Consider the following 115,343-nt stretch of genomic DNA (forward strand, 5'->3'; position numbering starts at 1 on the left):
TGAGCAGAATGACGGCTCCGAACACCAGCCCGAACCACCACGGCTGCTGGAGCATGAAGATCGACAGCAGCACACCGGCAATCATGCAGATCAGGCCGGCCCCGATGAAGCCTTCCCAGGTCTTTTTGGGGCTGATCGAGGGCGCCATCGGGTGCTTGCCGAAGTTGAGGCCGCTGACGTAGGCTCCCGTGTCGGCAGAAATGACCAGGATCAGAAAGGCGAGCGTCCACCACTGTCCGTGGTCCTGGGCCACGAGCAGCACGGCGAAACTCGCGAGAAAGACCACGTAGACCTGAATCAGGATGCCGCCGCCCACGTCGCCGACGATGGCTCGGGCCGAGGCGCGGTGCGACGGAACGACCAGCAAGGCCAGACGCCACAGGCCAATCAGCACGATGCCGCCGAGCATGACCAGCCATTGGCCGGTTGCCCCGCCATAGAACGCGGCCGGAACGATCGTGATGGCCGAGATGATCACGGGGATACGCGGAACGTTGCGTCCGGCATGCCGCAGGGCCTGGGCCAGTTCAAACGCACAGAAGCCGACGATCACGACCGCGAAGATCATGAAGAGTTGCTTGATGATGATGAGGCTGACCAGCATGGAGCCGCCGAGCACCAGTCCGATCAGGATGGCCAGAATGAGGTTGCGCCCGGTGCGCGCTTCAATGCGTTCATTGGTCGCATCGAGTTGAGCCCGTGTGGCCTGCACCTGGCGTTCGAAATCGGCCTTGGTGGTCTGCACCTGGCGTTCGAAATCAGCGCGCGTGGTTTTCACCTGCGCCCGGAACTCGGCGCGACTGACACCGTGACCGCGTTTGTGCGGCTGGTCATTCTCCGGTTTCTCAGTCATCTGAAGCTCCTAGATCTCGAGGAGTTCGGCTTCCTTACGCTTGAAGGCGTCGTCGATGCCGTCCACGTGGCTCTTGGTGATCAGCTCGAGTTCCTTCTCGGCACGACCGACCTCGTCGTCGCCGACCTCGCTCTTGAGCGCGTCGAGCTCATCCTTGGCTTTGCGGCGAATGTTGCGCACCGAGATGCGGGCATCCTCTGCTTTGGCCTTGACGATCTTCACGAATTCCTTGCGGCGCTCCGTGGTGAGTTCGGGGAGGGTGGCGCGAATGGTGGTGCCGTCGTTGCCGACGTTGGCGCCCAGGTTCGGGGTGTCGCGAATGGCGATCTCGATGTCGCGCAGCGCTGCCTTGTCATAAGGGCCGATCAGCATGGTGCGTGCTTCCTGGTTCTGCAGCGACGCGAGCTGTTCGAGCGGCGTGAGGGTGCCGTAGTAGCTCACCAGAATTTTCGCGAACATTTGCGGGTTGGCTCGCCCGGTGCGCACGGTACCAAAGTCGTCTTTGGCGGCCTCCAGGGCCCGGTTCATGCGCGCAGTGGCGTCGGAAAGAACATCCGCGATCACGGTGACTCCTTTATTGGTGGTGGAACAATTCTAGTTGGAGACGCGAGTGCCTAAATCGGTGCCGAGGATGGCTGCGGTCACGTTGCCCTCCGGCGCCATGCCGAACACCTGCATGGGCATGTGGTTGTCCATGCACAGGCTGAAGGCGGTGGAGTCGACCACCTTGAGGCCGCGCTGCAGGGCTTCGAGGTAGGTGATGTGGTGAATCTTCTGGGCGTCGGGGTTGGTGCGGGGATCGTCGGAATAGACGCCGTCGACGCCGTTCTTGGCTACGAGAACCACATCGGCGTCGATTTCGAGGGCGCGCTGCGCGGCGACGGTATCGGTGGAGAAATACGGCAGTCCAGCGCCCGCACCGAAGATGACGACACGGCCCTTCTCCAGGTGGCGTTCGGCGCGCCGCGGAATGTACTGCTCAGCCACCTGGGTCATCGAAATGGCGGACTGCACGCGGGTTTCGGCGCCGGCCTGTTCAAGAAAGTCCTGCAGGGCCAGGGCGTTCATGACGGTGCCGAGCATGCCCATGTAGTCAGCTCGGCCCCGGTCCATGCCGCGCTGGGAGAGCTCGGCGCCGCGAAAGAAATTTCCGCCACCGACCACGATGGCCACCTCGACCTGCTTGGCGCCCTCCGCGATTTCACGGGCCAGCGAGCTGACGACATCCGGATTGACGCCGACGGCGCCGCCACCGAATGCCTCACCGGAGAGTTTGAGGAGCACCCGTCGTTTCTTGACGACCGCGGTCGGGCTGGTGTGGGCTGTTGGCGAGCTGGCCGTGTCAGTCATGTCGTGCGGGGCCTTCCGAGAGGGGGTATTACCAAACTACCAAGTACGCGCGTGTCCCCCCAGCGGGGGCACACACAAAAACGGAGGCCGGATCGCTTTCGCAATCCGACCTCCGACCTTTATTGTTAGGCGCCGACCTTGAACCGGGCGAAGCCCGACACGGTCAGTTTTGCATCGTCGAGAACCTTCGCAACGGACACCTTGTTGTCCTTGGCGTAGTCCTGCTCGAACAGGGCGACCTGCTTGAGGAAGGCCTTGACGCGTCCCTCGACGATCTTGGGCAGTGCCGCTTCCGGCTTGCCCTCGTTCTTCGATATCTCGGTGACGATCTTGCGCTCGGTTTCGACCAGATCGGCCGGAACATCGCTCGCAGCGAGGTACTCGGGGTTGGCGAACGAGATGTGCTGAGCCACGCTGCGCGCGGTCTCCACATCGGTGCCGGAGAAGCCCAGGATAACGCCGACCTGCGGGGGCAGGTCCTTGCTGGTCTTGTGCAGGTAGATCGAGAACGACTCGCCGGTGACGGCGGCCACCCGGCGAAGTTCGAACTTCTCGCCGATGATGGCAGCTTCGCCGTCGATGAGCTCTGCCACGGTCTGGGTTCCAGCGGATGCTGCCAGTCCGGCCTCGACCGTGGTCGCGCCAGCGGCGGCGATCGCGTCGAGAACCTTGTCGGCCAGAACGACGAATTTGTCGCCCTTGGCGACGAAGTCGGTCTCGCAGGCTAGTTCGATCATGTACGCGGTCGTGCCGATTTCCTTGGCAGCGACGAGTCCCTCAGAGGTGGAACGGTCAGCGCGCTTGGCGTTGCCCTTGGCACCTTTGAGACGCAGGATCTCGATGGCCTTGTCCATGTCGCCGTCAGCTTCAACGAGGGCATTCTTGGTGTCGACCATTCCGGTGCCGAGGTTCTCGCGAAGAGCCTTGACGTTTTCGAGAGTGAAGTTTGCCATACCGGGTTCCTTACTTGGTCTCGTCGGTGACGACGTTCTCGTCGGCTACCGGAGCGACGGCAGCCCGTACGGCGGCAACGTCGGCCTCGGCAACTGCGTCGGCGATGGTGGGCTCTGCGACGACGGCCTCGTCGGCAACGACGGTAGCGTCGGCAACCTTCTCGGTCTCCGCAGAAGACTGCGCGGGGGTGGTTTCGGCGTCGGACGCCTGGAGCAGTTCAGCTTCCCACGCGGCGAGCGGCTCAACTTCGGCCTCCGGCTTGGCGTGACGCTGGATCAGGCCCTCGGCTGCGGCGTCCGCGATGATGCGGGTCAAGAGGCCCACGGAGCGGATGGCGTCGTCGTTGCCCGGGATCGGGTACTGCACGTCGTCGGGGTCGCAGTTGGTGTCGAGGATCGCGATGACGGGGATACCGAGCTTGCGCGCCTCGTCAATGGCGAGGTGCTCCTTGTTGGTGTCGACAACCCACAGTGCAGACGGGGTCTTCGTGAGGTTGCGGATTCCGCCGAGGCTCTTGTGCAGCTTGACGAGCTCGCGCTTCTTGATGAGCATTTCCTTCTTCGTGAAACCGCTCTTGGCGGTGTCTTCGAAGTCGAGCTCTTCGAGTTCTTTCATGCGGGCCAGACGCTTGGAAACGGTCTGGAAGTTGGTGAGAAGTCCACCGAGCCAACGCTGGTTGACGTAGGGCTGACCCACGCGCTGCGCCTGCTCCGAGATGGATTCCTGGGCCTGCTTCTTGGTGCCGACGAAGAGGATGGTGCCGCCGTGGGCAACCGTCTCCTTGACGAAGTCATAGGCCTTGTCAACGAAACCGAGCGACTGCTGCAGGTCGATGATGTAGATGCCGGAACGCTCGGTGAAGATGAAACGCTTCATCTTCGGGTTCCAACGGCGGGTCTGGTGCCCGAAGTGCACGCCGCTGTCGAGCAGCTGGCGGATTGTTACGACGGCCATGTGCCGTACTCCTGTTCTGATGCAGGCCTCGAGAGGCCACACCAATCGGTTTGTGCAATGATCGGTCGATCATCACTCCTGGTGCCCGGCGCACGTCCGACCTGTTCACGCTGGATACTCGTGAGACGGGACCGATTGGACATGGCGGCCAAATGGGCACGCGTAGTCAGCGCACAAAGCGCTGCTGTGGATAGCATATCACCGCGGGGAGTGCGCGGGCGACCGTGCTGTGTCACCGCCTCCTCCACAGGACCTGACCTGTGAAGATATACTCCGATGCAGCCAAGCCCCGACGGCGGCGGAAGCCCGGCGGCAGGGTGGGGGCATGCAGAACCTGCGCGCGCTGGCGGCATCCGCTCTCGTTACCGTGATCGTCGTGTTTGGTGCTGGGCCGGCATCGGACGCCGTGTCAGCGGGAACTTCTCCGTCAGCCGCAGCGACCATAACGAATGCCTGGCGTTGGCCGCTCGCGGAACCTCACCGGTTGATCCGGGGTTTTGTGGCGCCGGAATCACAGTATTCCGGCGGCCATCGCGGGATCGACCTGGCGGCCGCGGCGAACGAGAAGGTCTTTGCCGCCCACGAGGGCGTGGTGTCCTTTGCGGGCCGGGTCGTCGATCGGTCGGTGCTGTCGATCATGCAGCCGGACGATGTGATCACCACGGTCGAGCCGGTGGACGCCGTGGTCGCGGTGGGCGATCAGGTTCGGGCCGGGCAGCTGATCGGCACCGTCGCGAGCGGCGGTCACTGCCCGCCCGGGTGCCTGCACCTCGGTGTTCGTCAGCACGGGTGGTACGTGTCGCCGCTGCTCTTCCTGGGGAATGTGCCGCGCGCGGTGTTGTTGCCCTCCGTGCCATAACAGCGTCGTGCCCTGACAGCGTCGTGCCCTGACAGCGTCGTGCCCTGAGGGCGACCGCGCACGGCGACCGCGCCGTCGGGGTCAGGCGCGGGGGTGCGCGAGCCCGTAGCTCGCTTTCAGGCGTTCCGCCGAGACGTGGGTATAGATCTGGGTGGTGCCGAGGCTGACGTGGCCGAGTAGCTCCTGCACCGCGCGCAGGTCGGCTCCGCCGTCGAGCAGGTGGGTGGCGGCGGTGTGGCGCAGGGCGTGCGGTCCGGCCGGACCGGTTCCGGGGATTGCGTCGAGCAGGGCAGCAACGAGTCGGTAGACGCCGCGTACGCCGAGGCGTTGGCCTGTGCGGCCCAGGAACAACGCGGCGGCATTCGGTGCCGTCGCGATGTGGGGCGGCGTCTCGGCGTGTGCGAGAAGTGCGGGTCGAGCCTGGCGCAGGTACTCGATGAGGGCGCGCTGCGCCGGTACTCCGAACGGAACCACGCGTTCCTTGGCGCCCTTGCCGGTGACCCGCACGGTCAGCCGATCCAGGTCGACGTCGGACAGGTCGAGGCCCACGAGCTCAGAAACGCGCAGCGCCGAGGCGTAAAGCAGCTCGACGATCGTAAGATCACGCTGCGCGAGGGCCTCTCCCCCGGCGGCGCGGGCCGTCAGCAGATCGAGCAGCTCGGTCATCTGGGTGTGGGTGATGACCCGCGGCAGGGTGCGTCCCGGCTTCGGCGAGCGCAGGCGTGCCGCCGGGTCAGCGCTGTCGTCGTGGCTGCGCGCCAGCCACGCGGTGAAGCTGCGCGCCGCCGCCGACCGACGGGCCAGGGTAGCCCGCGCCAGGCCGGCCTGGGTGTCCACCCACAGCCATTCCCGCAGAAGTTCGAGACTCAGATCAGCGGATGCCGTAGCGCCGCGGTCGCGGGCAAACCCGGCCAGTTGGTTCAGGTCAGTGCGGTAGGCCCTCACCGTATGCGTCGAGTAGCCGCGCTCGGCGCTGAGGTAGAGCAGAAACTCATCGATGTCGTCGTTCAGCTGCACCCGGTCGTTCCCTTCACTGCTGGCGAGAAAAGGCTTCCCGACGGCCTTCCGGTGTGAGCTCGGCCAGCTGATCGACGTAGGCGGCCGAAAACTGTGTGACGGCGGCGAATTCTCCGATCGGCAGCTGGGAGTGGGTGATCTGGTCGGTGTAGACGTGAACGAGGTTGAGCGTCTGACCGCCGTTCACTCCGGTGAGTTCGCGGGCGGGGGCGCCGAGGTCCATCGTGTAGCAGGTGGCCGCAGCTACTGATACCGGGATACCGGCGAACAGACCTTGGGTGGAATAGTGCAGGTGCCCGCCGAGAATGGCCCGCACATCACTGCCCGCCAGAACAGCGGCCAGTCGCGGCTGGTCCTGCAGTTCGAGCACGCTCATCAACGGCAGCGGGGTGGGAATCGGCGGGTGGTGCAGGGCCAGAATTGACCCGAACGGGGACGGTGTGGACAGAACCGTGCTCAGCCAGTCGAGCTGGGCATCGGTGATCTCACCGTGGTGATAGCCCGGAACGCTCGTGTCCAGGGCTATGACGCGCAGGCCGTCGAGATCCAGCACCTGGTCGACGGGCTCCTGATCGACCGACTGCCCAGCGCCGCCCAATGACGTCTCGCCGAGGAGCTCGGTACGAAACGGTTGGCGCTGATCGTGGTTTCCCATCACCCAGACGATCGCCGCGCCCCACTCGCCAGCGGCGGCCTCGACGATGCCGCGAATGCGGCGGTAGGCACCCGCTTCGCCCCGATCGGCGACGTCACCGGTGAGGATGAGGGCGTCGGGGCGAATGCCTGAACGGCGCAGTTGCTCGAAGGCACGATGCACGGTCTGGTCGGTGTCGACGGCTCCGTACGGCGCGGCGCCATCGCCCAGAAAATGGGTGTCACTGACATGCACCAAAATTTTCTCGGCGGGCGCGTACTGACCCAGCTGCACGGCTGCCATGAATCACCTTTCGTCGGTCTTCAGACTACGGGCAGCCACTGACAGCCGAGTCAGAACACCGGCAGCACCGACACCGTATCGTCGTCGTAATTGGTGATGCCCACCTTGCTGCCGTCGGGCGTGACCGCGAGGCTCGTCGGGGTACGCCCGACCGGAATACGACTGAGCACCCGGTTTGTCGCGGTACTGATCGTTACGACGGTGTTGCTCTCGGTGGACAGAACATAGAGTTTCGTTCCGTCCGGACTCACCGTCAGGGCGCCGGGGGCGGTGATGGCGATGCTGGCCCGCACCCGGTTAGTGGCGGTGTCGATGACCTCCACGGCATTCGACGGCCCAGTGAACAGGTCACGACCCAGGCTCGCGTAGACCGTCTTACCGTCGGGCGACGGTGCCGACGCGATCGGCGGGTGCGAGGTGTTGAACTCCCCCAGCGGTCCCTGGGGCGCGGCCGTGTCGATGATCAGCACGCCGTAGTCGTCGCCGTTGCTCAGGTAGACCTTCTTGCGGTCAGCGCTCGGAGTTAGTTCACCGACCGGGGCACCGGTGAAGATCGGCTCGGCGAGGGAACGGGTGGCGATGGTCGCCACGCTGATATCGAACAGAGAGGGCGAACCCCCGATGTAAAGCGACTTGCCGTCGGGGGTGGCGACGAGGTCACCGCACGCGCCGGTCTTGAAGGAATAGGCGACCGTGTTTGTGGCAATGTTCAGGGCGTAGATCTTTTCGTCGCTGCAGGTGCTCACGAACACCTGTTTCTGGTTGGTCGATACTGCGAGGGCTCGGGGGGTGCCGCCCAGCGGTATGGTCGCAACTACTTTGCCGGACACCGTGTCGATCACCGAGACTGTGCGGGCCCCGGCGTTGGCGACGTATGCCCAGCGGCCGTTTTTCGTCACGACGAGCTCGCGCGGATTGGCACCGACGGCGATCGTGGCCGGCGCGACTGGCCTGGTCGATGCGCTCGTCTTCGAGACTGTTTGATACCCGGTCTTGATGCCGCTGACGGTGACGGTGACGCGCTTGCCCACCTGGGTGTTGGAGGGAGTGAAAGTGGATGCCGAGGCGCCCGGAACCGCCACACCATTCACCTTCCAGCGGTAGGACAGCGTTACCGGTGCCGGTTTCCAGGTGCCCGGGGAGGCGGTCAGCCGCCGACCGGCCTGCGGTATTCCGCTGATGGTGGGAATCGGCGTCGCGGTCAACTGGCTGGCTGCGGGCTGAATCGCGGTCGGCTGGCTCAGCGTGCCCGGTGCGCTCATCACGGTCGACGCGAGCGCCGCCGGAGCGGAGGCCAGGACGGCCGCTCCAACGGTTAGAACGGTCAGTGTGAAGCCGAGACCTCGACGTTGGACGGATACTGATGCGCTCATGACATCCACTTCTCTGAGAATGCTGACAGTCGACAGGGTGGGGCGATTGGCGATGTTGCGGGTTACAGTAACCCCGTCACCGACCGGCGACAAGGCCGGATGAGCGGGCTATCATGGCGCCATGTCTGCCCAGCCGGACGCCCATTCCGAGGCTCTGGAACGTGCGCTGCTGCACGCCCAAGCCTGGCTTGCGTCGCTCCCTTCCCGCCCGGTCGGCCCCCGCGTCGACGCCGACACCCTGGCCGCCCTGTCGGCCGGCCCACTGCCGCCGGACCCGACTCCCGCGGCAGACGTCATCGATGAACTGGCGTCCTTCGCCGAACCCGGGCTGATGGCGATGCCGTCCGGCCGGTTCTTCGGCTGGGTCATCGGCGGAACCCTGCCGGCGGCCCTCGCGGCCGATTGGCTGGTCACCGCATGGGACCAGAATGCCGGAATGCGGTTCGCCACTCCCGCAACCGCCGTGCTCGAGGAGACCGCCGCTGGCTGGCTACTCGACCTGCTGGGGCTGCCGCCAGGAGCGGATGTCGGATTCACTACGGGCGCGACCATGGCCAATTTCGTCGGCCTCGCCGCCGGTCGGCAGTGGGTGCTCGAGCAGGCCGGGTGGGAGCTCGACCGGTACGGGCTGACCGGCGCTCCCCGGGTACGGGTCTTCGTGGGCTCCGAGCGTCACGAGGTCATCGATCTGACCCTGCGCTACCTCGGTCTCGGTGCGCCGATCGTGGTCGACGCCGACGATGAGGGGCGGTTACGGCCCGACGCCCTCGCCGAGCTCCTGCGCGCCGGCTCCGGCCCCGCCATCGTCTGCCTGCAGGCCGGCAACGTGCATTCAGGAGCATCGGACCCGATGGGCGCAGCGATCGACGTGGCCCGCCAGCACGGAGCCTGGGTGCATGTCGACGGCGCGTTCGGCCTGTGGGCTGCGGCCAGTCCGCGGTTCCAGGACCAGCTGACCGGTCTGGAACGGGCCGATTCCTGGGCGACCGACGCCCACAAGACCCTCAATGTTCCCTACGACTGCGGGGTGGCGATCGTGGCGCGGCCCGACGTGGTGCGACGAGTCTTCGGCGTTCACACCAGCTACCTCATCGCCGCGGATGCTTCAGGCGAACGTCGGAGCCCCGGCGACCCGTTCGAGAAGGTGCCCGAGTTGTCCCGTCGGGCGCGAGGCGTTCCGGTCTGGGCCGCGCTTCGATCCCTTGGCCGCGCCGGCACGATTGCTCTGGTCGATGGTCTCGCGGCGAATGCCGGGGCCCTGGCCGAAGGACTTCGGGCCATGCCGGGCGTTGAGGTGCTCAACGAGGTCGTGTTCACGCAGGTGTGTGTGAGTTTCGGCAGCGACGATCGCACCCGACGAGTGACCCAGCAACTCATTGCCGACGGCTCCGCCTGGATGTCGGGGTCGCGCTGGCACGACCGAGACATCCTGCGCATTTCGGTGAGCAACTGGTCGACGGATGCCGCGGACGTCGCGCTCTCCCTCGCCGCAGTGGCGCGGGCCTGCGCGGCCGTGGATGCTGCCGCAGACACCGGTACGGAGAAGCGGCCGGCCGCGACCGCGGTTACCCCACCGGTTACGGCACCGCACCGCTGGACCGAAGATCGCGACTGACGCACAGTTCTCGGCCCCTGTCCCTTTGGGCTCAATGGGCGCTCTGGCCCTACGCCCGCCGCACCCAGCCGGCTTCCCTCTCCTGGGCGGCCCCGTCGAGATCGAGCCCGCCAAGGGCACCGCGCACCGCCGCAGTTGACAGCCCGGCCCGACGCGACAGGTCGGCGACCGTGCGCGGCGAGCGCCCGCTCAGGGCATCGAACACACGGATCTGGTCGCTCGTGCGCGGTATCGGGCCAGGCCCGGCATCGGTGACAGCAAAGTCGAGGGGTACCTGGATCGATCGTTCCCCGACGAGCTCGGCCATCTCGGTCGGGCTGGTCACGCAGACCGCGGCGAACTCGCGAATGAGACGGTGGCAGCCGGCCGAGGTGGGGCTCGTGATCGGCCCCGGTACGGCACCGAGCGGCCGGCCCAGCGCGGACGCGTGTCCGGCCGTGTTGAGGGAGCCCGACCGCCAGCCGGCCTCCAGTACGACCGTCGCAGCACTCGCTGCGGCAATCAACCGGTTTCTCTGCAGAAAGCGCCATTTGGTGGGTGCCGCGCCGCACGGCAGTTCGGAGATCACAGCCCCGGAGGCCACGATTCGGGTGAGTAGGGAGTCGTGGCCACTCGGGTAGAACCGGTCGACTCCCCCGGCCAGAAAGGCCACCGTTACGCCGTCGCTCGCGAGTGCGGCCCGATGGGCCATCCCGTCTATGCCATAGGCGGCGCCGGAGACGACCGCGAAACCGCGGTCGACCAACCCGGCCGAGGCTTCCATGGCGATGTGCTCCCCATACCCGGTGGCGGCCCGGGCGCCGACCAGCGCGATCGAGTTTGGGAGCGCGGCCAGGGCGCCGGGTACGCCGCGCCACCACAATGCGAGCGGCGTATGTTGTTCGAGGTCGCCGAGCGATGACGGCCACAGGGCATCCGTGGCCAGCAGCAGCCGGGCATCGACACGGGCCGCTTGCTGCAGCGAGCGGATGACGTCACCCGAGTTGAGCCGCGGCCGCCAGCGTTGCAGCCCCGCGTCGAGGGCCAGCTCCAGCTCGGCGCTGGTGGCGGCATCCGCTTCGGTGGGATCGGCGCTGGGACCGGCCGCAAAGACGATATCGGGCCCATCCGGGTCTTCGCTGAGCGCGTCTCGCACGAGCGCGCCGATGCGCACCGGACTCCACGACTCGAGAATGGCGGTCAGGGCCACGCTCGCGCCAAGGCTCGCCACGAGCAGGCCCGCCGTACCGTCACCGGGTTCGGCAATGCCCGACCAGGCCGCGCGGGCGAATACCTCGCCGGCCGCGGCGGAGCCAGCGTTGTCGCCAGCGTCAACCGGCATTCCACGGCGTACGCCCGCAGTGAGCTGACTCACCCGGGTTTCGTCGAGCCCGAACAGCGTCATGATGATATTCCTTTGCGTAGATAGAGAGCTTGGCCGACCTGGTCAGGGCCGGGAATGGTGAGACCGTCGTAGTCGGCCAGGGTCCACGCGATGCGCAGCACCCGGTCGTAACCGCGCATCGTGATTCCGCCACGTTCAAGCGCCCGGTCGAGGCCGGCGGTGGTGCTCGAGGCCAGGCGCACCGCCGCGCCGCGGAGCCAGGGGCCTGGAACCTGAGAGTTCAGGCTCCAGGCTGTGCTACGAAGTCGCTCCGCCGCGGCCGCCCGGGCAGTGACCACCCGCTCCCGGGCAATGACACTCGTCATCCGCTGCGTGCCGGCGGCCAGGCGCAACTGGGCGGCGGTAATGCGTTTGACGTTGAGCTGAATATCGATGCGGTCAAGCAACGGCCCGGAGATGCGGGCGAGGTAGCGGCGCCGGGCGTTCGGCGGGCAGCTACAGCTCAGGTCGCCAGCGCCATATTGCCCGCACGGACATGGGTTGGCCGCCATCACGAGCTGAAACCGCGCCGGAAAATGAGCCACGGCATTGGCGCGGTGAATGCTGATCCAGCCCGATTCGAGGGGCTGACGCAGGGCGTCGAGGACCGGCGAGGCGAATTCGGGAGCCTCATCGAGAAATAGCACTCCGTGCGAGGCCTGCGACGCGGCCCCCGGCCGAATCTGCCCGTTGCCACCGCCCACCATGGCGGCGGCCGTCGCGGTGTGATGGGGTGCCTCCCACGGCGGCCGGGTGATCAGCTCGCCCAGTCCCAGGCCGCTGAGCGAGCGCAGCGAGCTGACCTCGAGCGAGCTCGCCGGATCGAGGTCGGGCAACAGCCCGGGCAGGCGGGCCGCCAGCATTGTCTTACCGGCTCCGGGCGGGCCGAGCAGAAACACGTGATGCCCGCCGGCGGCGGCAATCTGCAGGGCCAAAATGGCGTCGTCGTTGCCGATCACATCGGCCAGGTCGGGCTCGGCCATCAGGTCGGTCGGCACTGTTGCGGCCAGAATCGGCTCAACCGGTATCGGGGGCAGTTGGGCGCCGTGAAAGATCGCCGCATCGCGCAGCGACGTGACACCGATCACGCGGACGTCGGGCACGAGTCGGGCCTCGGCCTCGTTGCCGATCGGCACCATCACCGTGGTGTGACCGAGGCGGGCGGCCGTCATCACCCCGGGAAGAATGCCCGGCGTTGGCCGCAGCCGGCCGTCAAGGGCGAGCTCGCCGAAATGCACGACCTTACCGACCGATTCGCCCGAAACGGTGCTGTCAGCGGCGAGGCAGGCCAGAGCGATCGCGAGGTCGAAGCCGGCGCCGTGCTTGGGCAACGCGGCCGGCGACAGATTGATGGTGAGGCGGTGAACGGTGAGCGGGCATCCGCTGTTGGCGGCCGCTGCGCGCACCCGTTGCGTCGCCTGCGACAGGGCGGCGTCGGGCAGTCCGATCAGGATCATGCCGGGCAGCTGCGCCGAGATGTCGGCCTCGACCTCGACCAGAGCTCCGGTCAAGCCCAGCAGGGCGACGGCGTGGGTGCGGGCGATTCCCATCAGAACACGCCCTCGAGGTGTTCAATGACCGGGTCGCGGCCCCGCGGGGCGATCACCGCGATGACATCGAGTCGAATCTGGCGCGGCCATCGCTCGGCCGCCACGCACCACGCGGCGGCGAGACGACGCATTCGGGACAGCTTTTTCACGGTGATCGCCTCAAACGGATGCCCGAAGCTCAGACTGCTGCGCGTCTTCACCTCGACGAAGACCACGGCAGCGCCCCGCTGCACGACGAGGTCGATCTCTCCCTCTGCGCACCGCCAGTTGCGGGTGAGGATGGTGTAGCCGGCACCCTGAAGAAAGAGCGCGGCTTGGTCTTCGCCGAGTTTGCCGAGTTCGTCTTTGCGCGCCACGAGTGCCTCCGAGACCAGAGTGCGCGATCACGCACGGCCGCGGGTGGGCCGCCGCCACATTCGTGGACAGTCGCGCGGCCCTGGTACCTGTGGAGGACGGGCTATTCCTCGTGCATGACGAACAGTCGGCGCACGACCTCGCCGGCGACAAGCGCGTCCAGGCTCTCGTTGAGTTCGGCCAGCGGCCGGGTATCGGTGTGCAGCAGTTCGACCGGCAGCTTGCCGTCCCGCCACAGCTTGAGGTAGGCCGGAATGTCGCGGCCGGGCACGGAGTCACCCATATACGAGCCGAGAAGCCGGCGGCCCAGCCCGGCGAACTGCAGCGCCGGGGTGCTGATGGTCTGCTCGGGATGCGGCAGGCCCACAGAGACGAGCGCTCCGCCGCGGGTGAGCAGCGCCAGGCTGGCCTCCATCACCCGGGCACTGCCGACGGCCTCGATGGCGAGGTCGACGCCGTCGCCCGCGTATTCACGCACGAGGTCGGCCGCTTGGTCGGGCGAGCCGGCCTGATCGGCACCGCAGCGGAGGGCCAGCGCCTGTTTCTCGGGCAGCGGATCGATCGCGATCACGGTGGTGCCGGCCACCTGGGCGGCCGCCATGACGGCCATCAGGCCGACCGCGCCGAGTCCGAACACGATCACCGACTGGTCTGACGTGAGGGCGCCGGTGTTCAGCACGGCGCCGATGCCGGTGAGGGCGGCGCAGCCGAACATGGCGGCCACGTCGAACGGTACGTCCTGGTCGATCGGCACCACCGATTCGCGGGCGACAACCGCGTACTGCGAGAAGGCGGAGACTCCGAGATGGTGGTTGATGCGCTCCCCCGCCGCGCTCGCCAGCACGGCCGGGCCGTGTAGCAGGTCACCCGTTCCGTTGGCCTCTGCACCACGGTGGCAGAGCGCCGGGCGCCCGGCCAGGCAGGCCCGACAGTCACCGCAGCTCGGCACGAACACCAGCACGACCCGATCGCCGACGGCCAGATCGTCGACGCCGTCACCGAGTGCGCTCACAGTGCCGGCGGCCTCGTGACCGAGCGCCATCGGCAGCGGCCGAATGCGTGACCCGTCGATGACCGAGAGGTCGGAGTGGCACAGGCTGGCGCGTTCGATGCGCACGAGTACCTCACCGGCGCGCGGCGCCGGAACCGGAATCTGTTCGAGCGTCAACGGACGGCTCTCGGCGTAGGGCCGCGCTGCGCCGGCGTCGCGAAGAATCGTGCTGAGCATTGTTGCTGGAGTCATTTCTCCAACCTAACGCCCGACGCGACGTACGCTGGGCCTATGACTGTGCAGAACCGGCTGACCGATCTGAGTATGCGCGCCATGAACGGCGTACACCGGATGCTGCTTTTCGTCTCCGGCGGACGCGTCGGCTGGACCATCGGCACCATGGCGGCTGTCGAGCTGCACACGATCGGCCGCAGCAGCGGGAAGCGTCGGTCGACGATGCTCACGGCGCCGGTACAGGGCGGTGGGCGGTATGTGCTCGTGGCGTCCAAGGGAGGCGACGACCGGCATCCGTTTTGGTACGGCAATCTCGTGGCCCAGCCCGATGTGGAGCTGACCGTTCGCGGGGTGACTCGGCCGTTTCGGGCGCGCACCGCGACATCCGCTGAGAAAGCCGAGCTGTGGCCTCGCATCATCGCCGCCTACCCCGGCTACGGAGATTACCAGACGAAGACCGACCGCGACATCCCCGTGGTTATCTGCGAACCCCGCCCCTAGGCCAGCCGCGAAGTAGCGGCGGCGGATTCCCCGCGGAGTTGCGAGTTTCGAGGGTAAGCAAGGAAGTCCCGCGCGCCTTATTCGGGGCTTCCCTGCTTACCCTCGATGTCTGAACGAGGAGCTGGTGACCCGCCGACTCCGCGGGCCGCCAGCGGAACGCGAGCACACCCCCAGGCCCACCGCACGAAAGTGGGCCCATGGCAGATCATGGGCCCACTTTCCGGGCCCGGGCCCGGAAAGCTCGGGGTCCTAGGCGACCGGCTCGAGGGCCTCGACCACGATGGCCGGGAAGATCGGCGCGTGCACGCCGGACATCTCCTCGAGTACCCGAATCACCTGGCAGCTGTAGCCGTATTCGTTGTCGTACCAGACGTAGAGCACGACCTTCTGGTCGGTGACGATCGTGGCGAGGCCATCGACGATGCCAGCGCGCCGCGAGCCGAGGAAATCGCTGGAGACCACCTCGGGCGAATCGATGAAGTCGATCTGGCGATGCAGCGAGGAGTGCAGCGACATCGTGCGCAGGTAGGTGTTGAGTTCGTCCTTGTCGGTGGGGAGAGCCAGATTGAGGTTGAGAATGGCCATCGACACGTCGGGCGTGGGAACGCGGATCGCGTTGCCGGTGAGCTTGCCGGCCAGCTCAGGCAGTGCCTTCGCCACGGCCTTGGCCGCGCCGGTCTCCGTGATGACCATGTTGAGAGCTGCCGAACGCCCGCGGCGGTCTCCGGAGTGGAAGTTGTCGATGAGGTTCTGGTCATTGGTGAACGAGTGCACCGTCTCGACGTGGCCGTCGATGATGCCGAAGCGGTCGTTGACGGCCTTGAGCACCGGTGTGATCGCGTTCGTGGTGCAGGACGCCGCGGTGATGATGCGGTCGGTCGGCAGAATGTCGGTGTGGTTGATGCCGTGCACGATGTTCTTCAGCATGCCCTTGCCCGGCGCCGTGAGCAGCACCCGCGCGACACTGGGGCATTTCAGGTGCTGGGACAGGCCTTCTTCGTCGCGCCACTTGCCGGTGTTGTCAACGACAATTGCGTCGTGGATGCCGTACTGGGTGTAGTCGACGCTGGCCGGGTCGCCGGAGTAGATCACCTGGATGAGGGTGCCGTTGGCGAGGATGGTGTTGTTCTCCTCGTCGATGGTGATCGTGCCCTCGAACGGGCCGTGTACCGAGTCGCGGCGCAGCAGGCTGGCCCGTTTGACGAGATCGTTGGCCGAGCCGCGGCGCACGACAATTGCGCGCAGGCGCAGGCCCTGCCCACCGCCGGCGTGTTCGATCAGGATGCGCGCGAGCAGGCGCCCGATGCGGCCGAAACCGTAGAGCACGACGTCGGTGCTGGTGCGACCGTCGAGTCCGTGCTGGCCGACGACGTCGGCGAGTTCAGCGCGGAGGTATTCTTCCAGGGTGACGCGGTCGTCCTGCTCGCGAAAACCGAGCGCGAGGCGAGCGAGGTCGATTGACGCCGCCCCCAGATTGAGGCCGTCGATGGCCTGCAGAATGGGGAGGGTCTCTTCGAGCGGAAGCTCGACATCCGCTATGTGACGGGCGAAGCGATGTGCTTTGAGCAGGCCGACGACCGATTTGTTGACCAGACCGCGCCCATACACGCTCGTCACCACGGTGTTGTCCCGGTAGAGGCGCCCGATCAGGGGAATCATCGCCTCAGCGAGAGCCTCGCGGTTGCTCCACACAGCACGGGCACGATCAGCGTCCTGGATCACAGGGTTGCCTTCCTAAACCTTCGTTGGCCTTGTCCGGCCACCCGAGGCCCCGGAGTCATTCCTTACTCGTCGAGCGCAAGTTCCTTGGGAAGTTCGAAGTCTTTCGACGCGAGCTCTTCCACGTTGACATCCTTGAAGGTGAGCACGCGCACCGATTTCACGAATCGATCGGAGCGGTAGACATCCCAGACCCAGACATCCTTCATGGTCAGTTCAAAGTAGAAATCGTGTTCCGTGTCGCGGCGCACCAGTTCAACCTCGTTCGCGAGGTAGAAGCGTCGTTCGGTTTCGACGACGTACTGGAACTGACCAACGACGTCTCGATATTCCCGGTACAGGGCCAACTCGACCTCGCGGTCGTAGTCCTCGAATTCGTCTTCTTCCATGGTGATCTCATCTTACGCCGAGATTTTGAGCCACGATTTTCGGTGTAGAGGGCTCGGCCCAAGCAGGTTGATCGCGCTCATGTGTGCCGCGCTGCCGTAGCCCTTGTTCGACGCCCAGCCATAGCCGGGAGTGTCGTCGTGTGCGGCAATCATCAGGTGGTCGCGGTGCACCTTGGCAATAACGGATGCCGCCGCCACCGACCCGCAATCCCGGTCGGCTTTGATGCGGGTCACGACGTTCAACGGGGTGGCCAAAGCCTTGTTCAGCCAGTCGTCACTGCCATCGAGCAGCACGATGCTGCCGGCCACATCCACACCCTGTGCGTGCAGATCGGACAGGGCACGCTTACCGGCCAGCCCGAGGCAAGTGATGATACCGAGCTCATCGACCTCGGCGGCCGAGGCGAGCCCGACGGCCGAGTGCGTCGCCCAGGCCGACGCGAGCGGCGCGAGCCGTTCTCGGCGCGATTCGCTGAGCATCTTGGAATCGCGCAGTCCCACCGGCATGGTCAGAACGGATGCGTTCACCGCGGCGAATCCTACGGCCACCGGCCCGGCGAGGGCGCCGCGGCCCACCTCGTCACAGCCGATCACGAAGCGTGCGCCGGTGCGCAGCAGGTCGAACTCCACCTCGAGGGTGGGGTCGGACACCGCCACTACTCGGAGCCCTTGTCGGCTTGTTCCACCTCGCGGAACACATCGGGGTAGTCATCCAGCCAGGCCCAGCGTGCCAACGGCCAACTCACGACGAGGGCTCGACCGACCACGTTCTCGACCGGAACGTAACCCTTCCCTGCGGTATCGCCGTTGTAACGAGAATCCTTGGAGTTGTAGCGGTTGTCGCCCATCATCCAGAGCGAGTCCGCCGGGATGGTGACGTCGAAGTCGTCCTTGGAGACCTTTGTGTCTCCCGCCGGCAGCAGCACGTAGGCCGACTCGTCGAGCGGAATGTCGTTGACGCTCATCTGGCCGAGCGCGTTGCAGCATACGACATGGTCGCCGGGCAGCCCGATGACGCGTTTGATGAGGTGGTCGTTACTGTCTGGTGCCGAGAGCCCCACGACCGAGAGGAGCCAGTCAGCGCCGGCCACGATCGGGTTTTGCACCACGTCGGCCTGCGGCAGCAGCCATCCGCCCGGATCCTTGAACACGATGACGTCGCCGCGCTTGATCGGAATCAGCTTGGGTTCGAGCTGATTCACGATGATGCGGTCGTTGATCTGCAGGGTGTTCTCCATCGACCCGGAGGGGATATAGAACGACCGGATCAGGAAGGTCTTGATCAGGAAGGAGATGAGCAGTGCGACGACGAAAATGATCAGGAGGTCGCGGATGAACAGTAAGACGCTGCGCTTCTTGCTGGGCGCCTTCTTACTGCGAGACTTCTTCGACCCTGTCACCCGATGATCGGACCTGGAGGCGAGCACTTCATCTGTCATTTAACCGCCTGAGCTCCCCATCAGTTTAGGTGATGGGGAGCTCAGTGAAGAATCCGGTTGGATCTTTGGTTGGCGCGAGAGTTAGCGCTTTTCCTTGATCTTGGCCTTCTTGCCGCGCAAGTCGCGCAGGTAGTACAGCTTGGCGCGACGAACGTCGCCGCGGGTCACGATCTCGATGTGGTCGATGACCGGGGAGTGCACCGGGAAGGTACGCTCGACGCCGATCTGAAAGCTGACCTTGCGAACGCAGAACGTTTCGCGCACGCCTTCGCCGGAGCGGCCGATGACGACTCCCTGGAAGACCTGGATACGAGAGCGGGTTCCCTCAATGATGTTGACGTGAACCTTGACGGTGTCGCCCGCACGGAAGTCAGGAAGATCCTTCTTCAGTGATGGGGCATCTACTGCGTCGAGAATATGCATGTTGTTTCGCTCTCTGTACCCGCCACAGGTCGACTACGCTAGGTGCTTCATTCGAAGCAATCAGTATGAGGATGTGCGCCGCACAAAGCAGGTTCCCCTGTGGCAGAGTCCTGCAGCGGCACAATCGCCTATTCTGCCATGAACTGCGCCCGGCCGCAAAGCGGGGCCCGATCGGTCAGGGCCGGTCGCGCTTTTCTTCGATGATGATGGTCTCGGGGGTGCCGGGTCGGCCGAAGGGTGCACCGCGGTCAGGCAGTGGATGCTGCGGCCCGGCCGGTGAAGACTGGCCCGGCGCAGCCTGCCCGCGCGCCTGCTGTTCCACCAGGTCGACCATGGCGCGCACGCGGCGACGGGCGGTATCGAACAGCTCCCAGACGGCGAACCAGAACACGGCCAGCCCGCCGATGATGACGAGCACACTGAGCCAGCCAGCGGCATCCGTCGAAAAGGGAATGGCGATGATCAGCAGGTGCCAGAGGGCGAGCACGCCGACATCGGCGTAGGAGACCGCCCGGGTTTCGCGGACCTCCTTGCGCGCGTAGATGACGAGTGCCACCAGAAGCAGCCCGAGGCCGATCAGAACGGCTCCGAAGAAGATGCCCAGCACCGCCCAGGCACCGGAGCCGAATATGGCGGACCCGACGAGAAGCCAGAGCGGCAGGGCTCCGGCGGCAATGAATTGCCAGTGGTAGAAGGCACGGCGGATGATCACGACCCCAAGTTTATCGACGGGGACTGACACTAACCTTGGCGTTCGCTGGAGGCAGAAGATTGTGCTTTAGTTTGTGCGCGGTAACAGATCGGGGCGCACCCGTTCGGTGCGTTCGATCTGCTGCTGGCGCCGCCAGGTGCTGATGGCGCCGTGATTTCCGCTGAGCAGAATCGGCGGCACGTCGAGGCCGCGCCAGCTGGCCGGCTTGGTGTAACTCGGGTATTCGAGCAGGCCGTCCTCGTGGGATTCCTCGACGAGGCTCGCCGGGTTGCCGACGACCCCGGGAATGAGTCGGCCGATCGCTTCGATCATGGCCATGACGGCGACCTCTCCCCCGTTGAGCACGTAGTCGCCGAGGCTGACCAGGCGCACCCGGCCGCGCTCTGAGTAGTGGTCGACCACACGCTGGTCGATGCCCTCGTAGCGGCCGCAGCCGAAGACGAGGTGCTGCTCGAGGGAAAGATCACGGGCCATCGCCTGGGTGAACTGGTCGCCCGCCGGTGAGGGAAAGATGAGGATGGGGCCGCCCTCGGTCGGTGCAGCGGGCGGTGCAGCGGGCGGTGCAGCGGGCGCTTCGGCACCGAGGATCCCGTCGAGGGCTGCGCCCCAGGGCTCAGCCTTCATGACCATGCCGGCACCGCCGCCGTAGGGGGTGTCATCGACGGAGTGATGCCGGTCATGGGTGGAGTCGCGCAGATTGTGCACGCCCAGATCAATCAGTCCACTCTGCCGGGCCTTGCCGAGCAGTGACAGATCGAGCACATCGAAGAATTCGGGAAAAATGGTGACAATATCGATGCGCATGGTCAAATTCTAGAAGAGTCCGGCGCGCTCTCTCGCCTCTAGGTACCGGTCGAGCACCAGATCAACCAACGGAACGGGGGCGGATTCCCCCGGAACGAGCAGCGGAGCGGTGACCAGGTCGGCGCCGACGCTCTGGGAGCGGGTCAGGTCGAAGAAGAATCCGGGGGCCATGAGATAGGTGCTGACGGTGACGTTGGCGCTCCGGAGCCGTGCCCCGGTGACGGCGCAGGCCAGTCGGGGGGTGGCGGCCGAGAGAAAGCCAACGGTGACGCGCACGCCGAGGCGCTGTTCCAGCAGGGCTCCGACCGTGCGGCAGTCGTGCACGGCGCGTGCATCGCTCGAGCCGGCGGCAGCGAGCACGATCTCCTGGCCCGGTCCCCGCTTGTCGAACCCGTCAGCCAGAAGGCGCTGCACGAGCACATCGATGAGTCGGTCGTCCGGGCCGAGGGCGCGCGAGACTGCCGTCACACGGTCGTGCTCGCGGGTCTCACGCTGCAGGTCGACGTGCACGTGGTACCCGGCCGAGAGCAGCAGCGGCACCACGACGGCGGCGCAGTCCGGGCGTACCGCGCCGAGGCTCGCCGCGACATCCGGTTGCTGCACATCAACGAAGCCGCCGGTCACTGCCAGATCGGGGCGGGCAAGGGAGACTGCTGAGACGAGGGCTGCGATGGCGGCCTGGCCGTCAGGCGAGTTGGTGCCGTGTGAGATGGCGACGAGCGCGGCGGGCAGCAGCGTGCTGATCGCAGCGCGGCGCCCCAAGGTGCTGCGCCGTTCGGTGTCGCGCCGTTCCCCAAGCAGTGTCATGCGGCAGCGAATAGTTCAGTCTCGACCGCGACCTCGATATAGCCGCCGACAATGCGGGTTTCGTAGGTGTTCAGCACGAGGGTGGGGTTGGTGAAGCATTCGCCGGTACCGAGGTCGTAGACCTCTTTGTGCAGCGGTGAAGCGATGGTGGGGCGGTCTCCTTTGGATCCGACGATGCCGCGGGCCATGACGTTGGCCTCGGTGTGCGGGTCACGGTGGTCGACGGCGTAGATCTCGGTGGGCGAGAGCAGAAACAGGGCGATCTGCTTCATGCGAATCAGTGCGGCTTCGCCCCAGCTGGGTTCCAGATCGGTCACGGCGCAGGCGCGCTCCCAAACGACGGAAGGACGGGTCATCGTCATGTCTGTCATGGTCATCGTGCACTCCCGGGGGGTTCGTGTTGCCGTGCTCCCACGGTAGGCGAGCCATATTTCGGCCAGTCGCCCCCTATGTTTCCCCCGAGTGAAACCCGCCTCACAGCGGGAACGCCGCACTGTGGGGCTTTCGACCAGTACGGGACACACGTGCGACACGAGGGTGAAACTGCCCCGAACTACGCTCATGATCGCCCCGCTTTGAAAGGATGCTGATGCCAGCTTCTCGTGAAACCGCCTCCGCGTATTCTGCCCCAGACGCTGCGGCTCCCGCTATCGAGTCGACGCACGCCGTCACATCGACGAGCCCAGCGGATGCCGCCAGCGCCGATCAAGACGCACCGCGCCGCGTCATCGTGATCGGCGGCGGCCCGGCCGCGCACCGCCTCACCGATGCGCTGCACTCCCGCGACACCGAGCACGCCCTCTCGATCACCGTGCTGGCCGAAGAAAACCACCGACCGTACGACCGGGTCGCGCTGAGCCAGCGCCTGGCCGGCCTGATTGACCTCACGCTCGAGCCCACGGACCCGTGGGACAGCGCACGCATCGCGCTGCGCATCAACGAAGGGGCCACGAGCATCGACCGCACGCTGCGCACCGTGACGACGTCGATTGGCGCCGTGCTGGAGTACGACGACCTCGTGCTCGCCACCGGGTCCAGCGCCCCCGTACCGAAGCTGCCCGGCCGCGAGCACATTCGGGTGTACCGAACCCTCGACGACGTCGACGCCCTCGTCGACGAACTCGCCTCACTCACCGTGTCGCTCGGCCGCACCCCCAAGGTCGTCGTGGCCGGCGGAGGTCTGCTCGGCCTTGAAGCGGCCGGCGGGCTGCACAAGCTCGGCGCCGAGTCGGCCATCGTGCACTCCGGCGGGTGGCTCATGTCCGCCCAGCTCGACGAGGGCGGCGGACAGGCCCTCGGCCGGCTCATCGTCGCCCAGGGCATCGAACTTCACCTCGGTACCCGCGCCCGCACCATCCTCACGAACGACGACAACACCGCCGTGACCGGCCTGCAGCTCGGTAACGGCCGCGACATCGCCGCCGACTTGGTCGTCTACGCGATCGGCATCTCGCCGCGCGACGAACTGGCCCGCGATGCCGGGCTCACCGTGGGCGCCCGCGGCGGCGTGACGATCGGCAACGACTGCCGCACCAGCGACCCGAGCATCTGGGCAATCGGCGAGGTCGCCAGCTGGAACGATCGCTGCGTGGGCCTCGTCGCCCCGGCCAATGCCATGGCCGAGGTCGTCGCCGACCGTCTGCTCGGTGGCATCGCCGAATTCACCACCGTCGACGACGCCACCAAGCTCAAACTCTCCGGCGTCGACGTCGCGAGCCTCGGCGACGCCCTGGCCACGACGCCCGGATCCCTCGAAATCGTCTACGCCGACCCGGCCCGCGGGCTGTACCAAAAGCTCGTCATGACCGACGACGCCAAAACCCTGCTCGGCGGCATCTTCGTCGGCGACGCCACCCCCTATTCCGCGCTTCGCCCGATGGTCGGCCGCGAACTCAGCAGCGAACCCGCCGCCTACCTGTCGGCGGCCGGTGTCGAGGCTCCGGCCGGCGATGAACTGCCCGATGACGCCCTGGTCTGCTCCTGCAACATGGTCTCGGCCGGGGCTGTGCGCGGGGCTGTGCGCGGCGACGAGCCCGGAACGGAAAATGCTCGTGACGCCTGCACTGAACTGGGCGCCCTCAAGGTCTGCACCCGCGCCGGCACCCAGTGCGGATCGTGCGTGCCGCTGGTCAAGAAGATCCTGGAGGCCGATCTGACGGCATCCGGTCAAACGGTGTCACACGCACTGTGCGAACACTTCGACCTGAGCCGCCAGGAGCTATTCGAATCGGTGCGGGTGCTGGGGCTCGTTTCGAGCGACGAGATCTTCTCCCGCTTCGGCACCGGCCGCGGCTGCGATGTCTGCAAGCCCGCCGTCGGTTCCATTCTGGCCAGCCAGAACACGTCGTACATTCTGGATGCCGGCCGCGGCACCCTGCAGGATACCAACGACCGCGCCATGGCCAACATGCAGAAGGACGGCACCTACTCGGTGGTCCCCCGAATTCCCGGCGGCGAGATCACGCCGACCAAGCTGGCGGTGATCGCCCAGGTCGCGCTCGACTTCGACCTCTATACCAAGATCACCGGCGGACAGCGCATCGACCTGTTCGGCGCCCGGTTGGAGCAGCTGCCCGACATCTGGCGCATCTTGGTGGACGCCGGCTTCGAGTCGGGGCAGGCCTACGGCAAAGCGCTGCGCAACGTGAAGTCCTGCGTCGGCTCCACCTGGTGCCGGTTCGGAGTGCAGGATGCCGTCGGCCTCGCCATTCGACTCGAATTGCGCTATCGCGGCTTGCGCGCGCCGCACAAGTTCAAGTTCGGGGTGTCGGGCTGCGCCCGCGAATGCGCCGAAGCCCGGGCCAAGGACGTCGGCATCATCGCGAGCGACAACGGCTGGAACATGTACGTCGGCGGCAATGGCGGTTTCCAGCCGGCGCACGGGCAGCTGCTCGCGACCGACCTCGACGAAGAAACCCTGATCAAGTACATCGACCGCTACATGATGTACTACATCCGCACGGCCGATCGGATGCAGCGCACCGCGCGCTGGATGGAAGACTTGGAGGGCGGCCTCGACCACGTGCGCGACGTCGTCATCAATGACTCGCTTGGACTGGCCCAGCAGCTCGAGCAGGCCATGCTCGCCCACGTCGACAACTACGAAGACGAGTGGGCAGCAACCCTCGCCGACCCGGAACGACTGCGCCGGTTTCGTTCTTTCGTGAACGCTCCAACCGAACCAGACCCGAGCATCGCGCTCGTTACGGAGCGTGACCAAATAAGGCCGGCGACCCCGGCCGAACGAGCCTCGCCCGGTACTGTTCTATTAAGTGGAAGCCGCATTCCCGTTCGAAAAGAGTAAGCAAATGACAGCCCAGAGTTCCCGTACGGCTGGGTCAGTCAGCTCTAGTTCAGTAGCCGCCGGCCCAGTGACCACCGGCCCCGTCACCCTGGTGGGTGGCGGCCCAGGTACCGCTGAACTGCTGACCTTGGCCGCCGTGACCGCCCTCGCGCAAGCGGATGTCGTGTTGTTCGACCGCCTGGCGCCGAGCGACGACCTCGCCTCCCTGGCACCCCAGGCGACGCTCATCGACGTCGGCAAACGCGCCGGCAGCCACCCGGTGTCGCAGACCGGCATCGAAGAGCTCATGGTCGAGCATGCCCTCGCCGGCAAACGCGTCGTGCGGCTCAAAGGCGGCGACCCCTACGTCTTCGGCCGCGGCAGTGAAGAAGTGCTCGCCTGCCACCGCAACGGAATCGCCGTGACCGTCATCTCCGGCGTCACGAGCGCGATCGCGGTGCCGGCCGCTGCCGGAATTCCGCTGACCCACCGCGGTATCAGCCACGCCTTCACCGTGATCAGCGGCCACGCACCGCTCACCGACAACGAACTCGAAGGGCTCACCCTGCTCGGCAGCACCATCGTGGTCCTGATGGGCGTCGGCACCCTGCCGACCCTCAGCCAGGGACTGCTCCGCCACGGCATGGCGGCCGAGATGCCGGTGGCCATTATCGAACGCGGTTTCAGCGCCACCCAGCGCAGCACTGTGAGCACACTGTCTGCGGTGCTGGCCGATGCCGCTACCGCCGGCGTGCGCAGCCCCGCCGTGCTGGTCGTCGGTGAGGTCGTACGCCTCGCCTACAGCGGCGACGCCGCCGCCGAGGACCTCGTGGCCCGAGCGGCCGAGTTCGCGAGCACCGACTGATGACGGAAATGAACGATGTGTCCGCACCCGATCTGCACGGGCACCACGTACGCATGCCGGGAGCCATCGAGCCGATCGAGGTCGCGGCACCGTTTCTGCAGCCGAACCAGCTCGAGGGATTTCGCATCGGGGTCACGAGCGATCGGCGTTCCAGCGACCTGATCGACGCCTTTGAGCGGCGCGGTGCGCGCGTCGTGCACGCACCGACTCTGCGCATCGCGCACTCGCAGCAGGACGGCCCCCTACTCGACGACACCCGCACCATGATCGCCGCGCGACCGGATATTCTGCTGGCGACCACCGGTTACGGAGTGCGCCGCTGGTTCGAGGTGGCCGAGGCCGACGGTCTCGGCTCCGCGCTGACCGACGCCCTGGCCGAGACGACCATCCTGGTGCGCGGGCCGAAAGCTCGGGGCGGCATTCGGGCAACCGGTCTCAATGACTCCGGGATGAGCGATTCGGAGACGACGGCGTCGCTCGTCGACAAGGTTCTGGCCGAATACCCGCCCGGGCTCACGATCGGAATCCAGGTGCACGGCGCCACCGACGAACAACAGCTCGACCGGCTGCGCGCGGTTCACGAACGCGTGCTCGTCGTCGCGCCGTACCGGTGGATCGCCGTCGATGACACCGACGAGAGGGTGTACAAGCTGGTCGAGGCTATTTGTGCCCGCCAGCTGGACTGCGTCACGTTTACGAGCGCGCCGGCCGTGCACGCCCTGTTCACTGCGGCGGAAGGCATGGACGTCTATCCTCAGCTCATCGCGGCGCTGCAGACCGAGGTCTGCGCGGCCGCCGTTGGCCCGGTGACCAGTGCCCCGCTCATTGCAGCGGGCATCGCGCCGATTCAGCCGACCCGGTTTCGCATGGGCGCGCTGATTCGACTGGTCTGCGAACACCTCGAGCAGAACATGATCGAGCGGGTTGAGACCCAGAACGGTCTCGTGCAGTTGCGCGGCGGGGTCGTGCAGGTCGGCGAGGATCGCATTCAGCTGCCGCCGACCGCCCTCGCCATTCTGCGCGCCCTCGTACGGGCACGAGGGGCGGTGGTCTCCCGTGAGGATCTCACGCTGGCCCTGGCCGGCGACTCCGACGATCACGCCATGGAGGTTTCGCTCAGCCGCCTCCGGCAGACGCTCGGCACTCCCGGACTGGTAGCGACCGTGGTCAAGCGCGGCTATCGCCTGAACGTGTAGCTCTCGGCACACAAATGCCGGGCTCTCCCACTGTGAATGCAGTGGCAGAACCCGGCATAAGTACGGGAAACGAGCGTTAGGGGCGGTCGGTCTCGGCAGCGGATGCCGCGGCATCCGTTTCAGAGTCAGTTCCACGAGCAGGCTCGGCGTCAGCCGGATCTTCGGGCAGCTCTTCGAGCAGCCCGGGCGGCGGCGTGATCGTGACCAGGCCGTTTTTCACGTCGACGCTCGGCACGATGGCCTTCACGAACGGGATCATGACGTCGCCGGTGGGCGTTTTCACGATCAACAAATCTTGCGCGGGCATGTGCTCGAGGCGACCGATGGTGCCGATGCGCACACCGTCACGCATGACGGCGAGGCCGACCAGCTGGTGGTCGTACCAGGCGTCTTCTTCATCCGACTGCTCGGCGACGTCCGCGTCGATCCAGAGGATCGCCTTCGCGAGCGTTTCCGCCGTTGAACGGTCGGGGACATCCTTGAAAAACCCGACCGCGTGCTGGTTGTACCAGCGCAGCTCGACGAGTTCGATCGTCTTGCCGTGCCAGGCCGAACCGGTCGGAACCTGCAGGGTGAACACGGCGCCCGGGACGAAACGTCGTCCCGGGTCATCCGTGAACAGTTCCAGCTTGATTGCTCCCTTGAGGCCGTGAGCTTTGGTCAGGCGCCCCACCCGGAGTTGCTGGGTGCGGTCCTTCTCGCTGTCGGACACCGGTCTAAAAATCGGTGTCGACGACGTCGACGCGAACGCGTCGACCATCGGCCAGAGCTGCAACGAGGGTACGCAGGGCCTTAGCTGTGCGACCCGCACGACCAATGACCCGGCCGAGATCCTCGGGGTTCACACGAACCTCGAGCACCTCGCCTCTTGCAGAATTCTTTTCTGCAACGTGAACATCGTCCGGGTGATCAACGATCCCCTTGACGAGGTGTTCGAGCGCGGGAGCAAGCAACAGTTACGCCTCTTCGGTTGCTTCGGCAGCAACCTCGGGGGCCTTGGCGACCGGCTTCTCGGCCTTGGGCTTGAGAACCGGCTTCTTCTTTTCGTCAGCGACGAAAGCGACCTTCGGTTCCTTCACCTTGACGGTGCTCTTGGCGTTCTTGTCGCCCTTGAAGATGCCCCAGTCGCCCGTGAGCTTGAGGAGTGCAGCAACCTGCTCGGTCGGCTGAGCGCCGACGCTGAGCCAGTACTGCGCCCGAGCGGACTTGACCTCGATGACCGAGGGCTCCTCCGTGGGGTGGTAGATGCCGATTTCTTCGATGACACGACCGTCGCGCTTGGTGCGCGCGTCGGCAACGACAATGCGGTAGTACGGTGCACGGATCTTGCCCATGCGCTTCAGACGGATTTTGACAGCCACAATTCTCCAGTGTTAATTCGTAGTTTGGCGAACCTTGGGCCGTGAGCGTGGGGGCACACTCGGCATAAGCTCTATAGGATCACGTTGCACCGAGATAGAGGGTCGGGCACAACGGATCGCGACTAATCATTGTGTCAGAGATTGCTGTCATTGTGATAATCGAACCTCAACGGCCGTCACCGGTCCACCCAAGGAGCACCCGTGCCACTCGACTTCGCCCGATCTGCCCGCTCGACCGTGGGCATCGAGTGGGAGGTCGCCCTCGTCGACCGCGAGACCGGCGATCTGGCAAATATCGCCGACCAGGTGCTCGACGCCCTGCGCGGCCCCGACGGTTCGGTCCACCCCACGATCACGGGTGAGCTGCTGCTCAACACGGTCGAGCTGGTTTCCGGCGTGCACGACACCGTCGGCCACGCGGTAGCGGATGTCGCCGGCCAGCTCGGCGAGGTACGTCGCGTTCTGGAAGGTCGCGAGGTGGACGTGATCTGTAGCGGATCGCATCCGTTTGCGCAGTGGTTCGACCAGACCATCACCGACAAGGCTCGGTATCACAAGCTGATCGACCGCACGCAGTGGTGGGGGCGCAACATGATGATCTGGGGTATCCACGTGCACGTCGGCATCGAGGACAAGGCCAAGGTCATTCCCATCATGAACGGCCTGCTCACCTACGTGCCGCACCTGCAGGCGCTCAGCGCATCGAGCCCGTTCTGGGCCGGCGTCGACACCGGCTACGCGAGCAATCGCTCGCTCATGTTCCAGCAGCTTCCAACCGCCGGCCTGCCGTGGGACCTGCCCGACTGGGAGGCCTGGGAACGCTACGTCGACGACATGGCGGTGACCGGCATCATCGAGGACGTCACCGAAGTGCGCTGGGATATTCGCCCGTCACCACGCTGGGGCACGATCGAAGTGCGCGTCTGCGACGGCGTCTCCACCACCGTGGAGCTCGGCGCGATCGCCGCGTTCATCCAGTGCCTGGTCGAGTGGATGTCCACCCGCCTCGATGCGGGCGAAGACGTACCGCGCATGCAGCCGTGGTTCGTGCGTGAAAACAAGTGGCGGGCGGCCCGCTATGGGCTGGGCGCCGAGATCATCCTCGATGCTGCCGGTGCCGAATGCCTGGTAACGGATGACGTGCGTCGCCTCATCGAGACGCTCTCCCCCACCGCGGAGCGCCTCGGCTGCCTGCCGGAGCTGCTCGGCCTCCACCGCATCATCGACGAGGGCGGCAGCTCCCAGCGTCAGCTCGCTGTCGCGGCTGCCCACGGCGACAGCCTCCCCGCGGTCGTCGCGGCCCTGAGCCACGAACTGGCCGAGGGGCTCGGAAAGTAGCGATCAGGCATCCGCTCTGCACGGTTTACGCGTTCTTGCTGTCGCGCCAGGCCAGCCAGTCGGTGGCCGGGCCGAGGTCGTAGTCGGGGCCGGTGATGCCGACCGTGAACAGGCGAGTGCCGAGGTCGTAGAGTGCGTCGGCGTCTTGCACGGTGCGACCGCGCAGCTCGGTGGAGATCTCGATCTCATTGATATCGCGGCCGACCTCATCGCACCAGGCACCGAGCACGCCGAGCTTGTGCTCGAGCACTTCGGGGTTCGAGAACGAGTGCCAGATGTCGGCGTGCTGGGCCACGATGCGCAGGGTTTTCTTCTCGCCGCCGCCGCCAATGAGCACCGGGATGTCACGGGTGGGCGGCGGGTTGAGCTTAGCCCAGCGAGCCTCGATGCGATTGAGGCTGTCATCGAGGGCGTTCAGCCTCGTTCCGGGCGTGCCGAACTCGTAGCCGTACTCCTGGTAATCGCGCTCGAACCAGCCGGCGCCGGTGCCGAAGATGAAACGTCCGTCGCTGATGTGATCGATCGTGCGGGCCATGTCGGCCTGCAGGTCGGCGTTGCGGTAGCTGTTGCAGTTGACCAGGGCACCGAATTCGAGGGTCGTGGTCTGCTCGGCCCAGGCGGCGAGGATGGTCCACGATTCAAAGTGCAGGCCATCCGGCTCGCCGGTGAGCGGAAAGAAGTGGTCCCAGTTGAAGGCGATGTCGGCGCCGAGCGCCTCGACCTCGGTAAGAGTGTCGCGAATCTTGGAATACTGGGCGTGCTGCGGGGCGATCTGCACGCCGAGGCGCACGCTATGGTTCGTCGTTGAGGTCATGCATCCAGCCTATGGCCGTGCCCCGTGCGGGTCGCGACCCCCGCTGACGAATTCAGCGCGGGTTCCCAGCCTGCTCGTCGGGCCGATCTTGTGGCCACGGGCCCAGTTTGTGAGCTGGGCTTGTGGACGGGGCTGTGCACCGTCCACAAGCGGATGCTACCGGCCGAGCATTTTCTGCAGCGCGGCCACTTCCTCTTCGGTCGGGCCGCCGGCCTTGCCCTTGCCGGGCTGGGCGCCGGAGCCGAGGCCGAAACCCGAGCCCGCGGCATCCGAAGCAGTCTCGCTCGCGGGCTTGACGCCCGAGGCGATCGCGGCGTTCTCGGCGGCACGCTTGGCCGGGTTGCCCGACTTGGAGCCCTTCTTCTTGGCCACCGGCTTGGGCTTGCCGCCGTAACCGGCGCCGGGGATCTGGCCCATGCCGGGAATGTTGGGCATGCCGCCCTTGGCGACGGTTTTCATCATTTTGGCGGCCTGCTCGAAACGCTGAACGAGCTGGTTGACCTCGGTGACGCTCGAGCCGGAGCCGCGCGCGATGCGCAGGCGACGCGATCCGTTGAGCAGCTTCGGCGTGGTGCGCTCCAACTTGGTCATCGACTGGATGATCGCCTCTGTACGTACGATCTCGCGCTCGTCGAAGTTTTCCAGCTGCGCCTTCATGGCGCCGGCGCCGGGGAGCATGCTCATCATCTTCTTGATCGAGCCCATGTTGCGCAGCTGCTGCATCTGGCCGAGGAAGTCGTCGAGAGTAAAGGTGTCAGTCGCGAACTTCTCGGCGACCTTGCGGGCTTCGTCTTCGTCGAACGCGCCCTGCGCCTGCTCGATCAGGGTGAGGATGTCACCGAGGTCGAGGATGCGGCCGGCCATGCGGTCGGGGTGGAACGGTTCGAAGTCGTCGAGCCCCTCACCGGTCGAGGCGAACATGATCGGGCGTCCGGTGAGCGAAGCGACCGAGAGTGCGGCGCCACCGCGGGCGTCACCGTCGAGCTTGGTCAGCACGACACCGGTGAAGTCGACGCCATCCTGGAACGCCTTGGCCGTGGCGACTGCGTCCTGGCCGATCATGGCATCAATGACGAAGAGCACCTCGTCGGGATCGATCGCCTTGCGGATGTTCGCGGCCTGCTTCATGAGCTCGGCGTCAACACCGAGGCGTCCCGCGGTGTCCACGATGACGACGTCGTGCACCTTCTGCAGGGCGTACTTCACGCCGTCGCGGGCGACCTTGACCGGGTCACCGACGCCGTTGCCGGGCTCGGGCGCGTAAACGGCGACGCCGGCCTGCCTGGCGACGACCTCGAGCTGCGTGACGGCGTTCGGGCGCTGCAGGTCGGCCGCGACGAGCAGCGGGGTGTGGCCGTCTTTGGCGAGCCACTTGGCGAGCTTGCCGGCGAGGGTGGTCTTACCCGCACCCTGCAGGCCAGCGAGCATGATGATGGTCGGCGGCTTCTTAGCGAATTCCAGCCGACGCTGCTGACCACCGAGAATCGTGATGAGTTCGTCGTTGACGATCTGCACGACCTGCTGGGCCGGGTTCAGGGCCTTGCTGACCTCGTCGCCGAGGGCGCGCTCGCGCACCTTGCCGGTGAAGTCCTTGACGACCTCGAGGGCGACGTCGGCGTCGAGAAGGGCGCGACGAATCTCGCGAACGGTGCCGTCGACATCCGCTGCGCTGAGCTTGCCCTTGGTGCGAAGGTTTTTGAACGTCTCGGCAAGACGATCTGAGAGGTTTCCAAAAGTAGCCATGATGATTTCAGTTTATCGGCCCAATTGCGCTCGGTGCGATCAGTCGCTCGACCGCATGCACCACGTTGGCCCGGCGCGCCGCCACCACTGCCGGGGCGACGGGGTTGCCGCGCGGCACCACGGCTCCGGGCTCGTGCATCCAGGCCGACGCGATGCCGAAGATGAGGGTCATCAGCTGAACCGGATCCCACGCAGCGTCGACCCGTCCCGCCTCCTGCGCCAAACGGATGCGCCGCACCTGTTCGTCGCGATAGCCCAGCATGACTTCGAGGGCCGGCAGCCACGTGCCGTCGGTTTCGAGCCGGGCCCAGTCGATCATGCGCAGGTGGTCGCCGTGCAGCACCGCGTGATCAAACAGGGCACCGGCGAAGGCCGGTACGTCATGGGCGGTGAGCACGGCGTCGCTCGCGAACTCGCGCAGGTTCACTTCCAACACCTCGAGGAACAGCTGCTGCTTGTCCGAGTAATAGGCGTACAGGCGTTCCTTGCTCGCCTGCGCGTTCTTCGCGATGCGGTCGATGCGTGCCCCGGCCAGTCCGTAAGCGGCGAATTCAGCGCGCGCCGCCTCGAGAATGCGGGTCTGGGGGTCTGCTCCGTCGCGTGCCATGATTTCACTATAGTTCATACAAAACGAACTAGTTCGTTCGGTATGCACGATAGAGTCGAACTCATGCCCGGTATCAGCACAAATCAGTCCAGTTCCGCTCCGCCCGCGTCGAGTGCCACCACGCCCCACCCCCGAAAGTGGCTGCTGCTCGCCATTGTCGCGCTCGCCCAGCTCACCGTCGTGCTCGACGGCACCATCGTGAACATCGCACTCCCCCAGGCGCAGGAAACGCTCGGCATGACCGACGGTGACCGCACCTGGGTCGTCACCCTGTACTCGCTCGTATTCGGCGCGCTACTGCTGCTCGGCGGGCGCATCGCCGATTTCTGGGGTCGCAAGCGTTCGTTCATCGTGGGCATGGCCGGGTTCGCCATCGCCTCCGCCCTCGGTGGTGCAGCCCAGAGCACCTGGGAGTTACTCGCCGCCCGCGGCCTGCAGGGACTGTTCGCAGCCCTGCTCGCTCCGGCCTCGCTCGCCCTGCTCACGGTGAACTTTCCCGGCGGCAAGGACCGCATCAAGGCGTTCGCCGTCTATGGCGCTATCGCCGGTGGCGGTGCAGCTGTTGGCCTCATCCTCGGCGGCGTGCTCACCGAATATGCGAGCTGGCGCTGGTGCCTCTACGTGAACGTGCCGATCGCCATCGTGGCGATTGCCGCTGCGATCCCGGTCATCCGCGAGAGTAAAGCGCACGGCGACACCCGGTATGACGTGCCGGGAGCTGTTCTCGTGGCGCTCGGCCTCGGATCTCTGGTGTTCGGCTTCGCCCAGGCGGAGAACGGGTGGGGCACCTGGCCGGTGCTGGTGTGCCTGCCTCTGGGACTGGTGTTGCTTGGACTGTTCGTGTTGGTGGAAAGTCGGAGCAATCATCCGCTGCTGCCGCTTCGCATCATGGCGAACAAGGTGCGCGGCGGCGCGTTTCTGACGGCCCTGCTATCCGGCGCAGCACTACTCGGCGGGCTCCTCTTCCTCACGCTCTACTTTCAGATCGTGCTGGGCTACACCCCGATCCAGTCGGGCCTTGCTTCGCTGCCGATGACCGTGACGATCATGATCGGTGCCGGCGTGCTGTCAAAGTTTCTGGCCAGCACCGGCGTACGCATTCCGATGACCGTGGGACCGATCGTCGGCGCATCCGGGTTGCTCTGGCTGACCGGCATCACGGTCGGCGGCAACTACGCGCTCGAAGTGCTGCCCGGGCTGATTCTGCTCGGTGCCGGCCTCGCGATGATCTTCGTGCCGCTGCAGAACGTGGCGCTGTCGGGGATCGCCGAGCATGATGCCGGTGCGGCGAGCGCGGCCGTGACGGCCATGCAGCAGATCGGCGGATCGCTCGGAACAGCCCTGTTCACGGCGCTGTACACCGCCGCTGTGAGTTCGTATCTGGTCGACAGGGTACCGTCACAGGCCGTGCAACTCGGTGCTCTCGTGAGCGGATACCAGTCCGCTTTTCTGTGGGCGGCCGTCATCATCTTCGCGGCGGGGCCCATTGCGTTCTTCCTGGTGCGCCCGCGCAAGGAGGACCTGCTCGGCGCGGGGTCTGTGATTCACCTGGGGTAGCCGGCGCGGGCACCGGCCCACCTTAGAGAAGCGGGCCCACGATAGATCATGGGCCCGCTTTCCGGGCCCGGGCCCGGTACAGAAAGGTTAGCTGTCGAGGGCTACCAGCACGGTGTCGCCGTGCACGTCGATCGTGACGACGAGCAGGCCGTCGGTATCGTCGGGACTGATGGCGTACTCGAGCACGGCGAAGTGCGCCTCGCTGCCGTTGTGGTGCGGGTGGAAGCCGATCCGCTGCAGGCGCAGGGAGCGCAGAAAGTCGATCTGCTGGTCTCCAGAGTCCCAGATGATGGCGTTCTCAATCGCCTCCTGGTCCATTTCGTCGAGCTGCTCGGCGATGTACTGGCTGGTCACCGACACCTCAGCCGACAGGTCGGCCACCAGCGACTCGCGCACCTGCGAGTCGAGGTCCTCCATCGCGCCGATCATGGCTGCGGCAATATCCAGAGCCTCGGCGGTCACCGATTCTTCATCGGGCGAGCTGAGATCGACTTCGACGCTCTGGTCACCGAGTTCGGCCGACTCCGACCAGTAGACCTCGCCCTCGTCTTCGTCGCCGAGAATTCCGAAGAAATCGTGTTCGATGCTCATATCGCTCCCTTAATGTTGTCCATCAGCCGACGAGTTTCTGCGCGAACACGTGCGGGGTGAACCCGGTGAGGTCGTTGATGCCCTCACCCTGCCCGACGAGTTTGATCGGGATGCCCGTTTTCTCCTGCACGGCCAGCACGAAGCCGCCGCGGGCTGAGCCGTCAAGCTTGGTCAGCACGAGCCCGGTCACTCCGGCATGTTCGATGAACGCCTCGGCCTGGGCGAGCCCGTTTTGACCGGTCGTGGCGTCGAGCACGAGCAGCACCTCGGCGATCGGGCCCTGCTTCTCAACGACGCGGCGAATCTTGGTGAGCTCGTCCATCAGCCCGCCCTTGGTCTGCAACCGTCCGGCGGTGTCGATGAGCACGATTTCTATGCCCTCGTTCTTCGCCTTCTCGACGGTTTGAAAGGCGACGGATGCCGGATCCTGGCCGGTCATCTGCGGCTTGACGATTTGCGCACCGGCGCGTTCGGCCCAGGTCGACAGCTGCTCGACCGCGCCGGCGCGGAACGTGTCGGCGGCCCCGATCACGACGCTGCGACCGTAGGTGCCCAGAAACTTGGCGAACTTGCCGATCGTCGTGGTCTTGCCCACGCCGTTCACCCCGACGACCAGCACGACGGCGGGGCGCTCGGACAGCGTCAGGGTGGAGTCGAGAACCGAGAGCCGCTCTTCGATGCCTTCGCGGAGCATCCGTTGAAGATCTGTCGGATCAGTCGTGTGGTACTTGGCGACCTTGGCGCGCAGATCGGCGATGACGGCTTCGGTTAAATTCGGGCCGAAGTCGGCCTGCAGCAGGGCATCCTCGAGGTCGCCCCAGGTGTCAGCGTCGATGGTCTTCTTCGCGAACATTCCGCGCAGTGCGCCGGAGAGGGACCAGGGGGTGCGTTCAGCCATGCCCCTAGCCTACGGGGACGGCGACGGCTTGCGCGGCGACCGGTTACCCGGCTGGCGCTTGACACGTTCCGCGCAACCTGTGTGACGCCGCGTGACAGTGTGTGACAGCACGTGACCGGCTCGCTGCCCCGTATTCGTGCGGCGCAGTAGCGTTGACGTCGTTGCTTCGGATCCCAAATACCGAGGCGGCGCCGCAAACCGAGGGAGCCGACGTGCCGAACGAAACCGAGACGGTGCCCACCGTTGCAGCCGGGGCCGGCAGCGCACCAGCAGCCGCCAAGCTAACCGCGGCCCGCCCGCCACGGCCCTCAACGCGCCCGAACGGCCAGTGGAAGATCGACGGCACCGAACCACTCAACGGCAACGAGGTCTGGAAGCAGGTCGACAATGGCCTCGCCGTGCGCGACCGCATCGAACAGATTTACTCCAAGCGGGGTTTCGACTCCATCGACGGCACCGACCTGCACGGCCGTTTTCGCTGGTGGGGCCTGTACACCCAGCGGAAGCCCGGCATCGACGGCGGCAAGACCGCCACCCTCGAAGCCGAGGAACTAGAAGACCGCTACTTCATGCTGCGCGTGCGCATCGACGGCGGCCAGCTCACCACCGAGCAGACCCGGGTGATCGGTGAGGTCTCGCGCGATTTCGGCCGCGACACCGCCGACATCACCGACCGCCAGAACATTCAACTGCACTGGATCCAGATCGAGGACATGCCCGAAATCTGGCGTCGCCTCGAAGCCGTCGGACTCGAGACCACCCAGGCCTGCGGCGACGTGCCGCGCGTGTTCCTCGGTTCCCCCGTTGCGGGTATCGCCGCCGACGAGTTGATCGACCCCACCGAGTCGATCAACGAACTCGCCCGCAAGTATCTCGGCACCGACGAATTCGCGAACCTGCCGCGCAAGTTCAAGACCGCCATCACCGGCCACCCCAGCCAGGACGTCGTACACGAGATCAACGACATCGGCCTCGTCGCCGTCGAACACCCCGAACTCGGTATCGGCTACGACCTCTGGGTCGGCGGCGCGCTGAGCACCACCCCGCGCCTGGCCGAACGTCTCGGCGCGTTCGTGGCCGAAGACAAGGTGTCCGAGGTGTGGCGGGGCGTCGCATCCATTTTTCGGGACTACGGCTACCGCCGCCTGCGCGGTAAGGCACGCCTGAAGTTTCTGCTCGCCGAGTGGGGCACCGAGAAATTCCGTCGTATTCTCGAAGACGAATATCTCGGCTACACCCTGCCCGACGGACCCGCCGCACCCCGCCCGAAGACCCAGGGCGACCACATCGGCGTGCACAAGCAGAAGGACGGCCGCTTTTACATCGGCGTCGCGCCGTTTGTCGGCCGTGTCTCCGGCCAGACCCTCACCAAGCTCGCCGACCTGCTCGAAGCCCACGGCTCCAGCCGGCTGCGCACGACGCCGCACCAGAAGATCGTGGTGCTCGACGTCGCCGAAGAGCACGTCGAACCTCTGATCGCGGCGCTCGACGAGATCGGCCTCTCGGCCCGCCCGAGCCTGTTCCGCCGCTCCACCGTCGCCTGCACCGGCATTGAATTCTGCAAGCTCGCCATCGTCGAGACCAAGCAGTCCGCAACGGATGCCATCCTCGAGTTGGAGAAGCGTCTCGCCGACATCGACGCCCCACACCCGATCACCCTGCACGTGAACGGATGCCCCAACTCCTGCGCCCGAATTCAGACCGCGGACATCGGGCTCAAGGGACAGCTACTGCCGGACGGCAGCGGCGGCTCCACCCCCGGCTTCCAGGTGCACCTGGGCGGCGGACTCGCCTCGGTGGATCGGGACGAGGCCGGACTCGGTCGGACGGTGCGTGGACTCAAGGTGACCGCCGAGGACCTGGCTGACTACGTCGAACGCCTCGTGCGCCGTTTTCTGGCCGCCCGCATCGCCGACGATGACGAAACCTTTGCCCAGTGGGCGCACCGCGCCGACGAGGAGGACCTCACATGAGCGCCATCAATCTGAACGCCGTCAAACGGGAGGCCGCGGCATCCGCTGCCCCCGCCCGCACGCTGCTGCCGCGCCGGCCGGCCGCCGAGCTGCAGGCCTTGGCCGAAGCCGGCTCGGCCGAACTGGCGCAGGCCGCAGCGGCCAACGGCCGGGAAGCCACCGCCGCGGAGGTCGTCGCCTGGGTCGCGCGCAATTTCGGCGCCGACTCGGTTGCTGTCGCCTGCTCCATGGCCGATGCGGTGCTGCCCGAGATCGTGTCGACGCAGCTGCCCGGCGTGGACGTCTTGTTTCTCGACACCGGCTACCACTTTGCCGAAACCTACGAGACCCGCGACGCGGTCGCCGCCGCCCTGCCGGTCACCGTCGTTGACGTACTGCCGCTCACCACCGTGCCGGAGCAGGACGCCCTGCACGGCGCCGAACTGTTCGCCCGCGACCCCAACGCCTGCTGCGCGATGCGCAAGGTCGAACCGTTGCAGCGCTCCCTCGGCGGTTACGAACTGTGGTTCACCGGTGTGCGCCGCGATGAAGCCCCCACCCGCGCCAACACGCCGCTGGTCACCTGGGACGAACGCAACGGCCTGGTCAAGGTCAACCCGGTCGCGGCCTGGAGCTACGACGAACTGATGGACTACGCCACCCTGAATCATGTCCCGGTGAACGTGCTTCTTTCGCAGGGCTACCCCTCCATTGGTTGTGCCCCCTGCACCCAGCCCGTCGCGGCCGGTGCTGACCCCCGTTCCGGCCGCTGGGCCACCCTCGAGAAGACAGAATGCGGGCTCCACCTATGACCATCACAACCCACCGCCTCTCCGAACTCGACGTGCTCGAGAGCGAAGCGATCCACATCATTCGCGAGGTCGTCGCCGAGTTCGAACGCCCGGTTTTGATGTTCAGTGGCGGCAAGGACTCCGTCGTCGTGCTGCACCTCGCCGCCAAGGCGTTCTGGCCGGGCAAGATTCCTTTCACACTGCTGCACGTGGACACCGGCCACAACTTTCCCGAGGTTCTGAAGTTTCGCGACCAGACCGTCGCCGCCCACGGCGTGCGCCTGACGGTCGCCAAGGTGCAGGACTACATCGACGACGGACGCCTGGTGGAGCGCGCCGACGGCACTCGCAACCCGTTGCAGACCCTGCCACTGCTCGACGCGATCGCGGCCGGTCGGCACGACGCCGTCTTCGGCGGTGCCCGTCGCGACGAAGACAAGGCACGCGCCAAGGAACGCATCCTCTCGCTGCGCGACGAATTCGGCCAGTGGGACCCGCGCAACCAGCGCCCCGAACTGTGGAACCTCTACAACGGACGCCACACCGTCGGCCAGCACGTGCGCGCCTTCCCGATCAGCAACTGGACCGAACTCAACGTCTGGCGTTACATCGAACGCGAAAACATCGAGCTGCCCCCGCTGTACTACGCCCACCAGCGTGAGGTCTACCGCCGCGACAACATGTGGCGCTCGGTCAGCCCCGTCAGCCTGCCCCGCGCCGACGAAACCGTCGAAACACGCACGGTGCGCTACCGCACCGTGGGCGATATGAGCTGCACCGGCGCGGTCGACTCGAATGCGGCATCCGTCGCCGACGTCGTGCGCGAAGTCGGCGTGAGCACGATCACCGAACGAGGCGCCACCCGCGCCGACGACCGCATCTCTGAGGCCGCCATGGAAGACCGCAAGAAGGAAGGATATTTCTAATGAAGAATTCGCTCAGTCTGGGCGCCCTCATGCTCGGAACCGCCCTTCTCCTAAGCGGATGCGCGACCTCGGTCAGCGCCGAGCCCGCCACCGACCAGGGACCAGCCGCCGAACTGCGCCTCGGCTACTTCGACAACGTCACCCACGCCGCCGCGCTCGTGGGCCTGCAGAACGACTTCTTCGAGGACGCCCTCGGCGATACCACGCTGAGTTCCCAGATCTTCAGCGCCGGGCCGTCTGCCGTTGAGGCCCTGAGCGCCGGCGCGATCGACGCCGCCTACATCGGCCCCAGCCCTGCCGTGAACACCTTTGTGCAGAGTGGCGGCCAGTCGGCGGTCATCGTGGCCGGAGCCGCCAGCGGCGGTGCAGCGCTCGTCGTGCGCGACGGCATTGACACCCCGGGCGACCTGGCCGGTACCACTCTCGCGACGCCCCAGCTCGGCAATACCCAGGATGTCGCCCTGCGCTCCTGGCTCGGCGACGAGGGCTATGAGACCAGCACGATCGGCGGCGGCGACGTCACCGTCTCACCGGGCGACAATGCGCAGACCCTGACCCTGTTTCAAAGTGGCAAGATCGACGGCGCCTGGCTACCCGAGCCGTGGGTATCCCGGCTCGTCCTCGAAGGCGGCGGTCACGTTCTGGTGAACGAAGCCGATCTGTGGGACAACGGCGACTTTCCGACCACCGTGCTCCTCGTGCGTAAGGCCTTTCTCGAGGAGCACCCCGATACCGTGAGCGCCCTGCTCGAGGGTCACGTCACCGCCATGGACTGGCTCACCCAGAACCCAGCCGAGGCCGGGGCCGCTATCAACGCCAAGCTTAAAACCGACACCGGTAAGGCCCTCGCCGACGACGTTCTAGCCCGGGCCCTGACCGAAGTGACGTTCAACGTCGACCCACTGGCCTCGACCTTTCCGGTCTCACTCGCCGAAGCGGTCACGGCCGGCCTCGCTAAAGACGGCGACCTGAACGGCCTGTTCAACGTGGCGCTGCTCAACGCCGTGCTGGTGAAAAATGCAGAAGAACCGGTCTCGGCCGACGGATTGGGAACGGAATAACAGATGACCCTCACCATTGACACCCAGGCGAAAGCCGAAGAAGCCGCCGTCGCCGCACCCGTTGGCACCCTGTTTCGCTTCGCGACGGCTGGTTCGGTCGACGACGGCAAGTCCACCCTGGTGGGCCGCCTGCTGCACGACTCGAAGGCCATCCTCGCCGACCAGCTCGAAGCGGTCACCCGCACCTCCACCGAGCGCGGCTTCGGCGGCGAGGGCGGCGGCATCGACTTCGCACTGCTGACCGACGGTCTGCGGGCCGAACGCGAACAGGGCATCACCATCGACGTGGCCTACCGCTACTTCGCCACGCCCACGCGGTCCTTCATCCTCGCCGACTGCCCCGGCCACGTGCAGTACACCCGCAACATGGTCACCGGCGCCACCACAGCGGATGCCGTCATCATGCTCATCGACGCCCGCAAGGGCGTACTGGAGCAGACGCGTCGGCACCTCAGCGTCGTCGCCCTGCTGCGAGTGCCGCACGTGATCATCGCGGTCAACAAGATCGACCTGCTGGACTACGACGAGGCCGCGTACATGGAGGTGGAGGCATCCGTTCGTCTCGTCACCGCCGAGGTCGGTATCGAAGCAGTTCATGTGATTCCGGTGTCGGCCCTGGTCGGCGACAACGTCGTCGACCGCTCCGAGCGCACCCCCTGGTATGGCGGTCCGAGCCTGCTCGAACTGCTTGAAACGCTCACCGTGATCGACGATCTCGACGCGTCGGGCCGAGCCACCGAGGCGTTCCGGTTGCCGGTGCAGCTCGTTCTGCGCCCGCAGGGCGCGGTCGTCGTCGCCCCCGAACTCGCCGACTCCTACCGTGACTACCGGGCCTACGCCGGGCAGGTGGCGAGCGGCAGCATCAAGGTCGGCGACACCGTGAGTGTTGAGCCGGGCGGCGGCACCAGTACCGTCACCGGCATCGACTTCGCCGGGGTTGCACTTGACGAAGCCTTCGCGCCGCAGTCGATCGCCGTGCGCCTGGCCGACGACCTCGACATCGCCCGGGGCGCGGTGATTGCCGCCGCCGGCAGCCTGCCGCCGGTCACCCGCACCCTCGAGGCCGACCTGTTCTGGCTCGACCCGCGCCCACTCGCACCGGGCGCCCGCGTACTCGTGAAGTTCGGTACGACCGTGATGCAGGCTCTGATCAGCGAGGTCACCGGTCGGCTCGACCTGACCACGCTCGGCGCCCAGCCGGCCACGAGCCTGGCCGTGAACGATATCGGGCAGGCCAGCATCCGCTTGTCGCGCGATCTGCCGGTGGAGCGTTACGCGCAGAATCGTCGCTCCGGCGCGTTCCTGGTCATTCACCCGCAGGACGGCGCAACCCTCGCCGCCGGCATCGTCACCGCGCCCGGCGAGCCGACCCGTGCCGGCGATGGTTCGGGCGCAGGGTCGGAAGTGTCACCGTGAGTGCGCTGACGAACATTGCCGTGGCGCCGACCCCGACCGCGCTTGAACCGGCCGCCATCACGGTTGATGCTCTCGGCAAGCGCTACGGTACCGGCCCGCTCGTGCTCGACAACATCAACCTGTCGATCGAGCCCGGCCAGTTCGTCTGCTTGCTCGGCGCAAGCGGATGCGGCAAGTCCACGCTGCTGAACATCATCGCCGGCCTGGAGAAGCCGACAGAGGGCGCCGTCACCGTGGCGAGCGGCAAGGCCGCCGTCATGTTCCAGGACGCCGCCCTGTTCCCGTGGCTGACCGCGGGCCGCAACGTTGAACTCGCCCTCAAGCTCGGCGGGGTCCCCCGCAAGGACCGCCGCGCCGACGCCCTCGAACTGCTCGACCTGGTCAACCTCGCCGACGCCGCCGACAAGCGCCCGCACGAACTCTCCGGCGGCATGCGACAGCGCGTTGCCCTGGCACGCTCGCTGGCACAGGACCGCAAGGTGCTGCTCATGGACGAACCGTTCGCCGCCCTCGACGCCATCACCCGCGATCTGCTGCACGAGGAGCTGGAACGGGTCTGGCGGCAGACCGGCCGCACCATCGTCTTCGTCACCCACAACGTGCGGGAAGCCGCCCGGCTGGGCGAACGCATCCTGCTGATGTCCTCCCGCCCCGGCCGCATCGTCAACGAGTGGACCATCACCGACGCCGGCTCACGCCGCATCGAATCCCCCGAAGTCGCCCGTCTGAGCGATGAAATCACCGACCAGTTGCGACAGGAGATCCGCCGCAATGCCGCTTGACACCCGTACCGCAACGGCCCACGATCCGAGCCACGACGAACTGCGTCGTCTCGAAGCCGGACTGGATTCGCTGCAGGCCGTCCCCGAAAGCCCGCGCGGTGCCTTTCGACGAACCCTGGACGGTTTTCTGCCGCCCATTTTGCTGCTCATCGGGCTCGTCCTCGCCTGGCAGGTCTACATTCTCATCGTCAAACCGCGCCCCGATCTGATCCCCGGACCCCTCGATGTGTTCGGCGCCCTGGTGAGCGCGTGGAACAGCGACCGCCTGCAGCTCGCGGTGACGACGAGCCTCGAACGCGGCGGGCTCGGCTTTATCATCGCCGTGGCCATAGGCACCCCGATCGGACTGCTGCTGGCGGAATGCCGACCAGTGCGACGAGCGCTCGGTCCGCTGTTGTCGGGCCTGCAGGTGCTGCCCTCGGTCGCCTGGGTGCCCGCCGCCATCATCTGGTTCGGCCTCAGCGACGCCACCGTGTACTTCGTGATCCTGATGGGCGCTGTGCCCTCCATCGCCAATGGGCTCGTCTCCGGCGTCGACCAGATTCCGCCGCAGCTGCGCCGCGTTGGCACGGTCCTCGGAGCGTCGCGCGTGCAAATGGCGACCCTCGTGGTGCTGCCGGCTGCCCTGCCGGGCTACTTCTCCGGTCTTAAACAGGGCTGGGCCTTTGCCTGGCGCTCCCTGATGGCCGCGGAGATCATCGTGATCGGCGGCGACATCGGGTTCGGTCTCGGATCGATGCTGCACTTGAGCCGCGAGCTCGCCGACCTGTCCGGGGTGCTCGCCACCATCCTGGTGATCCTCTTCGTCGGCATCCTGGTCGAACTCGTCATTTTCGCGCCGATCGAGCGCCGATTGCTGCGCCGCCGCGGACTCATGGCCGCCGGCCTGCGATGACCTGCGCGCATCCACTTGTCTTCGTCCCTCGTTTGAAAGGCCCGTCATGACCCCCGCTCCCTCTGCCCTGCGCGTTGCCATTATCGGCGCCGGCCCGGCCGGCATCTACGCAGGCAACATTCTGAACCGACTCGTGCTGGAGGCCGGCCACGAGGTGACCATCGACCTGTTCGATTCGCTGCCGGCCCCGTACGGTCTGATTCGCTACGGCGTCGCTCCCGATCACCCGCGCATCAAGGGCATCGTGAAGTCGCTGCAGGAGATGCTTGACGCAGGCACGATTCGTTTCATCGGCAACGTCACCTACGGCACCGACCTCACCCTGGCCGACCTGCGGGAGCACTACCACGCGGTCATCTTCGCGACCGGCGCCATTCTCGACGCCCCGCTCGTGATCCCCGGCATCGAACTGCCCGGCTCCTTCGGTGCCGCCGACTTCGTCTCCTGGTACGACGGCCACCCCGACGTTCCGCAGGAGTGGCCGCTCGACGCGACCGATGTCGCCGTCATTGGCAATGGCAACGTGGCCCTCGACGTCGCCCGCATTCTGGCCAAGCACGCCGACGATCTGCTCACCACCGACATCCCGGCATCGGTCTACGCCGGGCTGGCTGGCTCCCCGATCACCGACGTGCACGTGTTCGGCCGCCGCGGGCCATCGCAGGTGAAATTCACCCCGATCGAGCTGCGCGAACTCGCCGACATCCCCGACGTCGACCTCATTGTCTACGCCGAAGATTTCACGCCCGATTCACACAGCGAGCAGTTGGTCGCCAGTAACAACCAGGTCAAGATTATGACCCGCACGCTGAACGGATGGCTCACCAAGGCACCGCTCGGCGCCTCGCGTCGCCTGCACCTGCACTTTCTGCACGCGCCGCTCGAGGTGTACGGCGACGGTCGGGTGGAAGGCATCCGTTTTGAGCGCACCGAACACACCGGAGACGGCGGCGTGCGACCGACCGGCGTCATCGTGGATTACCCGGTGCAGGCCGTATATCGCGCAGTCGGCTACCGCGGCAGCGCCCTCACCGAGGTGCCGTTCGATGCCGTGCGCGGCGTTATTCCCAACGACGGCGGCCGCGTGCTCGATGCGGCCGGAGAGCCTCTTGCTGGCCTGTACGCCACCGGCTGGATCAAGCGCGGCCCGGTCGGCCTCATCGGACACACCAAGGGTGATGCGCTGGAGACCGTGACGAGGCTCGTGGCCGATCTGCCGGTGCTGGTTTCGGAGGATAAGGCAGACGACTCAACCGAGACGATCCTGGCGCTGCTTGAAGCGCGCAGAGTGGAATACACGACCTGGGCCGGCTGGCGCACCCTGGACGCGCACGAGCAGTTACTCGGCGCGCAGGATCTGGTCACTCCCGGCCGGGAGCGCGTCAAGGTGATCTCCCGGGCCGAACAGGTCGCGATCTCGCGCACGGAAGCGTTGCTGACGCTGTGACCTATGTGATCGCACTGCCCTGTGTCGATGTGAAAGATCGTGCCTGCATCGACGAATGCCCGGTGGACTGCATTTATGAGGGCGAACGCTCCCTCTACATCCATCCAGACGAGTGCGTCGACTGCGGAGCCTGCGAACCGGTCTGCCCGGTCGAGGCCATCTACTACGAAGACGACCTGCCCGAACAGTGGGCCGACTACTACAAGGCCAACGTCGAATTCTTCGATGACCTCGGCTCCCCGGGAGGCGCCGCCAAGGTCGGCGTACTCGCCAAGGACCACCCCGTCATCTCCGCACTGCCGCCGCAGGCATAGGGCGCCTGCATCGACAATTAGGCGCGCACCCGCGGGTCAACCGACCGCAGCATCGGCCCGTTCCTCGGCGCGGGTTCCGACCCGCTGGCCGACGACTGCGGAGACCCCGTCTTGCCGCATACTGACGCCGTAGAGGGCATCCGCTATTTCCATGGTGCGTTTCTGGTGTGTGATCACGATGAGCTGGCTGGTCTCGCGCAGGTCCTCGAAGATGGTGAGCAACCGGCCGAGGTTGGCGTCGTCGAGCGCGGCTTCGACCTCGTCCATGATGTAGAACGGGCTCGGGCGGGCCTTGAAGATGGCGATCAGCAGCGCGACCGCGGCGAGTGAGCGTTCACCGCCGGAGAGCAGCGACAGCCGCTCGATCTTTTTACCGGCCGGTTTCACCGACACCTCGATGCCGGACGTGAGCGGGTCGTCGGGGTCGGTGAGCCAGATGCTGCCGCTTCCGCCGGGAAACAGCACCGGGAACACGTCGGCGAAGGCCGCCTGGGTGTCATCGAACGCGGCCGAGAAGATGGTCTGCATCTTCTCGTCGATGTCCGCGATGATCGTGAGCAGGTCGCTACGGGTTTCTGTGAGGTCGGTGAGCTGCTCGGTGAGAAAGCGGTGCCGCTGCTCGAGGGCTGCGAATTCTTCGAGGGCCAGCGGGTTGACGCGCCCCAGCTGACCGAGCTTGCGTTCGGCGACCGAGAACCGTTTCTGCTGCTCGGCCCGATCAAAGCGGATGCCCCCGGCCGCGCCGCCCGCTGTACCCCCTGGCGGAACTAGCTGGTCGGGGCCGTATTCGCCGACGAGCACGTCTTCGGTGAGACCCAGTTCGCTGCTCGCACGTTCCAACAGGGCCGCGAGGTGCAGCTTCTTCTCGTAGATTTCGAGTTCGAGTCCGTGCACGTTTTCGGTGATCGCGGCCAGCCGCTCGCGCAGCACGTTCTGGCCCTGCCGAAGCTGCTGCAGTTCGGTGTTCTGGCTCGCCCGTTCGGATTCAGCGCTCGCTAGCTGAATCCGGGCCTCGGCGACGGAGCGGTCGGCCGCGGCCAGCACGGCCGGAAGCGCCTCGGCGACGCGGGAGGCGGCCTCCACTTGACGGCGGCGAATGACGGCGCGACGCGCTGCCGCCTCGGCGGCCGTGCGGTCGTCCTCGAGCCGTTCCGTGAGTGTTGCGACGCGGGACGCGCCTGCGCGCACGCGTTCACGGGCGGTTTCCACCTGAAGCCGGGTCTCGACCTCGGTCTCGCGGGCCGCCTCAAGTTCGGCGTACAGGGCGTCCCGCAGGGTCGCGTCGAGGATGGGCCGCGGCTGGGACCGGGCGGTGTGAAGAGCAGCGGCTGCCCGCGCCGCGACAGCCTCGGCTTGGGTGAGCGCCGTGCTCGCGAGCTGCAGTGCGGCGGAGACCCGGTCGACGTCGGCGCCGGCGGCATCCGCTTGCACCACGAGTCGTCCGCGACGTTCGGTCACCGTGGCAAGCTGGGCTTCGAAGGCGCGCAGGGCAGCCCGCGCACTTCCCGACTGCTCCTTGTAGGCCTGCAACAGGGTGCGCTGTTCGGAAAACTCACAGCGCACCCGTTCGATCTGCGAGGTGACGCCCGCGAGCCTCTCGGCCGCCACGTCTCGCTCCGCAACGAGTTCGAGCTTGCTCTGTCTGGCGCCGGACCCGCCGCTCACGACCCACGGGCTCAAGACCTCGCCGGCCAGCGTGATGAGCGTGAGACCCTGAGTCAGCTCGGCCGCTCGGGCCACGGCAAGATCGTCGGCGATGACGGTCTGAGCCAGCAGGCCGCACAGGCCGGCCGGGCCGTGGATGACCGAATTCGCCCAGCGGATGCCCGTCTGCGCACCTAATTCGATAGTCGGCGCCGCGCTGTCGTCGCCGTCGGCCACGATCAGCTCAACGCGCCCGAAGTCGTCGTTTTCGGCCTGAACGAGGGCAGCCAGGGCGGCGTCGCGGTTGTCGGCGAGCACGGCATCGGCAAGAGATCCGAGGGCGGCAGCGATCGCCGCTTCGAACCCCGGTTGTACGCGCACGTGGTCGGCCACGAGGCCACGGATGCCGTCCAGCTTCGCACCTAACAACGCCGAGGAGCCGTCTTTCTGATCGAGCGCGAGGGAGAACGCACCCTGCCGTGCCGCCTGGGCGTCCCGTTCCCGCTCATGGCCGTGCAGCTCGTCGCGTAGACGCTCCACCTCGGCCTCAACGCCCTGAACTGCAGTCTGCGCCTGCTCGAAGGCCTCGGCCAGCTCGCCGGAATCCGGTTCACCGACGGGCGCAGCGGACCGCAACTCGTCAAGTTGCAGCTGCGCCTTCATGCTGCGTTCGGTCGCCGCGTCACGGGCATTCTGCTGCCGCAACTGCTCACCACGAACGGCAGCCAGCCGTGATGCTGCCGTCTCGGATTGCCCGGTCAGGTGGGAGATTTCGAGGTCGTGCCGAGAGACGAGTGCTGCCTGGGCTGCAATGTCTTCGTCGACCGCGTCGAGCCTCGACCGGGCGTCCACGCTCTGCACTCTGGCGGCTTCCCAGGCGATTTGAGCGGCGCCGATGCCCGCGCGGAGCTGCTCTACCTCGGCCGCAGCCTCGGTCAGCATGGTGGGGGTGACGCTCGAGACGAGGCCGGTCGACTCGGCCTCCGATCCCAATAATGCCAGCCGCTGGTTGGCCAGGGTGAAGAGCCCCCGTAATCGTTCCTGCACCGATTCCAGGGCATAGCTGGTGCGGCGTGCCAGGTCGACGGCATCTCCCACCTGGACGAGCTCGAGCCGCTCGACCCGAGCCTGTTTCTGCGAAAGCTGCTCCTGCAGCACGACCCGCTCGGTGTGGCGTTCACTCTCGGTGCGATTGTGCGCATCGAGCGCGGTGCGCAGCGCCACGACATCGTCAGCGAGCAGGCGGGCACGGGCATCTCGCACGACGGCGGCGATGGTCTGAGCCTCCCGCGCGATTTCAGCCTGGTGTCCGAGCGGTTTGAGCTGGCGGCGAATCTCTCCCGCGAGGTCGCTCAACCGCGTGAGGTTGGTCTGCATGGCGTCGAGCTTGCGCAGGGTTTTTTCTTTGCGGCGACGGTGTTTGAGAATGCCGGCGGCCTCTTCGATGAAGCCGCGACGCTCCTCGGGGCTTGCTCGCAGCACGGCGTCGAGCTGGCCCTGCCCGACGATGACGTGCATCTCACGGCCAAGGCCGGAGTCGCTGAGCAATTCTTGTACGTCGAGCAGCCGGCAAGTGCGCCCGTTGATGGCGTACTCGCTCGCGCCGTTGCGAAAAAGCGTGCGTGAAATGGTGACTTCGGAGTAATCGATCGGCAGGACGCCGTCGCTGTTGTCGATGGTGAGGATGACCTCGGCCCGGCCGAGCGGACCGCGGGTCGACGTGCCGGCGAAGATGACGTCTTCCATCTTGCCGCCGCGCAGGGTTTTCACGCCCTGCTCCCCCATCACCCAGGCGAGGGCGTCGACGACGTTGGACTTGCCCGACCCGTTCGGACCGACGACACAGGTGACGCCGGGCTCGAACGCGAACGTCGTCGGCTGGGCGAACGACTTGAACCCCTTGAGGGTGAGGCTCTTCAAGTACAACTTAAGACCCTTTCGGTTGTCGGCCGCGATCCTGGTCTCGGGGCTGGTTCAACGGTACCGTGACCGACCGACAGTGGCCGGGACATCCGCTGGTCGCGGAGTGTGGCGTGCACAACCGCGGAGTTTCGCATTACTCTGGCGCAGCATGAGCGACTTCTCGATCGATGAACTCGTCATTCCGGCATCACCGAACGCGCCCAGCTGGCCGGATTTTGAGGCGGCCGTCCACGTTCGCAACATCATCGAGGCCGAGGGTTTCGGCACGAACGACCTGCAGTACTCGGCGGCCGAGCTGCTTCCCGGGTGGCTCAACACGAAATATGACCCCAAGCGCATGTTCGTGGCACGCGTCGCCGGAGCTGTCGTCGGCCGGGCCGCCTATGAGACCTTGCCGGGCCCGAACGACGATCATGCCTGGCTGATCGCACAGGTACTGCCAGCTTGGCGCAATCGCGGCATCGGCACCGCCCTCGCCGATCGCGTCGAACTGCTCGCCGCCACTCAGAATCGGCACGAACTGATCGTGTACACGGTGTCCGCGGAGGCCGCGGGCGAACGCCTGACCGCACCGACCGGTTTCGGTTCGGTCCCGCTCGGAAACTCCGAAGTGCGATTTCTCCTCGCCCGCGGCTACCGGCTCGAGCAGGTGGAACGCGGCAGCCGACTCGAACTGCCCGCCGACAAGACCCTGCTCCGACGCTTTCGAGCGGATGCCGCGGCGCACGCCGGCGGCGACTACACCGTGCATTGTTGGAGTGAGGAGACTCCCCCGCGCTGGCGCGACGATCTCGCTCTGCTCTATACGCGCATGAGCACGGATGCCCCCACGGCCGGCCTCGAAGAGCCCGAGGACGTCTGGACCGCCGAACGGCTGGTCGACGAGGAGACTTCCCGCGTCGGCAGCCCACGTCGAATGCTCACCGCGGCCGCGCTGCACGAGCCGAGCGGTCGCCTCGTCGCGTTCACCCAGCTCTCGGTGCCAGCTGAAAGTGACCGCTCCGTCGGTCAGGAGGACACGCTCGTGCTGCGCGAGCATCGCGGGCACCGCCTCGGCATGCTGCTGAAGAGCGCGAATCTGGAGTATCTCGCGCAGGAGAGCCCCGGGCATCCGTCGGTGACGACTTTCAACGCCGAAGAGAACCGGCACATACTTGAGGTCAACGAGGCGCTCGGCTTCGTACCGATGGGTTATGAGGGCGCCTGGAAACGTGTCGTGCCGCTGACGGACGAATCCATCGAATCCTCCGATTCGAGGTAATGCTAGCCTGGCGGTTTCAGGCTGAGGGGGTTCTGGTGAGCGTACCTGCACGGATGAAAGCGATAGGGCCGGTGTCATACCTGGTCGTCGGGATGCTCGCGGCGATCGTCGGACTGCTGCCCTGGCTGGTCACCGGGATGCACCTTCCCATCCAGAATTTGTGGGCCGCCGACTCCGTGCCCGAGGACATGCCGATCGCCCTACTGCCGTTCAGCCAGTACACGATCACCCTCGTCGTCGCGGTGGTTGTGACCGGGTCAGCGCTCGCCGTGGCCTGGTGCGGCCTGGCATCGGGTGGTCGGGTGGCTGGGGCTATCGTCAGTTTTCTCGCCCTCTGGATCGGACCGACACTGTTCACGGCAGTCAGCGCCGCCGCGGGAACTCGTGTGCTCGCCGCCTACCCGGCCGAGATGCGCGACTACGGTGTGCAGGTGTTCTTCAGCGCGCTGGGCGGGAAGGGCGGATCAATCGCGCTCCTGATCCCGGCGGTCATCGTGATGGTCCTCGGCTTGGCAGTGCGCCGGGCACTGCGGCGCCGGCGCCTCCAGGTGGCTCTGGCCTGACGCCCCGGCGACCTCGCCGTACGGCTACCGCAGGCGCTGGCAGCGCGGACAGAAGTGCGAGCCGCGGTTCATGAACTGCTCGCGTACCAGAAGGGTGCCGCAGCGGGAGCACGGCGTTCCCTGTCGGCCGTAAACTTCCAGGCTGTGCGCGAAATACCCGGACTTCCCGTTCACGTTCACGTACTGGGCGTCGAAACTGGTGCCGCCCTCGGCGAGAGCACGCTCCAGAATGGTCCGTACTGCCGCGAGCAGCGCCTTCGCTTCGGCGCGCGACAGCGACGCGGCCGGCTGCTCGTAGTGGATGCGCGCGGCGAACAGGGCCTCGTCCGCGTAGATATTGCCGATGCCGCTGATCAGGTTCTGGTCGAGCAGCGCCCGCTTGATGCCGGTGTTCTTCCGTGCCAGGGCCGCCAGAAACAGTTGAGGCGAGAACGACGGGTCGATCGGGTCGCGAGCAATGTGCGCGACCTGCGACGGAAGGCGGTGCTGCCACGCGGCATCCGCTGAACGCAGCCCCGAGTAGCCGCCGGGCAGCCCGTCGCTCGTGGCGAGCATAGCGTCGACGGCCATGCTGCCGAAGATTCGCTGGTCGACGAAATTGACCCAGAGCTCGCCGTGGGTCGGGTGTTCCAACGTCAAGCGGATGCGCAACATACGATCCACCGCCGCGCCCGGCGTGCGCAGCAGCACCTGACCGCTCATTCCAAGGTGGATGACGAGTGCCCGGTCGCTATCGAGGGGAAGCCACAAAAACTTGCCCCGGCGCACGGCGGCGAGAATTCGGCGCCCCGTGAGCTGCTCGGCGAACGATCCCGCCGCCGAAACATGGCGGCGCAGGGAACGTTCATCGAAGATTTCCACCCCGGTGACCAGCGCCCGGGTGACCGCCGGTTGCAGGCCGGAGCGCACGACCTCGACCTCGGGAAGTTCCGGCACAGGGTTAAAGCGCGTTGAGCTGGTCGATGGCGCCGCGGGCCGCGGCCATTTCTGCGAATTTCTTGCTCGGGCCGACGCCCTGGGCGTTGACGGACGAGCCGATGTCGACGGTCGCGACGAACACCTTGGAGTGATCGGGACCGCTGGCTTCGAGCGTGTAGACGGGAACGCCGACGCCTTTACTCGCGGCGAGTTCCTGCAGGCTCGTCTTCGGGTCCATCGACACACCGAAGTGGCCCGGTTCGGCCAGGAGGGGCTCGATCAGGCGCAACACGAACGCGGTGGCGACGTCGCCACCGGCGTCGAGGAACGTCGCTCCGATGAGCGCTTCGACGGTATCGGCCAGAATGGAGGCCTTATCGCGCCCGCCGGTGAGGATTTCGCCTCGGCCGAGTCGAATGTATTCGCCCAGGCCCAGGCCGCGAGCGATCTGCGCCAGCGCGGCCGTGGAGACCAGGCTGGCCCGGCGCTTGGCCAGGTGGCCCTCATCAAGGTCGGGGTAGGTGCGATAGAGCATCACCGTGACGGCCTGACCCAGAATCGAGTCGCCCAGAAATTCGAGACGCTCGTTGGTGGGAATACCGCCGTTTTCATACGCAAAAGACCGGTGGGTCAGAGCAAGCTCCAGAATCACCGGTTCAATCTGCACTCCGAGGGTCGCCAACAGGGGCGACCGCTCGGTATCAACGTTTTTCATCGACCGATCTCCGGCCCATCGAAAGCAGCGACTTAAATGTCGGCGACTTTACGGCCCTTGTATTCCATGAACAACGGGGTGCCGGTGGAGTCGGTGACAACCTTGGCGCGGTGCGGCAGGCTGTAGACAACCTTGCCGCCCTCCATGGTCTTCACGAGTGTGGGAGGCGTGGCCTTCCACTGCGCGCGACGCGAGTGAGTGTTGGAACGCGACATCTTGCGCTTCGGAACTGCCATGACTACTTCTCTTCTCTGCTGTCTGAAACATGGATGTCCGCACCCATGCCTGTGTTTGTGTCTGTGGAAGCCGTAAACCCCGCAAGCGCTGACCACCGGGGATCGTAGCGCTCGTCGGAAACGAGTTCAGGTAGTTCGGCAAGCGGTTGACCGGTCTCACTGTCAAGACCAGGGCAATCTCGCCGGCATACCGGCTGGAACGGAAGTGCTAACACTACCGCGTCCCGGATCAAAGATTCCAAATCGACATGGTCGTCAAGAATCTCAAACTCGAAGGCTTCCTCCTGAGGATAACCGAAAAGCTCGGCAAACTGAACTCGAACCGGCAGGTCGATGTCTTTGAGGCATCGGCCGCACTCTCCGAGCGCCCGCGCGTACACCTCGATGCTCACCAGGATCCCCTCGTGCATCGCCTCGAGGCGCAGCTCAGTCGACAGCGTCGAACCGGCTTTCACTGCCACCAGGCCCGCGCCGAGGTCGTCGGGAACGACTATATCGAGGTGGCGTTCGTGCATGGTGCCCGGGCGGTTGATCAGGTCACGCACGTCGACCGTGTACGGCGTCTTCTTGAACTTAGTCACGGTCGTAAATTGTACGCGCTGCGCGTGGGAGGTTCGTTCAGGGAGCAATCGTGCGGGCGCGACGATCTCCGCGCAGCACCGCGGTCAGGGTGGCGAACAGCGACGTCGGCGCATAGTTTGCCCGCAAACGGATGCCCGTACTCGCGCCGCCGTGCAGCCTCCGCAGTACCAGGGTCAGGTCGGCGGCGAGAGTGTCGGCCCGCACGGGCGACCGGTCGAAACGCGACCGCTCCAGCGCGAGGAGCACCCGTTCGAGAGCCTCCGTGGACGCTGGGTCGAGGATTCCGAGGCGCTCCAGCCGGCCGGCGAACGCTCGCGGCGTGTCGGTGATCGGCGTCGGTATGCCGTGATCGAGACTGGTGTGCTGCAGCTCGATCCAGGCCAGGCCGGCGCCAGCGCCTCCGGAGCGGATGCGCCGCACCCGCGAGCGACGCAGTATCCGTCTGCTGACACCGGGCAGAAGAAGCAGCAAGAGACCCAGTGCGCTGAACCCGAGTACGGCGAGCAGGTTGCTGGCCTCGACGCTCTGCGGCGTGGTACCGCGTTCCAGGGCGGAATCGTCGGCCAGCCGGTCGGGGCTGAGCCCGGGAGCACCCGTGGCGGCGGCGCCACCGGGCGTGGTCGTCGGCGTGCCGACATCCGCTGCCTGCTCATAGTTGGGGACGGTACCGCGGCCGGGCGTCGGCTCGAATCTCACCCAGCCGATTCCCACGAAATACAGTTCAGGCCAGGCGTGCAGGTCGTGCGAGTCCACGTTGTACTGCCCGAGCCCCTGCTCGAGGTCTTGGGATTTGACGCCGGGCAGGTAGCCGAGCGAGACGCGGGACGGAATGCCGAGGGTACGTGCCATCGCCGCCATCGCGGAGGCGAAATGCACGCAGTACCCGCGCTTTTCCTGCAGGAACACACCGATCACATCCACTCCCCCGCCGTCGTAGCCGTCTTCAACGGGCGCGTCGGTGTCATAGATGAAGTCGCTGCTGCGCAGATAGTCCTGAATGGCGACGGCAGCGTCATAGTTCGATGTCGTTTCCGCCGTCACCTGCCGGGCAGTTTCCTCGATGATCGGCGGCGGTTCGACCGGCAGTTGCAGATTGCCCAGGACGCTCGCCGGATAGTCGGTGCTGGAGCGCCGCAGTTGCTCGGCGGTGGGTTTCAACTCCAGGGACGACACCGTGTATTCCTGGCCGAGGGTGTTCGCCGTTACACTCGCGATCGCCCGGGTGCGGCTGTCCCAGTACCAGCGACCGGTGAGGCCCTCGATGCTGGTGGCGCGGGCCGGCGCAGGCAGCCAATGGCTGTTGACGCCCTCGATGACGACCGATGTCGACGCTGGCACCGTTTTCACGTTGGCGTCGAGCCCGAATGGCCTCTGAATGTCGTCGACGGTATTGCGCACGTCTGCCCCGTCGATGCGCGCCGTCCAGGTCAACCCGATGACCTCATCGAGGGTGAGCAGCGTGAAATAAGGCTGCTGGGTGCCCGTCGAGGTGTAGTGAAATGCCGGTCCGGCCTTGGGCCGACGCAGGTCCTGCCCGAGATTGATCATCGGGCTCACGCCGCTGCCGAACAACAGACCGCCCGGCCGGGCCGTGACCAGCCCCCCGGCCGTGAACGCCGGCGCGACGGTGCTCAGCACCAGTGCACCCACGATGGCCAGGGAGCCCACCATGAGTGCGCCGCCGACCGGACCGGGGCCGCGCTGCCGCTCGGGGCGGTGCGCCAGCGTAGCGCGCGGACCGGTCGGAGGGCGCCGTGCCTCCTGGGTACGACGCACGTACACGTCCACCCGGAGCAGCAGCAGAAAAGCGATAGCTGCCGCCAAGAGCGCGCCGATGTCGGCGCCGTCGTCAATAATGAAGCCCGGCGCCAAGAGGGGCACGAGCCCCCCCGCTGCTCCGATGGCCGGCCAACGCAGGGTCACGGCAAGCAGGTCCATGATGACGGATATCAGCCCGGTTCCGCCCGCCAGCAAAAAGAGGATGCCGACGGTCACCTCGGCAGGTGTGCTCTGTTGGGCGATGGAGTCGCCACCGGCCGCGATCAACCCGCCGAACACGCCGACTGTCTCGGGCGTCGGAATCAGCCAGAGCAGGCCGGTTCCGCCGCCGAACAGCAGCGTCAGGATGCCGACCAGCACCGCAACGTTTGCCACCGGCACGATCGGGCGGGGCACACCGAGGCGACGCCACAGGGCGGCGCCGACCAGGACGGCGGCGGCGACACCCGCGCACACCCACCACCACGCGCTGCCGCGCAGCAGCGGTCCGAGGGCAGCGCAGCAGATCAGCAGCAGCACCAGCAAACTGAGAGCGAGCGGCCAGAGCGCGGCAGCTCGCCCGCCGCGCCGACTGCGGGGCGCCCGAGGCGGGCTCACCTGGCGTACGGGCGGCCGGGAATCTGCGGCCGGCGCCTCCTGGGCAACCAGGCTAGTCATGGCTGGCTCCTCGCTCCCCACTCACGTCGTTCCACACGTCTTCCAGGTTCTCGGTCGTGGCCAGCTCCACACAGCGCCACCCGGCGGCCTGCAAGCGGTCGCGGGCCGGCACCCCGACCGTTCGTTGCACCAACGCGACGGCGGGCTCACAGTGACGCGCGAGGGCAACGAGATCGTCGACATCCGCTTCGGACACGCTCACGAGCATCGCGAACGTCGGAAGAGATGGCTGCGCCCCCCGGAGGGCTGCACGCAGCGGCGCCCTGCGCTCTGCGGCCAGGCGAACGCTGCGGGTCGGCCATGGAACCGGCACGACACTGGCCAGGGCTTCCAGCAGGGCGCGATCACCGCCGGGGGCCCGAAAAGTGGCCGGCACGTCGCCGTGCAGCCCGCCCAGGGTCTGTTGGTCGCCCGGCAGCATCTGGCTGGCACCCAGCTCGATCACCTCGACCCGGTATCCGGCGTCGAGCAGGTGCACACCGACGGATGCTGCCAGCTCGATCTCGAGTTCAAATCCGGCCACAAGGTGCGGCGGAACATGCCCGGCGCCAAGCCCGGCCGCGCCGGCGAGGGTCGTATCGAGCACGACGCGGGCCTCCGGATTGCTGCGCTGCTCCTCTTGACGCACCATGATTTCGCCGTGCCGGGCGGTGGCCGGCCAGTTCACCCGACGCAGGGCATCCCCGGGGCGATATTCGCGGGCGATGAGTTCGTCGGAGGTGGGGGTGGCTTGGCGCACGAGTTCTCGAATGGACCCGTCGTTGCTGGACTGGGCGAGGCCATTACCCGGGAGCGGCGTCACGCGCGGCGTCACGATCAGGTCGTGGGGTGAGCCGGCATGTCGGTCGCTGTGCGCGAAACCGAACGGGTCCTGGCGTGACACGCGGAGCGGACCAACGTCGTAGACGCCGCGATGGCGCGGCACGACGGAGTACTCCAGACGCACGGTGTCGCCGGTCGCGCCGCTTCGACTAACGAGGGGGAGGATGGCCGCCGGAGGCGCCTCCACTCCGGGTGATGGGGTGTCAGCCCACCAGGCGCCACTGAGCGGAGTTGCCGAGAGGTTGCGCAGCTGCAACGAAACCACGCTCTCACCACCGACCGGAACGATCGGCGGCCGAAAGACCCGGGTGACTTCGACCCGGGCCGGGCGGAGCGAAACGTAACCGGCGGCGACGAGCGGAGCCACGATCATCAGGCTGCCCACGAACAGCATGTCACGGCTGTTGACCAGCATTGCGTTGGCAAACAGCACGACGCCGGCGGCCAGAACAACCCAGCCGCGCAGGGTGAGACGCGTGGCGAATCGGGCTGCCATCCGCGTGTACCAGTCGGCATTGACCAGTCCGGGTTCTTTCACCCCGCGTGCCATGACTACGACGCTCCGGTAGATCCAACGGCCCGCACCAGCGGCACCGATCGGGTCAGAGCGGATGCCGCGACACCGACCGGCACCGGCGTGTCAGCAAGGATTCGACGCACGATGTCGTCGATCACCGGACCGCTGTCCTGGTGGTGGTGGCCGAGCGCCCGGCTGGTGGGGACCAACCGATGGCCGAGAACGGCCACGGCGAGCGAGTCGATGTCGTCGGGCAGCACGTAGTCCCGACCGTTCAAGGCCGCCTGGGCCTTCGCCGCACGGATGAGTTGCAGGGTCGCGCGCGGGCTGGCCCCGAGACGCAGGTCGCGATCGTCGCGGGTGGCCCGCACCAGATTGACCGCATACTCCTTGACCGCACCGGAGGCGAAGACTCCTCGCGCCGTGAGCATCATGTCGCGCAGGGTCTCCCCCGACACCACGGCCGAGATCAGTGCGAGCGGGCTGTGCGTGTCGCGCGAGTCGAGCATCGCGAGCTCAGAGTCGGGGTCGGGGTACCCCATGGAGATGCGGGCCATAAACCGGTCCCGCTGCGCTTCCGGAAGGGCGTACGTCCCTTCCATCTCGATCGGGTTCTGGGTGGCGATGACGGTGAACGGCAGCGCCAGCGGGTAGGTGACGCCGTCGACGGTGACCTGGCGTTCCTCCATCGATTCCAGTAGCGCCGACTGGGTTTTCGGACTCGCCCGGTTGATCTCGTCACCGATGACGATGTTGGCGAACACCGGGCCTGGCTTGAATTCGAACCGACGCTCGGCCTGATTGAACACCGACACCCCGGTCACATCGGAGGGCAGCAGGTCGGGGGTGAACTGAATTCGCCCGACCGTGCAGTCCACTGAGCGGGCGAGAGCTTTGGCCAGCATGGTCTTGCCGACGCCGGGCACATCCTCGATCAGCAGGTGCCCCTCGGCCAGCAGAACGGTCAGGGCGATCTGCACGGCCTCGTGCTTACCATCGATGACCGTTTCGACGTTGCGCATGATCGCGCGCCCGGCTTCCTGCAGTTCGCTCAGGTCAACCATTGTGTCAGAGTCATTCGACGGAACCGACGCGAGTTCCGCCCTGCTTGAATCGGTGGAGGAGCGAGTCGGTTTGAGGTTCATACCCGCGAACGCTCCAGATATTCCGCCACGGCCCGAGGCACGTAGGGCGAGACATCGCCGCCGAGACCGGCCACCTGGCGTACCAAGGAGCTGGAGACGTGGGCGTTGGCCGGGTCGGGCAGTAGAAAGACCGTTTCTACCGCCGCCAGATTGCGATTCACGATCGCCATGGGCGTCTCGTAGGCCACGTCAACCTGCGAACGGATGCCCTTCACCAGAACGCTCGCACCGACATCCATGCAGTAGTCGACGAGCAGACCCATGCTCCAGCTGGCGACCACAATATTGGTCGGGAGCCCGGCTTCTCTGATGGCCTGTTCCAGCAGCGACACGCGCTGGCTGATCGGCAACAGGGCCGATTTGTCGGGGTTATGCACCACGAGCACATGGAGCTCGTCGAACAGGCCGGCCGCGCGATCGATCACGTCCAAGTGGCCCAGGGTGACGGGGTCAAATGATCCAGGGACAACGGCGATCCTGCGCATGATCACACCCTACTGCCAGACGCTGACGGAACGCTGCCCGATGCATCCGCTTTGCGTGGACATAATCAGCCTTTGTTGAGCCAGCTGCGTTCGGAATCGTTCAGGCGGCGCGCGATCGCATCGCGCAGGGCCGCATTGGTACGGATGCCCGGATCGCCCGTCACCAGATGGAAGGCCGCCTGTCGCACCTCCGCGATCAGGTCACCGTCGACTGCGACCCGCAGGAAACGCAGTTTCGAGCCGTCACCCGATTGCAGATCGCCGAGCACGTTGCCTTCGCGGCGCAGGGCGAGGTCGAGCTCGGCGAGCGCAAAACCATCAAGCGTCGCGGCGACATCGCCGATGCGCTGGCGGGCCGGCGACCCAGTGCGGGAGGTGGTGACCAACAAGCACAACCCCGGCACGGGCCCGCGCCCGACGCGACCGCGCAACTGGTGCAGCTGAGATACGCCGAAACGATCGGCATCGAGCACCACCATGGCCGAGGCGTTCGGCACGTCGACACCCACCTCGATGACGGTCGTGGCCACGAGAACATCGATCTCACCGGCGGCAAACGACCGCATAATGGTGTCTTTCTCGTCGCTCGTCATACGCCCGTGCAGGGCCTCCAGACGATAGGGGGTGAGCGTCGGTACGCCGCGCATGCCTTCGAGGACCTCTTCCACATTGAACAGCGGGCCGGACTTCTCTCCGTGCGACGGTTCGATTCCGACCAGGTCAGCGGGGACTTCCTCAATTTCTGCCGGAGAAATCGCCGGACAGACCACGAAGCCCTGACGCCCGAGGGCGAGCTCCTGCGCCAGGCTCGCCCATACCCGCCCGAACAGGGCTCCGTTCTCGCCCATGGGCACCACGACACTGCGGATACCCTGGCGCCCGGAGGGCAGCATTCGAATGGTACTCACGTCGAGGTCGCCGAACACTGTCATGGCGATCGTGCGCGGAATGGGCGTGGCCGTCATGACCAGTACGTGCGGCGGTTGCGCGCCCTTCAACCTCAGGGTTTCGCGCTGGTCGACGCCGAACCGGTGCTGTTCGTCGATGACGATCAAACCGAGGTCGAAGAACGTCACGGTGTCGCTGAGCAGGGCGTGGGTGCCGATCACGATGCGCGACTGACCCGACACTGTGCGGAGCAGTGCCTTACGCTTCTGAGCGACCGGCAGCTTGCCGGTCAGTAGTGTCGGCATAAGTTCGGCCGCGAGGTCAGGGCCCAGAAGCGTCGTTATCGACCGCAGATGCTGTGCAGCCAGCACTTCGGTAGGTGCCAGCAACGCCGTCTGGCCCCCGCTGTCGGCCACGGCGAGCATGGCCCGCAGGGCAACAACGGTCTTGCCCGAACCGACCTCACCCTGAAGTAGCCGGTTCATGGGGCCAGACCGGGCCATGTCGCTGGCGATCTCGGCCGCACAGGTTTCCTGGTCGACCGTCAGTACGAACGGCAGGGTCGCGTCAAAGCGTTCGAGGTACCCGCCAGGGGTGGACACGCGCGGCCGGGTTCGGCGTTCCCGCGCGAGACTGTGCCGCTGCATGAGCGCGCACTGCAGTACCCAGGCCTCGGTGAACCGCAACGTCTCCTCCGCGGCCATCCACTGTTTTGGATTGTCGGGGCTGTGAATCCAGCGGATGGCCTGAGTGTGGTCGAGCAGACCGTGTTCGATCCGCATGTCTTGGGGAACCGGGTCGGGCAGGTTACCCACGCGTTGCAGGACCTGGTCAATGAGGGTCTGCAGGGTCCAGCTCGGCGCAGCAGCGGTAGCCGAGTAGATCGGAATGAGCGGCTTGAGCATCAACTGCAGGGAGGGGTTTTCGCGTGCCTCGTCTTCTTCGGTTTCGAAGGTTTGATAGGTGGGGTTAGCCAGTTGGCTCCCCCCCTGGTAGTGGCGAACCTTGCCGGAAAAGCTGCCGCGCAAGCCGGGCCGAAGCTGCTTGAGGCGCCACTCCTGGCTGTTCTTTCCGAAAAACGTAAGCGTGAATTGACCCCCGCCGTCGGAAATGACCACCTCGACGATCGTGCCGGGCCGCGATGACATGCGCTTCTCGTGTACAGAGATGATGTCGGCGATAACCGTGATGTTGGCGCCGGGCGTGAGCTGGTTGAGCGGCCGGAGCACCTCGCGGTCTGCGTAGTCGCGCGGGTAGTGGCTGAGCAGGTCATTGACGGTCAAAAACCCGAACGCCTTTGCGAGTGCTGTCGCTTTGAGTGCACCGAGGGCAGTTTTCAGGCTGCTGTCGGGCGTGAGGGGTGCAAGCTGGGGTGCGGGCAGGGAACCCTCGTTGAATTCGGGGCCACTGGCAGCACTCGAACCGGTCATGGTTCCATCGTAAACCGGGCCTCTGACACGGCAGCTAGGCTCGATACGTTATGACGCGAATTATTTCCGGGTTTGCCGGCTCCCTGACTTTGGCGGTTCCGAAATCGGGCACCCGGCCGACCAGCGACCGGGTGCGCGAGGCCATCTTCTCGGCACTCGACTCTCGCGAAGCCTTGCACGGCGTGCGCGTTCTCGACCTGTACGCCGGATCGGGCGCTCTGGGACTCGAAGCAGCGAGCCGCGGGGCGCGAGTGGTGACGCTGGTCGAGAACAGTTACGGCGCGGCGGCCATGTGCCGCAAGAACGGCGAGGCCGTGCAGCGGTCAGCCCCGAAAGGTGCAGAACTGAAGATTACGGTGTCGTCACAGGCCGTGCAGTCGTTCCTGGCGGCCACCAAGGACGGCTTCGATGTCGTCTTCATCGACCCGCCGTATGACCTCACCGAGGTTGAGCTCGGGCACAATCTGAGTGCGTTGGCCCCGCTCCTGGCCGACGACGCGCTCGTGGTGCTGGAGCGCAGTTCCCGCTCGCCCGAGCCGGAATGGGGTCCCGGGCTCGAGCTCGATCGCCGCAAGGACTACGGCGACACGACCGTCTGGTATGCCTCTCCACCTGAACTGAATTAGCCCGCCGCGCCGTCCCAGCCTCGATAAGGGTCCCAGCCGCCCTGATCGTGCGGGGCACCGTCGACGGTGATCATGCCCGCGTTCGAAGCGGATGCCGCCACAACCGTTCCGAGGCGCCGAAAGCCCGCCGGCAGAACGGCGTCCGGCGGGAAAGTTGCCAGCAGCCCGTGGTCTTCGCCGCCTCCAAGTGCGACCTCGATGCGGTCGCCCAGGCTCGCGGAGTCAAAATCGATGCCCACTCCGCTGGCACGCGCGATGCGCCCGGCGTCGATGGCGAGACCATCGGACAGGTCGAGCATGGCGGTTGCGCCGGCGAGGGCTGCGATCGGTCCGCTCGCAATCGGCGGCACGGGGGCGAGCTGAGCGGCCACTTCGGTAGGGTGCGCGAGCTTGAGCGCGTTGGCGCGGTCAATGTTGGGTACTCCGTTGGCGTCGACGCCCAAGCGAAACAGCAGCTCGAGACCGCGACCGGCGTCGCCGAGCAGCCCGCAGAGCGATACAACGTCGCCGGGGCGCGCGCCCGAGCGCAATACGGGGGCACGGCCCTCCAAGTCGCCGAACGCCGTCACGGCCAGCGTGAGGGCGTCTGACGCGGACAGGTCGCCGCCGACCACCCCGCAGCCGGGCGCCAGCGCCTCGCAGCAGTCCCGCAGCCCGTCGGCGATGCCCTCGAGCACCGCCACGGGCGTCGACGGCGGCGCCGCAATCGCTACGACGAGGGCGGTCGGTCGGGCACCCATTGCCGCAACGTCGGAGAGGTTCGTGGCCGCGGCTTTCCAGCCGAGGTCATGCGGCGTCGACCAGGCCAGACGAAAATCCGGGCCCTGAATCATCATGTCGGTCGTCACCACGAAGCGTCCGTCGGGCGCTGCGATGACCGCAGCATCGTCACCCGGGCCGAGCAGTTGCGCGGCTGCGGTCGGCAGCCGCGGGAAGATTCGGCCGAGTACGGCGCCTTCGCTCAGGTCGGCGAGCGTTTCGGCGGCGGCGGTATGCGGGGCTGAACGCGGGGCATCCGCAGCGGTTGTCATGTAAGAAACGGTAGCCTGAATACGATGTCTCACCCATTCCTGCTCCTGCGCTTCGCTCCCCGTCGTTCCGTCGCCATCGTCACCGCGCTCGCGGGCTCACTGCTGCTGGCCGGCTGCGCGGCCGCCGTGCCGCTCACCCCGGCCGCCGATGCCACCAACGTGGCCTGCGCCGACGTGATCGTGCACCTGCCGTCCACCGTCGCCGACCAGCCGTCACGCGAAACCAACGCCCAGGCGACCGGCGCCTGGGGCGACCCGGCAGCCGTACTGCTTCACTGTGGCGTGACGGTGCCCGGGCCCACGACCGAGCCCTGCCTGAACATCAACGGCATCGACTGGATCGAAGATGACTCGGACGCCCCGACCTACCGGTACACGACCTACGGGCGCGACCCGGCCATCGAGGTCGTCATCGATTCCGAAGCGGTGAGCGGCTCGACGGCGCTGGTAGACGTGGCCAATGCGGTCGGGTATGTTCCGGCGACCGGCGCCTGTGTCGGCGCCGAAGACGTGCAGCTACCCACCGACGGGGCGACGACGGCGCCGTAGCCCCGTCTTATGAGGCCGCTCATGGCGATCGGGTCAGGAACCGTGGCGGGCGTGGGCGATGGCCACCGCGATGAGCTCGTGGATCAGCTCGGGGTAGGTGTAGCCGCTGGCCAGCCAGCAGCTCGGGAACATCGAGATGCTCGTGAAGCCGGGCATGGTGTTGATCTCGTTGATCACCCAGCCCGCCTGCGTGAGAAAGAAGTCCACTCGGGCCAGGCCTGCGCCGCCGATGGCTTCGAACGCCCGAATCGCCAGCCGTTGTACCTCGGCCAGCTCCTCCGCCGACAAGAGAGCGGGGCAGACCAGGTCGACCCCCGGTGCGTCGAGGTATTTCGCGGCGAAGTCGTAGAAGTCACGGCCGGTTACGACGACCTCGCCGGCCACTGAGGCGCGGGTCGGCTCCCCCGGGCGTCCCTGCAGCACTGCAATTTCGAGTTCGCGGCCGATGAGCCCGGATTCGATCAATACCTTGTTGTCTTGGGCGAGCCCCACCGTCATGGCCTCGGCCAGTTGCTCGGGCGTCGACACCCGACTGACGCCGACGCTCGACCCAGCACGCGCCGGCTTCACGAAGGCGGGCAGGCCGAGCTGTTCCAGGGCAGCGTAGCCCATCCCGGGCGCCTGCGCCCAGTCATCCGCTGTCAGGGTGCGCCACGGCGCCACCGGCAATGCCGCCTGCTGAAAGACGGTCTTGGCGAAGTGTTTGTCCATACCCAAAGCGGATGCCAGCACTCCCGACCCGACATACGGCAGGCCGAGCAGGTCGAGCATGCCCTGAATTGTGCCGTCCTCGCCGAACGGTCCATGCAAAATCGGGAATATGAGGTCGACCGAGCCGAGCGACCGCTCACCGGCGGCGTCGACGACGGTCAGTTCCCGGGTCGACCCGCTCTCGGGCCAGCGCACCCGGGTGCCGTTGTCGGCGACCACGGGCAGAGCTGAGGCGTTCAGGGCGAACTTGGCCGGGTCGTTGTCTTCCAGCACAAACGCCCCGTCACGGGTGATTCCCACCGGAATGACCGTGTAACGATCAGGGTCGAGGGCTGCCAGCACTCCGCCCGCCGTTGCGCAGCTGATCGAGTGTTCGCTGGAACGCCCTCCAAAGAGAAGCACCACCGTGAGCTTGTCCATCGTCAAGTGTCCTTTCGCCCTGCGGTTCGCCGGAGTCTGTTGTGAGGTGCGGCGCAATGTCGCGGGGGTTGAGTGTGCCGTCGAGCACCTGACGTACCTGTTCGACGATGGGCATGTCGACGCCCTTGGCGCGGGCAAGCTCGAGAACGGGCTTTACCGAGGCGAGGCCTTCGGTGGTCTGCTGCATCTGCTTGACGACGTCGTTGATGCTGTACCCCTGGCCGAGCAGCCGCCCGGCCGTGTTGTTGCGGGACAGCGGCGACTGGCAGGTGGCGATGAGGTCACCGAGACCAGCCAAGCCGGCCAGCGTCTCGGCCTGAGCGCCGTAGGCCACCGCGAAGTCGGTCATTTCGACCAGTCCACGGGTGATGATCGACGCCTTGGTGTTTTCGCCAAAGCCGACGCCGTCGACGATGCCGATGGCCACCGCGATGAGGTTCTTGAGCACGCCGCCGAATTCGGTGCCGATGACGTCGGTGTTGATGTAGGAACGAAAATAGCGGTTGGTCGCCAGTTTGGCCACGGCCTGCGCGGTCTCCAGGCTCACCGAGGAGACGACGGCCCCCGTGGGTTGTTCCTTGGCGATTTCGAGCGCGAGGTTCGGCCCGCTGATCGCGGCAATGCGAGCGGGGTCGATGTGCAGCACCTCTTCGATCACCGTGCTCATGCGCATACCGGTGGAGCGCTCGACGCCCTTCATGAGCGAGATGACGATCGCGTTCGCGGCCAGGTACGGTTCGACCTGTTTGAGGTTCTCCCGCAGGGACTGGCTGGGCACAGAGACGAAGACCATTTCGGCGCCGGCCAGTGCCAGGTCGAGGCGACTCGTGGCGCGCAGGCCCACCGGCAGGTTCACGCCGGGCAGGTAGTCGCTGTTGCGGCGGGCTTCGGAGATTTCTCGGGCCAACTCGGGGCGGCGGGCCCACAGAACGACGTCGGCGCCGCCATCCGTCAGAATCTTGGCGAAGGTGGTTCCCCAACTGCCAGCACCGAGAACGGCCACCCTGGTGCCTGGTTGGATCTTGGGCAGCTGGGGGGTTCTAGGCTTCAAAACGGCCTGTCTCTTTCTGGTTGTGCTCCGACGGGTTCCAGCGCTTGACCGGAGCCTTCTCGCCGCGCAGGTCTTCGAGCAGCGCCGTGATGGCGACCATCACGACCGCTGTCGCCTCGTTGAGCGTGGCAGTGTCGAGGCTGCGCCCCCGAAACTGGGAGAGGTCGAGCGGGTCGCCGATCTTCACCGTGATGGTTTTGCGCGGAAACAGACTGATCTTCTTGGAATACCGCGGCATCAGCTTCTGCGTACCCCAGTGGGCGGCCGGCACGATCGGAATGCCCTGTTCGAGCGCGATGCGCACGGCTCCGGTCTTGCCGCGCATCGGCCACAGTTCGGGGTCACGGGTGAGTGAGCCTTCCGGGTAGACGACCACGATCTGGCCTTTTTCGACCAGGCGCTGGGCGGCCTTGACCGGTTCGCTGCCGCGCACCGATCCGCCGCGCTGCACCGGAATCTGGCCCGATTTGGTCAGTACCCAGCCGATGACCGGAATCTTGAAAACGGATGCCTTGGCCAGAAACCGCGGCAGCCGCCCCAGCTTCCAAGCCACGACTCCCATGACCACTGGATCGATCTCGCTGTAGTGGTTCGGCGAGAAGACGAACGCACCGCTGCGCGGAAACTTGTGCGCGTCGATGATCTCGTAGCGGGCCGCGAGGTTCATCACCGGCAGGATCAGCCCGGCAAGAATCCAGAACGCGCTCGGCCGGCTCTTTTCCGAACGGATTCGGGTCGGCGACGGCGGAGACTCGGGGGTTTCTGGCACGTCGTTGTTTTCAGGCACGCGCCTATTATCCTTCGAGATCGAAGTCCGCCCCCAAAAGCCGCAGCTTGCCGATGAAGTTCTCGTAGCCTCGGCTGATGATTCCCACGTTGCTGACCGTACTGGTGCCCTCGGCGCTGAGTGCCGCGATCAGGTGGCTGAAGCCGCCGCGCAGGTCGGGCACGACGATGTCAGCTCCGTGCAGCTTCGTCGGCCCGGTGATGACAGCTGAGTGGTTGAAGTTGCGCTGGCCGAACCGGCAGGGGTGGCCGCCGAGGCATTCCTTGTGGATCTGAATGGTCGCGCCCATTTCCACCAGGGCGTCGACGAAGCCGAACCGCTGCTCGTAGACGGTCTCGTGCACGATGGAGGTGCCGTGCGCCTTGGTGAGGGCGATGACGAGCGGCTGCTGCCAGTCGGTCATGAAGCCGGGGTGAACATCCGTTTCGATGATGACGGGCTTCAGGTCGCCGCCCGGGTGATAAAAGCGAATGCCGTCGTCGCAGATATCGAAAGCGCCGCCGACCTTGCGGAAGACGTTGAGGAAGGTGATCATTTCGGGCTGGCGGGCGCCGCCGACGAAGATGTCACCGTCGGTGGCGAGGGCGGCAGCAGCCCAGCTGGCGGCCTCGTTGCGGTCGAACAGTGCGCGGTGGTTGTAGCCCATGAGGCGTTCAACGCCCTCGATGCGAATCACGCGGTCGGTGTCGACCGTGATGATGGCACCCATCTTCTGCAAAATATTGATGAGATCCATGATCTCGGGCTCGATTGCCGCGCCCTTGAGTTCGGTGATGCCGTCGGCACGCACCGCGGTGAGCAGCACCTGCTCTGTGGCCCCGACGCTCGGGTACGGCAGTTCGAGCTTGGCGCCCTTGAGACCGTTCGGTGCCGACATGCGGATGCCGTTGGGCTGCTTCTCGACGACCGCACCGAACTTGCGCAGCACCTCGAGATGAAAGTCGATCGGGCGATCGCCGATGCGGCAGCCGCCGAGGTCGGGGATGAACGCCTCGCCGAGCCGGTGCAGCAGCGGTCCGCAGAACAGGATCGGGATGCGGCTCGATCCGGCGTGGGCGTCGATCGCGGCGAAGTGCGCGCTCTCCACGTCAACCGGGTCGAGGATGAGGGTTCCATCTTCATCACCCTCGGTGACCTTGACGCCGTGCACCTCCAGCAGCCCGCGAACGATCCGAACATCGCTGATATTCGGAACGTCCTTGAGTACGCTGGGGGTTTCACCGAGCAGGGCAGCGACCATGGCCTTGGTGACGAGATTCTTCGCCCCCTTCACCTCGATGCGACCGACCAGCGGAATGCCGCCGCGAATGGTGATCTTGTCGGCGGTGAGGCCAACGGCTGCCCCGTGGTTCTGGGCACTCCCGCGTTCGTTCGCGTCGTCGTGCTGCCGGGCGTCGTTCAAATTCTTCGCTTCTTGATCACGCCGGGCTTCGCTGAGAGTGCTCACAAAAATACCTGTCTTCGTGTTACTTGGAGATTGATTCCGGCGACAGCGCGGGAAGGGTTCGGGGCAACCATGGCTCTCGCGTCGCTTCGAATTCATTGATCCGCGCTTCGTCACGCAGGGTCAGACCGATGTCATCGAGACCTTCGAGCAGCCGCCATCTAGTGTAATCGTCGATTTCGAAATTCACGGTCAGATCCCCGACACGCACTGTTTTACTCACCAGATCCACGGTCAACTCAACGCCAGGATCGCACTCGAGAAGGTTCCACAGGGTTTCGGCGTCCGCTTCGCTGATCTGGCCGGCGAGCAGGCCCTGCTTGCCGGAGTTGCCGCGAAAGATGTCGCCGAAGCGGGGGCTGAGCACCACGTCGAAGCCGTAGTCGCGCAGGGCCCACACGGCGTGTTCGCGGGAGGAGCCGATGCCGAAGTCGGCGCCGGCGACGAGCACGCGACCGCCCTGGTATTCCTTTTTGTTGATGACGAAGTCCGGGTCGAGGCGCCAGGCAGCGAACAGCGCGTCTTCAAAGCCGGTGCGCGTGACGCGCTTGAGGTGCACGGCCGGGATGATCTGGTCGGTGTCGACGTTGGAACGGCGCAGCGGCACCGCAACTCCGGTGACGGTGGTGAATTTCTGCATGCTACTGATCTCCATCCTGAACGAGGTCCCACGGGCTCGAGAGCGTGCCGCGAACGGCCGTGGCGGCCGCGACGAGCGGGGACACCAAATGGGTACGCCCGCCCTTACCCTGTCGTCCCTCAAAGTTTCGGTTGCTGGTCGAGGCGCAGCGCTCTCCGGGTTCGAGCTGGTCGGGGTTCATTCCGAGGCACATCGAACAGCCGGCGAACCGCCATTCGGCGCCGAAATCGAGGAAGATCTTGTCGAGTCCCTCGGCTTCGGCCTCGATGCGCACCCGGGCGGAGCCGGGAACGACCATCATGCGCAGTCCCTCGGCCTTGGTCTTGCCCTTGATGATCTCGGCGGCGGCGCGCAGGTCTTCGACCCGGCTGTTCGTGCAGGAACCGAGAAAAACTGTGTCGACCCGAATGTCCTTCATCGGGGTGCCGGCCGTGAGGTCCATGTATTCCAGGGCCCGCTCAGCGGCCGAACGCTCGTTGGCGTCGATGATGTCGGCGGGGTTCGGGACGGATCCGCTCAGGGACACGCCCTGACCGGGGTTGGTTCCCCAGGTGACGAATGGCTCGAGCTCGTTGGCGTCGATGATGACCTCCGCGTCGTAGCTCGCGCCCTCATCGGTGGCCAGGGTCTGCCAGTAGGCGACAGCGGCATCCCAGTCAGCGCCGCGGGGCGCGTGGGCACGTCCTTCGAGGTAGTCGTAGGTCACCTGGTCGGGGGCGACCATGCCGGCGCGCGCGCCGGCCTCGATCGACATGTTGCAGATGGTCATGCGCCCCTCCATGGAGAGGGCGCGAATGGCCTCACCACGGTATTCGAGCACATAGCCGGCTCCCCCGCCGGTGCCGATTTTGGCGATCACGGCGAGGATGATGTCCTTCGCGGTGACCCCGGTGCGCAGGGCACCGTTGACCGTGATGGCCATGGTCTTGAACGGGTTTAGCGGCAGCGTCTGGGTGGCCATGACGTGCTCGACCTCGCTCGTGCCGATGCCGAGCGCCATGGCACCGAAGGCGCCATGGGTGGAGGTGTGCGAGTCACCGCAGACCACGGTGATGCCGGGCTGGGTCAGGCCGAGCTGCGGGCCGACGACGTGCACGATGCCCTGCTCGATGTCACCGAGAGAGTGCAGGCGCACACCGTACTCGGCGCAGTTGCGACGCAGGGTCTCGATCTGGGTGCGGCTGGTCAGGTCGACGATGGGCTTGTCGATGGCCAGCGTCGGCGTGTTGTGGTCTTCGGTAGCGATCGTGAGATCGGGACGGCGCAGCGGTCGATCGGCCAGGCGCAGACCGTCGAAGGCCTGGGGGCTGGTGACCTCGTGCAGCAGGTGCAGGTCGATGTAGATCAGGTCGGGCGTGCCGTTCTCGCCCTTGGTCACGAGGTGCTTGTCCCAGACCTTCTCGGCGAGCGTGCGCAGGCCGGTGCTGGAATATTGTTTCGAAGTGGGTATTACGTTGGGCATTTTGAGCGTCTTCCTCACGAATCGATGGCAGCCACGCCGAACTCCGCGACGAGGGAGGCCTCAGGACAGGGACTCGTCGCGGCACAGAAGAAGTCGGCTCACCACGGATTCAGGGTAACACCTCGTCCAGCCGCCTGCCTCGCCAGCGGTCAGTCGAACGCCGACGCCACGTAGACGACGCTCACGTTGTCACGCCCGCCGTGCTCGATGGCCTCATCGACGAGAATGTCGGCGACGCTGCGTCCGTCGACATCCAAACGGATGTCCATGGCCAGGACCCGCGCGATCGCCTCGTCGTCGAGTTCCTTGGTCAGGCCGTCGGAGCAGATCAGAAAGGACTGCTCCCCCAGGGCCGGAAGCAGCCAAACGTCGGCATCGACGAATTCGTCGGCGCCGATCGCGCGGGTGATGACGTTCCGCTCCGGATGTTTCTCGGCGTCTTCGGTGGAGATCAGGCCGGCGTCGACCATTTCCTGCACCGCGGAGTGGTCGACCGAGAGCTGACTCAGAACCCCGTCGGTCCAGGTGTAGATGCGTGAATCGCCGACGTTGAAGGCCATCCAGTGGTAACCGACATCGTCGCCGGCGTCGACGAAAGCGATGCCGGCCAGGGTCGTGCCCGACACGGCGGTGCCGTAGTCGTCGGCTGCGCTGAGATCGCGCACGGCGTCGTTCGAGGAGTGGATGGCGTCGAGGATGCGCTCCGGGGTCGACGGCAGGTCGCGCGCGATGTGCTCGTCGAACACCCGCAACACGGTCTGGCTGGCGACCTCGCCCTGCGCGTGGCCGCCCATGCCATCGGCGACCAGAAAAACCGGTGACTGTGCCAGAAGGCTGTCTTCATTCACCGTGCGCACGCTGCCGACGTCGGTGCGTGCGCTGAAAAAGAGGCGGGCGGTGGCGGTGGAGAGTTCAATCGTGCTCTGCTGGTTCAGAGTCATGAGAACCCCCCGTTCGCCGGTGCCCGGCCTCTACTCGTCATTCCTTGGCGGTCGCCGAAATCTCCTCGGCCAGCGTGTGACCACGCTTCTTGGCATCGTGACGCGCCTTGATCAGGCTCGCGATGGTGGCCACGGCCATGCTACCGATGATCACACCGAGCGACGTCCAGGTGTCGATCTCCGGGGCCCACTCGATGTTTTCGCCGCCGTTGATGAAGACGACTTCGTTGGTGTGCATGGCGTGCAGCACGAGCTTGACGCCGATGAAAGCAAGGATGACCGCAATGCCGTACTTGAGGTATTCGAGCCGTTCGAGCAGTCCGCCGAGCAGGAAGTACAACTGGCGCAGGCCCATGAGAGCGAAGATGTTGGCCGTGAACACGATGAAGGGGCTCTGGGTGATGCCAAATATCGCCGGGATCGAGTCGAGCGCGAAGATGAGGTCGGTGGTGCCGATCGCGATGAACACGATCAGCATCGGGGTGAAGGCCTTTTTGCCATCGATCAGGGTTCGCACCTTGGAACCGTCGAATTCTGACGAGATACGGATGCGACGCCGCAGCAGCCGGATGACCGCGTTCTCTTTGTCCTCGGTTTCTTCCTCGTTGGAGAACGCCTGCTTGACGGCGGTGTAGAAGAGGAACGCCCCGAAGATGTAGAAGATCCAGGCGTAGCTTTCGATCAGCTGGGCACCCGCGAGAATGAAGATACCGCGCAGCACGAGGGCGATGATGATGCCCACCATCAGCACTTCTTGTTGGTATTTTCGCGGTACCGAGAACCGCGCCATGATGATCACGAAGACGAACAGGTTGTCGATCGACAGGCTGTACTCGGTGAGCCAGCCGGCGAGAAACTGCCCGGCATGCTCTGCGTCACCGAGCAGCAGCATGAGCAGGGCGAAGATCAGCGCCAGGGTCACATAGAACGCCACCCACAGGCCAGCCTCGCGCATACTGGGCACGTGCGGGCGCTTGTAGACGATGAGCAGGTCGGCAACGAGAATCAAGGTCAGAACGACCAGTGATCCAACTTCGAACCAAAGCGGGAGAGCGAGTTCCACGGGGGCCTTTCAAGAAATAACGGGAGTCGGGTGTTACAGAACCCGAAAGTCTCTCCCGCACCAATAGGACCCAAATGGAGCCAATCGATACCATCGCGACCGGGGCCCCGACAGCGCGGCCCGTATTGACGATCGCGATATAGAACCCGATCGGGCCCAGAGGGATACTCCCCTTCGCTTATGAAATTCTAACAGCGTAGCGGGCCCGCGCGCACCCGGTCCAGGATTCCCGGGTATGCCGGCTTCCTTACAGTTTGATGCGGCGTTGAGTCTTCCTAATGCCCCGTCGCAGGATCAGCAGGAGAACACCCGCATGCAGCAGCATGGCAGCGCCGCCGATCATCACGATGTGGTGCAGGCCGGCCGCTGTCGCCAAGGGCGAACGATGACACGGTCACGATGCGGCGGCGGCGACCTATAGTTGAAGGCTATGACCATGCACCGGGTTCGATGACTTCCGCAGAAAACGACCGTGCATACGTCCACTGGGCTCGGGAAGGCATTTCGGCCTCAGCACTCTGGCGTTCGGCCAATGGCGCGCCCGCCCCCTCCAGTGTCGTGCCCGTTGACGACACCATCACAGCGGATGCCGCGTATCGGCTGGCTTCGCAGGGCGTCGCCATGCTCTGGAGCGGGGACTTTCAGAACGCCCGCCAGATTCTGACGGCGCTCGAGCACCGTACTCGGCCACGTCCCGACAAATCCCAGCGCACGACCGGCGAGTTGTTCTACCGGTATCGGCAGAATCGTTCGCATCGGGCTCGGATCCTCGGCCTGCTGCTCGTTCCGATGCGGGCCGGCAATATCATCGAGTTGCGGCGCGCCCCCGACGTGGTCGCGGCCACGGTCGACGCCTATGGGAGCATCGCGGAGGAATCCGTTGTGTCGCTGCACGAGGTGCTCGGCACGATCGGAGCGCACCAGTGGCGCACTAAGGGCATTCCCGTTGCCGCGCTGAATGCGTCGATCTACCCCCACTACGGCACGTTCTTTCCGGTGCGCAGTGAATACGTCGACCTCGTCGCGACGGCTCCGCTGGCCGCGCCGAACCTCGCCTTCGACATCGGCACCGGAACCGGGGTGCTCGCGGCAGTGCTGGCGGCTCGGGGCGTGCCGCGGGTGATCGCGACGGATATCGAGTCGCGAGCCGTCGCATCCGCTCGCGAAACGATGGTGCAACTCGGGCTCTCCAAACGCGTTGAGGTTCAACTGACCAATCTCTTTCCGGCGGGGCGCGCCGATGTCATTGTGTGCAACCCGCCGTGGATTCCGGCGACCGCGCACTCGCTGCTCGACGCCGCGGTGTACGACCCCGGTTCGCGCATGCTCAAGGGCTTTCTGGCCGGTGTGCTTGACCATTTGCAGCCCGGGGGCGAGGTGTGGCTCGTGCTTTCCGATTTTGCCGAATTGGTGGGGCTGCGCACCCGCGACGATCTACTGACGGCCATCGAATCGGCCGGCCTGCGGGTGATCGAGGCACTCGACGCGCCCGCCGTGCACTCCCGCGCGACCGACACGAGCGACGCGCTGCACGCGGTGCGTGCGAACGAGGTCACCACGCTCTGGCGACTCTGCGCCAGCTAACCCAGCGCTGCTCATGTCCTGCGTCGGAAGTTCGTGCGAACCTGCATTCGCACTGGCAGTCGCGTTTTTCGATTCGCGAGCGGACGCGCGGCCTCCTAGAACAGCGGCCAGGGCACTGCGGACTGGCCACCGCGCGGGGCTGGAAACCGGGGCTCGGCGATCAAGTGATCGCAGCGTGCGGCCAGCTGCGCGATCTCGGGACCGGTGATCAACCCGGCGAGCGTGTCGCCGAGCTGGCCCGACAATTGCGAACGCACTCGTTCCACACCGGCCAACTCGTCAAGTGTGAGCTCCTCGCCCAACCATCCCCACAAGACCGTACGCAGCTTGTCATCGACGTGAAAGGTGAGACCGTGATCGACGCCATAGCGGTGGCCGTCTGGCATGGCCAGAATGTGGTCGCCCTTGCGATCGGCGTTGTTCACGACGATGTCGAAGACCGCCATGCGGCGCAGGGCCGCCGAATCTTCGTGGATGAGGGTGACGGCGCGGTCTTCTTCGTCCCGTCCGTCGAAAACCTGGCGCCAGCCGGCATCCGGTACAGCGGTGGTCAAGACGAGGTCGACCGCTGCCTGGTCCGGGTCGGAATCCTGCCAGAGCTGCACCATGCCAACACCGCCGGGTCCGTCGCGCAGCCAGGTACGCGGTACCACGTTCCAGCCGAGCGCTTCCGAGACCAGGTACGCCGCAGCCTCACGGTGGGCGAGGATTGCGCCCGGAAAGTCCCAGAGCGGGCGTTCACCGGCCATCGGTTTGTAGACGACCACGACTTCGTCGATGCGCCCGAGGAAGGTCGCATTGGACGCTGTGCGGATGCGGCCGGTGAGCTCGAGCTCCGCGGTGTCGAGGTCCGACCCCATCAGCTCAGCTGTCGCCGGGCAGGGCGCAGACGTGCCCGTCCGCATCGATGGGAGTGCCGCAGAGCGCGCAAATGGGGCGACCGGCCCCGACGACCTCGCGGGTACGCATGGCGAAGGCCTGCGCAGAACCCACCGGAATGCGCACCACGAGCATTTCCGCCGGTTCCCTGCTGGCCGCGTCGGGGTCGTCCTCGTCATCCACGAGCGGAAAGGCCTCAATCACGACCTGCGCGGTGCTCGCGTCCCAGCCCAGGGTCATGGTGCCGGTGCGAAACTGCTCATCGACCGGTTGCTCCAAGGGGTCGTTGTCGACCAGTTCGATCGGCGTGCTGGCCGGCACGCTGAACGAGTTGCACTCGTGCGCCGTCAGCTGCTCGAGCATCTCGTCGATCTTCTCGGCGAGCAGCTCAGATTGCTGTTTCTCGAGGGCGATGCTGATGATTTGGGCTCCGGTACGCACCTGCAGGTAAAACGTGCGTGATCCGGGCACGCCAACGGTGCCGACGACGACGCGATCGGGCCAGTCAAATTCGTGAACAATTGTGGGCATAAAACTATTTTAGGAGCGCAATGTCTGTGGCGCATCAGGTCCGGCCCCGCCGCCGACCGGCGCGTCGGCCGCGCCGACAGTCGTACGCAGCCAGGACAGGTCACCGGCGTCGGTATTGGTGGCGATGACGTTCGGGCGATGCGCCCCATAACGCACGATCGAAACCGAGGCCGGACCGACCGAAATGCGTTGAAACAGGTCAAGGTGCATACCGAGCGCGTCCGCCAGAATCGACTTGATGATGTCACCGTGGCTCACCGCGACCCACACGGCGTCCGGCCCGTGCTGCGTCTCAAAGATCGCGTCCTGGCGCCGGATCGCGGCAACCGACCGGGCCTGCATGGTCGCCATCGATTCGCCGCCGGGAAAAACGGCCGCTGACGGCTGCGTCTGCACGACCGCCCACAGTTTTTCCAGCGCAAGCTCGCTGAGCGAGCGGCCCTGCCAGTTTCCGTAGTCGCATTCGGTGATGTCCGCGTCCATCGAGCTGACCGGTGAACCGGCCTGGTGTCGAAGGATCAGGCGCGAGGTTTCCTGGCACCGTTCCAGCGGGCTGGAGACCACGCCGACCAGCGGAACCGCGGCGAGCCTTTCCCCCGTGCGGGCAGCCTGCTCGCGCCCGACCTCGTCGAGCCTGACTCCGAGGGTGCGTCCGGCGAGCATTCCGGTGGCATTGGCGGTGGTGCGACCGTGCCGCACGAGAATGACTGTGGCCATGACTACGAGCCTATACAGGCTGAAGCACTCCCTTAAACAAGAAGTGCCCGGCACCCCAGGAGAAGGCAACCGGGCAATTGTGACCCCAGCGGGATTCGAACCCGCGTTACCGCCGTGAGAGGGCGATGTCCTAGGCCGCTAAACGATGGGGCCGTTTTTGCAACTTACCGAGTATGCCACACAGTTGAGCGCACTTCCAAACTGAGCGCGCGCGGCGCGTCGCGACTGCTGCCAGCACCCTTCAAGAAGGCGGATGCTGTTGCGCCACGACTAAAATCGGGGTTAGCTCGGAGCATGAAACTGACCAAGCTGGAGCATGCCGCTCTCATCCTCGAACTCTCGGGCAAAAAGCTCTACATCGACCCCGGTTCGTTCACTACGGCGCTCACCGGAACGGCCGGCACCGTCGCCGTCGTGATCACCCACGAGCACGCTGACCATTGGACTCCCGAGCAGCTCACCCGCATCATCGAAATGAATCCTGACCTCAGCATTTTCGCTCCGGCCGGTGTCGCTCGGGCCATCGCGGCCTCCAGCCTCAGCGACACCCCGGTCACCATCGTCAAGGCCGGCGACGTCATCGAGGTCGCGCCGTTCACCCTGCGCTTCTTCGGCGCCACCCACGCGGTCATCCACGAATCGATCCCGGTCATCGACAACGTCGGCGTACTCGTGAACGAGGAGCTGTATTACGCCGGCGACGCCTTCACAATTCCAGAGGGAGTGGAGATCGGCACCCTCGCCGTGCCGGCCGCAGCCCCGTGGATGAAAATAAGCGAGGCGATGGACTTCATTTTCGCCATCAAGCCCAAGCGCAGCTTCCCCACCCACGAAATGCTGCTGTCCCGAGCCGGAAAAGACCTGTCCAACTCCCGATACGAGAACGTCACGAAGCTCGGCGGGGGCGAGTTCTTCCCACTGGAACCGGGCGACAGCCTCGATCTGTAGGCCGCGCCGCACCGGAGCATCCGCTCGGAACCGGCCCACCCACAGGCAACTTGCAGCAACTGCAAAATAGAGTGCAGTTACTGCAATTGTGGCCTGCTGGGCCACCAGAACCGAGGGAAACCGATGGACTCCGAGTGGGTAATTGATGCGCAGGGCCTGGAGAAATCCTACGGATCGGGTGCGAGCCGTTTCGATGCTTTGAAAGGGGTGTCCGTTCAGATCGCTCCCGGTGAGACCGTGGCGATCGTCGGCAAGAGCGGGTCAGGCAAGTCAACCCTGATGCACCTGCTCGCCCTGCTCGACGAACCCGATAAGGGAACCCTGCAGGTTACCGGCCAAGACGCCAAGTCGCTCTCTAAGCGCGCGGTGAACGAGCTGCGCAACAAGGAGTTCGGCTTCGTCTTTCAGCAGTTCTTTCTCACCCCCAACGTGAGTGTGCTCGACAACGTCATCCTGCCGCTCAAGATCGCCGGCATGGGCGGCAAGGAGCGCCGCAAGCGCGGCATGGACGTTCTCGAACAGCTCGAGCTGGCCGACAAGGCTGGCAACAAAGCCACGACCCTCTCGGGCGGTCAGAAGCAGCGCGTCGTGATCGGTCGCGCCCTCGTGAATGCCCCGCGCGTAATTTTCGCCGACGAACCCACCGGAAACCTCGACACCGCCACCGGCGCCGTCGTCGAAGACATTCTCTTCGAACTCAACCACAGCCAGGGAATCACCCTGGTCATCGTCACCCACGACGAGGACCTCGCCGCCCGTTGCGACCGTCAGATTTACATTCGCGACGGACTCGTCGTGTCGCAGACCACGTCAAACCACACCCATTCGCCCCACACCGGCGCCCATGCGCTGGTCACCCCGGAAGCTCAGACCACCGCCGGAGGCGCAGCATGAGAACCAAAGACCTCGTCGCCACCGCGATCTCCAATACCTTTCGCAGCAAGCTACGCACGACCCTGACCGTTCTGGCCATCTTCGTCGGTGCCTTCACGCTCACCCTCACCAACGCGGTCGGTGCCGGCGTCAGCCAGTATGTCGACGCCCAGGTGGGTGCCCTCGGCTCCCCCGACGTGTTCATCATCACGCAGGCCAGCGACGCCACCACGGCCGGCGACGGCCCGGTAAAGTACGACGCGGGCAGCTCAGCATCGGTCTCCAGCCAGCAGGGACCTCCCGGCACCACGACCAAGGCACTGACCGACACCGACCTTAACAAGATCGGCGACACCGCCGGCATCGTTTCGGTCGATCCGATCCGCGCTGTGCAGCCCGACTACATCGAATACGGCACTGGCACGCAGTACGAGTTCAGCATTAACGCCACCTCGGCCGTCACCACCGCCGACCTCACCGCCGGCGGGCAACTCGACGGCAGCGCCAGCGAGGCACAGCTTGTGCTGCCCGACACCTTCGTGACTCCGCTCGGATTCGCCTCGGCGGACGACGCAGTGGGGGCATCCGTTTCGATCGGAATCACCGATATTCTCGGCGAGAAGCACACCGTGAACGCCACAGTGGTCGGCGTTTCGTTGGAGAGCCTGCTCGCTGCCGGCGCCGGCGCGAACGACGCCCTGATCGCCGAATTAGCCGACGCGCAGTCCGGCGGCATCGAGACCGCGGTCACGAGCTACGGCGTGGCCGTCGCCCACTTCGACACAGCGCTGTCGGCGGATGGCGTGACCGCGCTCAAGGCCGACCTCGCCACCGAGGGCTACACCGCGAGCACCATCGAAGACCAGCTCGGCGCCGTGCAGACGGTGATCAACGGCATCGTCGGCGTGCTCAACGCCTTCGCCGTGATTGCCCTGATCGCAGCTGCATTCGGCATCATCAACACCCTGCTGATGAGCGTGCAGGAGCGCACCCGTGAGATCGGCCTGATGAAGGCCATGGGAATGAGCGGCGGCAAGGTCTACACGCTGTTCAGCCTCGAAGCGATCGTCATCGGCTTCCTCGGCAGCGCCATCGGTGCCGGCGTGGCTATCGGGCTCGGCTCCGTGCTGAGTGCTGTGCTGTCGCAAGGCCTGCTGTCGGGTCTACCAGGGCTGAACATCCTCCTCTTCGAGCCGACATCGGTGGCCTTCGTCATCCTGCTGGTCATGTTGATCGCGTTCCTCTCCGGCACACTGCCGGCCCAGCGCGCGGCCAAACAGAACCCGATTGAGTCACTGCGGTACGAGTAGCACCGACCACTGCCAAACATCGATGAACCAGGACGAGGCATGACCGACAGCCCGACACCACGCCGACACACTCGTGAGGACAAGCATCACCAAACGAGCCTGCGCGTGGAACGGAGCGCGGTCAGCCTCGTTCTGGAACACGGTTTCGACAACGTCACCGTGGACATGATCTGCAGCCAAAGCGGCATCTCACAGCGCACCTTCTTCAATTATTTCAAGACCAAGAAAGCCGCCATCATCGGGGCTGAACCGCCCAGCATCGATGAGAGTCGGGCCCGAGAATTCATCGCGGCCCCCGGCGACGATCTGCTGCCCGATGTACTCACCCTGATGAGCGCGATCGGCCCCCGCGAGGGGATCGACGAGCAGCTGTTCACCGACCGGCTGCGCATCTTTGGGGCGCATCCCCAGCTCATGCAGGAACAGATGGAACGGATGACCCGGGTCACCGCCGAAATCATCGAGCTGGTCTCCCTGCGCCTCGGCCGCGGCATTGCCGTGGACGCCGAGAACGACGTCGATCGGGCCTTTCGCCACGGGCAAGCCGAACTGCTTACCCACGCCATGCTCGGCGTCGTGCGCTACATGGCCCTTCAGTGGATTCCGGACTTCGAGCGGCTGAGCAACACCGACGTGAAACCAGCTCAGCGCGACCTGGCGCCGACCTTGGCCGAATCGCTCGACCGAACGCTGACGCTGCTGCGCCGCACGCTCAGCACCCCGGGGCTCTGACCGGCTACTGATCCGATTCCAGCGGGAGCCATTTCAGGAGGGCGGCCCGCAGTTTGGCCAGGTGCAGGGGACGCATGAGGTATTCGTTCATGCCGACCATGCGGGTGTGATCTGCGTCGCCGCGCACCGCGCTGGCGGTCATCGCCAGAATCGGCATGCGGGTACCCGGCGGCTCTGCCGCCCGAATGGCCGCGGCCAGTTCGTAGCCGTTCATCTCCGGCATATGCAGGTCGGTGATCACCAGATCGTAGTTGCCGGTGGTCCACCGCGCGAACGCGAGGGCACCGTTGTCGGTCATATCGGCCTCGTAACCCAGCAGGTTCAGCTGCCAGAGGATGAGCTTCTGGTTCGTCGGGTTGTCTTCGGCCACGAGTATGCGGGTCGCGCCAGGAGTACGACGGGCGGCCCGTGCTTGGTGCGCGGGGGAAACATCCGCTGGCGTCTCGCGCAGCAGCGGGGCTGGCTGCAGAACGTTACGGGTGCGGGAACCGGCCTCGTCTGACGCCGCCTCAACGTCCACCCGTGGCATGAGCCAGTTGATCGCGTCCTGAAGCTCCTGAAAGTGCAGCGGTTTGGTGATGTAGGCGTCGCAACCAGCCTCACGGGCGCGATCCTGGTCGCGCGACATCGCCATCGCGGTCAGTGCTATCACCGGAATCTCTGCGGTGATCGGGTCACTCTTCAACTCGGCAGTGGCGGCGAATCCGTCCATCCCTGGCAGCTGGATGTCCATCAGGATCAGATCCGGCACTTCCAGACGGGCAATCAGGAGGCCGGTCTCGGCGTCGACGGCCTCCAGCGTGGAGTGGCCGGCCCGACTGACGAGCAGGGTGGCCAACTTCATGTTGATGGCATTGTCTTCGATAATCAGGATTCTGGCCATGTGTCACCCCTGAAGTGGGTCGCCCGACGTCAGGGCTCGCTTGACCTCGGCCATGAAAGCCGATCGGTTGAAGTCTTTCGTGCCGAGCACCCGCACGGGCTGACTCGGATCGCTGTCGACCGCTGCAAGTTCCTGTTTGGTGAGCTGTTTTCCGGTGACGACCAGAACGGGAATATGTTCGGTGCTCTCGTCGCTCTGCAATGCCAACACCACCTGGTATCCGCTGAACCCCTCCATCATCAGATTGAGCAGCACGAGGTCGGGATGCAATCTCTGCGCCATCTCGATGGCTTCATTCTTGGTGAAGGCACGCTCCACCGCATACTCCGGTCGGATCAGGAATCGTGCGATCACGTCGACGGTTTCGGGGTCGTCGTCGGCTACGAGCACTCGTCGGGTGCGCAGCGCGTCGGGGCTGAGGCCGAGCACGTTCAGCGACTGCTGCAGCGCGGCCCGGCTGATCGGCTTTTCCAGCACGGCGGCCGCACCGTGGGTCAGAGCGAGACTGATGTCGGTGTCCCCCGCGATGATCACGATGGGTACCGCTGCAAGATCGGAGAACTCGTGCAGTCGAATCAGAAAGCCCCAGCCGTCCATTCCCGGTAGGCGGATGTCGAGGGTGATGAGACTGAGGTGCTGGTGCGGGGCGATCGCGAGGCCTTCCTCCCCGCTGGTCGCCACGATGACTCGAAAGCCCTCAGCTTCGAGCAGCAGCCGAAGCACTTCGGCACCCTTGGCGTCGTCTTCAATGACGAGGGCAACGTGCTTCTCCGACCGCGCCTCGAACTCCTGCTCCGGCCTCGACTTCGCGGCCGCGGCCAGGGAATCCGCGATCGGCTGCCCGGTCGTGGTCGAGTACACCTCGACGTCGAGCGAAGCCGACCCCGCGTTCACTGTCGCTGCGTTTGCAGCGGTGGATGATTGAAACGGATGCGGTTTCGGCCGGTAGGTCGAAGGCTCCGTGGTGTCGGTCGGAGGAATTGCGGCCCCGCCAATGGGTGACTTTTCCGCTCCTTCCGTCGACCACGCCGGCCCTATCCGGTCGCTCGCTCCCAGCGGCAGCCACACCGCGAAGCTTGCACCCTCGCCCTCGGCGCTGGCCACCGCGACAGTCCCGCCCTGCAGCTCCACCATCTGCTTGACCGTGGCCAGTCCGAGTCCCGTTCCCTCAAATCGGCGTGCCAAAGTACTGTCGATCTGGCTGAAAGCCAGAAAGAGTTTCGACATGTCTCCCGAGGAGATGCCCATTCCCGTGTCGATGACTCGAATCTCCAGGAAGTCCGTGACGCCGCTCTTGGGCAGGGGAAAATCATGAACGGGCCAGGAGCCGTCAATCTTTCCGACGGCGCTGCGCGGTACGCGTTGGGCGAGGAGGGTGACCTGACCCTCGTCGGGGGTGAATTTCACCGCGTTCGAGAGCAGGTTGTAGACGATCTGTTTGGTCTTGCGCATGTCAAGCTGCGGAACGCCGAGGTCGTCTGCACCCTCAAATCGAAGCTGAATGCCGTGCGCCGAGGCGCTTTCGCGCACGATCAGCAGGCTTTGTTCCAGCAACGAGTGCACGTCAACGGCCTCCAACTCGATGTCCATCATTCCTGCCTCCACCTTGGACAGGTCGAGGATGTCGTTGATGAGGGCGAGCAGGTGATGACCACTGGTGTAGATATCACCGATATAGTCGCGCTGGGACTCACTCATGTCGCCCATGAGACCGTCTTTCAGAGCTTCGGAGAAACCGATGATCGCGTTCAACGGTGTGCGCAGTTCGTGCGACATGGTGGCCAGAAACTCAGTTTTCATGCGGCTGGCGTGCTCCAGCTCGATGTTGGTTTCCTTGAGCGCCTGCTCGAACCGTTTGCGTTCCGTGACATCGCGGGCGGAGGCGAAAACGCCCTGTACGACCCGATCTCGATCGTAGAACGTTGCCGCGTTGTAGGAGACGTCGGTTTCATCGCCGTTGAGCGCTCGCACGGTGAGCTCGTAGTCGTTGACCCTGTTCTCGGCCAGGGCCCGCCGAATCGCGGTGTCGACTCGGGCATGGTCGGTGAAGAAGTTACGGCAGGGAGCGCCGATCAGTTCGTCCCTGGTGCGACCGGTCAGTTCGACCATCTGTTGGTTGACGTCGGAGATGATGCCCATGGTGTCGGTCATCATCAGCGCATCGATATTCGATTCGATCAGGGAGCGCGTGTAGAACTGCTGATCACGCAGCCGCTGGTCGAGCACGGATTGGGCGATCTCCACCTGTTTGCGCGAGGTATTGTCGGTTCCGATCAGCAGGTAGCCGATAATGGCGGCATCGACGTCCCGCAGCGCGGTCACCGAAACGATTGCCGGAAAACGGCTACCGTCCTTACGCACCTTGGTGAGTTCATAGATGTCTTCAATGCCGCGACTCGCCTTGAAGACGAGAGCCTCAAAACCGGGCTTAATTGTGGTGCCGAACTCCAGGCTGAGCTGGGCTGCTCGCAGAACGATCTCTTCGGGGTCGTGCATCTGGGCCGCTGTGACCTTGTTCACGACTTCCTCGGCGGCGTATCCGAGCATGCGCTGCGCGCCCACATTGAAAATCTGGATCACGCCTTGGGCATCCGTTGCGATGCTGGAGAAGTTGGCACTGTTGAAGATGGCGTCCTGCAGGCTCACGGTCTGCTCCAGCAGGTTCTTCTCTAGCGCGGCAGCTTGGGCGACCGAGCTCTCGCCGCCCGGGAGACTTGCCTCAACGACAACGGTGACATCAGAAGGAACTGGCGGCCGAGAGTGATTCTTGCGGCTGTGGGGTGTCATGTCATCACGCCTTCCGTGATCCATCGATGCGCAGTGAGCGTCACGTAGATGAGACGCTTCACGGAAAGGCTGAAGAGGCACGCGGTCGGCAACTTCGCCTCGCTTGATTGCCGCGAGTCGACCGGGGGAATTTCCCTCGGTTAAATCTATATCATGAAATACCCTCAGATACCCCCTTATTGGGGTAGTCGCGCATGCCCACCCCGTCACAAAAAAAGTTCGGGCTCGGCTTGCGCCGAACCCGAACCCGAAGTGCTGTGGTGATGGGTTAGTAGACCTCGGTCACCACGACCTCGCCGTCGACAACGTTGACCTCAGCGGTGACCGTAAGGTAGTTCTCCTCGGATTCATGGCGGATCTCGGAGGAGAATCCGTAGTTTACGTCGTACGCCATGGTTACGACACCGTAGGTGTCGGTGCTGACCGTCAAACCACCCTCTTCATAGGACAGATCCACCGTGAGGTCGGGCGCCGTTACGAGGGTGTAGACCACGTTGGAGTAGTAAGAAGAGATGTACCCCAGGTACGGGCAGTCGTCCGACGCGGCCTCGCCCGCGGCGAGGCAGGTCGTGATGAGTGTATTGACGGCTTCCAGTGCGGCGGCTTCGTACTCTGCGGTTGGAGTGGCCGTGAACTCGTCGTCACTCGATACGAACTCCCCGGAGCCGCCGAGCAGCCCGCTCACGACATAGGTCACGGATGATTCTTCGAAATAGTCGGTGGCGGGCATGGCCACTTCGTAGGTGCCGGGGAAAGCCGGCAGGTTCAGCCCGCCGTCCTGTGTCGTCCCGACCGACGTACCGTTCGCCTCGAGGTCGACATCGCCCATTCTGGACGGCAAGTAGACATCGATCTGGCCCGGCTCGGCGTTCAGAATGGACCACTTATCGGCGATCAGCCAGGCGGTGCTCGTGCGGGTGAGTTTCAGCACGGCAGAATCGGCGACTCCGCCCTGTTTGAAGTGCACCTCGATCTGGGCGACATCTCCAACAATGCTGACGTCCGAGATGGCGGCATCTTCGATGCGATCGGTTGCCAGCCCAAAGATGTCGTTGGAGAGCAGGCCGTCACCGGCATCCGCTGACGACCCCAGCAGCTTCAGAGCCGTCGTAGCGTTGCCCTTTTCCAAGGCATCCAGGTAGGCGGTTGCGACATTCTGCGGGCCGAACACCGAGGAACGCACGATGCCGCCTGCCACGCTGCCAGCAATGATGAGCAGTACAGCGGCACCGACGATGATGGCACCGATCTTGACTCGCTTGGCAGTGGCCGGCGACATGGTGGTGGTCGCGAACGGAAGCGGTGCCGCACCCGGCTGCCCACCCGCGGCGGGAAAGGCGCTGGCAGCGGCAGCGCTGGCGGGATCGATGCTGTACGGCATCCCCGCAGAGGCAACAGGCGCGCCAGCTGCAGCGGGCACGAGCGGTGCCGTCGGGACGACGGGCAGCAGGCGCTCCTGACCCGAGAGCTTAACCAGGACGCCAATGGTCCCTGGCGTTGCATAAGCCAGGACAACCGGCGCGACGAAGCGCGTCAGGGCCTCAATCGCAGCACCCCAGATGGCGAAGATCAGAAAAGTCCACGCAGCGGGGCCGAACGTTCCCGAGGCCGAGGCCCTTTCGGGGGCGGTCATCGACGCCGTGAACAATGCGCTGCCGAGCAGCTGGAGAATCAAGCCGAATACCACGTACGTGGCGATGGTGGCCAACCACGACGCGGGGGCCGGGAGTACGCGGTTGCGACGAACCGCGAGCAACAGCGAGGCGACAACCGCCAGAATGACGGCGAGCAGAACGATGAGCCAGATAAAACCGGTGACTCCCTCGGTGAACACGGAAATGCTCTGCTGAGGCTGTTGGTCGGACGCGCCGCCCAGGCCGGATAGCGCGCGCTCCAGGTCGCTCAGGTCTGCGGAGAAGGCGCCCAGCAGACCGATCACGACGGCGTTGATAGCGATGGTGAACAAGAATACGGGGAGCACACCGACGAATTCGTCGGCTTCAGAAAGCGGAGTCAGAACGGCCAGCACGACCGCCATGACAGCGATGAACGTGCCGAGGTGCAGGGCCGCAATGCGCACGGTGCCCCACGGCAGCCAGGTTGCGCGAGCGACCAGGCGTGACCATCCGTCTGTGGCCTGCAAACGAGCCACATACGAAACGGCGAATCCAAGGACGAGTGCACCCAGGAAGGAACCGACGGATGCCGCGGAGGTGGAGCCGACAGGAATGTCCAACTCCAGGTCGGGGAACTGCACGGGCAGCACGGCCGCCAGCACTGTTGTCCCAATAGCGAGCGTGAGCCCGGACACGGCCGACAGGATGAGGGCCGAGGATGTCTGCCAAACCCCGCGCCCAACGAAACGACTGGACAGATAGATTCCGGCCAGCAGAGCGGCGAGCACTAACAGCGGCAATGCCCCGACGCTGACACTGCCGGAGAAGACGACGAAGAAGTCAACTTCTGCCGACGCACCCAGCTGGCCAAACATCGCCATGGCGACCAACTGCACCGGGCCGGATACAAGCCAGCCGGCCGAGAACATCTCCCAGCCGGTGAGAAGCCCGGTCAGGGCGACCGTCAGGAGTGCGACCACGAACGCCACTCCGTATCCGATTCCAGCGGATGCGATGGCTCCCCGCCACGCGCGCGGCGCGATCGTGGAGAACACGTTCGGAGCGCTCGGCCCCTGGGCCAGGGGCCGGCCCACTGGTAGGGCGTAAGGATTTTCCTGTGTCGGCGCTGCCTGAGTAGGAGCGGCCTGGTCTGGAGCGGGCTGAGTAGGAGCGGCCTGGTCTGGAGCGGGCGGAGTCGGCGCGGGCGGAGTCGGTGGCATCGATCCAGGCTGGAACGGATTCGGTGGCGTGGACGGCGGCGTGTTTTCAAGCGACATAAATGTCGTAATCTCCCCAAGATTGATGTGTGTCGACGGGCACAGGGTGAACATCACCTGTGCATTCCATGAGAAACTCATGGCAGTATGAGCCTATTGCACACAAAATACGTCGCTGACCGGTAAATCCGACGCTCGATCGGCCAACTCGCCGGCGCATTTCTCGGACGGCCTGATAAAACCTCTCGCTGCTCTCCGTTCACCAAGTCAGACTAGGGATGCGCTATCGCTGGCGGACGGCGCTGAATCGAAGTCGTGGATCCGCTCAAGCGCCCCATCCGGCCTGGCTGCCGCCGACGCGCTCAGCGGAAATCTTCGCCTGATACCCGGATGCTGCATACGCCGTCATCGGGTCGGCCGGGAGACCCCGGCTCTCCCGCCAGGCGGCGAGCGAGGGGCGAACGTCTGTGTAGAAGGCATCCATCAGAATGCCGTTGGCTCCGAGCACATCGCCGGCGTTCTGGGCCAGGGTCAGGGCACCCTGATCGACGAGCAGCGCGCGGGCGGTCATCTCCTGCACGTTCAGCACCGAGCGAATCTGCCCGGGGATCTTGTCTTCGACGTTGTGGCACTGATCGAGCATGAATGCCACGGTCGATTCCGGGCCGTAGCCGCCGCCGCGAATGACCTCGTAGAGAATGCGGAACAGCTGGAACGGGTCGGCCGCACCGACGATGAGGTCGTCGTCGGCGTAGAACCGCGAGTTGAAGTCGAAGGAGCCGAGCTTGCCGAGGCGCAGCAGCTGGGCGACGATGAATTCAATATTGGTGCCAGGAGCGTGATGGCCGGTGTCGAGGCAGACGCTGGCTTTCTCACCGAGCGCGACCACCTGCGCGTAGCTGGTTCCCCAGTCGGGTACATCGGTGTGGTAGAACGCGGGCTCGAAGAACTTGTATTCGAGCACGAGACGGTGGTCGTCGCCGAGGCGGGCGTAGATGGCGGCGAGTGACTCGGCGAGCCGGTCCTGGCGACCGCGGATATCGCCCTGGCCGGGGTAATTGGTGCCGTCGGCCAGCCAGATCTTGAGGTCGGTCGACCCGGTCTGGTGCATGATATCGATGCACTCGAAGTGATGGTCGATGGCCTTCTGGCGCGTCGCCGCGTTGGTGTGAGTGAGGCTGCCGAACTTGTAGGCGTCGTCCTGAAAGGTGTTGGAGTTGACGGTGCCGAGCGTGACACCTTGGTCGACGGCGAACGCCCGCAATGTCGAATAGTCTTCGACCTTGTCCCACGGAATGTGCAGGGCGATCTTGGGTGCGAGACCGGTGTACTGGTTGACCGTGGCGGCATCACAGATCTTCTCTTCGATGGTGCGCGGGGTGCCCGGCGTTCCGAACACCTTGAACCGGGTTCCGGAATTACCGAACGCCCAGGAGGGCAACTCGATGGCCTGCTGCGCAAGAAGCGGCTCGATCGAAGCGAAAGTGGTCATGAGGTGATCCTGTTCTCTTGGAGGGTGTTGAGCTTGGTCGTCAAGGTGTCAGCGGAACGTTGTAGCTGAGCAGCGCGGTGCCTTGCGTCGTCCAGGACACCGTCGTGATGCCTACATTGAGCACTGCGGGGAAGACCGCGCGGTAGCGGTCTGCCGGAATCCCCAATGCGCGACAGAGAATGAGGCGCATAAGGGTCGAATGCATGACAACGAGCGCCGTTCCAGCAGGATGCTTGGCGGCGATCGCCGCGAGGGCAGTCCAGGCTCGCTCGGCGGCGTCGACCCCCGGCTCGGCCCCCGGCAGCGGGGATGTACCCGGATGTTCGACGAATCGGGCGGCTTCTTCGGGAAACGATGCCCTCATTTCTGCAGAGGTCAGCCCCTCTCCCCGCCCAAAGTCGACTTCACGCAGCGCGGGAACGACGCTGAGAGGGAGCCCGAGCGCCATCGCCGATGGAGTAGCGGTGATCACGGCGCGCGACAGGTCGGAGGCGTAGACCGCGTCGATCGGCTGCCCCTGGGCCCAGCGTGCAAGATCTTCGGCCTGGGCGATACCGAGCTCGGTGAGCGCGACATTTGAACTTCCGACGTAGCGATTTTCGGCGTGCCACGCTGTCTCGCCGTGACGCACGAGAAACAGGGTCGTCACGGTGTGATCCAGTTCTTCGAGCCGAGTTCGGCGACGAATCTGTCGTAGCGATCGTTCCAGAGCGCCGCCGGAGCGGAGCGCGGCTCGACGACCCGCCCAACGATCGACATGCGCGAGGCGGTTTCGGGCAGAGAGCTTCCGGCTGTTCCCGCCCACGCGGCCAGGACAGCCATGCCAATCGACCCCTCGGACAATCGCGGAATACTGATCGTGCGTCCGAGCAGATCGGCACGAAGTTGGGTCCACCATTCGTTGTACGTGCCTCCCCCGGACGAACTCAATGTGCCGTCGACGGCGGCAGCGCGAGCCATCATCTCCAGACTGAGGCGTTCGACGCAGGCGGTACCCAGCATGATCGAGGCGAGGAGAAGGTCTGGGTCGAGCAGAGTTGCGGCTGCGCTGAGGCTGTAGTCAATCCCGTCAACGGTGACGAACCCGTGAGCATCGGGGCGGATCACGGGGAAGCGCTCACCGGTACCGGCCAGAGGATAACTCGTCGGAATCGATGAGAGCCGGTGCCCCAGGCCGCTCAGGCGCGCGGATGCCCCCGCCAGGTTGATGGAGGGTAGCGCGGCGGTGATCGCTCCGGCACCGACGCTCGAGGCACCGCCCGGAAACCACAGTCCGTCGTGGGGCGCGCGATGCGAGTAGACCGCTCCGCCGTCGTCGATGATGATGCGGTCGGACACCCCCTTGAGCACCATGGTGGTCCCGATCGTGGTGTGCCAGTCACCCAGGCCAAGAGTTGCTGCGCTGAGTTGCGCGGCACAGCCGTCGGTCATTCCGGCGAAGACGGGAATGCCGACGGGCAACCCGGTCACGTCGGCCCACGATGCCCCCGATCGGCCGAGCTCCGTGCCGGGAGCGACGACGCTCGGCAACTGGTCGGGGTCGATGCCGAGTGCGCTGAGGGCGCAGACGGGCCATTCCAGTGCAAGTAGGTCGTATCCCGATTTAAGGGAGTGACTCCAGTCAGACGCGACACGCGTTCCGACGATTGCGGATGCCAGCACGTCGGCTTGGTGGGCGACCCAGCGATTCTTGGGAAGCAAGCCGTTGCGCGCGAGCCAGGCAATCTTCGGCAGGGCCCAGGTCGGCTGAATTTTGTAGCCCAGTCGCGCCCAGCGCGCCGGGTCAGACAGGTTGGCTTCCGCTCCGATCGCTCCAGCCCTGGCGTCGTCGTACATGAGGCCGGTCGAACACGGCCGACCCGCGGCATCCACTGTTGTGATGGTGCCGGAGGTTGCGCAGATGGATACCCCCGCGATGCGGGCTACGGACGTGGACGCTAGTGACGCCAGTGCCACGGCCAGCGCTGACCCGGCATGGTTGATCCAATCCTGCGGATCCTGTTCGTGTCTGTCACCCGTTCTCCGACTCACCAGGGGCGCAGCGGATGACGCGGCGACATGCCCCTCATCGTCGACGATGGATACCTTCGCACTCTGAGTGCCGAGATCGATGCCGATCCACAGCGCTGTCATCGCCACTCTGGACCTGTTCCAACCGGCATCAGGCGGTGCCTGCAAGGTTCTTGCGGCGCTCGGCCATGTCCGTGCGCTCGAAGTAGTGTGCCACGGTGTCGTCGCCGAGGCCGATCACCCCACCGATCGACAGCGCCTGCACGCGGGTTCGGGCACCCTTGACGGTCATGAGGGTGATCGCCTCAACGGCCTCTGCGCTACCTCCGATCGCGACAATGCCATGATTGCCCAAAAGTACGACCGATGGCAGCTCGCCCCGCGTCGCCACGTAGTCACGCAGACGTTGAAGGAAGAGCCGGCCGAGCGCGATACCGGGTGCCGCGTACGGCACGAAGAGGGGGGTACCGATGACGACGGCCTCGTCGGAATAGACCCACTGCGCGAACGCCGACTCCGCGTGCACGCTTGCGAGCAGACCGAGCACCGATGTCGGATGGGTGTGCGCGACATAGGCGGTGGGCTGCACCGACTGCACTGCTACGTGCACGAGCGTCTCGATCGACGCGCGCCGCCTCGTCCCGGTATGCTCACCAGTGTCGAGCATCTCGGTGAGGTCCTCCTGGGTCGAGGTGGGGTCATCCATCAGGTCGATGAGAGGTTGAACGTCGGTGACGACGAAGTCGTCACGAGTCACCGTAGACATATAGGCGCCCGATGCCTTCACGACGATTCGACCATCGGCGAGGCGCCGGGAGGTGTTGCCCTCGGCCAGGATCACTAAGTCTTTGGCGGGCTCGCCCAGGGAATGAGTCAGGGCGACGAGATCGTCGGTTACAAGTTCGGGTTGCCAGCTGGTAACCATGGGGTCTCCTTATGGGTCAAGAGTGAGCGACAGCTCAGTTGTCAGAGCGCATCGGGCGTGGGGCCGCGCTCGACGCGCGGGCGACAAGTTCGGGGACCAGCAGTTCGTGGTGGTGCGCATGGGCCTCGCCACGGTCGATCTCGTCGAGGAGCAGGCGCACTGCTTGCCGGCCCATTTCTTCACGCGGCTGACGGACGGTCGTAAGAGGAACAGTGGCTGCTTCCGACCAGGACAGATCGTCAAAACCCACGATCGAGACATCGTCGGGAACGCGGATGCCGCGGTGTGCGAACTCGAGGAGCACGCCGAGCGCGGTGAGGTCGTTGCCGCACATGATCGCGGTCGGCAGTTCGGCGGTGGCCCGTGCGGCGAGCGCTGCGCCTGCCATTCGTCCATCGGTGATTCGCCAGGAGTCGGTAGGGACCCGCTCGGGCAAAACATCAACTTCAGCGAGCGTCGCGGCGAAGCCATCGAACCGACGATTGGCCTGCAAACTGCTGGCGAAGTTGCCGACGAAGGCGACGTTACGGTGGCCGAGCTCAATCAGATGCTCGCCAGCCAGCCGACCTCCCGCGACATCGTCGGTCTTGACCCAGCAACGCTCGGTCTCCTCGTTTACGCGGTCCACGTAAACGAGGGGGATATCGCGGGCATCGAGGCGCTCGACCGTCGCAGCGAGGGCGCGCACCGGCGCGATCATGATGCCGTGAACGCGCTGCTGCACGAGCAGGTCGAGGTTGTCCTGTTCACGCGCGACATCGTCGCCGTTGTGCACAATAACCACCCCCACACCGAGTGACTTTGCTTCGGCTTCGGCACCCAGGGCGACGTCGACGAAAAACGGATTGACCAGATCGGCCAGGGCGAGCCCCAGGGTGCGCTGGCGACCGGCAGGGTACTTGCGGGCCCGTTGGATGGGGGTGAAACCCAGATGGGCGATTGCCGCCAGAACGCGGTCCCGAGTCTGGGGGGCGACGTAGCCGGGACGATTGAGGACGTTACTGACGGTGCCCGCCGAGACGCCCGCATATTTTGCGACATCGTGAATGGTCGCCATCGTCTTCCTCCATCCTGCTGGGGACGGGTGGAGCCTGCAACGAAGAACGTTGCAGGCTCCACCCCCTGTGTGGATTCAGCTCGACCCGGGTGGAGTCAGCTGTCAGCTCGCTTAGAACGAGAAGTCACCGACGTTGGACTTGTCGAACACGAACATCGGGCCGAGAACGACCTCTCCCCCGGTGCCGACAGCGAAGTCTCCAAGCTTTCCAGCGGTGAACTTGTCGCCCTCCTTGCCTGTGATCGTGCCCTGAGTGAGTGCGTCCGCGGCGTAGGTGGCCAGGTACCCCAGGTCCTCAGGATTCCAGAGACCGAACTGCTCGATGATGCCGCTCGTGACATAAGTCGCCATCTCGCTCGGCAGACCGAGGCCAGTGACCCACACTTTGCCCTGGAACTGCGGGGTGTCAGACAGGTAGTGTGCTGCTTCCTTCACCGACACCGTGTCCGGAGCGATGATGGCTTTGAGATCCGGAATGCTCTGCATGAGTCCCTGAGCTGCCTGGTAGGCCTTCTGGTCAACGTCTTCACCGTATGCAACCTGGGCGATCGTGATCTCCGGGTGTTCCTTCTCGATGAGAGCAGTCATCGCATCGACCCAGGCGTTGAGGTTTGCTGCGTTGGCACCACCGGAGAGGATTGCGATGGTACCTCCGGCCGTTCCGAGGTGCTTCGAGGTCAGGTCGACCAGTCCCTGGGCGATGCCATCGACCGTGGCCTGGTTGATGAAGATGTCGCGGCAGTCCGTGTCGGTGTCGAAGGCAACGACCTTGACGCCAGCGTCCTGTGCCGCCTTTAGATCGTTGCAAACGGCAGCCGGGTCGTTCGCCGCGATGGCGATCGCCTTCTGGCCGGTCTGGATCGCCGTTTGGATGAACGGAACCTGATCGGCCGAACCGGTCGAGGTCGGACCGACCTCGGAGAAGTCAAGGCCGAGTTCGTCCGCAGCTGCTTTAGCACCCTTGTCGGAGGCCTCGAAGTACTTGTTGCCAAGGCTCTTGGGGATAACGGTCAAGCTTCCGGCGCCAGCGGCGTCGGTCCCGGTGGAGCCGCCCGTGGGTGCGGCGCAGCCGGCCAGCAGCACCGACGCGGCCGCGATGGCCACGGCGATGGATGCAGCGCGCCTGTGCGCCGACTTACTGAATGTGAAATTCACTGTTTTGCCTTCCTAGTGGTTGCTTGGTACAGATTTCGGATTAGGGATTGCCCGGTGCTTTTCAACGCCTGCCGCGATCACGGAGGCCTTCGACCGCCGCCGCCGCGAGATGAATCCCGCAATACCGGCGACAACGACGGAGAAGATTAGGGTGGCGCCAGTGACGATGCTTATCGTGTCGGAGCCGATACCGGCGAGCTGCAGCGTCTTGTTCAGCGTTGCGATCAGCACGCCGCCGGCCAGTGCCCCGAGTATTGAGCCGCGGCCGCCCCAAATCGAGACGCCGCCCAGCACAATGGCTGTCACGACCTGCAACTCAAAACCAAGGCCGTTCGTTCCAATCGCATTGCTGTACTGCAGCGTGTAGTACACACCGGTCGCCGACGCGACCAGCCCGCTGAGAACGAACAGAATGAGCCGTGTGCGATTGACCCGAACGCCCGAGAACGCGGCCGTCTCGGAGCTCAATCCGATGGCGAATACACCGCGTCCAAACGGAGTGAGGTGCAATAGCACCGCGAAACCGATCGCGACCACGATGATCGCCACGGTCACCATCGGAACTGGAGCACCGACGAACAGCGGAGCGCCGATGAACTGCGTGACCTCACTAGGAAAACCCGTGATCGCCGTAGTGCCAAGCAGCCCGACGGCGATGCCGCGAAACAGCGCCAAAGTGCCGATGGTGACCGCCAGGCTCGGCAATCCGACGACCGTCACGAGCACGCCGTTGAGGAGGCCCACCAAGCCACCGCCAACGACCGCGACCCCGGCGGCTAGTGGAAGGGGAACTCCAGCGTGAAAGCTCAACCCGAATATGGCACTTGAGAAGCCGACCACACTGCCGACTGACAGATCAATGTCGCCGGTGATGATGATCAGGGTCACCGGCAACAGCATGAGCAGGATCGGCGCGGAGTTCAGGATCATCGTCAGGTAGGTATACGGCTGAGCAAAATACGGCACCGTGGTGATGGCAAAGATGATCAGCAGGATGATGGCCAGGACGATTGCCGTCTCTGTACGCAGCAGCATCCGGCGCCACAGCGGGTGGCTGTGCCTGCGGTACTGTGCGGCAGCACTACCTACGGCGTTGGTTGTGATCGTTACGGTGTCGGCTCTCATGTCGCAGTCCCCTTTCTCTTCGCCCGGCGAATGCGGGTGATGAACACAATGCGGTCGAGCAGGATGGCGCCGACAATCAACACACCGACGATCGACTGCTGCCAGAGGCTCGGCACTCCGAGAACGGGAAGCGCGTTGCTGATGGTGGCGAGAAAAAAAGCGCCCAGTGCGACGCCCCAGATCGTGCCGGACCCGCCGACGATGGCGACTCCGCCCACCACGGCTGCCGCTACAGCCTGCAGCTCATATCCGGTACCGACCTGCGCATCACCGGTCGCGAAGATCGCGAGGTAGACGAGCCCGCCGAGACCGGCAAGGGCGCCGCTCGCTACGAAGGCTGTGACTGTCAGACGACGCTCGCCGAGCCCGAACAGCGTGGCTGCCTCGGGGTTGGAACCGAGCGCGTACAGGTCGCGGCCCACCCGCCGACTCGTCATGAACCATCCGATCAGCAAGACGATGATCGCGACAACGATCAGCAATACCGGAATGCCCAGGAACTGCAAGGTACCGAACGAGCGGTACTCGTCGGGCAACCAGCTGGATCGAATAAAGTGCGGGCCGATCCAGAGGATCGCGATCCCCCGGTAGGTGTACAGCGTGCCCAGAGTGATAACCAGCGATGGCACTCTGAGGAAGGCGACCAGCAAGCCGTTGACGAGTCCCAGAACGGCGCCGAGGAGGATGCCGCTCAGGATTACCAGAGGTATCGGGATACCCGGAAAGTTGGAGAATAAGCTCCCGGCCGCGTACGCCGAGAGGCACAGGATCGAGCCGACCGACAAGTCGATGTTGCGGGTGATGATCACGATCGCCTCGCCGAGAGCGATGAGGATCAGAATCGTCGGCTGCCGAAGCAGCTCACGCCATCCGCCGTCGCTGAAGAGGAACCCTGGTTGCGTCACACTGGTCAGCGCCACGAGCGCGAAGATCATCACGATCAGGCCGACCTCACGGGCGCGGAGGATCCTGCCCAACAATGAACTCCGTCGTTGGCTAACCGGGACGGTGTGCGTCACGCTCATGCGGCCACCTCCGGTGCATGCGTCGCGGCGTACATCACATTCTGGGGCGTTGCCGTCGCGCGCGGCAGTTCCGCCGTAATCCGACCTTCTCGCACAACGAGCACGCGGTCTGCCATACCCATGACCTCCGGCAATTCGGACGAAATCATCAGCAACGCGACGCCCGTTCCGGCCAGCTCGGACAGCAGGCGGTGCACCTCGGCCTTTGTGCCCACATCAATGCCACGGGTCGGCTCGTCCACGATCAGCAACTTCGGTTTTGTGGCCAGCCACTTCCCGAGTACGACCTTTTGTTGATTTCCGCCGGAAAGCATTTGTGCCTCGGTGTCGAGGGCATACATTTTGACCTGCAATCGCGCCGCCCAGGTACGAGCGCTCGGCTCTTCGAGCGGTGCGATGATGAATCCGAATCGGGCCAGCTTGTGGCGGATCGCGAGAGTGATGTTGGTCTGGATGCCCGCCGTCATCGCCAGGCCCTGCTTGCGCCGGTCCTCGGGAACGAAGCCAATGCCCAGTCGCATCGCCGCCGCGGGGCTCGTCCGGGGCACGTCGATACCGCTCATTCGAACCGATCCCGAGTCGTAGGGGTCCACGCCGAACACTGCGCGGGCGATCTCACTTCGACCGGCACCGACGAGGCCGGCCAGGCAGACGATCTCACCCGAACGCACGGTGAAACTGACGTCCTGGAAAACTCCGGCGCTGGTCAGTCGCTCCACCTCGAGTACGGGTTCGCCGATCAGTGCTTCCTGCTTGGGGTACAGGTTGTCGACGCTTCGACCAACCATTTGATGGATGATCTCGTCTTCGGTCGTGCCCGTCGTGGCGTTCGTGGCGACGTAGCTGCCGTCCCTCATGACGGTGATGACATCGCAGAGTGCGAACACCTCGTCAAACCGATGGGAGATGAAGATGAGGCCCTTTCCCTCGCCGCGGAGCTGGCGTGCGATGCCCATTAAACGTTCGACCTCGATTCCCGACAGCGCCGCAGTCGGCTCGTCCATGACGATGACCTTGGCACCGACCGAGATTGACTTGGCGATTTCGACGACCTGCTGGTCTGCGATCGACAGTCCTCGCGCCTCGCGGTCGGGATCGATCGGCACGCCGAGCCTTTGCGTGAGCTCGCGAGTCTCGCGGCGCATTTTCGCGCGGTCGAGCGCGCCAAATCGGGTGTACGGCTGACGGCCAACGAAGAGGTTCTCGGCGACCGAAAGGTCGGGGAACAGCGTTGGCTCCTGGTAGATGACAGCGATGCCCGCGGCTTTTGCCTCGCGCGTGTTGTGAAAGTCGACGCTTTCCCCGTCCAGCAGAAATGTGCCAGCGTCGCGGCGATACAAACCGCCGATGATCTTGACGAGCGTTGACTTGCCCGCGCCGTTCTCGCCGATGACGGCATGGATAGAGCCGGCCTTGAGAACCAGCTCTGCGTTGACCAGCGCGGCCACCGCGCCGAAAGTCTTGGTAACGCCATGGAGTTCCAACAGTGCGGTGTCATTCATGCTGCGCTCACCTCGATTTCGATCACATAGGTACGGCTCTCGCCCGGCTCCAGTCGGGGCAACATGCCGTTGGCCCGTGCAGCGGCGCGGCCCTGAATTTCGGGGGTGTTTGCAGGTTCGAGACCCAGCACATAGTGCTTTGTGGCGGTCAGTTTCCATTGAAAGATCGCCGGTAGCGTCTGGGAGTGACGGAGGGTGAATGTCAATCCCCGGGCCGCGTTGGTCACCCGGGCGACGCGCTCATCGCCAGCGGTGTGGATATAGACCTGCTCGCGCGTGCCGGCCACGGGCTCACCGATTTCAGCCCGCTGATTGAAACCAGTAGCCGCGTCGGGGTCACGCGACGTTACGGAGGCGGCGGGGATGTCGATGACGGTCCCAGCGTCGAGCAGCGGCCACCCGAGGTTGACGTGGTAGAGCACCATGTGCGGGCTCACGCTCTCGCCCTCGTTTGTCACGGTGTCCTCGATCGTGAAGGAGGTGGACCCGACACGCGAGGTGATGCGGCGGCGCAGCACGAGATTCTCCTGGAATACGCCCGTCTGGCGTACTTCCCCGGCCACGGTGATCAGCTCGGGAGTCACTGTGACCTCTGTCACCCGCGCCGGTACGGCCCCGATGCGGCCGTGCATGCCGGAAACGCCATCCTCATCGTCTACGGGCGGGCCGAAGGTGTCGAGTCCACAGGTCGTGACTAGGCCACCGCCAAAGGTGCGGAGCCACCCTCGCCCGGCAGGCTCGAATGCGTCGGGACGCGTGATCCCAGTCGACGAGAGCCAGGCAAGCGGGATCCCATTAATGGTCGCGGCACCAATATCGAGGGCGCGGTCGGGATGAACGTCGAACTCGAACCCGCCGCCGTTCACCACTCGGAATCGGCGAGCACCACGTGCCGGACCATCCTCCTCAACGAAGCGATCGACGCGCGCGACCTGATCAAGCGATCCGACCCGGAGGAGGACCTGGTCGACCGGCGTTCCGAAGATTTCAGACAAGGCCCAGCTCCAGATTTCCGGGACCGAAATGCTTCAGGATGACGATGTCATCGGTTGCGCTGCGGTTGGTGATCGTGACGCCAGCACGGGCCGCCGATTCAGAGACGAAGAACTCGTCCTGGCTGAGTTGCCCGAAACGGATCAGCGTCGCTGCCTGCGCGTCGTGCACTCCGAAAGTGCCGCCGCCCTGAACAAAGAGGGCACCGTAGGCATCCTGGTCCCTGATCGTTACCGTTTGTCCTGGGCGTACCGTGAGCTCTTTGGCGCTAAAGGACGTGGAGCGAAAGACGATCCAGTTCTCGACATAGCTTGAACCGCCGTCGGCCGCTGACGTGGAGGTGCTGTACGGGAGCATGAACCGGTTGGGTACAAAATCGACGTCAAGATTCTTTTCCCAGTCCAAAAGGTCGAGAAGAAACTCATAGTCGCCGTGGTGCGTTGGTGGCACGTCCTTCCAGAGCAGCTCCTCGGGGACCTCCTGGTTGTTACTCCACGATTCGCACATTGCGAACACGTCGCTGGCGGATTGCGGCTCGTAGGTGCAGATGCTCGCCGGAGCGTGCAGAACACCCGCCGGAATGTCCCATCCCGTTCCAAGTTGAGTTCGGTATCCGAGCGACAGATCGGTGATGCGATTGTCGCCACCATCGGCGAAGCGCATGAGACGCTCCTTGACCTGGTCGCGGGTAGTGCCCGGTTGAAATCCGAAAAAGGAGATGGGTTGCAGGCCCAGGTTGTCGTTCATATGGGGTGAGTAGTAGTACGCCTCTGGCTTTCCTACCTTGTCGACGAGTGCGGCCTTCTCGTCAGAGTGGTGCACGTGGAAGGGCAGGGGCATCAGGTTGTCGTAGAACTTGGAGTACATCGTCCAGCCTCCGAAGCGGTCCCACAATCGCGACCCGATCAGGTCGGCCTTGTGGTGATCAACAAACTCATCGAAGGGCAGGAGGCCGCCGTCGGGGTCGACGACGAGGCTGAGACCCTCGTGGGCCCCGGTGAGTGGACCGTTGTCAGCGCGGATCGACGAGGCTAGCCAGCGCTCGTCAATGCCGCCGCGCCCGTGACCGAGCGGAAAATAGTCATCCGGGTGCAGTCGGATGCGCTTACCAGGAGTGCAAAAGGCACGGGGAACCCAGGCGGGTGCAAACCGAACAATTCCTTTGCCGGCTTCCAACGCACGATCGTACGCGGTTGCCGACGTGACGATATTTTCGTAGGCGTGAGAGGTCATCGGTGACACTCATCTTTCAGTTCGTGCATCACCCAGGAGGCGACACTGCCAACAGGACCGGTTCAATGAACCGCCTTTTGGGACAGTAACACCACCCTCGTTGTGCGTCAACATACTTATTCAACACACATTCGCTCTTACAAACTCCGGCAAAGAACTGCATTAGTGTTAGGTAACGCGAAAAGTTAACAGACAAGTCACAAAGAATCGAGACCGTGATGGCCACAACCGGAAGTACCGAATCCGAAGAGCGACGCCGGCAATTATTGGCCTCCCTTGAGCACGAGAACGTCATTCGACTAACCGAGGCCGCCGGGGCTCTGGGTGTCTCAGCCATGACCATCCGTCGTGATCTGGCCGATCTCGAGGCGGAAGGACTGCTGCGCCGCGTGCGTGGCGGAGCGATCTCGGTCATCGGCCCACGCCCCTTCGAAGAGCGGCGTTCCGTGCACTCGCGGGCGAAAGAACTCATCGCAGACAAAGCGCTGGCTCTCGTTCCACGTTTCGGTTCGATCGCTTTCGATGCGTCGACGACCGTTGGAACCATGGCGAGCAGGCTGGGTCCGAGGTCCGGTCTCATCGTGAGTACGAATTCCTATCCGACCTACGCGAGTCTCAAAGGAACCCTCGGAGTGAACCCCATTCTCATCGGCGGTGAGACGGAAGAATCAACGGACACGTTCGTAGGCCCGCTGGCGGTACAGGCCGCCCAGTCGTTGCGCTACGTCAGGTTCTTCGCATCGGCCAGTGCCGTCGACGCCACGTTTGGAACCACTGAGGTTTCGCTAGCCGAAGCGCAAATGAAGCAAGCCTTCGCTCGGGTGTCCAAGGAGATTGTGCTCTGCATCGACTCGTCGAAGCTGCACCAGCAGGCCACGGCGGCGTCCCTGGAATTGTCGAAGATTGCCATTCTCATCACCGAGCTCGACCCGGGCGACAGCCGGCTCGATGAGTTTCGAGATCGCGTCGAGTTGCGCTGAAGCAGCCACGAACGAGTCGTGACCTTTCGTGTGCTTATTTGTTATGTTTCACAACTGCGCACATTTAGCGTATGGTCATCCAGCAGACCACCTTCACCGACGCAGGAGCAGGAGCCAGAACGATGACGAACCGGACCGCGGCCGAACTGGTCGCTCGCAGCAACAGGCTGGGCAGCGATCCCAAGGTTACAAACTTCGCTGGTGGAAACACTTCCGCCAAGGGCACCGACACCGATCCCGTCACAGGCGAGCCGGTCGAATTGATCTGGATCAAGGGTTCCGGCGGCGACCTCGGCACGCTGGCCCCGTCCGGTCTTGCCGTGCTGCGCGTCGACCGGTTTCGCGCCCTGCAACACGTGTACCCGGGGGTGGAGCGCGAGGACGAGATGGTGGGAGCATTCGACTACTGCCTACATGGCACCGGCGGTGCAACACCGTCGATCGACACCGCGATGCACGCATTAGTCGATGCCCAGCACGTCGACCATCTGCACCCCGACTCGGGCATCGCGATCGCAACCGCCACCGACGGCGAAGCGCTCACCAAGAAGATTTTCGGCTCCAAGGTTCTCTGGGTACCGTGGCGCCGACCCGGATTCCAACTCGGACTCGACATCGCTGTGCTCCAGAAGCAAAATCCGGATGCCATTGGGTGCATCCTCGGCGGACACGGCATCACGGCCTGGGCCGAGACATCCACGGCATGCGAAGCAAACAGCCGCTGGATTATCGACACCGCCGAGGCCTACATCGATGCGAAGGGTTCGAATACACCGTTCGGTGCCGCAGTCGCCGCGAATACCGCGCTGCCACAGCACGACCGCCGAGCCAAAGCCGCCGCTCTCGTTGCCACGATTCGAGGCATCGCCTCGCAGGACAAGCCGATGGTCGGCCACTTCACCGACGACCCCCGCGTGCTGGAATTTCTCGGAAGTGCCAATGCAGCCAGACTTGCCGCTCTCGGCACGAGCTGCCCAGACCATTTTCTGCGGACCAAGGTCAAGCCGATGTTGCTTGATCTCCCGGCCGGAGCATCCGTCACAGCGTCTATCGAGCGACTGAAGACACTCCATGAGGCCTACCGCGTCGACTACGCCGCCTATTACGACAAGCATGCAGCCCCAGACAGCCCCGCCATGCGCGGCGCAGATCCGGCCATCGTTTTGGTTCCCGGGGTCGGAATGTTCAGTTACGGTGCCACGAAACAGACCGCTCGCGTGGCCGGGGAATTCTATCTCAACGCCATCAATGTCATGCGGGGCGCCGAGGCGCTCTCCACCTATTGCCCGATCTCCGACGCAGAGAAATTCCGCATTGAATATTGGGCACTCGAGGAGGCGAAGCTGCAGCGGATGCCCAAACCCAAGAGCCACCAGGGCCGGGTCGCCCTCGTCACCGGAGCGGCATCGGGCATTGGCAAAGCGATCGCTACACGGCTCGCGGCTGATGGCGCCTGCGTCGTCGTCGCGGACCTCGACCTGAAAAAGGCGCAGGCTGCGGCAGCGGAATTAGGTTCCGTCGATGTGGCCATCGGCGTCGCTGTCGACGTCTCCGACGCCGACGCTGTGAAAGCCGCGGTCGATGCAACGCTGATGGCGTTCGGCGGTCTGGATCTTGTCGTGAACAACGCCGGGCTGTCCATCGCGCGCTCATTGCTGGAGACTACTGAGGCCGAATGGGATCTGCTCCACAACGTCATGTCCAAGGGATCGTTCCTGGTCTCGCGCGCCGCAGCGAGCGCCCTCATCGAGCAGGGAATGGGCGGCGATATCGTCTATATCTCCTCGAAGAACTCGATTTTCGCTGGCCCGGATAACATCGCGTATTCGGCGGCCAAGGCCGACCAGTCCCACCAGGTTCGGTTGCTGGCTGCTGAGCTGGGCGGGTATGGAATCCGCGTCAACGGCATCAACCCTGACGGTGTCGTGCGAGGGTCCGGCATCTTCGCGTCGGGCTGGGGCGCTAATCGGGCCAAGACCTACGGCGTCAGTGAAGAGAACCTCGGCCAGTTCTACGCTGACCGAACCATATTGAAACGAGAGGTCATTCCCGAGAATGTCGCTGACGCCGTGTGGGTACTCACCGGCCCCGAATTGAGCCGCACGACGGGTGTGCACATTCCGGTCGACTCCGGCGTCGCCGCCGCGTTCCTGCGATGACCCGATGACCCGCGCAGCTGTCGCCGCAATCGATCTCGGCGCGACCAGTGGACGTGTCGTGGTCGGTCGCTTCGACGCTGACGCTGTGCGCCTCGACGTGGTCGAGCGGTTCTTGAACAATCCGGTGCGCTGCTGGGAGGGAACAACAGACGGGCTGCACTGGAACGTGCTCGAACTCTTTCGTTCTGCCCTGGTTGGCCTCCGCAAAGCGGTGATTGATGAGCCTGATCTGCGCAGCATCGGAATTGATGCCTGGGGGCTCGACTATGGGTTGTTGCGTGGCGGTGCGCTGCTCAGTAATCCCTACTCGCATCGCGACGAACGCACGATCGAGGGCGTGCGGGCGACCCATGAACTCATCCCTCAGAAGGAGCTGTATGCCGCCAGCGGCATTCAGTTCATGCCGATCAACACCGTCTATCAGTTCACCGCCGACCGGCTTGCCGGACGAGTGCAAGCTGGCGACACGGCCCTGCTGATTCCCGATCTCATGGGGTATTGGCTGACTGGCGTGCCTGTCGCCGAGCACACCAACGCCTCGACGACGGGTTTGCTGGACATTCACACGCGAGGTTGGTCGACCGAGATAGCGAACCGCCTCGGCTTCGCCGCAAGCCTGTTCCCGCAGCTGGTCGAACCTGGAACGATGCTCGGCCCACTACTACCGACCGTGCAAGCCGAGGTTGGCGGGCAGATCCCCGTTGTCACCGTGGGGTCACACGACACGGCCTCTGCGGTGGTCGGAGTGCCGGCCCGCGACGATGAATTCGCCTACGTCTCGTGCGGTACCTGGGCGCTCGCCGGAGTCGAACTGGAACGGCCCGTGCTCAGCGAGGCGGCCCGCGTCGCCAATTTCACGAACGAAAGCGGGCTGGACGGTCGCATCCGGTTTCTGCAGAACATCACGGGTCTCTGGCTGCAGTCGGAGAGCATCCGCACGTGGGAGCGAGCAGGACTTCAGATCGACCTTCCCGCACTCATCCGTGAGGCCGCGGCCCTCCGTCGCGGATCGGTGTTCGACGCCAACGATCCTCGCTTGCTCACGCCCGGCGACATGCCAGCTCGCATTGCGCAGTGCTGCGTCGAGGCCAATCAGCCCGTGCCGCGGACGCTTGCAGAGGTCACGCGCGCAATCAACGAGAGCCTGGCCGAGGCGTTTGCGCACACCGTTCGCACCGCTTCGGAGCTGTCGGGCAAGACTGTGAGGGCCATCCACATCGTTGGCGGCGGATCGCAAAACGCTCTCCTGTGCCAGTTGACCGCAGACCGCAGTGGACTGCCCGTGATCGCTGGTCCGGTCGAGGCAACCGCCCTCGGCAACGTGCTCGTGCAGGCGCGCACCGGGCGGCTCATCTCGGGCAGCCTCGAAGCGATGCGCTCCGTCATCACCCGGTCGGTGACGCTGCAGCACTACGCGCCGCGCGGGTGACATCGCGCCGAAATACGCCCGCATTGGAGGGGGTTGATCAAGCGTTTCTGGTGCACCGGCATATTCCGTCTCACAGACTCGGCGTTAATCGCACGACGCGACCACCGAACTGAATGGATCCCATGAGCAAACACCTTGTTGTTGGAGCCGGACTCATCGGCCGCCCCCTGGCCGAACGCCTCGCAGCGCGCGGCAACACCGTGACCATTGCCACCCGCTCGGGCTCGGCCGCCGCAGGCGCGTCCGCTGTGGTACTGGATGCGAGTGATCCGGCAGCTTTCACTCACGCCGCAGCGGATGCTTCCACCATCTTTCTCTGCACGAATCCGCCCTATACCGATTGGGCTGCACAATGGCCACCCGTCTACGAGGCGGTGATCGCCGCCGCATCCGCTACCGGTGCCAGGATCGTCGTGATGGGTAACCTGTATTCCTATGGGTCACCGACCGGCGCCATGACCGAACACTCAAGTGAGTCGACCACCGAAGCCAAGGGACTCATTCGCCGCGCGGGCTGGGCGAAGTTGCGCGCCGCGCATGACGTCGGCAACATTCGTGCTGTCGAGGTGCGGGCCAGTGACTACTTCGGGCCTGGGGCCACCGGCACCGCGCACCTGGGCGAAGCGTTTTTCACCGCTGTTCTTCGCTCAAAGACGGCTCATGTCGTGGGTAAGCCGAACCTCGCGCACAGCTGGAGCTACCTGCCCGACATCGTGACCACGCTCATCGCCGCGGCAGACTACACCGGCGAGTGGGGCCGAATCTGGCACGTTCCGAGCGGTACCTTCAGCCGTGTCGACATCGTTGGGCAACTCAATGCGCACTACGGCACGCGGGGAAAAGTCACCGGCTATCCGCAGGTGTTGCTGCGGTCCCTCGGAGTGGCCAATCCGATGATGCACGAAGTGTGGGCGTCGAGTTACCAGTTCGTGGTGCCGTTCGTCATTGATTCGACCGAGACCGAACGCGCACTCGCCGTCACCGCCACGCCGTGGAACGAGGCACTCATCGCGACGGCCGAGAGCTACCGCAGCAGGATTTGACGGCCGGGGGACGGCCTACGGGACGATCGGGGTGGATGGAAGTGGGTCCGTCGTGTTATAGGAGTCGTTCGAGAAGCTGTGAATCAGTCATGAAACTCTGTAGAACCCAATGCCCGCAGGCGAAAGTGGCGCGCACATTTCAGAGCGGATACTCCCCCGCGCGCCCCTACACCGCCTCGCGCCCAGCCTCCCATGACCATCCTTGCCACCGTGCTCTGGGCGCGGAAGCCGAGCGATTGCCTTTGAGGGCAGCCTCGGCCGACCCAACATCGACGAACGGCGAGTTTGCTGGCCGGCCGCAGTGGATGGGCGTAACCACGAGCGTTGTCACGCACTGGAGCGGAATACCCGCCACCCCCGGCGGTTGCACCCAGTAATGACTACCTCAACCCAGCCCCGCTCCCGCACCGCCCTCGTCGTCGGAGCCTCCGGCATCACCGGATCCGCCGTCGTCGACCAGCTCTCCGCCGAGGGCTGGAACGTGCTCGCCCTGGCCCGCCACGTCGGCCGTGACCTTCCCGGCGTGCGCTGGATCCAAGCCGACCTGCGCTCCCCCGCCGACCTGAAGCGAGCGCTGGCCCACGAGCTGCCCGATCAGGTGTTCTTCACGGCGTGGTCTCTCCAGGCAACCGAGGAGCTCAACATCGAGGTGAACGCCGGCATGGTGCGTGACCTCCTCGCCGCGCTCGCCCACGCGCCCGTTCGACATGTCGCCCTCGTTACCGGGCTCAAGCACTACCTTGGCCCGTTCGAGACTTTCGGGCAGGGCACCATGCCTGATACCCCGTTCAACGAAGACGAACCGCGCCTCGACGTGGCCAACTTCTACTACGCGCAGGAGGACGAGCTGTTCGCGGCATCCGCTCGCCAAGGATTCACCTGGTCGGTGCACCGCTCGCACACCGTGATCGGCCACGCGGTCGGCAACCTCATGAATATGGGTCTCACCCTCGCCGCCCAAGCTTCCCTGTGCAAGCATCTGGACATACAGTTCGTGTTCCCCGGCAGCGAGACGCAGTGGAACAGCGTCACCGACATGACGGATGCCACAATCCTCGCCGAACAGATGGTCTGGGCTGCAACAACGGATGCCGGCGCCAACGAAGCGTTCAACGTGGTCAACGGCGACGTCTTCCGCTGGCGTGCAATGTGGCCAAAGATTGCCGCTTATTTCGGCGTCGAACCGGAAGGATTCGTTGACGAGCCGCGAACACTCGACGTGCAGATGGCAGGCATGGAACCCGTCTGGACAGATATAGCAAGGGAACACGGCCTGATCGAGCCCGACCTGGGGCGCATCGCGTCGTGGTGGCACACCGATGCGGACCTCGGCCGCAACATCGAAGTCTTCACTGATATCACCAAAAGCCGCCTCGCTGGCTTCACACCGCACCACCGCACGGTCGACTCGTTCACGTCGCTGTTCGACCGCTACCGCGCCGAAAAACTCATCCCAGACGCTGCCATCTGAGAACGGCGTCGTGCCGTCCGGGTGCGGGACGGCAGGCGCGGCTCAGTCCGGTGGTCTTCCCGAAGCAGTGTCGTTGTCGCTCCCGGCCATCCCCCACAACCGCCCTCGGTGGTGTGTGCACAAAGAACAGAGCTCGGCGGGCCGTTGTGCCTGTATTCTTTTCGTATCGGCTGGGCTTCGCTACCCCCCGCGGAGGGAAGGTCGGGGGAATGCAGTTGGTCGGTCGCATCTTCGCGGCAGTGGTGGGCGTGGTCGGGCTTATCGTCTTGTTCGGGTGGTATGCCGGGAGCACAGTGTTGGCCAGCGGGCTCTTTTTGATGAAGCCGACCGCGGCGGTGGCACTCGTGCTTCTCTCGACCGCCCTGTTTGTAACTGACCATCGACGTCTCTCCGCAGTCCTCGCAGGGGCTGTGAGCGTAATTGGTGCCCTGTCATTTCTCGAAAACATTCTGGGTGTGCCATTGGGCGTCGATACCCTGCTCCCCAGTATCCCTCTGTCTGGGATCAATCCGATGATCGCGCCATCCACTGCCTTCTCTCTTGTCATACTGGGCGGCGCTGTACTCTTCAGTTCGTTTGCGCGAAGCACGCTCGCGCTCACACTCGCCGTCGGTACCCTGTGCGTCAGTCAAACCATGATCCTTGGGTACGTCTACGGTGTGTCTTCGCTGTACACCGTTGGCGGATATAGCAGCACGGCATTGGTCACGGCTGTGGGGATCGCGGTACTCTCCGCGGCCACATTGCTGCAGCATCCTTCCCATGGTTTAGCGGGGTTATCCCGGGATAGAGGCAGCGCGGGAAAGCTGCTCCGTCCGGCAATCCCGTTCTTCATTTTCGGTCCGTTCACCCTTGGCTTGCTCTGTCTGTGGGCGCAGCGCATGGGCTGGTTTAACACTGCTTTCGCCGTCGCGGTCCTCGTCCTCAGCATGACTATCCTCGGCTGCGCACTGACCTGGCTAGCGGCTCTGAGATTGCGACAACTCGACCGACAGCGGGAACGCGCACTGGCGAGGCTGGCCGAAACGAACCAGAGGCTCGAGACCACGGTCGCGTTACGAACCCACGAACTGGCAGAAACGGCTGATGCATTCGCGGCTATCGTTCGGCTGGCACCCGTCGGCATCGTCGAGCTCGATGCTCAGGGAGGGCTCCTCACCGCTAATGAACAGTGGCTCAGGCTCAGTGGATTGACCCTGGAAGAATCCATGGGTGAAGGCTGGGCCTCTGCTCTGCACCCCAACGACGTCGACCGGGTACTCATGGACTGGGGACGTTGTGTCTCTGCCGGAATCGGATACTCGACCACGATGCGTTTTCGCACGCCGGACGGGGAGATCAATTCCGCACAGGTCGTCACCACGCCGATGCGCGATGAAGGAACGGTGATCGGACACTTGGCCAGCGTCACGGATGTAACCGCACTTCGTGGCGCACAGGAATCGGAGGCGGCTGCCCGTGCGCGATTCGAAGCTGCCTTTGCCTGGTCGCCTCTGGGTACGGCGATCGTGTCACTCGACGGGCGTGTGCTGGAAGCGAACCGTCGCCTCTTCGAACTCGCGGGTCGGTCGACCGGAGTATTGGACGAACCAATCGAGTCGATGTTCATGCCGCTGGAATCCTCTCGCGCAGATGACCTCCCTTCCGGAGATTTTATGGACTCCCGTCAGCGCATTGATCGACGGATGTTCCGCAGCGACTCCGAGGATGCCTGGGTGAAGGTCAGCGTCGCTAAGATCCACGACGGCGACCACGTGGAGGGTCTTCTATACCAGCTGGAGGACATCACAGCCCGCCGGCTGGCAGAGGCCCGCGTGGAGCATCTGGCCTTTCACGATCCGCTAACGAACTTGCCGAACCGGCTACTCATGATGGATCGATTAACCCAAGCTCTTCGCCAGGCGGCACGCCACGGCACTGGAATCGCCGTGTTGTTCATCGATCTGGATCGGTTCAAGATCGTCAATGACAGCCTCGGACACCAATCTGGCGACGCAGTACTGACCGAAGTCGCCGCACGGCTGCTCCACGGTGTCCGGGCGACCGACACGGTAGCACGCATCGGCGGTGACGAATTCGTCATCATCTGTCCCGAAGTCGACAGCAGCCAGAACGTTACCCAGCTCGCGGATGCGCTCCAGAAGTCCCTCGCCGTGCCCATTCCACTCGGCGACGATATCGCGTCCATTGACGCTAGCATCGGCATCGCCTTCGGCGTCGGGCACGATGATCCGGAAGCGATCCTGCGCGCTGCGGATCAAGCGATGTACCTGGCTAAAAAACACGGTCGAGCGCGCTACGAGGTTTTCGATGATGATTTGCGCGGCCGGATCGACCGCAGACTCGACACCGAGATCACCCTGCGCAGTGCCGTCGACCTCAATCAGATCGAAACCTGGTATCAGCCGATTGTGGACCTGCGAGAACGGAGGGTCGTGGCCACCGAAGCTCTGGCGCGCTGGCGGCGCCCAGAGCGAGGGCTCGTGCTGCCCGGTGACTTCATCGCGATCGCCGAAGAGGTCGGCCTGATCAAGCAGATTGGCAGCACAGTCCTGGGACAGGCGTGCCGGGCTGCCGCTGCGTTAGACGGGACAATGGCCGTCAGCGTAAACGTCTCTCCGCGGCAGTTCGTGCGGGACGACTTCGGCGCGGTGGTCACACGAGCACTGATCGACTCTGGGCTGTCGCCAAAACGACTCTGGTTGGAGCTGACCGAGAGTGCGCTCGTTGAAGTGATCGACTCCGCCGCCAAGACATTCCAAGAGCTGCGCGATATCGGCGTGCGCCTAGCCATCGACGACTTCGGCACGGGCTATTCCTCCTTCTCTCACCTCCGGGATTTCGATGTCGACCTGCTTAAGGTAGACATGGCATTCGTGCGCAATATCGAAACCTCCGCACACGACCGAGCGATCGTGGACAGCGTCGTCCGATTGGCAGATTCCTTGAAGTTGGACGTTGTCGCCGAAGGAATCGAAACGACAGGGCAACTGGACCTTCTATTGAAAATGGGTTACCGCTTCGGGCAGGGCTACCTCTTTTCGAAGCCGTCTCCGAACGCATCTCCGGTCGTTCTCTTCGAGAACTTTCCCATGTCTCCAACCCCGTGACACTCTTGCAAGGATCACCAAGATAAGGCCGCCGTTGCCTTCTCGGTCACAGCATCACGTGTTGTCATCACGGTACCTTTCCCGCCAAACCCAAGTCCCGCGTGTGTGCCCGGGAACACCGTTTGAGAGGCAGTCCCAGTTTGAGAAGTCGGGGAAGTCGGGTACGTTTTAGATGTGGCTGAATGGTTCGGCGGCGTGCTCAGGGGAGGGCCTGGTGGTGGATCTAAACACTGCGGACGGCGCGAAGGTTGAATTTAGAATGAGCGACGACGGTGTCCTGCTCCTCCGCTGGCTGCCGGGCGTGCAGATAGAAGTTGAGGACGCGCGCGCGGCGATGGCGCAGGTCAATCACATGTGCCAGCAGGAACAGCATGCCATGCTCGTCGACATGGCAGCGGTCGCTTCGGTCAGCCGCGAAGCTAGGGCTATATGGTCAATTCCCTGTCGCGCCTCACGCATTGCTCTCCTAGGAAAATCGCCGGTGGACCGGGTACTGGCGAACTTCTTTCTGGGCGTGCACGTCCCGCCATGTCCGACCCGCTTTTTCACAGCGCGCAATGAGGCGATGGACTGGCTCATGGCCCATGTTTGAGCGTAGGAACGTCCACACGGAAACGCTATGAGCGCCGGGAATGGAGTTGAGGACCCACGCTTACAACAGTTGGTCGATGGTATTGTTCGTTTAGCTTCCGGCGCGCTGGGCTCCCGAATGACACCGTCGCCACGCGGAGACGACATCGATGCCGTGATCACCGGAGTTAATCTGCTCGCGGAGGAACTTGAGTATATTTACTCGGATTTGGAACAACGGGTGGCCGACCGAACGTTTATGTTGCAGCGCGCTCAGGCGGAACTGGAAGAGATGGCCAAGACGGATGCCCTTACCGGCTTGGCAAATAGAATCCTCCTCAACGAACGCATCCAGGAGGCAATCCTAGCTAGTGCGGACAGTGGCACAATTACGGCGGTCCTTGTTCTTGATCTGGATTCTTTCAAGGGTATTAATGACAGCCTGGGCCACGGTGCGGGCGACATCGTGCTGGTCGAAGTTGCTCGACGTCTTAGGTCCAGCGTCAGGGCTACCGATACCGTGGCGCGTCTGGGCGGGGACGAATTCGCAGTGGTAATAACGGGATCCTCGACAGACGAGATCTTACTCATCGCGCACCGGATATCGGAGCAGCTTCAGGATAGCGTGCGAGTTGGACCCGAAACGGTGTGGGCGATGGCCAGCATTGGGGTGTGCATCGGCAGTTCGGGGTATCCGCCCGAGGCGCTCATGCGTGATGCGGACATCGCCATGTATCAGGCGAAAGCGCAGGGTCGCAACAATGTCCAGCTCTTCCATCCCGACATGCTCGCTGCCGTCCGAGAACGCCTGCGCATAACCGCCGAACTACACAGCGCAGTTGCCAATGGCGAGCTAGCACTTTGTTACCAGCCCGTTGTCGAATTGGCCTCGGGAAAAGCCATCGGTCTTGAAGCCCTTCTGCGCTGGCATCACCCCGTACGCGGACTCATAATGCCGGACAGTTTCATCCGCATCGCTGAGGAAACCGGCCTGATCGTGGAGCTCGGCCAGTGGGTGCTCCATGAGGGAGTCGCCCAGTTGGGGCGTTGGAACGAAACCGCTCCTGATCTAACGGGCTTTCGCCTGCATCTCAATCTCTCCGCGGCCGAACTCCTTCGCCGAGATCTACTCGAAGACGTCAGGGATACTCTCGCCAGGAATGACGTGGCCCCAGGCCGCCTGGTATTGGAGATCACCGAGACCGTCTTGATGTCCAGGGGAACGGCAGAAGAACAGATCTTGACCGGGCTGCGGGATCTGGGGGTGGGCATGCAAATTGACGACTTCGGAACGGGATATTCCTCAATTAGCTATCTGCGCACTCTTCCCGCGGATACGGTGAAAGTGGATCATACCCTCATTGATGACCTAGTTTCCGACCCGCAGCAGCAAAAATTCGTTGCGGCCATCCTGCAGCTAATCTCCGCTGCCGGGCTGAAGGCCATTGTGGAAGGCATTGAAACTGCAGAGCAGGCTGCCCAACTTGAGGCCATGGGGTGCTTGTACGGGCAAGGTTTTTATTACAGTTATCCGCTGCCTCCCGAAGAAGTGTTGGATCAGCTTCGGAGTCTCTCTGAGCGTCTGTAGAATTTAGGAATGTCAAAGCTTTGGGAACGGATGCTGCTTGTACCAGCAGTAATGCGCCTCGCTTCCCGAGCTCCACGCGATCCGGTGGTCGGGTGGGATGGGTACTGGCGTGGCGTTCACGCCACAGGCCGCACGGGAGACGTGCTGTGGGACTCCGGGTCGTGGACCGAGTCTGCACAGTACTCCGACACGGTCAGAGCACATTTTGATCCGGCTTTGCCAGTGATTGACGTCGGGTGTGGCAACGGAACATACAGTCGCTGGCTTGCTGGACTTTTCCCCAATGTACTTGGTGTGGACGTTTCTTCTGGGGCTGTCGAGCGGGCGCGCCAAGAAACCACTGACCTCCCTAATGCCCGTTTCATGGTTTTGGATGCAGCGGGAGCCGGTGCGGGCGAGTTCTTACTCGAGCGGATGGGTCCCGCCAATGTTTTTGTCCGCGGGGTCTTCCACGTACTCAAGCCCAACAAACAGGCCAGCATGGCCGCCAACCTTCGAACTCTCACCGGCAGCAGCGGCCGCGTATTCCTCACCGAAACAAACTTCCGTGGAAACAGCCTTGAATACTTGCAGCATCTGGGCGCCACCCGGAGAAACATACCCCGACAGTTGCGGCGCGCTCTGGAAAACTTGCCTCGACCCGGGTGTTTCGGGGCGGAAGAAAGACTCAGCGCATTTTCGGATGCCGACTGGCAGCTCATCGAGGACGGGCCGGTGGACATCGAAGTTGTCCCCATGAACAGCGCTGGTCTCTCACAGCAGGTTCCGGGTTATTTCGCAGTTTTGGCCGGGGCTTGAAATGAAACTCATTGAGGTCTCGAACACCTCCCCGTCCGCTAGCTCTTTGGCAAAATCTAAACAGGTTAGCGACCCCGCTGTCCGTGCGGCAGATATTCTCCAATACAGAGGGGGGCAGCGTGCATTCTGAAGCGCACGAGACTTCCAGCGCGACAGTGAACTTGGTCCTGCGCTTCGTACGCGAGCGCGGTGGCGTTCAGGCGGTCACCGACGTGCTGGCGATGGCCGGGATCACTCAGCCGGTCGAGGAGCTCGAGGAAACGTCCACGTGGATCGGTTACGACACCCGTATTCGGCTGTTTGAGGCAGTGACGGACGTGCTCGGTCCGGGGACGATGTTCAAAATTGGTGAATCCGCCGCGGCGGATACGCTCCATCCGGCGATTGCCCAACTCCTGAGTGCTTTTGCCTCACCCCGGGCTGTCTACTACCAACTCCCGAGAATGGTGCCAAAATTTAGCACCACGTCTTCGTTGACACTCGTCAATGTTGGTGCCACGGAGGCGACGCTGAATTTTCGTCTCCATGATGGCTACGCTCCGTCTCGGCTGGATTGCGAGTATGCGCAGGGCCTGTTCTCGGCCGTTCCACGGATCTTCGGGCTGCAATCGGCGCATATCGTGCATGACGAGTGCCAGTTCGACGGAAATTCGGCTTGCGTCTACCACGTCACGTGGTCCCGGCGACTCCACTGGTGGTCCTGGAAAAACGGCCGGCGTGCGGCCGATCGCGGCTTCGCGGCGTTACGCGAACAGATTCAGCAGATACAGCTTGTAGAGGCCGATCTCGTCAACAGTGACGACATTGATGAGGTCATTGCCCGCATAGTGAGCCACGCCTCAGCAGCGGTTCTGGCACCGTCTCATATCTTTGTTCGACGGTCGATTCACGGTGAGACGCCACTCCTGCACTTTTCGGGTCTTGCCGATGATCAAGCAGCGGATCTCGCGGAGCGTCTGTTGAAGGGCGACAGCCTCGGTAGTTCGGCTGTAGTCGTCGATGTGGCGTCAACTCGCCGGATTCACGGGCGCCTCGCGGCGCTGTATCCCACGGGACAGAAGCCCATGGATGCCGATCGGGCACTTCTGGAAGCCTACGCCAGTCACGCGGCGGCAGCCCTTGACCTTTTCACTGCGGTCGAGGACAGCCGCCGCGAAATGGGGCGGTCTGCGGCACTTCTCCAGTTGGCTCAGGAGCTGGCCACGGCTGAGAGCACGACGGGCGTCGCCGAGATCGTCGCGGAGGCCCTGCCGACCATCGTCGCGTGTGACGCCTCGGCGGTCTTGCTCTGGGACGCGGAAAGCGCGTCGCTGATGACTGTCGCCTGTGCTGGTTTTGATCCGGTGGAGCGGGACGTGCTGCTCGCAACGCCGATTCCGGCCGCAACGACTCCCGAAGTGATCGGGCTGCTTACTTACCGTTCACCCATCCTGATCACGGCGAAGGAGGCCAGCCCCGTGTTAGGGGAGTTGTTCGGTGCAGTGGGGACGCCCAATATTATCGTCGTCCCGCTCGTGGACGGCGATCTTATGTTGGGGATCGCCGTCGCTGTGTGGCGTCGCCACCTTACGCCCGAGGCAGAACAAGCAGCGCTAATCCGAAGCGTTGGGGTGAGTACCCAAGGTGTAACGGCGCTACAAAATGCCCGATTGCTCGCGACCGTGCGGCACCAGTCCCTGCACGATTCCCTCACCGGGTTGCCCAATCGAGTGCTGTTCGCCGAGCGGCTGGAAAAAGCGCTCGGCGACAATCGGTCCGCTCAGGGCACGGGAACGGCGGTCATGGTCTGTGACCTGGACAACTTCAAGAAGGTCAACGACGACTTCGGGCATGGCGCCGGCGATGAACTGCTCCGCCAAGTCGCTGCGCGTCTACGCTCACTCGTGCGTCCGGAGGACACTCTCGGCCGCCTCGGCGGCGACGAATTTGCATTGCTCTTCACCAATGTTTCGGGTAAGTCGACGGCACTGGACATGGTCGGGCGCATGGTCGACAGCCTCAATCTGCCGTTCCATCTTGACGGCCGAGACTTGAGAATCTCCACGAGTGTTGGCGTGGCGTTTTATCCGGGCGAGGGTGGTCGTGGCGAAAGGCTCCTCGCTGCAGCCGATACTGCGATGTATGAGGCCAAGAAGACGGGCCGCAACCAGATTGCGATATCTGGAGACACCGTATCGGCTTCGGCGGAGGTGTCCCTTGAGGCCGAGCTCTCCGTTGCTTTAGAACGAAACGAAATGTCGCTGTACTTCCAGCCAGTTGTCAACATCTCCGCTGCCGGTAGCGTCAGCATAGACGGCGCCGAGGGGCTGATTCGCTGGAATCATCCCCGCCTTGGGCTGTTGTCGCCGGCCGCATTCCTGCCCCTTGCGGAGGAGACCGGAATAATCAGCCAACTGGATTTGTGGGCGGTGGGGAACGCCTGCGCGGCGCTGGCTGGTTGGGCGCAGCCAGGACAGGAGCCGTTGCACGTCGCCGTCAACCTCGCGAGCGCGACGCTAGTCGACCCCAGGCTGTTGTCGACAGTGCGGGACGCCCTCGCCGAGCACCATCTCTCACCAGGACGTCTCATTCTTGAAGTCGTCGAAAGCCGTGCTCTAATCGACCTCCCCGGTGTCATCGAACAGCTCACGGCGCTTCGCCAGCTGGGCATCCGAATTTCTCTCGATGATTTCGGTACCGGTTTTTCCACGCTCGCGTGGCTTAATTCACTGCCGATCGACCAGATCAAGATCGATCGCACCTTTATTATGAATGTTCCGGCCCCGTCTTCTGTCGCGCTCGTTCAGGGAATTCTTGCGCTCGCGCACAAGCTCGATCTCGAGGTAGTGGCCGAGGGTGTGGAGTCCCTCGACCAGCTCGCCACTCTTCGTGAATCTTCCTGCATACTGGTGCAGGGATACCTCCTCGGCCGCCCTACTGCAGTTTTCGAACCTGCATTTCTTGAAAAAGCGATGAATCAAAATCTGGAAATGCTCGGGGCCAACAGCACCGTCGCTAGCGGGAGCGCCCCGGTCTAATCGTCAGCGGCGGTACCTGGTCATGCTCCGCGCGGCGCCCCCGATCATCGCGAGCTTGCAGATGTGGTCCGCCCGCGCCGGCGCCATCGAGCTGCGCACGAACCGCGAGGCAATCGAAAGGTTGATGCGGGTGCCAATTCGGAACACGCCCGCTCCGGAGCCGATCTGAAGTCGAGCTCGACGGTCCAGATCGCTTTCCTGACCAGACCGTGCGACGGATCTCGGTGCCGGGCTCCAGGCATCCGCTGTGATCTCCGCCCCCCCGGCAGATGCATCAACCCGGAGTGAGGACGCAGAACTCGTTGCCCTCGGGGTCGGTGAGCACCACCCACGGCACATCGCCCTGTCCTATGTCAGCATCCATCGCGCCGAGAGATCTCAACCTGGCGAGCTCAGCCGCCTGATCATCGCGAAGGTACGGACGCAGGTCGAGGTGGACGCGGGTCCACACGGCGATGTCGGGGACGCGAACGAACTCCAGATAGGGGCCGACCTTCGCGGCCGATCGCAGCCGTGCAGAATCGTCGGTCACCTCGTGCAGGGTCCAGTCCATCGCCCCGTTCCAGAATTGGGCCATCCCCCGCGGGTCCGCACAGCTGACCACCACCGCGGCGATCGGCCCCGTATCCGCGTAGATCTCCCGAGGCTCGAGCACGCAGAACACGTTGCCCTCCGGGTCGGCCAAAACCGTCCACGGCACGTCGCCTTGACCTATATCAGCGGATGTCGCTCCCAACGCTTTCAATCGCACGACCAGTTCCTCTTGATGAGCCAAGGAAGAGGTGGCGAGGTCGAGGTGTGCGCGATACTTCACCGCTTCGGGATCTGGAACCGTGACGACGTCAACGCAGACGGCGGCCGGATCCGGCAAAACCAAGCCGGGCGGCTCGACGTTAGTCACGCCCGGACCTTCGCTGGAAACGCCCCAGCCGAGCGCATCCGCCCAAAACCGGCCGAGCGCCGAGTCATCTCGAGCCTTGAAATTCACCTGAACCAGTCGAAGGGCCATGGCGCCCAAGCATATTCGCCGACCGCATTCGAGACCAGATAGTGCCCAAGTCAATCCGTTCGTGCCGGTCCGGCCCCGCTGACCGGATCCCCTCGAGTACCGCAGCGAACAACATGGTGCGTCCAGAGCTCCTCCTAGTGAGCGCGGACCACGATGGTCCGACCCAATCACAGGAGGTCAGGTCTCATGGCACTTCACACCCAGCAATCGCTGTCCGGATTCATCGCCTTAGACCCGCAACAAACGGTCA

102 protein-coding genes and 1 tRNA gene (1 of these 103 cut by a window edge) are annotated in these 115,343 nt (G+C 64.8%); 36 read left to right on the forward strand and 67 right to left on the reverse strand.

Features of this window, described 5'->3' with window-relative positions:
- From QMF22_RS14415 to rpsB, 5 genes are all read right to left on the reverse strand, one after another.
- Positions 1–853, reverse strand: partial view of a phosphatidate cytidylyltransferase gene (locus QMF22_RS14415; protein WP_283454815.1) — the 5' portion only. The gene continues 161 nt to the left of window position 1, outside the view; only the first 853 of its 1,014 coding nucleotides appear in the window; it begins with the start codon at positions 851–853; its stop codon lies off the left edge, out of view.
- A 9-nt stretch (positions 854–862) separates the two neighbouring features.
- Positions 863–1,417, reverse strand: a complete 555-nt coding sequence (frr, locus tag QMF22_RS14420; RefSeq protein WP_092108831.1) for a ribosome recycling factor — start codon at positions 1,415–1,417, stop codon at positions 863–865.
- A gap of 30 nt (positions 1,418–1,447) precedes the next feature.
- Positions 1,448–2,203: a UMP kinase gene (gene pyrH / locus QMF22_RS14425; RefSeq protein WP_283454821.1), complete on the reverse strand. Its 756-nt coding sequence runs from the start codon at positions 2,201–2,203 to the stop codon at positions 1,448–1,450.
- Positions 2,204–2,328: 125 nt separating this feature from the next.
- Positions 2,329–3,156: a translation elongation factor Ts gene (gene tsf / locus QMF22_RS14430; protein ID WP_283454823.1), complete on the reverse strand. Its 828-nt coding sequence runs from the start codon at positions 3,154–3,156 to the stop codon at positions 2,329–2,331.
- 10 nt (positions 3,157–3,166) lie between these two features.
- Positions 3,167–4,111: a 30S ribosomal protein S2 gene (gene rpsB, locus QMF22_RS14435; RefSeq protein ID WP_283454825.1), complete on the reverse strand. Its 945-nt coding sequence runs from the start codon at positions 4,109–4,111 to the stop codon at positions 3,167–3,169.
- Between the two features lie 325 nt (positions 4,112–4,436).
- Between rpsB and QMF22_RS14440 the strand changes: the two genes are divergently transcribed.
- Positions 4,437–4,970 (forward strand): M23 family metallopeptidase, encoded by a 534-nt coding sequence (locus QMF22_RS14440; RefSeq protein WP_283454828.1) that lies wholly within the window; start codon positions 4,437–4,439, stop codon positions 4,968–4,970.
- Between the two features lie 81 nt (positions 4,971–5,051).
- Here QMF22_RS14440 and QMF22_RS14445 read toward each other — a convergent pair whose 3' ends face one another.
- The 3 genes from QMF22_RS14445 to QMF22_RS14455 are packed head-to-tail and all read right to left on the reverse strand — an operon-like array spanning position 5,052 to position 8,297.
- A complete protein-coding gene (locus tag QMF22_RS14445) occupies positions 5,052–5,987 on the reverse strand; it encodes a tyrosine recombinase XerC (protein WP_283454830.1) in 936 nt (311 codons plus the stop codon).
- A gap of 13 nt (positions 5,988–6,000) precedes the next feature.
- Positions 6,001–6,924, reverse strand: a complete 924-nt coding sequence (locus tag QMF22_RS14450; protein ID WP_283454832.1) for a phosphodiesterase — start codon at positions 6,922–6,924, stop codon at positions 6,001–6,003.
- A 50-nt stretch (positions 6,925–6,974) separates the two neighbouring features.
- Positions 6,975–8,297: a beta-propeller fold lactonase family protein gene (locus QMF22_RS14455; RefSeq protein ID WP_283454835.1), complete on the reverse strand. Its 1,323-nt coding sequence runs from the start codon at positions 8,295–8,297 to the stop codon at positions 6,975–6,977.
- A gap of 121 nt (positions 8,298–8,418) precedes the next feature.
- Here QMF22_RS14455 and QMF22_RS14460 point away from each other — a divergent pair, with 121 nt between their 5' ends.
- Positions 8,419–9,912, forward strand: coding sequence for a pyridoxal phosphate-dependent decarboxylase family protein (locus tag QMF22_RS14460; protein ID WP_283454837.1), 1,494 nt, complete (start codon positions 8,419–8,421; stop codon positions 9,910–9,912).
- A 49-nt stretch (positions 9,913–9,961) separates the two neighbouring features.
- On the opposite strand, the gene dprA is transcribed toward QMF22_RS14460, so the two are convergent.
- From dprA to QMF22_RS14480, 4 genes are all read right to left on the reverse strand, one after another.
- Positions 9,962–11,296 (reverse strand): DNA-processing protein DprA, encoded by a 1,335-nt coding sequence (gene dprA, locus QMF22_RS14465; RefSeq protein WP_283454839.1) that lies wholly within the window; start codon positions 11,294–11,296, stop codon positions 9,962–9,964.
- A complete protein-coding gene (locus QMF22_RS14470) occupies positions 11,293–12,825 on the reverse strand; it encodes a YifB family Mg chelatase-like AAA ATPase (RefSeq protein WP_283454841.1) in 1,533 nt (510 codons plus the stop codon). The genes dprA and QMF22_RS14470 overlap by 4 nt, the downstream gene beginning before the upstream one ends.
- Positions 12,825–13,181 (reverse strand): YraN family protein, encoded by a 357-nt coding sequence (locus tag QMF22_RS14475; protein ID WP_283454844.1) that lies wholly within the window; start codon positions 13,179–13,181, stop codon positions 12,825–12,827. Before QMF22_RS14475 ends, QMF22_RS14470 begins: the two co-directional genes overlap by 1 nt.
- 101 nt (positions 13,182–13,282) lie before the next feature.
- Entirely contained in the window at positions 13,283–14,422 is a 1,140-nt protein-coding gene (locus QMF22_RS14480) for an alcohol dehydrogenase catalytic domain-containing protein (protein WP_283454846.1), read from the reverse strand.
- Positions 14,423–14,461: 39 nt separating this feature from the next.
- Between QMF22_RS14480 and QMF22_RS14485 the strand changes: the two genes are divergently transcribed.
- Positions 14,462–14,905: a nitroreductase family deazaflavin-dependent oxidoreductase gene (locus QMF22_RS14485; RefSeq protein WP_283454848.1), complete on the forward strand. Its 444-nt coding sequence runs from the start codon at positions 14,462–14,464 to the stop codon at positions 14,903–14,905.
- Positions 14,906–15,154: 249 nt separating this feature from the next.
- Here the strand turns inward: QMF22_RS14485 and QMF22_RS14490 are convergent, their stop codons facing one another.
- From QMF22_RS14490 to nirD, 9 genes are all read right to left on the reverse strand, one after another.
- Entirely contained in the window at positions 15,155–16,627 is a 1,473-nt protein-coding gene (locus QMF22_RS14490; RefSeq protein ID WP_283454850.1) for a glyceraldehyde-3-phosphate dehydrogenase, read from the reverse strand.
- A gap of 62 nt (positions 16,628–16,689) precedes the next feature.
- Positions 16,690–17,013 (reverse strand): DUF2469 family protein, encoded by a 324-nt coding sequence (locus tag QMF22_RS14495; protein ID WP_022886464.1) that lies wholly within the window; start codon positions 17,011–17,013, stop codon positions 16,690–16,692.
- A gap of 12 nt (positions 17,014–17,025) precedes the next feature.
- Positions 17,026–17,670 carry a ribonuclease HII gene (gene rnhB / locus QMF22_RS14500; protein WP_283454857.1) on the reverse strand — a complete coding sequence of 215 codons (645 nt, stop codon included), beginning with the start codon at positions 17,668–17,670 and terminating at the stop codon, positions 17,026–17,028.
- Entirely contained in the window at positions 17,670–18,452 is a 783-nt protein-coding gene (lepB, locus tag QMF22_RS14505; protein WP_283454860.1) for a signal peptidase I, read from the reverse strand. The genes rnhB and lepB overlap by 1 nt, the downstream gene beginning before the upstream one ends.
- Before the next feature lie 81 nt (positions 18,453–18,533).
- Positions 18,534–18,875, reverse strand: coding sequence for a 50S ribosomal protein L19 (gene rplS / locus QMF22_RS14510; protein ID WP_092108884.1), 342 nt, complete (start codon positions 18,873–18,875; stop codon positions 18,534–18,536).
- Between the two features lie 175 nt (positions 18,876–19,050).
- On the reverse strand, positions 19,051–19,587 hold the full coding sequence (locus tag QMF22_RS14515) for an MFS transporter (RefSeq protein WP_283454864.1): 537 nt from the start codon (positions 19,585–19,587) through the stop codon (positions 19,051–19,053).
- A gap of 66 nt (positions 19,588–19,653) precedes the next feature.
- The gene (gene trmD, locus QMF22_RS14520; protein ID WP_283454866.1) at positions 19,654–20,391 is read right to left on the reverse strand and encodes a tRNA (guanosine(37)-N1)-methyltransferase TrmD; all 738 of its coding nucleotides are present in this window, start codon (positions 20,389–20,391) and stop codon (positions 19,654–19,656) included.
- Positions 20,392–20,400: 9 nt separating this feature from the next.
- The gene (locus QMF22_RS14525) at positions 20,401–21,198 is read right to left on the reverse strand and encodes a sirohydrochlorin chelatase (RefSeq protein WP_283454868.1); all 798 of its coding nucleotides are present in this window, start codon (positions 21,196–21,198) and stop codon (positions 20,401–20,403) included.
- On the reverse strand, positions 21,195–21,569 hold the full coding sequence (nirD, locus tag QMF22_RS14530; protein WP_283455033.1) for a nitrite reductase small subunit NirD: 375 nt from the start codon (positions 21,567–21,569) through the stop codon (positions 21,195–21,197). Before nirD ends, QMF22_RS14525 begins: the two co-directional genes overlap by 4 nt.
- Before the next feature lie 218 nt (positions 21,570–21,787).
- Between nirD and nirB the strand changes: the two genes are divergently transcribed.
- From nirB to QMF22_RS14545, 3 genes are read left to right on the forward strand one after another with little or no spacing between them, the layout of a single operon-like run.
- On the forward strand, positions 21,788–24,502 hold the full coding sequence (gene nirB, locus QMF22_RS14535) for a nitrite reductase large subunit NirB (protein WP_283454870.1): 2,715 nt from the start codon (positions 21,788–21,790) through the stop codon (positions 24,500–24,502).
- A gap of 4 nt (positions 24,503–24,506) precedes the next feature.
- Complete coding sequence (gene cobA / locus QMF22_RS14540) at positions 24,507–25,346, forward strand: uroporphyrinogen-III C-methyltransferase (RefSeq protein ID WP_283454872.1); 840 nt, start codon at positions 24,507–24,509, stop codon at positions 25,344–25,346.
- Positions 25,346–26,542, forward strand: coding sequence for a uroporphyrinogen-III synthase (locus QMF22_RS14545; protein WP_283454874.1), 1,197 nt, complete (start codon positions 25,346–25,348; stop codon positions 26,540–26,542). The genes cobA and QMF22_RS14545 overlap by 1 nt, the downstream gene beginning before the upstream one ends.
- A 76-nt stretch (positions 26,543–26,618) precedes the next feature.
- Here QMF22_RS14545 and rimM read toward each other — a convergent pair whose 3' ends face one another.
- The 3 genes from rimM to rpsP are packed head-to-tail and all read right to left on the reverse strand — an operon-like array spanning position 26,619 to position 27,903.
- Complete coding sequence (gene rimM, locus QMF22_RS14550) at positions 26,619–27,254, reverse strand: ribosome maturation factor RimM (RefSeq protein ID WP_283454877.1); 636 nt, start codon at positions 27,252–27,254, stop codon at positions 26,619–26,621.
- A 4-nt stretch (positions 27,255–27,258) separates the two neighbouring features.
- The gene (locus QMF22_RS14555; RefSeq protein WP_092108900.1) at positions 27,259–27,495 is read right to left on the reverse strand and encodes an RNA-binding protein; all 237 of its coding nucleotides are present in this window, start codon (positions 27,493–27,495) and stop codon (positions 27,259–27,261) included.
- 3 nt (positions 27,496–27,498) lie between these two features.
- On the reverse strand, positions 27,499–27,903 hold the full coding sequence (rpsP, locus tag QMF22_RS14560) for a 30S ribosomal protein S16 (RefSeq protein WP_283454880.1): 405 nt from the start codon (positions 27,901–27,903) through the stop codon (positions 27,499–27,501).
- Positions 27,904–28,104: 201 nt separating this feature from the next.
- Here rpsP and QMF22_RS14565 point away from each other — a divergent pair, with 201 nt between their 5' ends.
- The gene (locus QMF22_RS14565; RefSeq protein WP_283454883.1) at positions 28,105–29,241 is read left to right on the forward strand and encodes a glutamate--cysteine ligase; all 1,137 of its coding nucleotides are present in this window, start codon (positions 28,105–28,107) and stop codon (positions 29,239–29,241) included.
- A gap of 25 nt (positions 29,242–29,266) precedes the next feature.
- On the opposite strand, the gene QMF22_RS14570 is transcribed toward QMF22_RS14565, so the two are convergent.
- From QMF22_RS14570 to QMF22_RS14580, 3 genes are all read right to left on the reverse strand, one after another.
- On the reverse strand, positions 29,267–30,055 hold the full coding sequence (locus QMF22_RS14570; protein ID WP_283454884.1) for an LLM class F420-dependent oxidoreductase: 789 nt from the start codon (positions 30,053–30,055) through the stop codon (positions 29,267–29,269).
- A gap of 156 nt (positions 30,056–30,211) precedes the next feature.
- The gene (gene ffh / locus QMF22_RS14575) at positions 30,212–31,798 is read right to left on the reverse strand and encodes a signal recognition particle protein (RefSeq protein ID WP_283454886.1); all 1,587 of its coding nucleotides are present in this window, start codon (positions 31,796–31,798) and stop codon (positions 30,212–30,214) included.
- Positions 31,799–31,805: 7 nt separating this feature from the next.
- Complete coding sequence (locus tag QMF22_RS14580; RefSeq protein ID WP_283454888.1) at positions 31,806–32,405, reverse strand: TetR/AcrR family transcriptional regulator; 600 nt, start codon at positions 32,403–32,405, stop codon at positions 31,806–31,808.
- Between the two features lie 63 nt (positions 32,406–32,468).
- Between QMF22_RS14580 and QMF22_RS14585 the strand changes: the two genes are divergently transcribed.
- Positions 32,469–33,962 carry an MFS transporter gene (locus QMF22_RS14585; protein WP_283454891.1) on the forward strand — a complete coding sequence of 498 codons (1,494 nt, stop codon included), beginning with the start codon at positions 32,469–32,471 and terminating at the stop codon, positions 33,960–33,962.
- Between the two features lie 87 nt (positions 33,963–34,049).
- Here QMF22_RS14585 and QMF22_RS14590 read toward each other — a convergent pair whose 3' ends face one another.
- Positions 34,050–34,553, reverse strand: coding sequence for a DUF2004 domain-containing protein (locus QMF22_RS14590; protein ID WP_283454892.1), 504 nt, complete (start codon positions 34,551–34,553; stop codon positions 34,050–34,052).
- A gap of 22 nt (positions 34,554–34,575) precedes the next feature.
- Positions 34,576–35,451 (reverse strand): signal recognition particle-docking protein FtsY, encoded by an 876-nt coding sequence (gene ftsY, locus QMF22_RS14595; RefSeq protein WP_283454895.1) that lies wholly within the window; start codon positions 35,449–35,451, stop codon positions 34,576–34,578.
- A gap of 233 nt (positions 35,452–35,684) precedes the next feature.
- Between ftsY and QMF22_RS14600 the strand changes: the two genes are divergently transcribed.
- The 9 genes from QMF22_RS14600 to fdxA are packed head-to-tail and all read left to right on the forward strand — an operon-like array spanning position 35,685 to position 45,035.
- Positions 35,685–37,424 (forward strand): nitrite/sulfite reductase, encoded by a 1,740-nt coding sequence (locus QMF22_RS14600; protein WP_283455035.1) that lies wholly within the window; start codon positions 35,685–35,687, stop codon positions 37,422–37,424.
- On the forward strand, positions 37,421–38,215 hold the full coding sequence (locus QMF22_RS14605; protein WP_283454897.1) for a phosphoadenylyl-sulfate reductase: 795 nt from the start codon (positions 37,421–37,423) through the stop codon (positions 38,213–38,215). Before QMF22_RS14600 ends, QMF22_RS14605 begins: the two co-directional genes overlap by 4 nt.
- A complete protein-coding gene (cysD, locus tag QMF22_RS14610; RefSeq protein ID WP_283454898.1) occupies positions 38,212–39,120 on the forward strand; it encodes a sulfate adenylyltransferase subunit CysD in 909 nt (302 codons plus the stop codon). Before QMF22_RS14605 ends, cysD begins: the two co-directional genes overlap by 4 nt.
- Positions 39,120–40,181 (forward strand): ABC transporter substrate-binding protein, encoded by a 1,062-nt coding sequence (locus tag QMF22_RS14615; RefSeq protein WP_283454900.1) that lies wholly within the window; start codon positions 39,120–39,122, stop codon positions 40,179–40,181. Before cysD ends, QMF22_RS14615 begins: the two co-directional genes overlap by 1 nt.
- A 3-nt stretch (positions 40,182–40,184) precedes the next feature.
- Positions 40,185–41,597 carry a sulfate adenylyltransferase subunit 1 gene (locus tag QMF22_RS14620; RefSeq protein WP_283454903.1) on the forward strand — a complete coding sequence of 471 codons (1,413 nt, stop codon included), beginning with the start codon at positions 40,185–40,187 and terminating at the stop codon, positions 41,595–41,597.
- Positions 41,598–41,602: 5 nt separating this feature from the next.
- On the forward strand, positions 41,603–42,379 hold the full coding sequence (locus tag QMF22_RS14625; protein WP_502846969.1) for an ABC transporter ATP-binding protein: 777 nt from the start codon (positions 41,603–41,605) through the stop codon (positions 42,377–42,379).
- Positions 42,369–43,274 (forward strand): ABC transporter permease, encoded by a 906-nt coding sequence (locus QMF22_RS14630; RefSeq protein ID WP_283454907.1) that lies wholly within the window; start codon positions 42,369–42,371, stop codon positions 43,272–43,274. The genes QMF22_RS14625 and QMF22_RS14630 overlap by 11 nt, the downstream gene beginning before the upstream one ends.
- Positions 43,275–43,320: 46 nt before the next feature.
- Positions 43,321–44,721 (forward strand): FAD-dependent oxidoreductase, encoded by a 1,401-nt coding sequence (locus tag QMF22_RS14635; RefSeq protein WP_283454909.1) that lies wholly within the window; start codon positions 43,321–43,323, stop codon positions 44,719–44,721.
- Positions 44,718–45,035 (forward strand): ferredoxin, encoded by a 318-nt coding sequence (gene fdxA / locus QMF22_RS14640; RefSeq protein ID WP_092341217.1) that lies wholly within the window; start codon positions 44,718–44,720, stop codon positions 45,033–45,035. Before QMF22_RS14635 ends, fdxA begins: the two co-directional genes overlap by 4 nt.
- A 36-nt stretch (positions 45,036–45,071) precedes the next feature.
- Here fdxA and smc read toward each other — a convergent pair whose 3' ends face one another.
- Positions 45,072–48,605 (reverse strand): chromosome segregation protein SMC, encoded by a 3,534-nt coding sequence (smc, locus tag QMF22_RS14645; protein WP_283454912.1) that lies wholly within the window; start codon positions 48,603–48,605, stop codon positions 45,072–45,074.
- Between the two features lie 145 nt (positions 48,606–48,750).
- On the opposite strand from smc, the gene QMF22_RS14650 reads away from it, so the two are divergent.
- Entirely contained in the window at positions 48,751–49,863 is a 1,113-nt protein-coding gene (locus QMF22_RS14650) for a GNAT family N-acetyltransferase (RefSeq protein WP_283454914.1), read from the forward strand.
- Between the two features lie 35 nt (positions 49,864–49,898).
- On the forward strand, positions 49,899–50,426 hold the full coding sequence (locus QMF22_RS14655) for a hypothetical protein (protein WP_283454915.1): 528 nt from the start codon (positions 49,899–49,901) through the stop codon (positions 50,424–50,426).
- Between the two features lie 24 nt (positions 50,427–50,450).
- Here the strand turns inward: QMF22_RS14655 and mutM are convergent, their stop codons facing one another.
- The 9 genes from mutM to QMF22_RS14700 all read right to left on the reverse strand — a co-directional run bounded on the left by mutM (position 50,451) and on the right by QMF22_RS14700 (position 60,600).
- Positions 50,451–51,362 carry a bifunctional DNA-formamidopyrimidine glycosylase/DNA-(apurinic or apyrimidinic site) lyase gene (gene mutM, locus QMF22_RS14660; RefSeq protein ID WP_283454917.1) on the reverse strand — a complete coding sequence of 304 codons (912 nt, stop codon included), beginning with the start codon at positions 51,360–51,362 and terminating at the stop codon, positions 50,451–50,453.
- Between the two features lie 4 nt (positions 51,363–51,366).
- A complete protein-coding gene (gene rnc, locus QMF22_RS14665) occupies positions 51,367–52,059 on the reverse strand; it encodes a ribonuclease III (protein WP_283454919.1) in 693 nt (230 codons plus the stop codon).
- 32 nt (positions 52,060–52,091) lie between these two features.
- Entirely contained in the window at positions 52,092–52,295 is a 204-nt protein-coding gene (gene rpmF, locus QMF22_RS14670) for a 50S ribosomal protein L32 (RefSeq protein ID WP_092108959.1), read from the reverse strand.
- 2 nt (positions 52,296–52,297) lie between these two features.
- A complete protein-coding gene (locus QMF22_RS14675) occupies positions 52,298–52,876 on the reverse strand; it encodes a YceD family protein (protein WP_283454923.1) in 579 nt (192 codons plus the stop codon).
- A gap of 37 nt (positions 52,877–52,913) precedes the next feature.
- Positions 52,914–55,313 carry a transglutaminase TgpA family protein gene (locus QMF22_RS14680; protein ID WP_283454925.1) on the reverse strand — a complete coding sequence of 800 codons (2,400 nt, stop codon included), beginning with the start codon at positions 55,311–55,313 and terminating at the stop codon, positions 52,914–52,916.
- Positions 55,306–56,685 (reverse strand): DUF58 domain-containing protein, encoded by a 1,380-nt coding sequence (locus tag QMF22_RS14685; RefSeq protein WP_283454927.1) that lies wholly within the window; start codon positions 56,683–56,685, stop codon positions 55,306–55,308. Before QMF22_RS14685 ends, QMF22_RS14680 begins: the two co-directional genes overlap by 8 nt.
- Positions 56,686–56,687: 2 nt before the next feature.
- Complete coding sequence (locus QMF22_RS14690; RefSeq protein ID WP_283454929.1) at positions 56,688–57,797, reverse strand: AAA family ATPase; 1,110 nt, start codon at positions 57,795–57,797, stop codon at positions 56,688–56,690.
- A complete protein-coding gene (gene coaD, locus QMF22_RS14695) occupies positions 57,794–58,282 on the reverse strand; it encodes a pantetheine-phosphate adenylyltransferase (RefSeq protein WP_283454931.1) in 489 nt (162 codons plus the stop codon). Before coaD ends, QMF22_RS14690 begins: the two co-directional genes overlap by 4 nt.
- 65 nt (positions 58,283–58,347) lie before the next feature.
- Entirely contained in the window at positions 58,348–60,600 is a 2,253-nt protein-coding gene (locus QMF22_RS14700; protein ID WP_283454933.1) for an ATP-dependent DNA helicase RecG, read from the reverse strand.
- A gap of 50 nt (positions 60,601–60,650) precedes the next feature.
- Here QMF22_RS14700 and rsmD point away from each other — a divergent pair, with 50 nt between their 5' ends.
- Entirely contained in the window at positions 60,651–61,226 is a 576-nt protein-coding gene (rsmD, locus tag QMF22_RS14705; RefSeq protein WP_283454936.1) for a 16S rRNA (guanine(966)-N(2))-methyltransferase RsmD, read from the forward strand.
- Here rsmD and thiL read toward each other — a convergent pair.
- Complete coding sequence (thiL, locus tag QMF22_RS14710; protein WP_283454937.1) at positions 61,223–62,257, reverse strand: thiamine-phosphate kinase; 1,035 nt, start codon at positions 62,255–62,257, stop codon at positions 61,223–61,225. The two genes, rsmD and thiL, sit on opposite strands and share 4 nt — an antisense overlap.
- 24 nt (positions 62,258–62,281) lie before the next feature.
- On the opposite strand from thiL, the gene QMF22_RS14715 reads away from it, so the two are divergent.
- On the forward strand, positions 62,282–62,806 hold the full coding sequence (locus tag QMF22_RS14715) for a DUF3515 family protein (protein ID WP_283454939.1): 525 nt from the start codon (positions 62,282–62,284) through the stop codon (positions 62,804–62,806).
- Positions 62,807–62,839: 33 nt separating this feature from the next.
- Here QMF22_RS14715 and QMF22_RS14720 read toward each other — a convergent pair whose 3' ends face one another.
- From QMF22_RS14720 to QMF22_RS14755, 8 genes are all read right to left on the reverse strand, one after another.
- Positions 62,840–63,937, reverse strand: a complete 1,098-nt coding sequence (locus tag QMF22_RS14720) for a D-alanine--D-alanine ligase family protein (RefSeq protein WP_283454941.1) — start codon at positions 63,935–63,937, stop codon at positions 62,840–62,842.
- On the reverse strand, positions 63,837–64,988 hold the full coding sequence (locus QMF22_RS14725; RefSeq protein WP_283454943.1) for an NAD(P)H-dependent glycerol-3-phosphate dehydrogenase: 1,152 nt from the start codon (positions 64,986–64,988) through the stop codon (positions 63,837–63,839). The genes QMF22_RS14720 and QMF22_RS14725 overlap by 101 nt, the downstream gene beginning before the upstream one ends.
- Positions 64,978–65,718: a lysophospholipid acyltransferase family protein gene (locus QMF22_RS14730; protein WP_283455037.1), complete on the reverse strand. Its 741-nt coding sequence runs from the start codon at positions 65,716–65,718 to the stop codon at positions 64,978–64,980. Before QMF22_RS14730 ends, QMF22_RS14725 begins: the two co-directional genes overlap by 11 nt.
- Positions 65,719–65,782: 64 nt before the next feature.
- The gene (gene murA, locus QMF22_RS14735; protein WP_283455039.1) at positions 65,783–67,090 is read right to left on the reverse strand and encodes a UDP-N-acetylglucosamine 1-carboxyvinyltransferase; all 1,308 of its coding nucleotides are present in this window, start codon (positions 67,088–67,090) and stop codon (positions 65,783–65,785) included.
- A gap of 151 nt (positions 67,091–67,241) precedes the next feature.
- Positions 67,242–67,859 carry a 3-isopropylmalate dehydratase small subunit gene (gene leuD / locus QMF22_RS14740; RefSeq protein WP_283454944.1) on the reverse strand — a complete coding sequence of 206 codons (618 nt, stop codon included), beginning with the start codon at positions 67,857–67,859 and terminating at the stop codon, positions 67,242–67,244.
- Between the two features lies 1 nt (position 67,860).
- Entirely contained in the window at positions 67,861–69,321 is a 1,461-nt protein-coding gene (gene leuC / locus QMF22_RS14745) for a 3-isopropylmalate dehydratase large subunit (RefSeq protein ID WP_283454946.1), read from the reverse strand.
- Positions 69,322–69,470: 149 nt separating this feature from the next.
- A complete protein-coding gene (locus QMF22_RS14750) occupies positions 69,471–70,262 on the reverse strand; it encodes a PP2C family protein-serine/threonine phosphatase (RefSeq protein WP_283454948.1) in 792 nt (263 codons plus the stop codon).
- A gap of 37 nt (positions 70,263–70,299) precedes the next feature.
- A complete protein-coding gene (locus tag QMF22_RS14755; RefSeq protein WP_283454951.1) occupies positions 70,300–71,325 on the reverse strand; it encodes a TerC/Alx family metal homeostasis membrane protein in 1,026 nt (341 codons plus the stop codon).
- Positions 71,326–71,775: 450 nt separating this feature from the next.
- Here QMF22_RS14755 and QMF22_RS14760 point away from each other — a divergent pair, with 450 nt between their 5' ends.
- Positions 71,776–72,909, forward strand: coding sequence for a methyltransferase (locus tag QMF22_RS14760; RefSeq protein ID WP_283454953.1), 1,134 nt, complete (start codon positions 71,776–71,778; stop codon positions 72,907–72,909).
- Positions 72,910–73,004: 95 nt separating this feature from the next.
- On the opposite strand, the gene QMF22_RS14765 is transcribed toward QMF22_RS14760, so the two are convergent.
- From QMF22_RS14765 to QMF22_RS14780, 4 genes are all read right to left on the reverse strand, one after another.
- Positions 73,005–73,769: an SCO1664 family protein gene (locus QMF22_RS14765; protein WP_502846966.1), complete on the reverse strand. Its 765-nt coding sequence runs from the start codon at positions 73,767–73,769 to the stop codon at positions 73,005–73,007.
- Positions 73,770–73,773: 4 nt separating this feature from the next.
- Entirely contained in the window at positions 73,774–74,319 is a 546-nt protein-coding gene (locus QMF22_RS14770) for a DUF3090 domain-containing protein (RefSeq protein ID WP_283454955.1), read from the reverse strand.
- A 9-nt stretch (positions 74,320–74,328) separates the two neighbouring features.
- Complete coding sequence (locus QMF22_RS14775) at positions 74,329–75,036, reverse strand: histidine phosphatase family protein (RefSeq protein ID WP_283454957.1); 708 nt, start codon at positions 75,034–75,036, stop codon at positions 74,329–74,331.
- 80 nt (positions 75,037–75,116) lie between these two features.
- Positions 75,117–75,189 (reverse strand) — tRNA-Glu (locus QMF22_RS14780).
- A gap of 141 nt (positions 75,190–75,330) precedes the next feature.
- Here QMF22_RS14780 and QMF22_RS14785 point away from each other — a divergent pair.
- The 4 genes from QMF22_RS14785 to QMF22_RS14800 all read left to right on the forward strand — a co-directional run bounded on the left by QMF22_RS14785 (position 75,331) and on the right by QMF22_RS14800 (position 78,899).
- Positions 75,331–75,984, forward strand: coding sequence for an MBL fold metallo-hydrolase (locus QMF22_RS14785; RefSeq protein WP_283454959.1), 654 nt, complete (start codon positions 75,331–75,333; stop codon positions 75,982–75,984).
- A gap of 123 nt (positions 75,985–76,107) precedes the next feature.
- Positions 76,108–76,878, forward strand: coding sequence for an ABC transporter ATP-binding protein (locus QMF22_RS14790; protein WP_283454961.1), 771 nt, complete (start codon positions 76,108–76,110; stop codon positions 76,876–76,878).
- Complete coding sequence (locus QMF22_RS14795) at positions 76,875–78,167, forward strand: ABC transporter permease (protein WP_283454963.1); 1,293 nt, start codon at positions 76,875–76,877, stop codon at positions 78,165–78,167. Before QMF22_RS14790 ends, QMF22_RS14795 begins: the two co-directional genes overlap by 4 nt.
- Positions 78,168–78,206: 39 nt before the next feature.
- Positions 78,207–78,899, forward strand: a complete 693-nt coding sequence (locus QMF22_RS14800) for a TetR family transcriptional regulator (protein WP_283454964.1) — start codon at positions 78,207–78,209, stop codon at positions 78,897–78,899.
- Positions 78,900–78,903: 4 nt separating this feature from the next.
- Here QMF22_RS14800 and QMF22_RS14805 read toward each other — a convergent pair whose 3' ends face one another.
- From QMF22_RS14805 to QMF22_RS14870, 14 genes are all read right to left on the reverse strand, one after another.
- On the reverse strand, positions 78,904–79,782 hold the full coding sequence (locus tag QMF22_RS14805; protein WP_283454966.1) for a response regulator: 879 nt from the start codon (positions 79,780–79,782) through the stop codon (positions 78,904–78,906).
- A 3-nt stretch (positions 79,783–79,785) separates the two neighbouring features.
- On the reverse strand, positions 79,786–82,569 hold the full coding sequence (locus QMF22_RS14810; protein ID WP_283454968.1) for a hybrid sensor histidine kinase/response regulator: 2,784 nt from the start codon (positions 82,567–82,569) through the stop codon (positions 79,786–79,788).
- Between the two features lie 268 nt (positions 82,570–82,837).
- Positions 82,838–85,279 carry a hypothetical protein gene (locus QMF22_RS14815; protein ID WP_283454970.1) on the reverse strand — a complete coding sequence of 814 codons (2,442 nt, stop codon included), beginning with the start codon at positions 85,277–85,279 and terminating at the stop codon, positions 82,838–82,840.
- Between the two features lie 448 nt (positions 85,280–85,727).
- On the reverse strand, positions 85,728–86,894 hold the full coding sequence (rhaI, locus tag QMF22_RS14820) for an L-rhamnose isomerase (RefSeq protein ID WP_283454972.1): 1,167 nt from the start codon (positions 86,892–86,894) through the stop codon (positions 85,728–85,730).
- A gap of 40 nt (positions 86,895–86,934) precedes the next feature.
- Positions 86,935–87,543: a histidine phosphatase family protein gene (locus QMF22_RS14825; RefSeq protein WP_283454974.1), complete on the reverse strand. Its 609-nt coding sequence runs from the start codon at positions 87,541–87,543 to the stop codon at positions 86,935–86,937.
- On the reverse strand, positions 87,540–89,027 hold the full coding sequence (locus QMF22_RS14830; protein WP_283454976.1) for an FGGY-family carbohydrate kinase: 1,488 nt from the start codon (positions 89,025–89,027) through the stop codon (positions 87,540–87,542). The genes QMF22_RS14825 and QMF22_RS14830 overlap by 4 nt, the downstream gene beginning before the upstream one ends.
- Positions 89,028–89,055: 28 nt before the next feature.
- Positions 89,056–89,829, reverse strand: coding sequence for a class II aldolase/adducin family protein (locus tag QMF22_RS14835; protein WP_283454978.1), 774 nt, complete (start codon positions 89,827–89,829; stop codon positions 89,056–89,058).
- A gap of 34 nt (positions 89,830–89,863) precedes the next feature.
- Entirely contained in the window at positions 89,864–90,886 is a 1,023-nt protein-coding gene (locus QMF22_RS14840) for a LacI family DNA-binding transcriptional regulator (protein WP_283454980.1), read from the reverse strand.
- A gap of 111 nt (positions 90,887–90,997) precedes the next feature.
- The gene (locus QMF22_RS14845) at positions 90,998–92,041 is read right to left on the reverse strand and encodes a rhamnose ABC transporter substrate-binding protein (RefSeq protein ID WP_283454982.1); all 1,044 of its coding nucleotides are present in this window, start codon (positions 92,039–92,041) and stop codon (positions 90,998–91,000) included.
- 12 nt (positions 92,042–92,053) lie between these two features.
- Positions 92,054–93,166: an ABC transporter permease gene (locus tag QMF22_RS14850; RefSeq protein WP_283454985.1), complete on the reverse strand. Its 1,113-nt coding sequence runs from the start codon at positions 93,164–93,166 to the stop codon at positions 92,054–92,056.
- Positions 93,163–94,143 carry an ABC transporter permease gene (locus tag QMF22_RS14855; RefSeq protein WP_283454987.1) on the reverse strand — a complete coding sequence of 327 codons (981 nt, stop codon included), beginning with the start codon at positions 94,141–94,143 and terminating at the stop codon, positions 93,163–93,165. Before QMF22_RS14855 ends, QMF22_RS14850 begins: the two co-directional genes overlap by 4 nt.
- A 44-nt stretch (positions 94,144–94,187) precedes the next feature.
- Positions 94,188–95,693: a sugar ABC transporter ATP-binding protein gene (locus QMF22_RS14860; protein WP_283454989.1), complete on the reverse strand. Its 1,506-nt coding sequence runs from the start codon at positions 95,691–95,693 to the stop codon at positions 94,188–94,190.
- Positions 95,690–96,688 carry an aldose 1-epimerase family protein gene (locus tag QMF22_RS14865; protein WP_283454992.1) on the reverse strand — a complete coding sequence of 333 codons (999 nt, stop codon included), beginning with the start codon at positions 96,686–96,688 and terminating at the stop codon, positions 95,690–95,692. The genes QMF22_RS14860 and QMF22_RS14865 overlap by 4 nt, the downstream gene beginning before the upstream one ends.
- A complete protein-coding gene (locus QMF22_RS14870) occupies positions 96,681–97,919 on the reverse strand; it encodes a cupin domain-containing protein (RefSeq protein WP_283454993.1) in 1,239 nt (412 codons plus the stop codon). Before QMF22_RS14870 ends, QMF22_RS14865 begins: the two co-directional genes overlap by 8 nt.
- A gap of 218 nt (positions 97,920–98,137) precedes the next feature.
- On the opposite strand from QMF22_RS14870, the gene QMF22_RS14875 reads away from it, so the two are divergent.
- From QMF22_RS14875 to QMF22_RS14920, 10 genes are all read left to right on the forward strand, one after another.
- Positions 98,138–98,899, forward strand: coding sequence for a DeoR/GlpR family DNA-binding transcription regulator (locus tag QMF22_RS14875; protein WP_283455043.1), 762 nt, complete (start codon positions 98,138–98,140; stop codon positions 98,897–98,899).
- 122 nt (positions 98,900–99,021) lie between these two features.
- Entirely contained in the window at positions 99,022–101,058 is a 2,037-nt protein-coding gene (locus QMF22_RS14880) for a bifunctional aldolase/short-chain dehydrogenase (RefSeq protein ID WP_283454995.1), read from the forward strand.
- A gap of 4 nt (positions 101,059–101,062) precedes the next feature.
- Positions 101,063–102,487, forward strand: a complete 1,425-nt coding sequence (locus QMF22_RS14885; protein ID WP_283454996.1) for a rhamnulokinase — start codon at positions 101,063–101,065, stop codon at positions 102,485–102,487.
- Positions 102,488–102,609: 122 nt separating this feature from the next.
- On the forward strand, positions 102,610–103,530 hold the full coding sequence (locus QMF22_RS14890; RefSeq protein WP_283454998.1) for an NAD-dependent epimerase/dehydratase family protein: 921 nt from the start codon (positions 102,610–102,612) through the stop codon (positions 103,528–103,530).
- Positions 103,531–103,906: 376 nt separating this feature from the next.
- Positions 103,907–105,001 (forward strand): SDR family oxidoreductase, encoded by a 1,095-nt coding sequence (locus QMF22_RS14895; protein WP_283455000.1) that lies wholly within the window; start codon positions 103,907–103,909, stop codon positions 104,999–105,001.
- 209 nt (positions 105,002–105,210) lie between these two features.
- A complete protein-coding gene (locus QMF22_RS14900; RefSeq protein WP_283455002.1) occupies positions 105,211–108,111 on the forward strand; it encodes an EAL domain-containing protein in 2,901 nt (966 codons plus the stop codon).
- Between the two features lie 259 nt (positions 108,112–108,370).
- Entirely contained in the window at positions 108,371–108,703 is a 333-nt protein-coding gene (locus QMF22_RS14905; protein ID WP_283455004.1) for a DUF7793 family protein, read from the forward strand.
- A 27-nt stretch (positions 108,704–108,730) separates the two neighbouring features.
- Positions 108,731–110,269: a putative bifunctional diguanylate cyclase/phosphodiesterase gene (locus QMF22_RS14910; protein ID WP_283455006.1), complete on the forward strand. Its 1,539-nt coding sequence runs from the start codon at positions 108,731–108,733 to the stop codon at positions 110,267–110,269.
- Positions 110,270–110,278: 9 nt separating this feature from the next.
- On the forward strand, positions 110,279–111,067 hold the full coding sequence (locus tag QMF22_RS14915; protein WP_283455008.1) for a class I SAM-dependent methyltransferase: 789 nt from the start codon (positions 110,279–110,281) through the stop codon (positions 111,065–111,067).
- A gap of 119 nt (positions 111,068–111,186) precedes the next feature.
- Positions 111,187–114,084 carry a putative bifunctional diguanylate cyclase/phosphodiesterase gene (locus tag QMF22_RS14920; protein WP_283455010.1) on the forward strand — a complete coding sequence of 966 codons (2,898 nt, stop codon included), beginning with the start codon at positions 111,187–111,189 and terminating at the stop codon, positions 114,082–114,084.
- A 274-nt stretch (positions 114,085–114,358) separates the two neighbouring features.
- Here QMF22_RS14920 and QMF22_RS14925 read toward each other — a convergent pair whose 3' ends face one another.
- Complete coding sequence (locus tag QMF22_RS14925) at positions 114,359–115,093, reverse strand: VOC family protein (RefSeq protein ID WP_283455012.1); 735 nt, start codon at positions 115,091–115,093, stop codon at positions 114,359–114,361.
- Positions 115,094–115,343 lie beyond the last annotated feature (250 nt).

Source organism: Cryobacterium sp. PH31-L1 (assembly GCF_030063145.1).
Classification (GTDB): Bacteria; Actinomycetota; Actinomycetes; order Actinomycetales; family Microbacteriaceae; genus Cryobacterium.

Bases quoted from the DNA above. Each gene is read 5' to 3' on its own strand.
- ffh (WP_283454886.1), bottom strand. From the start codon at position 31,798: ATGGCTACTTTTGGAAACCTCTCAGATCGTCTTGCCGAGACGTTCAAA.
- leuD (WP_283454944.1), bottom strand. From the start codon at position 67,859: ATGCAGAAATTCACCACCGTCACCGGAGTTGCGGTGCCGCTGCGCCGT.
- QMF22_RS14890 (WP_283454998.1), top strand. From the start codon at position 102,610: ATGAGCAAACACCTTGTTGTTGGAGCCGGACTCATCGGCCGCCCCCTG.
- nirD (WP_283455033.1), bottom strand. From the start codon at position 21,569: ATGACAGACATGACGATGACCCGTCCTTCCGTCGTTTGGGAGCGCGCC.
- QMF22_RS14795 (WP_283454963.1), top strand. From the start codon at position 76,875: ATGAGAACCAAAGACCTCGTCGCCACCGCGATCTCCAATACCTTTCGC.
- QMF22_RS14605 (WP_283454897.1), top strand. From the start codon at position 37,421: ATGAGCGCCATCAATCTGAACGCCGTCAAACGGGAGGCCGCGGCATCC.
- QMF22_RS14765 (WP_502846966.1), bottom strand. From the start codon at position 73,769: ATGGGGTCGGACCTCGACACCGCGGAGCTCGAGCTCACCGGCCGCATC.
- QMF22_RS14870 (WP_283454993.1), bottom strand. From the start codon at position 97,919: ATGACCTCTCACGCCTACGAAAATATCGTCACGTCGGCAACCGCGTAC.
- tsf (WP_283454823.1), bottom strand. From the start codon at position 3,156: ATGGCAAACTTCACTCTCGAAAACGTCAAGGCTCTTCGCGAGAACCTC.
- QMF22_RS14790 (WP_283454961.1), top strand. From the start codon at position 76,108: ATGGACTCCGAGTGGGTAATTGATGCGCAGGGCCTGGAGAAATCCTAC.
- QMF22_RS14615 (WP_283454900.1), top strand. From the start codon at position 39,120: ATGAAGAATTCGCTCAGTCTGGGCGCCCTCATGCTCGGAACCGCCCTT.
- lepB (WP_283454860.1), bottom strand. From the start codon at position 18,452: ATGACAGATGAAGTGCTCGCCTCCAGGTCCGATCATCGGGTGACAGGG.
- QMF22_RS14830 (WP_283454976.1), bottom strand. From the start codon at position 89,027: ATGACAGCGCTGTGGATCGGCATCGATCTCGGCACTCAGAGTGCGAAG.
- QMF22_RS14770 (WP_283454955.1), bottom strand. From the start codon at position 74,319: ATGCCCACAATTGTTCACGAATTTGACTGGCCCGATCGCGTCGTCGTC.
- cysD (WP_283454898.1), top strand. From the start codon at position 38,212: ATGACCATCACAACCCACCGCCTCTCCGAACTCGACGTGCTCGAGAGC.
- QMF22_RS14905 (WP_283455004.1), top strand. From the start codon at position 108,371: ATGAGCGACGACGGTGTCCTGCTCCTCCGCTGGCTGCCGGGCGTGCAG.
- QMF22_RS14915 (WP_283455008.1), top strand. From the start codon at position 110,279: ATGTCAAAGCTTTGGGAACGGATGCTGCTTGTACCAGCAGTAATGCGC.
- QMF22_RS14805 (WP_283454966.1), bottom strand. From the start codon at position 79,782: ATGGCCAGAATCCTGATTATCGAAGACAATGCCATCAACATGAAGTTG.
- QMF22_RS14590 (WP_283454892.1), bottom strand. From the start codon at position 34,553: ATGAGCATCGAACACGATTTCTTCGGAATTCTCGGCGACGAAGACGAG.
- QMF22_RS14495 (WP_022886464.1), bottom strand. From the start codon at position 17,013: ATGGAAGAAGACGAATTCGAGGACTACGACCGCGAGGTCGAGTTGGCC.
- pyrH (WP_283454821.1), bottom strand. From the start codon at position 2,203: ATGACTGACACGGCCAGCTCGCCAACAGCCCACACCAGCCCGACCGCG.
- QMF22_RS14810 (WP_283454968.1), bottom strand. From the start codon at position 82,569: ATGACACCCCACAGCCGCAAGAATCACTCTCGGCCGCCAGTTCCTTCT.
- QMF22_RS14460 (WP_283454837.1), top strand. From the start codon at position 8,419: ATGTCTGCCCAGCCGGACGCCCATTCCGAGGCTCTGGAACGTGCGCTG.
- QMF22_RS14680 (WP_283454925.1), bottom strand. From the start codon at position 55,313: ATGACTAGCCTGGTTGCCCAGGAGGCGCCGGCCGCAGATTCCCGGCCG.
- QMF22_RS14860 (WP_283454989.1), bottom strand. From the start codon at position 95,693: ATGAATGACACCGCACTGTTGGAACTCCATGGCGTTACCAAGACTTTC.
- dprA (WP_283454839.1), bottom strand. From the start codon at position 11,296: ATGACGCTGTTCGGGCTCGACGAAACCCGGGTGAGTCAGCTCACTGCG.
- QMF22_RS14570 (WP_283454884.1), bottom strand. From the start codon at position 30,055: ATGACCTCAACGACGAACCATAGCGTGCGCCTCGGCGTGCAGATCGCC.
- QMF22_RS14635 (WP_283454909.1), top strand. From the start codon at position 43,321: ATGACCCCCGCTCCCTCTGCCCTGCGCGTTGCCATTATCGGCGCCGGC.
- QMF22_RS14875 (WP_283455043.1), top strand. From the start codon at position 98,138: ATGGCCACAACCGGAAGTACCGAATCCGAAGAGCGACGCCGGCAATTA.
- QMF22_RS14775 (WP_283454957.1), bottom strand. From the start codon at position 75,036: ATGGCCACAGTCATTCTCGTGCGGCACGGTCGCACCACCGCCAATGCC.
- QMF22_RS14485 (WP_283454848.1), top strand. From the start codon at position 14,462: ATGACTGTGCAGAACCGGCTGACCGATCTGAGTATGCGCGCCATGAAC.
- rpmF (WP_092108959.1), bottom strand. From the start codon at position 52,295: ATGGCAGTTCCGAAGCGCAAGATGTCGCGTTCCAACACTCACTCGCGT.
- QMF22_RS14580 (WP_283454888.1), bottom strand. From the start codon at position 32,405: ATGGCACGCGACGGAGCAGACCCCCAGACCCGCATTCTCGAGGCGGCG.
- QMF22_RS14900 (WP_283455002.1), top strand. From the start codon at position 105,211: ATGCAGTTGGTCGGTCGCATCTTCGCGGCAGTGGTGGGCGTGGTCGGG.
- thiL (WP_283454937.1), bottom strand. From the start codon at position 62,257: ATGACAACCGCTGCGGATGCCCCGCGTTCAGCCCCGCATACCGCCGCC.
- QMF22_RS14840 (WP_283454980.1), bottom strand. From the start codon at position 90,886: ATGGCGACCATTCACGATGTCGCAAAATATGCGGGCGTCTCGGCGGGC.
- QMF22_RS14455 (WP_283454835.1), bottom strand. From the start codon at position 8,297: ATGAGCGCATCAGTATCCGTCCAACGTCGAGGTCTCGGCTTCACACTG.
- QMF22_RS14715 (WP_283454939.1), top strand. From the start codon at position 62,282: ATGTCTCACCCATTCCTGCTCCTGCGCTTCGCTCCCCGTCGTTCCGTC.
- QMF22_RS14720 (WP_283454941.1), bottom strand. From the start codon at position 63,937: ATGGACAAGCTCACGGTGGTGCTTCTCTTTGGAGGGCGTTCCAGCGAA.
- QMF22_RS14470 (WP_283454841.1), bottom strand. From the start codon at position 12,825: ATGGGAATCGCCCGCACCCACGCCGTCGCCCTGCTGGGCTTGACCGGA.
- QMF22_RS14750 (WP_283454948.1), bottom strand. From the start codon at position 70,262: ATGACTCTGAACCAGCAGAGCACGATTGAACTCTCCACCGCCACCGCC.
- QMF22_RS14525 (WP_283454868.1), bottom strand. From the start codon at position 21,198: ATGACACTGCTTGGGGAACGGCGCGACACCGAACGGCGCAGCACCTTG.
- rnc (WP_283454919.1), bottom strand. From the start codon at position 52,059: ATGAAAAACGTTGATACCGAGCGGTCGCCCCTGTTGGCGACCCTCGGA.
- QMF22_RS14585 (WP_283454891.1), top strand. From the start codon at position 32,469: ATGCCCGGTATCAGCACAAATCAGTCCAGTTCCGCTCCGCCCGCGTCG.
- QMF22_RS14760 (WP_283454953.1), top strand. From the start codon at position 71,776: ATGACTTCCGCAGAAAACGACCGTGCATACGTCCACTGGGCTCGGGAA.
- QMF22_RS14690 (WP_283454929.1), bottom strand. From the start codon at position 57,797: ATGAACCTCAAACCGACTCGCTCCTCCACCGATTCAAGCAGGGCGGAA.
- ftsY (WP_283454895.1), bottom strand. From the start codon at position 35,451: ATGGCTGAACGCACCCCCTGGTCCCTCTCCGGCGCACTGCGCGGAATG.
- QMF22_RS14880 (WP_283454995.1), top strand. From the start codon at position 99,022: ATGACGAACCGGACCGCGGCCGAACTGGTCGCTCGCAGCAACAGGCTG.
- QMF22_RS14835 (WP_283454978.1), bottom strand. From the start codon at position 89,829: ATGGTTACCAGCTGGCAACCCGAACTTGTAACCGACGATCTCGTCGCC.
- nirB (WP_283454870.1), top strand. From the start codon at position 21,788: ATGCCAGCTTCTCGTGAAACCGCCTCCGCGTATTCTGCCCCAGACGCT.
- QMF22_RS14480 (WP_283454846.1), bottom strand. From the start codon at position 14,422: ATGACTCCAGCAACAATGCTCAGCACGATTCTTCGCGACGCCGGCGCA.
- QMF22_RS14450 (WP_283454832.1), bottom strand. From the start codon at position 6,924: ATGGCAGCCGTGCAGCTGGGTCAGTACGCGCCCGCCGAGAAAATTTTG.
- coaD (WP_283454931.1), bottom strand. From the start codon at position 58,282: ATGCGCAGGATCGCCGTTGTCCCTGGATCATTTGACCCCGTCACCCTG.
- QMF22_RS14650 (WP_283454914.1), top strand. From the start codon at position 48,751: ATGAGCGACTTCTCGATCGATGAACTCGTCATTCCGGCATCACCGAAC.
- QMF22_RS14800 (WP_283454964.1), top strand. From the start codon at position 78,207: ATGACCGACAGCCCGACACCACGCCGACACACTCGTGAGGACAAGCAT.
- cobA (WP_283454872.1), top strand. From the start codon at position 24,507: ATGACAGCCCAGAGTTCCCGTACGGCTGGGTCAGTCAGCTCTAGTTCA.
- QMF22_RS14630 (WP_283454907.1), top strand. From the start codon at position 42,369: ATGCCGCTTGACACCCGTACCGCAACGGCCCACGATCCGAGCCACGAC.
- leuC (WP_283454946.1), bottom strand. From the start codon at position 69,321: ATGCCCAACGTAATACCCACTTCGAAACAATATTCCAGCACCGGCCTG.
- QMF22_RS14785 (WP_283454959.1), top strand. From the start codon at position 75,331: ATGAAACTGACCAAGCTGGAGCATGCCGCTCTCATCCTCGAACTCTCG.
- QMF22_RS14885 (WP_283454996.1), top strand. From the start codon at position 101,063: ATGACCCGCGCAGCTGTCGCCGCAATCGATCTCGGCGCGACCAGTGGA.
- rpsB (WP_283454825.1), bottom strand. From the start codon at position 4,111: ATGGCCGTCGTAACAATCCGCCAGCTGCTCGACAGCGGCGTGCACTTC.
- rsmD (WP_283454936.1), top strand. From the start codon at position 60,651: ATGACGCGAATTATTTCCGGGTTTGCCGGCTCCCTGACTTTGGCGGTT.
- QMF22_RS14910 (WP_283455006.1), top strand. From the start codon at position 108,731: ATGAGCGCCGGGAATGGAGTTGAGGACCCACGCTTACAACAGTTGGTC.
- QMF22_RS14440 (WP_283454828.1), top strand. From the start codon at position 4,437: ATGCAGAACCTGCGCGCGCTGGCGGCATCCGCTCTCGTTACCGTGATC.
- QMF22_RS14685 (WP_283454927.1), bottom strand. From the start codon at position 56,685: ATGGCACGCGGGGTGAAAGAACCCGGACTGGTCAATGCCGACTGGTAC.
- QMF22_RS14850 (WP_283454985.1), bottom strand. From the start codon at position 93,166: ATGAGAGCCGACACCGTAACGATCACAACCAACGCCGTAGGTAGTGCT.
- QMF22_RS14545 (WP_283454874.1), top strand. From the start codon at position 25,346: ATGACGGAAATGAACGATGTGTCCGCACCCGATCTGCACGGGCACCAC.
- QMF22_RS14925 (WP_283455012.1), bottom strand. From the start codon at position 115,093: ATGGCCCTTCGACTGGTTCAGGTGAATTTCAAGGCTCGAGATGACTCG.
- rplS (WP_092108884.1), bottom strand. From the start codon at position 18,875: ATGCATATTCTCGACGCAGTAGATGCCCCATCACTGAAGAAGGATCTT.
- QMF22_RS14620 (WP_283454903.1), top strand. From the start codon at position 40,185: ATGACCCTCACCATTGACACCCAGGCGAAAGCCGAAGAAGCCGCCGTC.
- QMF22_RS14700 (WP_283454933.1), bottom strand. From the start codon at position 60,600: ATGACCGGTTCGAGTGCTGCCAGTGGCCCCGAATTCAACGAGGGTTCC.
- QMF22_RS14895 (WP_283455000.1), top strand. From the start codon at position 103,907: ATGACTACCTCAACCCAGCCCCGCTCCCGCACCGCCCTCGTCGTCGGA.
- rhaI (WP_283454972.1), bottom strand. From the start codon at position 86,894: ATGACCACTTTCGCTTCGATCGAGCCGCTTCTTGCGCAGCAGGCCATC.
- trmD (WP_283454866.1), bottom strand. From the start codon at position 20,391: ATGCGCATCGATATTGTCACCATTTTTCCCGAATTCTTCGATGTGCTC.